This is a genomic window from Thermostilla marina (genome assembly GCF_054657455.1).
On record NZ_BAAHYR010000001.1, the window covers coordinates 576,713 to 692,055 of the forward strand.

A 115,343-nucleotide genomic window follows, 5' to 3' on the forward strand; every position below is an offset into this window, starting at 1 on the left:
GGCGTTCACGTCGATCATGGTTCTTCCTTCCTTGGAAAAAGCAGTCGCGTGCCTGATGCACACGGCTTCGGGGTGTGTTCCGCAACGCCGATGCCGTCGGCGACTCGTTGTTCGAATTCGGTTCGGGACGACTCGTGCCGGTATCCTAACGGCAATCGCCGAATTCACCAACAGCAAATGGGATGGCTGGGCAAATGAGGCAGGCGGCGGTGGTGACGCGATCTGTGTGTCCGGCGAGCGATCGGTTGGTTCATCGACCGACGGCCGATTACGATGATGGATGCGGGACACTTTCAGGCGTTTTTGCCGCGAGGAAGACAATGCGACCCGGCGTGGAAGTGCGTTCGATCGGTGTCTTGCCGGCCGCCTGCTTGGCGATTTGGTGCGGGGTGGGCGTGAACGGGGCCGAACCGGTCGTCGAGGAAGGCCGCCTCTTGCAAGGGACGAAATGGGAAACGCCGTATTTCATCATCGACTCGGGCGTGCCCGGTCCGGTGCTTCTGATTACCGGCGGATTGCACGGGAACGAACCCGCCGGAGCGGCCGCGGCCGATCGAATTCGCCGCTGGTCGATCGAGCGAGGAAGGCTGATCGTCATTCCGCAAGCGAACCGTCCGGGGCTGGAAAAACACACCCGTTGGTTGCCCGGCGAACCTGAAGAAACCCGCAACCTGAACCGCAACTTCCCCACCCGGCAAAATCCCGAACCGCCCAAAACGGAACCGGCCAAAAGCCTGTGGGCGTTCATTTGCCGTTGCGATCCCGATTGGGTCGTCGACTTGCACGAAGGCTACAACTTTCGGATCGCCGATCCGAACTCCGACGGCACGAGCATTATTTATCTCGGGGCCCCCGAGTTGCATTCCATCGCCCGGCGGATGCAGGATCGCGTCAATGCCGAAATCGACGATCCGAACCGGCGTTTCGTGCGGCTCTACAAAAGCGGGCCGGTCAAAGGCGGCCTCGTGCGGGCGGCGATCGAGCTGCTCGACGCGAAAGGGTTTTGCCTGGAAACGACCTACCGGCATCAGCCGCTGGAACTCCGCGTCCGGCAACATTGCCTGATGGTCGAGTGCTTGATGCAGGAATTGGGAATACTGCACAAGGTCCCGGAAACGGTCGCTCCGGCGACCGCGTCCCGCTGAGAGGATTCGCGCAACAAGAAGCCCTCTCGAACGGGTAGACGATCGAGAGGGCGCTTGTACGGTGCGGGCACGACCGAGCGATTACGAATCGGCCGTTTCTTCCTGCGGTGCGGCCGACGGCGGAACGAACTTCGGTGCAATCGCTTCGCGCCGGTCGTCTTCGTTGTCTTCGTCGGAAGCCGTGCTCGTCGTGCTCGACGGCACGCGCGGATTGGTCACCTCGTTCGTGACCGCCCGGAATTCGTTTTCCAACCCCGAGATGCCGCGTTTGAATTCCGAGAAGCTCTTTCCGAGCGAGCGGGCGACTTCCGGCAATCGTTTGCCGAACAGCAAGACGGCCACGACCAAGATGACCAACATCTCGGTTCCGCCGGGTGCCCCGAGTGCCAAGGGAAACGTCATGAACCGAACTCCTCGACCTGTTTCGTGTGCGCGGTTACCGGGACAAGGGGATCGGCGCCCCGGCCGCGGCCGCGCAAAACGCAGCAGAAACAGCAGCGATCACGCCTCGGTGGAGGCCTTCTCTTCCTTGTCGGATGCAATCGCGGCTTCGTCGTCGTCCCCTCCTACGTCGTTGAGCCCCTTTTTGAACTCGACGACGCCTTTCCCGAGGGAACGCATCACACTGGGCAAGCGATTGCCGAACAGCAACAGGACGATGAAGGCGATGATCAACATCTCCATGTAGCCGGGCATGCCGCCGAAGATGAACGATAGCATAGGCTGAAACACGGCAAGACCTCATCCGCAGATATAAAAGGGACGTGCAGCAGGGCGACAGAGACGCCCGCTGATGTGTCAAACAAGCGTACTCTACAAGGTGGGCAGGGCGAATGACGGGAGCGTCCTTCCCTTCTCATCCATTGTAGTGAGGGAAAACCAAGTGTCAAACAAGCAGGTGAGCGGCCTTCACGGCCGACTCCCACCGCTGACGATCGACGACGCAGCCGCGACGCGGGGTGATATGGCTCCCCCAAAAAAGGGGCTGATATGGTTTAGAGTTGACTATTATTGCAAACTTGCTTACAATTCGCCCGTGCACGGCCGACGAACCCGAATCGCACCGAGGCGACGTGCGCGAACCGGGTTCGCCGCTACCGTGCGATGGTTGGAACGACCGTGCCGGTCGTGTGTGGTCCATCCGGACGCGGCCCGGCCCGATGGGCAAATCGGTTGACCGCTCGGGATGGGTTTCCCTATGCTTATTCCCGACATTGGTGATCGGCCGAATCATGTTGGCCGGAGTCGGCCGGACCGCCCTCGCGGCTTTTTGCGGCGGTCGATGGTCCGGCGGTTTTGTTGGTGGATACCAGTTTGAAAGGTCCGTGTCATGAGCCCGATTCCCGAAGGCCGATTGTTCGACAACATTACCGAGTGCATCGGCAATACGCCGCTGGTCAAGTTGCGACGTATCACCGAAGGCTGCGTCGCCGAGATCTACGGCAAGTTGGAAAACCTCAATCCGTTGTGGAGCGTCAAGGACCGCATCGCCCGCGCGATGATCGACGCCGCCGAACGTGACGGCCGCATCAATGAAAACACGGTCGTCATCGAGCCCACCAGCGGCAACACCGGGATCGGGTTGGCTTATGTGTGTGCCGCCCGCGGTTACAAGCTGATCGTCACCATGCCCGAAAGCATGAGCCTCGAACGCCGTCGCATGTTGCGGGCGTTGGGGGCCGAGCTGGTGCTGACGCCTGCGGCCGAAGGCATGCCCGGCGCCGTCCGCAAGGCCGAAGAACTGGTCGCCGCGAACGACAACTACTTCATGCCGCAACAGTTCAAGAATCCGGCCAACCCTGAAATCCACCGCAAGACGACCGCCGAGGAAATCTGGCGCGACACCGGCGGCAAGGTCGACATTTTCGTGGCGGGCGTCGGAACGGGCGGTACGATCACCGGTGTCGGCGAGGTGCTCAAGGCGCGGAATCCCGACGTGAAGATCGTGGCCGTCGAGCCGGCGAACAGCCCGGTCATCACCCAAAAGCTCTCCGGCCGAGAACTCAAGCCCGGCAAGCACGGCATCCAGGGAATCGGTGCCGGCTTCATCCCGGATGTGTTGAATCTCGACGTGATCGACGAAGTCGTTTGCGTCGAAGACGAAGACGCGATGGAAACCTCGCGCCGTCTTGCCCGACTGGAAGGCTTCATGTGCGGCATCAGTTGCGGTGCGGCCACGTGGGCCGCGTTGCAATTGGCTCGCCGGTCGGAAAACCAGGGCAAGCGGATCGTCGTCATCCTCCCCGATCTGGGCGAACGTTACCTGTCGACACGTTTGTTCCCCGAATGATCTGCGCACGGCTTCGACGCCCGGTCCGCGGATGTCGTGGACCGGCGCGTCCTCGGTTGTGCCGACATGCGCGGCTGAGGCGAACGGCAAAGTCGCACGCGGCCGAAGGCTGACGAACCGGCCGGTGTTCGGCATCTGAATGCGAGTGAGCACGCGAGCGCACCGCCGCAAGAAAAGAGGGCCGGTCGTGCGCCGGCGAATTGCTTCGGGTACGGCGGCACGACCGGGGGAGCAGGCATTCTTCAACGCGTGTCGACCGGCGAACGTCGATCGACGCTCAACGTTCGATCTGTTCCAACCGTTCCGTCACCCGTTTCAGCGCTTCTTCGAGTTCTCGGATATGCGCGCGAAGCGCTTCGATTTCGCCTTCGCGGGCTTCGGGAGCGGGCCGTTCGACGGGCGGGCGGATTCGTTCCGGCGGACGATCCGTGGGACGGCGAATCGGCGCCGGTTGCGGCGGCCGCACGTCGGGTCGGTTCGCGCCTTCCCGCAACATCCGCGCTTCGCGCTCGATCGCTTCGGCCATATCGGGATGACCCGACTCGCGCAACAGCCGTGCCGCTTGCATCAGGCGTTCGATGCGTTCGGCTACTTGCGGAGGAACCGGCGGACGCGGCTCGGGCCGATAGACCTGCGGCGGACGCGGCGGGTCGGGCCGATCGCCCCGCATTTCTTCCCGGGCGCGGGCCAAGGCCCGCTCGGTTTCTTCGGCCTGATCGCGAAGACGTTCGAGGAGGTCTTCTCGTCCTTCTTCGCGGGCGCGGGCGATGGCTTCACGCAGTTCGTTCATCCGGCGTTCCAGGCGTTCCAACAGCTCGGCGCCGGGACGCGGGACGTCGCGCGGCGGACCCGCCATTTGACGCATCGCCTCCTCGACTCGCCGGCGAAGCTCGGCTTTGCGCTGTTCGATTTCGTGCATCATCCGCTCGATGTTTCCCAGTTCGCGGCGGCCTTCTTCGACGGCTTCGGGCTGATCCTCGTGCTCATGGATCATCCGCTCGACTTCCTCGGCATGCCGGCGTAGTTCCATCTGATGCCGTTCGAGTTCCTCCATCTGGCGTCTTACCTCTTCGCGGAGTGCCTGAACGGCGCGCTCTCGTGCTTCAGGCGGGGCGTCGCGCGGCACGTCGCGCTCGCGGGCTTCGGGGTGCGGGCGATCGGGGCGATCGCTTTCGCGGCCCTCGCGACGTTCGCGAACTTCACCTTCTTCGTCGTTTTCTTCTTCGTGTTCGCGAACCGCGTGTTCGTGTTCGCCTTCTTCACGTTCTCGAACGGCATGCTCTTGGTGTTCTTCTTTTTCTTCGTGTTCGCGGGCATGTTCTTCGTGCTCTGCCTCATCGTGTTCGGCCGCTACGGCGGTTTCGGCAGGTAGGCCGTCCGGCTTGGGCGGATCGGCCGAGGCGGTTTGTCCTGCCACCGGGAGCAGGAAGGCGGCCAAGGCCGCCGCGGTCAACGACTGTCGCCATCCGATCTTCGTCATTTGGGCATCTCCTTGAAAACTCGAGACCTCGATGGACCCGGGCCGTGCCCAGGCCGTACCAAACAGCACCGCAACGACGCACATTCCGGAAACGACGAGTCGACTCGCGCGACGTTGTGGGCTCACGCGAAACGTGATTGCCCGTGCTCCCTTTTCCCTCGACAACCGCAACAACCGCGCGACACGACGGCCCAGGCTCGAGCGGAACCCTTCGCCGTCGGCTCCCTGCCAGGCCAGCGCGCGGCGTTGCATTCGTTTTCCGTAGCGGACGAGTCCTTCGGCCAGCGCCTCGGCGCCGCCGGGAAGAAGCGCGGCCGCCTCGTCCGCCGCCGTTTCAGCGGCAAAACGCCAGTGTTTGCGGATCAACCACGCGGCCGGATGCCACCACACCGCGGCGACCAGACCGTCGGCCAAAACGTTCCACCAGGCATCCCCTCCGGCCAAGTGTGCCAATTCGTGCAACAAGACCGCCCGATCGCGCAGCCGAAGATGAGCGGCCGGAAACTCGTCCGGCAATCCCAGCCACAACCGGCGAAAACCGAACGCCACCGGTGTCGCCAACCCCGGTATGCGCAGAATTCGCACCTTGCATCGCAAACCCAATTTCGCAGCCAACACGTCGACGGCGGCTTGCAGCGGTTCGTTCGTTTCGACGCGAGCCTTGCCGATCAAGCGAGCGACGCGAAGATGCTTCCATGCCGCACAAACGACCAGGGCCAGCATCCCCCATACCCAAACGAACAACGCGGCTTGCACGACAAGCGACCACGGAAACACACGTTCCTGTTGCGTCGAGGGGGCACCGGCGGCAACCGCTTGCGACGCGGCAACAGGTGTGTCGTCGAACACGACCGGCGGTTCGCTCGGTGATGCTTCCGGCTCGAAATGCGGCGCGATTTCCGGTTCCCAAGCCGAGATGGTAGCCGTCGGGGCCGTCGCTTCGAGTTCGGGGATCGGTGGCGTCCACCGTGCCTGCGGGACGATGACGGCGGTATCCTCTTGCGCCGCTGCGATATGGCAACGGGCCGGCGACTCGCTCGCTTCGTCAACCCGAGCCGTTTGGGGAACGTCGACAACGGGCGTCGATGCCGCGCTCGTCTCCGTTCGATTCCACGCGTGTTGCGCCCAAAGCAGCAGGCGATCCCCGTAGCCGGTCGCCTCGGCAAAACACAACAGCGCTGCCGCGGAAAGGATCACTTGCCACGCGGTTCGGGCCGAGGAAGCCGAACGCAGACAGCGTTCCACGCCCGCCCCCGCCAGATAGAGCAGCGAGAGCCCCAACGTGATCCCGATGATCGGCCCCAGGATTGCCGGCATGATGTCCAGCTCGCGTGAAAAAGATTGTCTGCCAAATCTGAACCGGCTGCGGCTTGTGCCGCGTCCCGCCCGCCGGACGTGTAGGCTATTTGCCCTTGCGCCGACGAGCAATCAATTTTTCCAACCGAGCCAATTCCTCGTCGCTCACTTCCCGATGGTCGAGCAGGTGCATCACGGCGTCGGTGATTCGTCCCCGAAAAATCCGGTCGACGAAATCCTCGGCCGCGTTGCGGACGACGTCCTGTTCGTCGACCTTGGGGAAATAGACGAATCGGCGATTCTCGGTTTGATGAGCGACCAAATCGCGGGCTTCCATCTTGCGCAACATGGTGGCGACGGTCGTATAGGCGAGGTTCTCCGTCCCCAGCGTCTTGTGGACGTCGGCCACGGTCGCCTTGCCCTTGCGCCACAGCACGCGCATGATCCGTAATTGCAAGTCGCCCAACTTATGCGTTTTCTTTTTCGCGGCCATTCGGTCACGTGTATCGGTAATCTACTACACAGGTAATATTACCCGGGTAGTAGCGGACGGTCAACCGTTTTTTCGTAGGAGGCTGGTGGGAAGGCACGGCGAAGTTCCCGCTTTGATCTAGCGATCCGACGCGGGCATTTCGGCGACGTATCGGAAACGGCCGAGCGGGGCTGCGTCGCCGCTGTATAGATACGAACGCCAGTCGCCGTCGGGCGGTATTCCGTCGCTCCATTGGAACAGGATGCGTCGCGGTCGGGCGTCTGCCGAAACGTCGGTGTCGCCCCGATCGGACGCCGCGGGAGCGAGATATTTCCACGGGACGACCAGCTCGAGCCCCGATTCTCCCACGCCCAAGGGCACCGTGCCGAGGACACGTCGTTCGACCGGCGTCATGCCCGAGCGCACGGCGAATGCGCCTTCGGACGATTGTGGATCGACGCCTGTGTTGCGCACGCGGCAATATTCGATTACCGCTTGCGGCCGGGCGTCACGGCGCCGGATGCAAATTTCGCAGCCCAGCGGGCCGGTCGTCGGATCGTCGTCGGCGTCGATCCGGAGAACCATCCAGTCGTCGAAACGGCCGTCCTCGGGCAGTTGCAGGGGCGGCGCGGTTTCGACGAAAAAAGCGACTCCTCGTTCACATCGCGCCGCTTTCGCGACGACGATGTCGTTGCGTCCGCTGGTGTCGCGATAATGCGTTTCGCCCCAGCCGGGAAAGTCGCGTCGTGCCGGATCGCCCCGGAAATCGCGGTATTCGGGTGCGACTGCCCGCCAGTCGTCGAAACGGCCGTCGATCGCAATGTCGGCTTGCGGAATCGGTTCGACGGGGCGGACACCCTTGAACCGGCGAATCTCGGCGACCAGTTGCCAATAGAAGTTGTCCCAGGGAAGGTTCCGCGCCGGTTCGATGTCGCGGCTGAATTCGGCGTCGTACTGATCGACGAAGTACGTATCGCCGACCGCCAACGGCTTCCCCGCCAATTGCGAAGGGGCCTTGTTCGGCTCTTTCAAGAATCGCTGGGCAATCCATTCGTTCCAGCCGGTGATGAAGACGACCGGTGGATCGACTTCGTGCGCGCGGCGCCACTGTTCGGCAAAACACCAGCCGGCCTCGGGGCGACGTTCGGCTTCCGGCGGTTCGGCGCCGTCGTGAAAGCTGCGTCCGATCGTCGAAATCGGATGCTGCGCGGCACACACCGCGATTTGTTCGGGCGTGTCGGGGGTGCTCGACCAGCCGAACCGCTGTGGATAGTGATCCAACCACGGCCACTTGTTTCGTCCGTCACCGAACCAACCCCGCGGCGTCGTCCAGGCCCATGATTCGCGGAAGGTGAAAAACGCCGCCGTTTCTTCCGGCAATCCGGCAGTGGAACTCATCACCAGCGGCTTGCCCTGCCACGTGAACCACAATTCGCGATAACGGCCGGGCTTGTACAGCACTTCGTAGAGATGTTGAACGACGCGCTCGCTGTGCGAATGGCCCAAGAACGCGATCTTGGGCGTGTTCCATCCCAATCGCCGAAGTCGCGTGAACTCGTCGCACAACGCCTGCCAAACGGGATCGTACGTCAGCCCGTTGGTGACGTCGAAGACGATCACGTCGACACCCGCGATCGCAAGCATTTCGGCGTGCTTGCGGATCACATAGGGATCCTCGGTGCGATAGTAGCCGAGCGCCGGTTCGGCCCAAAAGTGGAAGGCGCCGCGAGGTCCCCACGGTTTTTCGGGATCGGCCACGATTCGGCTGATGTCGTACAGCGTCGGATGCCGTCCGCCTTGCCAAAGGAAGTAGAACATCGCAACGATCTTGTCGGGCTGCGGTTTGCGCACGTGTCCGGCTTCGGGGAGGCGGCGTCCCGAACCGTCTGCCGCCGCCCATGTATCGGAAAAAAGATCGATCGGTGAAACGCTGCGTTCGGCGGCCGGCGTCGACGGCGGCACGGGTTCGTTCCCACCGGCGGTTGTTGGATGGGTGAAACACCCCACTACAAGAAGGGTTGCGGCAAAGAGGCCGCGAAGGGCTCCGATACGATATCCACAGGGAGTATGCGATTTTGTCACAGGGGTGATTCCAAGGACAGGTGAACGGCGGCGGGAAAAATCGAAAGGTCGAAAGGCGACGATTTCTCGGCAGGAAAAAACGTACAGCGAGTATCGATGGGATGCCGTGTCGACGATTTCGATTCTAGTTGCTCTTCACGCAGAGACAACGGCGGTCGGTTCTCTTCGATGGATCGCATATTGTCGACAACCGCACCCGACTGTTTCAAATGACGCCGCAATTACGAAGAAAATCCACGCCCCTTGTTTGCGAAAAAACGAAATGCGGCGGATCGGCTTCTGCGCGTACGCGTTGCCGGAAAGCGAAATTTGCACCATGAAGTGATTCGGGTGTCGAGGCTCCGGCGGAAGACGTGCGGCGATTTATTGCTCCACGTTTGCCGCAGGGCCTATAATCGGCGACGTCGACCGCGGAAACATGCCCGAATGTGCGGCGGCGGTCGTTCCCCCCGTCTGCAAGTCCTTCCCGAATTCGCCCTGCGAGGTTTTCCTTATGAACCGGCATCTTTCTCTGGTTTCTGCATCGTACGCGACCTGTATTCTTTCTGTTTGGTTGGTGTGCGTGACGGCGGTGGTTTCGGCCGTCGGTGGACCGCTTTCGGCGCAGACGGTTCCGGCACCGCGACCGGCCCATCGGTTTGTGTTCGACGGCGTGACACCGCAACGGGCGATCGTGCCGGATCGGGCGGGCGATGCGCCGCCCATGGAATACGACGGCAAGCAACCGTTCCAGGTCGTGGCCGGAAGACGACCCGGCTCTCACGCCGTGCGGCTCGACGCCGGGGCGTTCCGCACGCAGCCGCCGAAGGTCGGCGAGCGAGGGATCACGATCCAACTCTCGTTTCGCATGCTCGGCCACGGAAGCGAACTGGGCAACGGCCGGAAAAACGGCATGTTCTTCGCCTTCGGCAACGGGTATTGGGAAGGGCTTCGTTCGTATTGCGATGTAGCCGGCGGAAACGACGTGCTGTTTCAAATCGGGCGTCCGCAACCGCAAAGCGCCTATTCGGTTTCCTCGCCCGTACCGATCGTCGAAGGCGCGTGGCAGGTGCTCACGGTCACGTGGGATCGCAAGCAAATGGCGATCTATCTCGACGGCTTGCCGGTCGCCGCGGGCGCATTCGACGGGGCGTACACGCCGCCTCAAGGCGTCTTTCGCGTGGGGTTCGCCGACTCGGGCGTCGGATCGCTCGTGCTCGATGTCGACGAGGTCGCCGTCTTCGATCGCGGTTTGACTCCGGCAGAGGCGTTCGCCGCGGCGTGGAACCGGCGCGTGCTGCCGGCCGAAACGGCCGCCGGGCTTGCCCAGGCGGGAGAACGATGTCTTGCCGGTAAATGGGCCGAAGGCGAGGCCGCTTATGCGTCGCTTGCTGCGCAAACCGCCGATACCGCGATTGCCGCCGCCTGCCGACTGGGCCGTATCTTCTGCCGGTTGCGTCAAGACGATGCCGCAGGCGCCGCGTCGATTGCCGCTTCATTGCTCGACATGGCCGAGGTGCCTGACGACCTGCGGTTGATCGCCGCTTCGCACTGTCTGTGCAAGGAGCGCGCCGTGATCGCTGCGGGGCCCTCGCTCGAACTGCTTTCCCAGTTGGCCGGAACAGACGACGCGCCGCTCGACGATCGAGCGCTGCGAAGCACACTGGCCGAAACCGCTTTGCGCAACGGCGATTGGGAACGGGCGAGCTCGTTGTTTCGACAACTTGCCGAAGACGCCGAGATTTCCCCGTCGGATCGTTGGAACTATCGTTTGCAGGCCGCGCACGCGTTGGCGTTCGGCAAGCAATTCGCGGCCGCGCGTGAGGCCTACCGTGCACTGGCCGACGATCCCGACGCCCCGCAGCTTGTGCGCGGTTTGGCTTGCCTGGCGATCGGGCGCACGTTCGAACGTGCGGGCGACCCGGCGCAAGCCGAGGAAGCCTACACCGCAGCCGCCCGGCGCGACGACATTTTGCCGCATCACGCGCAAGAGGCCGCCGAACTGGCCGCAGAGATGCGCCGGTCGGTGAAGGGGCTTCCGCGTCGTGACGGTGCCGCCGGGAAGACGCCCATTCCGCCGTTTCCCGCTCCGGGGCTCGTGCTGCACGTGGCTCCAAGCGGCGACGATGCCGCACCGGGCACGGTCGATGCGCCTTTGGCTTCGCTCGCCGGCGCACGAGATCGGATCCGCGCGATCCGTCGTGAGAAGGGATTGCCTTCCGGCGGAATCACCGTGTTGATTCACGGCGGCACGTATTCGATGCGTGCGACGACGGAATTCACCGCCGAAGATGCGGGTACCGCCGAATCGCCGATCGTCTACCGTGCAGCGCCGGGTGAAACGCCGATCTTTTCCGGCGGCGTGCAACTGGTCGATTTCTCGCGGGTCGACGATCCGGCTCTCTTGGCACGGTTGCCCGAGTCGGCGCGAGGACACGTCTATCAATGCGATCTGCGGAAGCATGGAGTGACCGATTTCGGCGCGATCACGGTGCGCGGGTACGGTCACGCCGGGTATCCCGTTTCGCCGTGGGTCGATCTGTACGTGAATCGCCGGGCGATGCAGATTGCCCGTTGGCCGAACGACGACTTCGTGACCATCGGCAAGGTCGAGCAGGGGGCATTTCAATCGGTCGATGCCCGCAAGCCGGGCATTTTCCACTATGACGGCGACCGACCGAATCGTTGGCGTCCGGCCGACGACGTGTGGATGTTCGGCTACTGGGGGCATCTGTGGGCCGGTTCGACGGTTCGCATTGCCGCGCTCGATACGGAAAACCGGCGCATCACGACCTCGCAGGGGACGGGCTACGGCTTCCGAGAAGGGTATCCGTATTACTACTTCAACCTGTTCGAAGAGATCGATTCGCCGGGTGAGTGGTACCTCGATCGCAAGACCGGCATGCTGTACGTTTATCCGCCGAAGGACGCTCGCGGGGCGATCGTTCAGTTCCCCGTGCTCGACAAGCCGTTCGTGTCGATGACCGATGTTTCGCACGTCGCCGTGTTGGGGCTGACCTTCGAGCTGAATCGGACGGACGCCTTCGTGATTTCCGGCGGCCGAAACGTGTTGCTGGGCGGTTGCACGCTGCGACAGCTCGGCGGAAACGGCGTCGTCGTCCGTGGGGGCACGGGGCATCTGGTGATGGGCTGCGACATTCTCACCGTCGGAGCGGGCGGATTGCGCGTCGCCGGTGGTGATCCCAAAACGCTTACCCCCGGCGGGCACGTCGTCGAAAACTGTCACGTGTTCGACTTCAGCCGCGTCGATCGCGTGTACGCGCCGGCGGTCCACCTGGACGGCGTCGGCAATCGCATTTCGCACAACTTGTTCCACGAATCACCCCACCACGCGATGCGGGTCGAGGGCTACGAGCACACGATCGAATTCAACGAGGTTCACAGCGTCGTGTGGGAATCGGACGACCAGGCCGGAATCGATATCTACGGTAATGCGGCCTACCGCGGAAACGTGATTCGCTACAACTTTTGGCATCACATCGGCAGCGGCCGGAACGTGGCCGGTCAGGCGGGGATTCGCCTCGACGACTTCATCAGCGGTACGCTCATGTACGGCAACGTCTTTTACCGCGCCGCCGACGGCCGCTTCGGCGGCATCCAGATCCACGGCGGCAAAGACAACATCGCCGACAACAATCTGTTCGTCGATTGCCGGGCCGCGTTCAGCTTCTCGCCGTGGGGCGAAGCACGTTGGAAACGAAGCCTCAAGGAACGCGGCGGACCGACCGGTACGGTTTGGGCCGGCATCGACGTGAGCAAGCCCCCGCATGCCGAACGCTGGCCGGAATTGCTTCACTTGGAAGAAAACGCCGATCGAAACTTCCTGGCGCGGAACGTCGCCGTGAATTGCGGACGTTTCGCGTTGCGGGAACGCGGCGTCAACGAAATCTACGATGCCTTTCTGTTCGGCGACGAAATCACCTTCGCCGGTAAAGACGAATTCGACTTCACCTTGCCGCCCGATTCGCCGATCTACGACCGGCTCGGCTTCCGGCCGATCCCGTTCGACGAGATCGGATTGTACGCCTCGCCGTTGCGGGCGAGTTGGCCCGTGGAGCATCGCGTGTCGCCGAATTATCATGGCGCCCCGTGACAGGACACGGCCCCGACGCTTCGCCTCCGGAGAATGGTCTCATGAAAGTGCTGCATTCGGTGCGGTTCGCGGTCTTGTGCTCGCCGGTCATGTTCCTCGCGGGGATCGTTGCTCCGGGCGAAGCCGGGTCGCCGGTGCAGTTCGAGAAACGGGTTCTGACGGATCGTTACTATGCCGACGGGATCAACGCGGGCGACATCGACGGCGACGGGCACCTCGACGTGATCGCCGGTCCCTACTGGTACGAAGGGCCGTCCTTCGAACGCGCTCATGCGTACTATCCGCCGGAACCGCTCCCCCCGGAAAAAAGCCCGAGCAATTGCCTGTACGTCTTTCCGTACGATTTCAATTCCGACGGCCGTCTCGACATCCTCGTGTTGGGGCGAGTCCATCTTCACGAGGCCTATTGGTATGAAAACCCCGGCCCGCAAGCCGAAGATCGTCCGTGGCCGAAGCACTTCGTCTTTGAGCGGATCTACGGCGAATCTCCCGCCTTCGCGGACCTGACCGGCGACGGGAAACCCGAAATCGTGTGTCATTGGGAAAACCGGTGGGGCTACGTCGCGCCCGACTGGAACGCCCCGGAGAAACCGTGGCGATTTGTTCCGCTGACCGAAATCGGCAAGTACGACCGGTTCTACCACGGCACCGGCGCGGCCGACATCGACGGCGACGGAGACACCGATCTGATCATCAACGATGGTTGGTGGGAGCACCCGGACGACCAATCGGTTCCCTGGCCTGCGCATCCGTTCCGGTTTGCCGCACGCGGCGGTGCGCAGATGCCTTGTTACGACATCGACGGCGACGGCGATACCGACGTCGTCACGGCACTCGACGCGCACGGTTGGGGGCTGGCGTGGTTCGAGCAAGTTCGCGATGCCGGTGAGGTTCGCTTCGTCGCGCACACGATGATGGGTGATCGCACGCAGGAGAAACGGTACGGGGCGGCCTTCTCGCAGCCACACGCGTTGGATATCGGCGACATCGACGGCGACGGATGGATCGACGTGGTCGTCGGCAAGCGGCGCTGGGCGCACGGACCGACCGGCGACATCGAACCGAACGCTGCGCCCGTGATTTACTGGTTCCGCCTCGAACGATCGCAGGAAGGCGTTCGCTTTCGACCGTACCTGGTCGACGATGCCTCGGGGGTCGGCGTGCAGGTGATCGTGAAGGACGTCGACGGCGACGGCCGGCCCGATATTCTCTCGGCCTCCAAACTGGGCACGTTCGTCTTCTTCAATCGCGCCGCCGAAACCGATCCGGCAAACCAGCGGTGAACGGGGCCGCTCCTCGGCGAAACAATCAGCGTCGGACGAAGAAGGCCGGCGGCAACGGGATGGGCGACTTGCGGGGATCGGCGGGAATGCCGTGCTCGTTGAACCAAGGGAACAAGTTCCGCTTCATCGCGATGCTCATCACGGCCACGGTCGCGTGCAGGTCGTACTGCTTGATTCGGCCGGGTTTCGCCAAGGCCCGCTTGACTTGGAAATAGTGAGCGACGATGTTCGGATCCTCCTGCCGTAGTTGTTCGAAGATCCAGAAGGTCTTACCCCAATGAATGGCGTTTCGCTCGCTGTCGCTCAACTTGCGCGCGTCGGGAGGTCCGTAGCCGTGAAGATCGTAAACCTTCATCGTGGGATCGAGACGCTTCGCCCGGTCGATGCGAGCCTTGATGCTGCCTTTTCCGGCTTCTTCGTAGCCCATGTCGATGAGAACCAGGTCGCCGACGTAGGTTGCGATCGGCTCGCTCCAGATTTCCGAGAACGGCAACACCCATGAATGGACCGATTCGTGCGTGAGCAGTTGGATCATGTCGGCTTCGCGTTCGGGAAATCCTCCCCAGAAGACGCCCAGCCCGATGGTTCTTCCGGTCGAGAACCCTCCGCTTCCGGTGGCGAGCAAACCGATTTCCGAGGCCATTCCCTTGCTGAGCGGGACACCCATGCGTCTCTCGATGTACGGGCGGCAACGCATGTACAGCTTGGCCATCGATTCGGCATAGGGTGCCAGGTAATCACTGAATCGCACGGTGATCGAGCCGAGGCGGATGGAGTGCTCCAACTCGAGGATGCCGCGTTTGTCGGGCGGGTGTCGCGGATCGACGGGCTTGCCCATGGCCGCCCGCACCAAAAGCGGCTGCCACCATGCAGCGTTGATGTTGTCCTTGCCGTTCGGGTTTCGGCCGGCCAACCCTCGTGCGCCGACGAGGAGTGTTCCCCGGCCGACGGCACGCGCGACCAGTACGGGATTCCCGTCGGCATCCACGATCAACTTCATCCATCGGGACGGCTCGTCGAGCTGGATGGTGTCGCCGCCCCCTTGGATGTCTCCGGTAATAAGCTTGCCGTCTCCCCGCAGCGGCTTGCGGGCGGGTTTTCCGAAATGACAACCGAAGTGGCCCGCCAGCTTGTTTTGTGCCTTGTTGGGGGCTGACCCGAGTAGGACCACGCCGCCGCCGACCTGAAGAAATCGATCGATCACGGCGATATCGGCCGGCACGTAATCCACGTGGGCATCGCATCCAAGCAAGATCAGCAGGTTGGCATTCGAGAAGTCGTAATTGAATAGAGAGCCCCAACTGGAGGCGACCGGTTGCCCCGGCAGATATTGCCGATGGAATCGTCCGTCGGCATAGAAGCTGAATTCGTGCCCCAGGTCGGAAACGGCGTGCACACGAAATTGCTGGGCCGAAGCAGCACTGGAACCGAGCACGCTCAAGGCGGCGCCCGCCGCCATCGCGCAAAGTAAGCCGTACGCCTTCATGTGTCTGCCCCCTTTTGAATCGTTGTTCAAAGCACGTGCTTCCCTCGGCAGGTCGGGACGACTCGCCTTCAGCCGGAAGCCCGCCGACACAACACCAAACGCGCTTCGATCGCGAGTCTAATCGATCGCATCAGGCGGATCAAATTCGAGCGGCCGGCGACAACCGTGCGGCAACGTCGAGCCGAACGACATCGTCCTCGCGCAGACCGCCGGTTTCATGTCCGCTCGGCTGTCCCGCAGAAAAAACACTCGTCGAAACTTTTTGCGATATATCCATCACGATAGACGTTCGATATTCGTCATCTTTCGTATCTTCCGTATTTACCCGTGTGTAGATGGTTTTCAGGGCATGTTTGCGATTCGCTTGGTATCACGGTCGTGTTTTCCGCCGATCAGGCGAATTGCTTTTCGCCGATCGACTTCTAATATTTTGTCAACTGCACTTGTTAAAAAGATCGGCAGGCGTCAAAGGGACGCCGACGGGTGCCGATCGGCAGGTGTGTTCAAAGGATGGCGGTCGGATGGGGCGACCGCTCGCTTGGTTCGATTGGAGACGAAACGATGGCCTACACGCTTCCCAAACTGCCTTACGCCTACGATGCCCTGGAACCGTTCATCGATGCCCGCACGATGGAAATTCATCACTCGAAGCATCATCAGGGCTACGTGAACAAGCTGAACGCGGCCTTGGAGGGATTCCAACTCGGTGATCCGACGATCGAGGAGCTGGTGGCCTCGATCCACACCTTGCCCGAGCAACTGAAGACGCCCGTCCGCAACAACGGTGGTGGTCACACCAACCACTCGTTGTTCTGGACGATTCTCGGTCCGAATACCGGCGGCTTGCCGACCGGCCCGTTGGCTGAGGCGATCAACCGCGACTTGGGCGGGTTCGACGCCTTCAAGGATGCCTTCACCACGGCGGCGTTGGGACGCTTCGGCAGCGGCTGGGCCTGGCTTTCGGTCACCGGCGAGAAGAAGCTCGTCGTCGAAGACACGCCCAACCAAAACAGCCCCCTGATGCACGGCAATATTCCGATCCTCGGATGCGACGTGTGGGAGCACGCCTACTACCTGAAGTATCAAAATCGCCGGAACGAATACGTCGAGGCCTTCTTCCACGTGATCAACTGGGAAGAGGTCGCACGCCGGTACGAAGCGGCGCTTGCCGCCGGCGACGTCCGCGCCGTGCAAATCACCGTCAAGCCCGAAGTCTGACGCCCCGCATTCGTGCGTCGCATCGGGAACAACGCCTCTGAACGGGGCGCAACCGGCGCTACGGCTCGATCCGTAGCGAGATGACTTCCTGCGAATCCAAGGGGAACGTCGAACCTAGGCGTTCCCCTTTTTCTTCGGCCAGATTGCTGCGATAGACCGCGGGTTCCCCTTCGCGGAAGTGCAATCGCACGCTCGCTTGTCGATCGCCGTGATTGATCATCTGCACGAACAACCCGGCGCCGTCGCGCGTGGGACGCAGAACCTCGATAGTTACGTCGTCCGGCTCCACGTGCGAGAGGAGCCCGGCAGGCAACGCATCGCCGTTGCGCATCGGAACGACGATCGGCGGATGCGAACGCTCGATCAAGAACCGTTTGGATTCGCTTGTGACATACGTTCCGTGCGGTCGAATCGCGTACACGAAGGGTGTGGGGCCTTCCTGGTCGGCCTTGTAGTTCGTCTCCCAGTAGTTGTTCATCACGTAGCTGAACAGTCGGGCCGAAGGCGCGATCGTCTTCAGCCAGACATCGGGCGAAAAGGGAGCCGCTACATCGGTTCGGATCTCTCCCAACTGCACCAACGGCGCTTGCCGGGTAAACCACGTGACGCCGAAACGGTCCCCGGCGATATCGACACCGCGAGAAACCGTGAAGTAGTTTTTGCACGCACCGGGCAGTTGATCGACCTCGGGCCGAATCGTCGCCCAGGCCAGATCCATCCGCACGGTCGGCTTGTCGATCGCAAAGGGAAAGGCCAGGTGAACGCCCTCTTTTTCGCGGACGGCGATCTTGTCGAGCACGATTTCGAGGATCACGTGATCCAATCCGGCGGGAATCAGCAGACGACGCACGATCTCGCGGCACCCGGCGGCGGGACCGCGTGCTTCGTAAATCGTGACGACCGGTCCGGTATCGACGAGTTTCCAGGCGAAACCGTCGTCGGCGAGGGCGGCCGTCGTCGGATCACGTCCCGGCACGTAGATGTACGCTCCCAGCCCGTATCCGCGTTCCGTATCGACCAATTGCCGCTTCGCTCGCTTGTCGATGTACGAGACGAGCGAGCCGGTCGCATCGTCGAGTTCGATCGTGCGCAGGGGATCGTCGTACAATCGCGGCGCCGCCGAAGGAACCGGCGAATCGGGCGGATTGCCTTCCGCGAGTTGATACCGCTTGCCGGCAAGCGGGGGAATATCTTCGGCGAGGAAGGCCAGCGATCCGTCGCTCAAACGTTGGGACGGGATGGGTGTTCCGTCTTCGTCCAGCACGCGGTCACCCGCCCGGCGGAGCGACGGCGGCAGCATGATCAGGTCCGTCCGCGGCCACGTTTCGCTGTTGAAGATCGCCACGGTATCGACCGGTTGCGAAGTGTTCCGAATACCGCCGGCGGCGTGCGCGAGCAGGGATTCCGACTGTTGTTTCGCCTGCACGGCGAATTCGCGTTTGACGGCCCATTGTCCCTTGGCGAAATCGCTATCGGGTTCCCGAATGCTGTTGTGTGCCCCCCAGGTGTGTTCGTCGTACAACAGCACGTTGCGCCAGGCGGTATCGAACGCCTCGACCGGGTAAGGCTCGCGGCCGAGGAACGTCCACAAGGCCGCAGCCTGCGTCAACCGCTCGGCAGCGTCACGGTTCCAGCCGGTTTCGAGAGCCGACGAGGCGGCGCCGTCTTCCCAGTAGGGCGTGAAGTCGCCGCTCACTTTTTCGATCCGGTCGCCGTAACGATCTTCGAGTGCGTGCATGGTTTCGGACGCGGTCGCGATGATCAGTTTCGGGTAGGCGTAGCGGGCGTTCCAATCGCGCACCAGGTCCGAAAGCTCGACCCCCGGCCCGGCGTTGTCGCCTAGGCAAAACCGCAATTGAACCAAATCGTACGGATAACCCGCCGCGTCGGCATCGTTCAGGTAACGCAGCAGCTCGTCGGTTCCGCGAAAGCCTCGCCAGTATCCTACGCGGGGAACCCAGCAGAGCACGCGGTGCTTGCCCGAGGGCGACTTCCAATAGAAGGCGCGATCCCCCCATTCCCGCAGTGTGTAGCCGATGCGATGCCCTCCGTTGGGACCGATCGACATGTATTTCACTCCGGCCTCGGCAAAAACGGACATCAACCCCCACGTGTAGCCGGGCACGTCGCTGATCATCGCCGTGTCGATCGGCAGATCATATTCCGACGACAGTTTCACGGCGCAATCGACCAACCGCATCAACTCCTCGGGACGGCACAACGCGGTCAGTTCGTTGCCGTATAACGCCTGCAAACCGATGTCTCCCCGTCGAACGGCGTCGATGAAGGCCGCGCGTTTTTCGGGCGACGCCTGCCGGAGGTAGCTGTCGGTCGCCCACAAGACTTCGACGTTCCACTTGAAACGGGCTTCGGGCGGATAATCGGCCGTTCGCCGTGCCGCGGCGATCGCCTGTTCGTAATATTCCCAATGCGCTTTTTCGACATCCGATTGCAAATGCGTGTATCCGATATCGACGTGCGAATGCGGAATCAAGTACACCTCCCAGCGCCGCACGGGACGCAACGCGACCTCGACCGAGGCCGCAGGGCGTGCCGAGTCGGGCGGAACGACCAGCGACAAGGCGACGCTCCGCGGCGTATCGACCGCAGGAACGGGAATTTCGAACGCCGACGAACCCGGCGCGATTTCGCCTTGCCACACCACCGCGTCGTCGATCCGCACTGCGGCGGATGTCGCTTCGGCCCCGGAAACGACATGCAGCCGAACCACGGTGTCGAGGCGGCCGTCCTGTTCGACCAGCACGGGCAGTTGTTCGACGCCGCGGAGGATCATCACATCGGTCACCGGTCCCGACTCCGCACCGGGCGCTTCCAGCGACAAAGCATCGAACAAGATCCAACTGCCTTTGACGTTTTCGAGTGCCAACGTATTCGTGCCCGCTTGAAACGCTTCCGGCGGCAATGAGAATTCGAGGACCGAGGCGACGCCGCGCTTCGGATCGCCGGTAATACTGTCGTCGGGACCGCCGCGAGGTGCGTCGGTTTCACCGATCGTCTTGCCGTTGAGCGACAACCGCAATCGGGGTGGCGAGCGGTCGTGCGAGTCGGCCAGAAAGATCCGCAACACGGCCGTTGCATTGGGGCGTTTGTTCAAGCCGAACAAGATGACGGCGACGTGCTGTTTTCCGCCCGCCCAGGTGTCGGCCGGCCCGGGAAGGACGTAAGGCCAATCAGCTTCAGGTTGCGATTGCCCGACGATGAACACGGGATCGCCGCCGTATTGCTGGTAACGATTCGGCGCGAGGGCGAACTCGCGTGTATCTCGATCGACTTTTCCGATTTCCCACAAGGCCGATTCGTCGGCAATGGCGCTGCCGGCAACCGTCAGGAACCCGAACACGATCAGTGGTACCGCGCGACCGAGAAACTTCCACATGACGACACCTCGATTCAACAGACGCCAAAAGCGGTTCGACGTCGATCGTTCGTTTCGCACCGACGTCGGCAAGTGCTACAATAGCTACAGGGCAGGATGAAACGGGAAGATAGGCCGACTCTGCGGGCATGTTACTTGTCCAGGTCCGCAAACGCAAACGAATTGCCGCTTCGTCGAAGCGACGACGCCTCATGGTTACCTGAAGCAGCGCAAACCGATGACGACCGATCCCCAAACGCTGGTCACCGTGGCCACCTACAACGAGATCGAAAACTTGCCTCGCCTGGTCGAGGCGATCTTTGCCGCCGCGCCCGAGGTCCATATCCTCGTCATCGACGACAATTCACCCGACGGCACCGGTCGTTGGGTCGACGAACGGTCGGCCGAGGAACCGCGGCTGAAGTGCCTTCACCGTGAGGGCAAATTAGGTTTGGGTACGGCGACGTTGGCGGGTATGCGGTACGGCATCGAGCACGGCTACCGCTACGTGCTGAACCTGGACGCCGATTTCAGCCATCCGCCCGAAAAGATCCCCGAGTTGATCGCCGCAATGGAACCGGCGGACGGCCCGCCGGTCGACGTTGCGATCGGGTCGCGTTACGTTTCCGGCGGGAAGATCGAAGGTTGGCCGCCGCACCGCCGGTTGATGAGCTGGGGCGTGAACACGTATGCGAGGCTGTTGTTGGGCTTGCCCGTCCTCGATTGCAGCGGCGCGTATCGCTGCTATCGGGCATCGACCTTGGCTCGGATCGATTTCGACCTGATTCGCTCGCGAGGATATTCGTTTCAGGAAGAGATCCTTTTTTGGCTTCGATGCGTCGGCGCCCGCATGGTCGAGGTGCCCATCACCTTCGTCGACCGGCGTTTCGGCAAGTCGAAGATCAACTGGAAAGAGGCCGTTGCCGCCTTGGCGATTCTAGCCGTGATCGGCTTACGACGACCGTTCTGCCGGCCGTACGACCGCGCCGAGCGCGGCAACGCGCGGTAGCGCTTTGTGCCGACGGTCGATCTCGCCGATCGAATCGGTTTCTCACTGCGACGGTCGGCCCTCGTCGTGCGCGATCCAACATATCTGCCCGAGACGGCGAGCAATCTCGATGGGCGTGGGAACGTCGAATCGGTCAATTTCGTGGATTTGCCTGGAAACCGCGGTAATGATAAAGCAGGCGAAGCCCAGGACCGACTCTGCGGGGCCGTTCGAGGAGTACACCGAAATGATCGGGAACACAACGAAGACCGTGCCGTTGGTGCTCGTTGCCTTGGTGAGTATGCTCGCTGTCGTCCGTCCGGCGGATGCAGGTGATGTTCGTCCCAACATCGTCTTTTTCCTCGTGGACGACTACGACAAACCGGAAACGAGCGTCTACGGCGGCAATGTGTTGACGCCGAATCTGGATCGGATGGCGCGGGAAGGGATGACGCTGACGAACGTGCATATGACAAGCACCGTGTGCACGCCGTCGCGCTACACCTGCCTGACGGGACGATACGCTGGCGCTTCTACGTGTGAATACTATCTTCGCGAATGCCCGCCGGGTCGGCAGGCGGCTCCGGAGTTCAATGTCGAATTGGAGCCCGACAACATGAATGTCGCGCAGGTCTTGAAAGACAACGGGTATGCCACCGGCTTTGTCGGCAAGTACCACGTCGGGCCGCACATCGATGAGCAAAATGCGGCACAGTTCGACTGGCAGTACATCCCCCGAAACGCCGAGTATTCTGAAGAGATTCAACGCAGAATGCAGCACAATCAGCAGCGTGCGTGCGAGATGATTCGCGAGCGGGGATTCACGTGGGTCAAGCACGTATACTGGGAGAACACGAAAGCGCCTTTCAAAGGGCACAATCCGGAATGGACCATTCAGGCCGCGCTGGAGTTCATCGACGAGCACAAGGACCGGCCCTTCTTCCTGTATTATGCCACGACGCTGTTGCACGGTCCCAATGGCGAGTGGTTCCACTCGCTCAGCAAGCCGCTCGTCACCGGCGCAGGCATGTTGGAAAAACCGATCGGAATCTTGGATCGCGACAGCGTCATGGAACGGATTCGCGCGGCGGGTTTGACCGACAACGAAGCGGGCTATTTGTGGATGGATGACAGTTTGGGCATGCTGCTGGACCGGCTGGATCAGCACGGAATCGCGAGAAACACCATCGTCGTCTTTCTGGCCGATCACGGATCCCAGCACAAAGGCTCGTTGTTGAAGAATCGAGGCACCGAAGTCCCGTGCCTGATCCGCTGGCCGGCGAGAATCAAGCCGGGGGTGCGATGTGACGAACTAGTGCAAAGCACCGATTTCGTCGCGACCTGGTTCGACGTGGCCGACGCGAAAGTGCCCGCCGGCTATCGCCTGGACGGTGTCAGCTTGTTACCGCTGTTCGAGCATCCGGATCAACCTGTCCGCGATTACGTCTATGGAGAAATCGGCTCGGCGCGTTCGATAAAGACGAAAAGGTGGAACTATATTGCTCTGCGCTATACGCGGGAACAAATCGAAGCGATTCAGACCGGGCATCGGTCCCTGAAGAAGTTGATAGGGCTCAGCGGCGGAGTATCCCGAGCCAAGGACCATCCGCATGCGTTCGATCCGGATCAACTTTATGACCTGGTCGACGATCCGGAGGAGTCGAAGAACCTCGCGACAAATCCGAAGTATCGGCCCGTTCTTGAGGAAATGAAGCGACTCTTGAAGCAGGAGCTGGAAAAGTTCCCGGATCGTCCATTCGGCGAGTTCATTCCAGGCGGAAACGCCGTTGGGTTGGAAGACCAAGCCGGCCTGGCCGAAAAGCTCCGCCGCTTTGCGGCGCAGAGCACGAAATAACCTCGAACGTACTCGGGTTCGCGGAGGCAGCCGCTACCCGCATCTCTGGGCGAGGTAGTGTGCGCCTCGCTGAGACGGGTGAACGAGCTAGCCACGCTGTGCACGCATCTTGTACAAGAGACACCTGACGGCCCGTTCCAGACCTCTTTGCGACTTGCGAACGATTGTAGACACTCGCGGCCCGCAACGGCAACGAACCGTTTCTTGCAGTGTATGGCCTGCCGAAAGCCGGAGCAGGGCGGGACACACGAAGCGCGGGCCCAGCGCGCGGAGCTTCAGCAAGCACGGCACCATATTCCTTACATGCGCTGCCGTGCCGGGTTGTCTGCGGTTGCGAGGGCGCCTTCGGCGTACCCTACCGGACTTGTCCGACGTTTAGGGTGGGCTTCGTGAAGACCGAATTGGGGCGAAGGACGCCGGCGGGTGAGCAACGTGGGGGCGATGTACCGAGAACCTATTTGCGGTTCATTCACGGTGAAATTCAATCAAACTGAACAGATCGTCTTTGTAGTCGGTGTTGACCAAGGCGAAATCGCTGCCCAGATCGCCGCCGTGATCCAGGACGGCGTCGGCCAATTGGACCGTCTCAGTGCGCCATTGGTTGTTGCCTTGCCCGGTGAAAGTCCGGGCGGTTTTCATTTCGGCCTGGCCCGCGTCGTAAACCAGCTTCCAGGTTGACCCGGCGTGTTGATCGTACCAGACGATGCGGATCGTGGCCCGTTTCGGTTCGCGCCCGGTGTAAAACTCGTCGTCGAGCTTGAAATACAAGGCGTCTTTGCCCGACGCATGTTCGAAGCCTCGTGCAAATCGGGAGTAGATCGGCGTGTCTTGCGTGATGTCTCCGCCCACACGCCAAAAAGCCACCGACGTCTCGTCGGCGTTGATCTGATACAGGAATCGAGAGTAGTTGTCCGGCCAGATTTCCCAGCCCACATCATTGAAACCGGTCTGCTCGCTGCGCTGGCGCACTTGACCGTACAAGAGAGCGGCCGGATCATCAACACGAGCTCCATACTTGGCGAAAGCCTTGCAGATGGCGAGCATCCGATCCACGTTGCGCGGTGAGGCTGGGCCGTAGACGGCTTCGGGATACGCCGTCGTGTCCGACGCGTCCAAGCCTTTGTGTAAGGCACAGAAGGCATCGGTGGCCGAAGCCGGATAGATCTGGGGGGCATATTTGTTGAAGAATTCAAAGGCCGGTGTCAGGTTGTATTCTTTCGCTGCCTCCAACGCGCTGGACGTCACGTCCCAGATGCTTTGTCCGCCATGAATCGCGTTGACGGCTCCCCAATAGAAATTCATCGGGACGTTTCGCTGATACCAAGGCTTTTTCCATGTCTGATCCATCTCGGAACGCCGAAACAACCGCAGCCCCTTAGGGTTGACCAGGTAGCCGATCCATTGCTCGTACAAGACCCGTTCGCCGCGCAGGTGGTGCCCCCGAGACAGCGCACCGTTCTTGATGCCAAAACCACCTTGGACGTGGCTGACGATCCAATCCCATTCCGCTTTGAATCCTTTGCCGTCCTCTTCTTCACCGCCCACGGCATTAAACAGCAACTCGATTCTGCGCTCGGGATTCGATTGAAACAGCTCAACGAACAGGGCAAACGTCTCCAGACGGAAGGTGCGCCATTCGGCGGAGTTCTTTGGAATCTCGAACCGTGGCTCGAGCGGCCTGCCTTTGTACGGACATTCATCACCCGTACACCCCGTCTTGACTTGAATGAAGGCAATTCGCCGATGCTGTTCGATCGGCAGTTCGTTCAAATGCTCGGCAAGCGAACGGATCATGCGAAAGAAGAACTGCTTGTATTGCGGCGCGAGGTAATAGGGATAGTGTTTCCATTTGCTCAGATGCTTTTCGTCGTCCGTCCGCACTTTCGGGACGCCGTGTTCATAGACCCATTGTGGCGCATCCGGGCCGGGGTTGATGGAAACGTACATGAACCGGTCGTGTTCGTACGCCTTTCGCACTGCCGCATCGAGCCCACTCCAGTCGAACTCGCCCGGTCGCGGTTCAATCTCCTCCCACTTGGCGTCGAAAGTGAGTCCCCTGAGAAACGGGTACTCGTCGAAGTCAAACGACGCTCCCCGATCCCAAACACCGTAAGCCTCCAGCGGGATCGAACCGCCTTCGTCGGCGGAAGAAGAAAGGCTGCTGCACAAAAGTACGACCAGCATTGCCAAGAGGTGTTTTGCGATTCTCATAGGGCTCATTCCAAGTGTATTCACGGTAGTGCTCTGTGAATTCCGTGAGTAAGCGCGACATAAGGGACGGGAGTTTGCAACGATGCCCACAGACGTGTCACAAAACCTCTGACGGAGGGCGAAGCCGAACGCGATTCGCCCTTGCGCAGATCATGCCCGCCTGTGTGATTGATGCGCGATTCCTAGCACCCCGTAGCAATACCGCTTTGCAGACCAGGACCGATTGTAAAGAATAGCCGCATGAAAGGGAGAGAAACAAGTTTTTTGGGCCGAGTTTCTGTCGGCACGATGTGCGAACGCAGAAAATCGTTTCGACAGATGGCGTTTCTCACCCCTGCCCGGTTCACGTCCGCCTCGCGCGGCCCAAACCGCTGCCGGGCCTTGTTCGACCTCAAACGATCCCCAAGCCCGGCTCGTGCAACGGGCTGATAAACCACAATTCGCCTTAAGCGGCAGGCACACCATCGACCTGTTCCGCGGGGCGATCGGAAGGAAAGGCGCTTGTCCGCGCGAACTCCGAATCGTTGCGGTTTCACACGGAACGGGGTTCGCGGGATCAACGTGGGGTTAGCGTAGTTCGGCGGAAGGCGGTTTCTGCGTCACAGCGGGATCGTCGTTCCCAAGTTCATCTGCTCGGCGTTCCGCAGGGCGACGACGGCGGCGAACAAGTCTTGCACGGCAACACCGACCGACTTGAACAAGGTGACGGTGCCGTTGGCCGGCGGCGAAACGGTTCCGCGTACCAAGTCGCCCAGCTCGGCGCGAATGTGGTCGGGCGTGATTCGATTGCGGTCGAGGGGACCGAGAATGTCCCCCGCCTCGGTCATGGCCGCGGGTCGGTGATCGACCACTACCCACGATCGCGCCACCGTTTCGTCGGGAATCTCTTGCACCGTGCGCTTGTAAGACCCGACCGCGTTGATGTGCACGCCGGAGGGTAACGCGTCGTCGCCGAAAACGGGCCGGTCCGAGACCGTCGCGGTGCAGACGACGCGGCTTTCCTTCAGCGCGCAGGCGGGGCAGTCGGCGACCTGAACGTCGATGGCGAGCGATTCGGCCATTTCGCGGGCGAAGCGGTCGGCGGCCGCGGGCGACACGTCGTACACCCACGCCCGACGAATGGGCCGCACGGCGCACACCGCCTGAAGCTGCGTGCGTCCCTGCGTTCCGGCCCCGAAGACGGCGGCGGTCTCGGCGTCGGGCGCCGCCAACAAGTCGGTCGCCAAGCCCGACACGGCACCCGTGCGAATCGCCGTCAGCGAGGCGGCCTCCAGCAGCGCGCGGGGCGATCCCGTCTCGCCGTCGAACACGCATACCAACCCCGAAATCAGGGGCAGTCCGCGTTCTCGGTTCTGCGGAAACAGCGATACCGTCTTCACGGTGATCGCCTCGGCCTTCGGAGAATAGGCAGGCATGAAGAGGGCCGTTCCCGGCGGATCGGACACATCGATCCTCGCCCGCTCGGGCACGATCGCCTCTCCCCCCGCCAATGAGGCAAACGCCTCGCGCATGGCCTCGATGGCCTCGCGCATCGGCAGCGCCTTTGCCACCTCGGCAGCCGACAAGACTCGCACGTTCATATACACACCAACCGCCAATTGGCCGACGCGTCGAGGTCGGCGGGAGCTGTCGGAGATGTCCGGGTCACAAAAAGAACGGCTCCCCGCAACTTGTGTCGTGCGTCTCCCCCGTTTCGCGTCATTAGACGAGACCACTGAATCGAATATTTATTTTGTAGACAATCGACACGATCGCTGCAAGGACCCGGCAACTCCTTTTCAAAGAATTTGCACCGAATGCCGCGCTCGGCGATGTTTCGAGCGCGAAGCCTCGAAGCCCTTTATCCGTTGTCGCGTGCCTGGCGGGCAGCGAGCCGTTCGACCGAGGGCACGATCGCCAGACCGCCGCGCGAAGTGCACCGAAGCTCGGCCGGCAGGGAAGTTCCTACCGCGAGCGAGGCGTCGATCGTCTCATCCAGCGGAATCGGGTTCCGGTATCCGAACCGGACCAGATCGGCGCACACGAAGGCCCCGGCAGCGGCTGCGGCATTGCGGGTATGACAAGGAATCTCGCAGCGTCCCAAGACCAAGTCGCACGGCCATCCCATTGTGTTCCGTAGTGAGACAGCGGCGGCGGCCAAGGCCTGCTCGGCGGTTCCTCCTGCGGCTTCGACGGCCGCCGCGGCAGCCATGGCACCGGCGGCCCCGATTTCGACCTGGCAACCGGCGACCTCTGCGGCAAAGGTTGCGCGATTGGCGACGATCAGCCCCACCACCCCGGCGGCGAAGGCGGCGTCGACTAGTCGCTCGTCGTCGAGGTCGAGCATCTCGCGGAGCGTTTCGAGAACGCCGGGCAGCACTCCCGCCGAACCGCCCGTCGGCGCCGCGCAGATCACGCCGGCACTGTTTGCCACGTGCATCACCGCCATCGCGCGGGCGGCGGCCTTGCTGGTCATGCCCCCAAGCGCCGCGCCCGATTGCGAGCACCCCCGGAAGATATCCCCGGCGCACGGCTCCAAGAGCTTCAATCGCACGCCCTGGCCGGCCAATCCGCGTTCCACCGATGTCCGCATCACGCCGACGCGGCGTTTCATCTCGTCGCGCACGGCGGCTTCGTCGTTCCCCAGCAAGGTCGCCTCGTATCGGCAGCCGAGCGATCCCAGTGTGAGCTTGTCGCGGGCCGCTATTTGAGCAGCTTGTTCGGCCGATTCGAACAACACCGGCCCGCGCGGCACACCGAACACCGGCGGAATTGCGTTCGCCCGTCGCACACGCGGTGATCCCGCCGCCGGAATCGGATCGACCGGTTCGACGAATTCGCCCAGCCACAGGGTCGACGAGGCGTCTGCTGTACGATCGCCCGGTTCCAATCGCGTCCAACCGTTTTCACTCGGCGGCGTCCAATCGCTGTCGGCAAAGACGACGACCGCGTGGCGTTTTCCGTCGATTGCACACGCGCACCCGGCAATTCGACAGACGACAAACGCCCCGCCGCCGGTCGATTTCGCATCGACCGTCAAGGTCCGATCGTCGCTTCCCAGCTCAATGCGCATGTAATTGGGGTGATCGGCCGCGTCGATCGGTGCGATGCGGAAGCTGAGTTCCCACCCTTGCGAGGCGGCCGCTTCGAGGGCCTGTTCGAAGCGATCGTCGGTCAAGTCCCAACCGCACAGCGCCGCGGCAAACGACCTGTCGGCGTTTTGCTGGTGATAGGTTTGCGCATACGAGCCGCGCGGATCGAAAGTGACGACGACGCGCGACGGCCGCGTTTCGAGCAGGGGCAGTACCGTCTTGGCGATGTGATACGCGGCGGCCGTGTGCGAACTGGAAGGGCCGCGCATCACCGGTCCCAAGACGTCGTTCAAAATGCTGTGAGCCATCTTTTCTTTGTGTACAATATATCTTGCTTCGCCGACACGAGGGACGGCCCTACCGGATGAACTTCTCGTGCGCCGGACGTTGCGGCGGCCATCGTTTCATTGACGAGTGCCTCCGGCGGCGTTCTCGAATCGATCTACCTGCGAAGGAGGAACAACATGATGTTCGGATATTTGCACCGGCTGAGCGGGCGACGTGCCATTGTAGACACGATTTTGCAAAGCGGCCAACATTCCCGCCGTATTCGTGCCGCCTGCGTGCTTTTCGTGTGGATTGCCGCCTACGTGGTTGCGGTCGCTCCCCGGCTGGAAGCCGCCGAATCGCCTGCGAAGCCGCCGAACATCGTCGTGATCTTGGCCGACGACTTGGGATACGGCGACCTGAGTTGCTACAACTCCGAGTCGAAGGTGCCCACGCCGCATGTCGACAAGCTGGCGGCCGAAGGCATACGTTTCACCGATGCGCACAGTCCCGCGACCGTATGCACGCCCTCGCGGTACAGCATCCTCACCGGTCGCATGTGCTACCGGATCGGCGTCCGCGGCGTGTTGGTGGGTGTCGACGGCCCGTTGATCACCGACGACGTCCTCACCTTGCCCCAGGTCTTGAAGGCGAAGGGATACCGTACCGCAGCCGTCGGCAAGTGGCACGTGGGCATGACGTTCTACAAGGAGGACGGCACGCCGGTGGCCCCGCGCGGCGGCGGTGTCGACAAGGTCCGCCAGGTCGATTTTTCGCGTCCGATCACCGACGGGCCGACCGACCGCGGCTTCGACTATTTCTTCGGTACGGCTTGTTGTCCGACGACCGACTGGCTGTACGCCTACATCGAAAACGACCGCGTCGTCCAAGCGCCGACCGAACAGGTTCATTCCGATGCGAAAGACTGGCTCGAATACGATGCCTTTCGGGCGGGATTGAAATCGCCCGATTTCGAGTTCGACCAGGTCGACCTGGTATTTCTCGAAAAGAGCCGTAAGTTCCTCGCCGAGCACGTGAAAGAACACCCCGACCGGCCGTTCTTCTTGTATCACGCGACGCAGGCGGTGCACTTGCCCGCCATTCCCGCTCCCGAGTTCGAAGGCACGACCAAAGCCGGTCCGTTGGGCGATTTCATTGCCGAGTTCGATGCGATCGTCGGACGGCTTTGCGACACGCTGGACGAGCTGGGCGTGGCCGACGATACGATCGTCGTCATCACCAGCGACAACGGCCCCGAGATCGTCGCGGCCAAGGTGTTCAACGACTATGGTCATCGCAGCAACGGACCGTGGCGAGGTTTCAAACGCGACAACTGGGAAGGTGGACACCGCGTGCCGTTGATCGTGCGATGGCCCGGCAAGATCGCTCCCGGCGGCGTTTGCGACGAGACGGTGTGCACCACCGACCTGATGGCCACGTTCGCCGCGATCAGCGGATACGACTTGCCCGCAACGGCCGCCGAAGACAGCCTCGACATCACGCCGTTGTTGCTGGGCGCGCCGCACGCCCGCCCCTTCCGCGAGTTTACCGTCCACGAAACGATGAGCTTGGCGTTGGGTGTTCGCAGCGGCAAGTGGAAGTATCTCGACCACAAAGGATCGGGCGGCAACAACTATCGGGCGCCGTTGCTGGCTCCCTTCTTCATCGAGGACACCGCCCCCGACGCGCCGGGCCAACTGTACGACCTGGAATCGGACCCCGGCGAGCGCGTGAACCTGGCGGAAAAGTATCCCGACGTCGCCGCGCGGCTGAAGACGTTCTTGGACGGCTTTCGGGGAGGCCGGCGCAGCACGCCCGCCCCCTAAATTCACCCCATCGTTTCGAGGGGGTGCCTGCCGAGGGGATTTGGATGATTTCCCTCTTTGCGGGGATGTTCTGCGCGAAAACAGCCCCATAAATTGTTTGCAAGCCGCCTGGCTTAAAACTACTGTGTATGTCGCGTCGCAACGGCGGACATGCGTTCCGCCGCGGTTGAAGTGGGTGTTGTCTTTTTCTAGAGAGGTGCCACCATGAGACGTATCGTTCTTTGCTCCCTGTCGGCCGCGATGCTCGTTTTCGCGGTGTCTTCGCAGGCCTCGGCGTTCGGTTGCCTCGATCGCCTGCTGGCCCGGTGGCTGCACGGCTGTCGTCATGCGTGTTGCACGCCGTGTGCGCCGGTATGTGAACCCGTTTGTGAACCCGCCTGCGAGCCGGTCGTCGAAAGCTGCTGCGCCGCGGAAGCCGCTGAAGCCGCTCCGGCCGAAGAACCGAGCGAATCCCCGTCGGATGTCTCGCCCACTCCGGCCGCCCAAGAAGCGCCCCCGGCACCTGCCGAACAACCTGCGGCCGAAGCGCCTGCGGAACAACCGGCGGCCCCGGCCGAGCAACCTGCACCTCCCGCTCCGGCAGACGAAGCTCCGGCTGCTCCCGCGGCTCCCGCTGAACAACCGGCAGCCCCGGCCGAGCAACCCGCACCTCCTGCTCCGGCAGAAGAAGCCCCGGCTGCTCCTGCGGCTCCCGCTGAACAACCGGCAGCTCCGGCCGAGCAACCCGCACCTCCTGCTCCGGCCGAAGAAGCCCCGGCTGCCCCTGCGGCTCCCGCTGAACAACCGGCGGCTCCGGCCGAGCAACCTGCACCTCCCGCTCCGGCAGAAGAAGCCCCGGCTGCTCCTCCGGCTCCCGCGGCACCCGAAGCCCAACCCGAACAGCCGGCGGCACCGCCCGCCCCGGAGGCCGCTCCGGCTGCTCCTGCCGCGCCTCCGGCCCCGGCACCTGCTGAAAGCTCGTACTATTCGCCTTACCGCGTATGGCAAGATGCCGAAGGTCGCTATCAGGTAACCGCCCGCTTCGTGGCCCTGTTGCCGGGCAACGTCGTGCGACTGCAAGGCATCGACGGCCGTTACCTGCGGGCGCAGCTCGACGTGCTCTCGACGGCCGATCAGCGGTACGTCCTGGGTGCAACCGGCGCGTTGGCACAACACTAAACGAGGGGCCTCGAATCGGCTCTTGCGACAAAGACTTTGTCCGCCCGACGTGGATATCCTGCCGCGTCGGGCTTTTTTTGGGGCCTCATTCGGCGGACAATTCCCGGCTCATCGCAGAATCGGTTGGGTGAACGGCGGTACGCCCTTGGTCCCCGGGTTTCGCTGGATGGCCCCGCGGACACCCAACGTCTCGGGGTGCCGCGCGATCTTGTCGCTGAATACCCGCATGTCGTTGAGGATCGGCTTTACCTGCTTGGTGATTTCTTCCACATTCGCCAGCGTGCGGTTCACGCGATCGTACAGCTCACGATCGTGAATCAATTGAGCCAAGGAACCGTCGCTGTTGTTGAGCGATTGCGAGAAGGTTTCCAGCTCGCTCATGATGGTGTCGAGCTTCGCCAAACTCGAATCGATGCGGGTGACGAGGGATCCGCCGCGTTCCGAAAGCGGTTCGGTGAATCCTCGCAAGTTCGACAGGTTTTCGTTCGCCAGTCCGACCGTTTGATCCAGGCCCTTGAGCGTCGTTTGCAGGTCGTCGATCAGCGTAGGCACGCGGTCGAGCGATTCCCGCAGCCGCTCTTTGAGTTCCGGATCGCCGACGATGTCGTTCGTGTTCGCCACGGTCTCGCGGGCCAGGGCGACGGTTTCGTCGGCATTGGCCAGAATACGGCTGATGCGGTCATGGTTTTCGTCGAGCATGTCGTTGATCGTCCGCATCGTCTTTTGAAGTTCCTGGCTTGTTCCCGCCACCGAATCGACCGCCGTGGCAAGCCGTTGCTGCATCTCTTCGACGACTTTGACCGGGTCGATGGCGAGCACACCGGGAATAGTCTCTCCCGGCTCGACCGGCGTGTTGGGAAGCTGCGCGGCATTCGTCGCCCGCGTGAATTCGAGCGTCGAATCGCCCAACAATGCCTGATTCAAGCGGCATACTTCGTTGTGCCGGATGACGTATTTTCGATCGATCTTGGCGGTGACCAGTACGGTGCCGTCTTCTTGCAAAGCGACGTCTTCGACTTGCCCGATGAGAATACCGCTTTTGCGCAAAGGCGACTTCCGGCTCACGCCCGGTGCCTGATCGAACCGGATGTAGATCGTGTACTGGTCGGGAAAAGGCCATTTCCATTCCCCGAAGGTCACGATCAAGATCGCCGTGATGATGATGCTGGCCAACACCATCACGCCGATGCGGAATTGCGCGATGCGTTCATCCATGGTTCGCCTCTTCGCGTTGTTTTCTCATTTCCATCAGGCGCTCGCCGGCCTCGCCGCGTACGAACTGCCGGACGCGGGGATCGTCGGCCTGCTCGATCGCCGCCGAGGGGCCGTCGTAAAGGACTTGCGGCTCGTCGGGCCTCAACCGGGCGACGGGATACAACATGACCGTGCGATCGGCCACCTTCTGCGCCGTGCGCATGTCGTGCGTGACGATGATTCCCGTCACCGAATGCTTTTTGCGAACGGCAAGCATCAGCTCGTTGACCACGTCGCTCATGATGGGATCGAGGCCGGTCGTCGGCTCGTCGTAGAGGACGATTTCCGGTTCGAGCGCCAGCGCGCGGGCAAGCCCCACCCGTTTGCGCATGCCGCCCGAAAGCTCTGCGGGCTTCTTCGTCATTACCGAGTCGGGCAATCCGACCTCGGCCAACAGCCGCGAGACGATGGCGTGAATTTCGTCCTCGCTTTTCTCGGTGTGCTGTCTGAGGGGAAAGGCCACGTTGTCGCCGATGGTCATGCTGTCGAACAGGGCGGCTTGTTGGAAGACGAATCCGAACCGCACCCGCACCTTGGTCAATTCCTGCCGCGACAACCCCGCCAGGTCGATGCCGTCGAAGCGGATCGTGCCCATCGTGGGTTTCAGCAGGCCCATGATCGTTTTCAGCAAGACGGTCTTGCCGCATCCGCTTTCGCCCAAGATGGCGACCGTCTCTCCCCGCCGAAAGCGCAGGTCGATCCCGCGCAGCACGACCTGACGGCCGAACCGCATCGTCAATCCTTCGATGGCCAGGATCGGCCGCTCGCCGGTATCGTGTTGTCCCGCGCCGTGCGAAGTCATGTCGGTTGCGTCAAATCAGTCGAGGGCCTTCCGGCCAGAAGGTGAAGTACACGGCATCCAAGGCGATTCCCAAGAGCAAGTCGAGCAGCAAGATGATGACGAAGCTGGTGACGAACGCCGAGGTTGCCGCTCGCCCGACCCCTTCGGCACCGGGGTCGCAGTTGAACCCGTGATGACACCCGATCAAGGCGATCGCCGCCCCGAAAAACAGGCTTTTGAACAAACCTACGAACATGTCCCACAGCGCCACGTAGTTCGCCGAATTTTGCAAGTAATAAAAGGCGTCGATGTCGAGAATATGCACGCTGTAGAAGTAGCCGCCCACGACACCCATGAAATCGGCCATGATCGTCAAGCAGGGGATCAGCACGAGGCACCCCAAGAATCGCGGCACGACCAGGTAGTGAATCGGGTCGGCACCCATCACGGTCAAGGCGTCGATCTGCTCGGTGACGCGCATGGTTCCCAGCTCGGCGGCCATTGCTCCGCCGATCCGGCCGGCCAACATCGTGGCCGCCAACACGGGGCCCAGCTCGCGGACGAGCGACATGTTGATCACCGCCCCCAGCCGCGTTTCGAGGTTCAGCATGCGAAACTGCTGATAACTTTGGACGGAAAGCACCATCCCGATGAACGTCCCCGTCAAGGCGACCACCGGCAAGCTCAACACGCCGATCTGGTAAAAGTTCCAGATGATCGTTTCGCGCTTGGGCGCTTTGCTGAACAGCCAGCGCATCGTCCACCAGGTGAACAGGGCGAAACTCCCCAATGCCGCGATCGCGTCGACGACGCGGTCACCCACATCGGCCACCCACTCGGCGACCGGCCCGCCGGGCAGCTCCGTCTCGTTCCCATGGATCACCTGATTTCCGTCGGCCATCGCGGTCGTGCTCGCGTTCGATTTTTCGAAGGTGGAATCCTCGCGCCCGGGCGCAGCGCGCTGCGTCGGCGCGCTTCCTCGCCGTGTTTTCTACCTTCGACGCAAACGCCTTTGCGGCTTGAAGCGATTTTGCGGGACAGAAAAGTTGGGCAAGGCAGGGCATCCAGGAAAAGGTAGTCTTGTCCACAAAGAAAGCCCACTATTCCTGCGAAAGATGCAAAAGCAGGAACAGTGGGCGACATAGTCAAGATTGTTCGGCGCGATCCGGCGTCCGCGCGTTTCGGTGAGCGGTCGCTCAGCCTTCCGCTTTCCACAGACCGTGCAGATTGCAGTACGCGCGGGCGGTGACTTTCTCACCGGGACAGTCGAAGGTCGCCTGCGGCGGGCTGTCCGGTGATAGGTCGGCCCGAAGCACCTGGTTACCGTAGATCAGCTCGATCCACTCGATCAGGTGGTCGGCGCCCATCGGATGCTCGACGCTGCCGACGGTCACGATCACCTTGCCGCCTTCCCGCTTGATCACCGGTACGTGCTTCTCTTGCGCGGCATCGGTGGTGTTCTCGGCTTGAAGCTGCATCGGTTGATTGCAACAGGTCAGGGTTCCGGCCCCTGCCCGCAATACCTCGACTTCGTTTCCACACACCGGACAGACGTAAACCTGACGCACTTCAGCCATGTTTCCCTCCACAATTGCGAATGAAACTCGGAAACGTTTAACCTTCAAGCAACACGCCCTGGGCCGTCGGTGGGCGCCTTTCAGGACGTGCGCATCCACTTGCGTGAGGACGCCGACATTATAGCGCGCCGGGAAAGCGTCCGGCGTGAATTCCGGTGCCGGTTTGTGAAACTATCCGTCGTTCGGGCAAGCTGTTTCGTCGAATGTTCCCGTCGGACATTTGCCCGACCCCTCGGTACTGTCCACAATGTCATTATCCGTCGCGACAACGGCAGACGAGCCTCCTGAAACGAATCGAGTGCGACGGGATCGGTCCCGGATTTCCCTTTCCGCCCTTTTGCCCCATGCAACGAGGAAATCATGAGCGAACAACGCAATTTTGTTTCCCGGCGACGTTTCGTGACTCAAGCCGGACTGCTCGGCGGCGGAATGCTGCTGCCGGCGCTGGCCACGCGAACCACCTCGGCCGATGATGCCGCACCGGTCGTCGAATCGGCCGAACCGCTTCCCACTCGGACACTTGGTCGAACCGGCGAAAAGGTCTCGTTGATGACCCTCGGTACGGCGCCTTGCGGCAACGCCGAAGGGGTCACGTTCGAGCAGATCGCCGACATCGTGCGGGCGGCCGTCGATCTGGGAATCAATTCCGTCGATACCGCACCGGCCTATCAAAAGGCGGAAGAAGGCGTCGGCCTGGCCACGCGCGACAAATCGCTGCGCGAAAAGATCTTCCTGGCCACCAAGGTTCCCGCCGACACCGTCGACGAAGCCGAACGCTCCCTCGCCCGCTCGCTGAAGTTGCTGCAAACCGATTACATCGATCTCTTGTATTACCACAGCGTGGGCAATCGCAAGGTCGAACACGCCCTCGATGAAGACGGCGTGTTCACGTGGCTGCTCAAGCAGAAGAAGGCGGGCAAGTGCCGGTACGTGGGCATCTCGGGACACAACTTGCCCGACCGCTTTCCTCGCTTCCTCGAAACCGGTGAGGTCGATGTGCTGCTGGTCGCCCTGAACTTCGCCGACTACCACACGTACGGCTTCGAACAAAAAGTTCTTCCATTGGCGCGGAAGCACAACGTGGGTATCGTCGCCATGAAGACGCTCGGCGGCGCCCGTCGAAGTGCCGGCAGTTACCGTAACCCCGAATCGGTGGGCGAACTGGATGCCGAGCTGGTCGAGTCGGCCTTCCGCTATGCGTTGAGCATCGAAGGCGTCGCCACCGCGAACATCGGCATCAACAGCATCGCCCAACTCAAGACGGACGTCGAAATCGTCCGCCGTTTCCGGCCGCTGGAACCGGCGGAACGCGAACGCCTGCTCGCCCTGGGCAAGTCGATCGCCGAGAGCTGGGGACCGCACTTCGGGCCGGTGACGGAAAAGGCATGAGCCGGGCCCCCGCCGCTCACCCGCCCACGACGACCGCAACGTGAAGGTCGGCCGTTGCTTATGTCCGATGGTGCGTCATGGATTCCTTGCCTGCCTCCGACCGCGATGCGGCCTTCGCACGCGACCTCGCCTTATGGCGACAGCGCGGCCTGCACGTGTTGTGCAAACCGATCGGCCCGCGTTGCAACCTGCGCTGCCGCTATTGCTTTTATCTCGAAAAGGAGTCGCTCTATCCCGACGAATCGTCGTGGCGGATGTCGCCCGAGACGCTCGAGGCTTTCATCCGGCAGTACGTGACGGCTCAGCCCCCGCGTGTCCGCGAAATCACGTTCGCTTTTCAAGGCGGCGAGCCGACCCTGATGGGCTTGGACTTCTTCCGCCTGGCCGTCGAACTGCAAAAGAAGTACGTTCCGGCTTCGATGAGGGTGCACAACACCCTGCAAACCAACGGGCTCTTGCTCGACGACGCATGGTGCCGTTTTCTCGGCGAGAACGGCTTCTTGGTCGGCCTTTCGATCGACGGACCGCCCGAAATGCACGATGCGTTTCGAGTGAACCTGCGGGGCGAAGGCACGTTCGCACAGGTGGACGCCGCCTTGGACCGACTGCGTTTGCACAAGACGCCGTTCAACGCGCTGGTGTGCGTTCACCGGGCAAACGCCGAGCGCGGACGCGAGGTGTACCGCTTTTTGCGAGGTCGCGGCGTTCGGCACATTCAGTTCATTCCGATCGTCGTGCCGACGGCCGCGGCGGCCGCGACCGTCCGCCGCTTCGCACCGACGAGCGAACTCGACATCGATCGTTTGCCGGAGGCCGCCGAACACATCGACGGCTGCCCGGTGCTCGATTTCAGCGTCACCCCCGAACAATACGGCCGATTCCTGATCGATGTATTCGAGCAGTGGCTTGCCGATCGTGACGTGGGCCGCGTTTTTGTCCGCGACTTCGACCAGGCTCTAAGCACTTGGGTCGGGCGAGGGGCCGATTTGTGCGTGTATTCGCCCGAGTGCGGCCGCGCCTTGGCGCTCGAACACAACGGCGATTTGTATTCGTGCGACCATTTTGTCGACCAAGAACATCGGCTGGGCAATATCCACGACACGCCCCTGCGCGAAATGGCAAACAGCCCGGCCCAATATCGGTTCGGGCGAGCCAAGCGGACGACTCTGCCCGGGCGATGTCGCACTTGCGACGTACTTCACCTTTGTCGCGGCGGCTGTCCCAAGGACCGCATCGTCTGCACCGCCGAAGGGGAGGGCGGCCTGAATTACTTGTGCGAAGGCTACCGTTCGTTTTTCCGGCACACGGCGCCGATGTTCCGCCGGATGGCCGAGGCGATCCGCAGCGGGCAACCGGCCGACTCGGTATTACGATCTCTACGCAACGATCGTTCGCAACCGGGCGATGGTGCCGTCCCCGCCCGCAACGCACCCTGTCCCTGCGGATCAGGGAAAAAATACAAACATTGTTGCGGCAAGCGTCCGCGGCGACCATCATGACAGGCGGGCGCAAACGTGTCCCTCTTGTCGAAGGCAGGTGTCCTATGATCGACTTTCACTATTTGTCGCGAGGGCTCGCGGCCCTCGCTCGCGCCCATCGCGCGGGTTCCATGGCCGGACATCTGGGCGCCGCTGTTTTGGCCGGTTACTTCTTCGCGGAAGATCACCCCGACCTCGACCCGGCCGTGCTGGATGCCGTCCGGCGCGAGATGGATCGCATCATCGCGGGGGAAGAAACGGTTTGGTTCAACCCGCAAGCAAAGGGAATCACGATTCGCGAACTCTTTGCTCCGCCGCCGGATTCGCCTCCCGTCGATCGTGCCGCCGACCGGCTCGACCACGCCTTGCAACCGAGCCTGGCGAAGCTGCGGCAATCGGGGCACAACGTCATCTTCGCGAGCCTCGCGGTGCGGGCGATGCGGGACCATCCGCAAACAGCGACCGAATGGGCAATCGAAGGATTGGAACGGTTGCTCCATTTGTTCGACAATGCCGGACCCGGCCGCGCCTATTTGGGCAAAGATCGGGGTTGGTGCTCGGCCGATGCCGTTCCTCTCGACCCGAACGACGGCGTTGCGCCTTCCGACGACATCGAGGTCATGGTCGCCCGACTCACCGACCGGTTGATCACCGAAGGCGGCTCGCGTCGACAAGGCGTCGGCGGCCTGTTCCACATCATCAATCACGCGGCCGGTATTCACGAATTGGCGATTCGTGGTTATCGTACGACCGCCCGCAAAGCCCTACCCGCCTGGTGGACGCAATTGCGCATCTGGCTGGCGTTGCCGAACCTCGAGGACGAGCTGGGGCCGCTCGAAAAGGCGGAACACGATCCTCGGACCGCCGCCTATTGGAGCGATGCGCAGAGTCGCAATTCGACGCAATTTTCCGGCTGGTTGACACACCGACTCAAGACGCTGTATGGCTTCTTCAGCCTGTGGCCCTACCTTCCGCCGAACAAACGCCCGCAAGCCCTGGACCGGTTCTTGTACTTGATGCGCTGAGATCGTGTCGTTGGACAAGAATGTGCCGTAGCTTCGGCGTGCGGCGCTCAGTCGCGTTCCGTCTCGGGCATCCGAAACGCCAGCAACACCCCTGTTGCACTCAAGCCGGAAAACAGCAGCAACATACCCTCGGGACCAATGAGGGGTGTCAGCAGTCCGAAAAGCCCACCGGCGAGAACGATCACCCCGATGAGCGTGTTCGCTACGGCCACGTAGTCGATGCGCGTTTCGCGGGTGGCCAAGTCGATCACATAGGTTTTTCGTCCGATCCGCATGCCGCTGTGGGCAATCGCCAAGATGAAGAAGGCCGCGGGAGCAAGATACCCCAGATACGGCGACAATGCCTCGACCGAAGTTGCCCACACGAACACAAAGCCCAACACCGCCGCAGTCGCCCCGGCCAGCATCATGACCTTTCGGCTGGAGACATCGGCGAAGCGGCCCCAAAATGCACTACTGACGGCCGATGCCAACCCGGCCGCGACGATGAAAGCCCCCAGCGAACCGCTCGCTTTCGATTCGCGGGCGATCAGCACGTAATAAGGCCCGGCCAAGGCCGTCGATACGAACAGCGCCCGCACGAGAATGAATACGCGAAACCGCGGATCTTCTTTCAATAACACGAGCCGCCGGGCGACCGCCCGCAAGGTTCCCTGCCCGTGCGTCGTTTCTGCCGGAGGTTCGCGCACCTGTCCCATCAACAAGCAGGCCGTGCCCCACAAGACCGCCCCTGTTCCCAACAAGATCGCAAACAACGCAGGCGACGATTCCTGCCGCACGAAGGCCGTCAGGTACGAGCCGACGGCCAATGCCAGCACCCCGGCGCTTGCGACCGTGTATCCGTTCAACCGTCCGCGGCGAGTCTTCGGAATCGTGCGTCCGACGATGTCTTTCGAGGCCACCGAGCAGACGCCTCGTGCCGTACTGAACACGAACAACGCCCCCAACACGGCGGCCCCGGCGACGGCCCCCGACGTGACCATCGCCGCAATCGCCATGACGATCAGTGCCGCGGCCTGCGCCGCTGCGCCGACGATCCAGGCACGCTTCCGGTAGGAAGTGCGCCCCACGAAATCGGCGATCATCAGTTGCGGGAGCATCGACATCGATTCCCGAACCGGCACGAGCATGCCGATCCAGCCCCCTGACGCCCCGAGTGTGCTCAGCAGCCACGGCAACACGGTCTTCGCGTTCGCCAGTTCGTCGGCAAGTCGCGTGAGAATCTGCGCAAAACCGATCAAGAAAAAGTTCCGCGGCACGTGACGGCACGCCTTGGCGGGAATGTCCTTGCACACGCGGCCGCCGCTATCCTCGATGAGGAAGTCGTAGAAACGCTCGACGAGAGACAGGGACTTGTTCGAATCGGACACAACGGCAGTAATTCGGAATGCGTCGAGGGGCTTTCGGCTTTTCTGCCATCGGCAAAAATCTGAAAAGAACGGCAAAATGGATTTCCGCCGCCTTGGCAATCGGCAGCGGAAGCAGCTCCACGCTTCTCATAAACGTACGTTTGCCGGCCCAAAGGTGCAATCGGTTGTGTGGTTATCCTTGCGGACGAACGATTGAAAGCACATCGGCAGGCTGTGGCAATTGGGGAAGTTGGGGGATGGCGCCGTCCTCGACGGTATCGTGATTGTGGGGCCGGGGCTCGTGCTTGCTCCGCGCTACCAGGCCGCGATTCGGTGCTTCCCGCGAAGCGATGCCGGCTGGAGAAGGACGGTAAAGATCGGTTGCGGCAGCGTAGGTTTCTCGCTTCGTAACAGACAAACGCAAAAACGCCCCCGAACGGAAATCGTCCGAGGGCGTTTGCCGAGTGCGGGAAAGAGGATTTGAACCTCCACGGGCCGAAGCCCACTAGGCCCTCAACCTAGCGCGTCTGCCAATTCCGCCATTCCCGCAGACCGTTTGGTCGGGGGCCTGCTTCGACCCCCTAATCCTAATTTACCGTCACCGGTGGGGGCGTCAAGGCGCCCGACGGTCACCGGAGGGGCTTGGCCTCGACGGCCCGCCTCACACCGCTCATCGGGCGGGCAACCACACCGTCATCCGGGATTTGCCGCGGTTCGCCCAGGCGAAATACGGAATCAGCGTCAGGTCGATCGGCCGAGCGTGCGCCGGGCTCCAGCGGCGGTACAGGCTTCCTTGCCAATCGCCCGATTCGATCTCCCAGCCTTTTGCGTGGAGCACGATCATTCCGGCAAACAATCCTTCACCGAGCCGCGGCGTGATGGGCGACTCGGTATCGAGCCACACGTCGTCGATGAAAACGTCCTCGGGCAGGTCGGGCGATTCCAGGCAATACACCACCGGCCCGCGCATCACGGCGACCTGTCCGCGAGTTTCATCGATCAACGGATTCGCCGCAATCAATACCGGCTCCATGGGCAGGGCGAGTTCCACGTGATCGCCGGGCGACCAGGTGCGTTTTAGTTCCACATACGAGCCGGGTTTCAGGGCGACATCCACAGGCTTGCCGTTGAGCTGCAACGTCGGTACCGACGAGACATCGGCCAGCCAGCCGGGAATCCGCAACCGCAAGGCGATCGGTCGGGCCGGCGCCTTGTCGATCGTCAGCGATACACGACCGTCCCAGGGATAGTTCGACTTCTGCACGAGTCGAATCGCGTCGCCGTCGGGCAGCGTGGTATCCAGCACGTTGCCCCCGTACAGGTTTACCCAAACAGTGTCGTCGCCGATGTCGTAAGCCCACTGGTACAGCTTGGCGATCGTACGGGTAAGGTTCGGCGGGCAGCAGAAGCAATTCAACGGCGAGGCATCCGTCGTGTCGGCCCAGCGTTCGTAGGTGTCGTTGCTCAGCAGGCGCACTTCGTCGCCGCAACGTCGCAGGGGATTCGTGTAGAAGAAATGGGTTCCTTCGAGCGACACCGCAGAAAGTACACTGTTGTACAGCGCACGCTCGGCCGTGTCGAAATACTCTGCGTCGCCGGTCAGGGTGAACATGCGACGCCCCCACATGGCCACGCCGATGTTCGCACACGTTTCGTTGTAAGCCGTGCGATTGGGCAGTTGATACTCCATGCCGAAGGCTTCGTGGACCGGATCCTTCGGCCACGGACGCAGCGTGCGGCGGTAGGCGACTCCGTGGTGGAGGGCCGCCGTTCCGCCGGTGATGTACATCTTCGAGGTGGTCACGTCGACCCAAAGGCGCCGTAAGGCGTCGAACAGTTTCGTGTCGCCGGTCTCGGCGACGACGTCGGCGGCACCGCAGTACAAATACGTGGCCGTCACGCAGTGCCCCACGGCCTCTTGTTCCTGTCGAAGCGGCACGAGGTCCTGGTTCTGGTTTGTGCCGCCGGGTGCCGAACCGCGCATCGACACGAAGATATCGGCCAGCTTCAGATATTTCGGCTCACCGGTCACGCGATACAGATCGACCGCTCCCATGATGTTCGACGGATTGAAACCGAAATGGGCCAGTTCCTTCGGCCGAGGTGAGAAGGTCTCGTACAGGTAGTCGGCGCACCGGCGGGCGGCGTCGAGATACGTTCGTTTTCCGGTCATCCGGTAATGGACGGCCGCGGCCGTCATGAAATGCCCCATGTTGTACAGCTCGTGATTGTGAATCTCGTTCCAGCGAGGCTCGCCCGACAGTTGAACCCACGTCGACAGATACCCGTCGGGCTCTTGGGCCTTCGCGATGATGTCGACCGCCTCGTCCATCCAGCGTTCGAGCTGCGAATCGCCCGTCACGGCGTAATAGTAGGCCATCGTCTCGACCAGCTTGTGGCAGTCGCCGTCGCTCCACTTCACGCCGCCCGGCGGGCCTTTGGGGGCCAGCCCGGCAGCCATCCGCAAGTCATGAAACGTGGCCGCGTTGTCGGGCAGTTGGCACACCTTCCACACATGGGGAACCGTGACTTGGAGATTGCGACGATAGTAGTCGCCCCAAAAGCCGTCGGTCCATTCGACATCGTCGGCGTCGACGGTCGTCATGATCGCGTGCGGCGGAACGCGCACGGCAGGCGGCTCGGCAATCGCGAGACGTCCCGCCGAAACGAACATCAAGGCGACCAGCACATAGAACGAGCGGGCATTCATCATTCGGCTCCTCGTACGAAGCGGTTCGATCCTCGGACAGCCATAATTATAATATTGTAATACATAAACGCAATCGCACGGGAAAACTTTTCGGGTGGCGGGCTTCAGGGGATCTGGTGACCCGAGCGCCGACGTGACTCGACGCCGCACCGCATGTGCGTTTTCGCCCTGGGGGCGACACCCCCCGGCGCGTGTGATATTCTATGAAGTTGCTCGACGGCAAGAAATCCGACGCGGGGGCCGCCGGTTTTCCATCCGTTACGGTCTAGTTCGATTCCTCAGCTTGGAAGTACGTCGACGATCATGGGAAACGTCCTCGTCAAACCGGTCGCGGGAAAACGAGAGCAAAAGCTGTTTCTCAACTTCCCCTGGGAGCTGTACCGAGGCGATCCGAACTGGATTCCCCCGCTACGGCGGAACCAACAGGAACTCGTCGGCTACAAGCCGCATCCCTTCTACAAACGCAACGAGGTTCAAACCTTTCTCGCCTTTCGCGACGGCGCCGTCCGGGGACGCATCGCCGCTATTTTGAACCGCGGCCACCTCGAACGCTACGACGACTCGGTCGGGTTCTTTGGGTTCTTCGAGTGCTACGACGATCCCGAAGTCGCCCATGCCCTGTTCGATGCCGCCTATGACTGGCTCGCCGAGCGCGGCATTGAAACGATGCGCGGCCCGACCAACCCCAGCCTGAACTACGAACTCGGTACCCTTATCGAGGGGTTCGACAGTCCGCCGACGTTCATGATGACGTACAATCCTCCGTATTATCCGCGGCTGATCGAATCGTACGGGTTTCGCAAAGTTCAGGATTTGTACGCCTTTTGGGGCGAAGTCGGCATGTTGCCCGAGATTCGAAGCAAGCTCAAACCCATTGCCGACAAGATCCGCGAGCGGTTCGGGGCCTCGACCCGACCGCTGGACAAGAAAAACTTTCTGGCCGATGTCGAGCTGTTTCTTTCGATCTACAACCGAAGCCTGACGAACACCTGGGGCTTCGTTCCCATGTCGGAAGACGAAGTCAAACACATGGCCAAGGGGCTGCGGTACCTGATGGTGCCCGAGCTGGCCGTCGGGTTGGAAGTCGACGGAAAGACCGTCGGGGCCGTGTTCGGCTTGCCGGACTACAATCCTCGCATTCGGCAAATCGACGGTCGCCTGTTTCCGTTCGGCTTCTTGCGGCTGTTGTGGAAAAAGCACGCGATCAAAAAGATCCGGGTGATCAGTACGAACGTCTTGCCGGAATACCAGTTGATGGGCCTGAGCCTGGTTCTGCTCGATGCCCTGGTCCCCAAGGCCATGGAGTGGGGAATCCAAGAGGCCGAGTTTTCCTGGGTGTTGGAATCGAATTCCCTGTCGCGCGGAAGCCTCGAAAAAGGTGGGGCAAAGCGAACAAAGACGTATCGGCTGTATGACTACCGACGATAGGCGGCCAGACCTTGGGGGTATGATATAATTCGTAATGGGTACTTGCCGAACGCGACATCGGATCCCGGTATGACGCTGCCTCGTTTGTCGAGCATCTTCGGCCTTCGACCCGCCTGCGGCGGAGAGGCTGAACGTCTTGCCGAGTCGAACGAGCCGGTCGTCGTGCGACCGGTTGACGGCCGCGGCGATCTGAAGAAATTCATTTGCTTTCCCTGGACGATCTATTGCAACGATCCGTACTGGGTGCCGCCGCTGCTGGTCGACGTCAAAGAGTTTCTCGATCCCAAGCGGCATCCTTTCTACAAGCATGGTTCGGCGCAGGCTTTTTTAGCGTTGCGCGGCGATCAGCCCGTGGGACGCATCTTGGTCAGCGACGATCCTCGCTTCAATGAAAAGCACGGAAAGAACCTCGGCTGCTTCGGCATGTTCGAGAGTCTCCGCGATCAGCGCGTGGCCGATGCTTTGTTGAACACGGCAGCCGACTGGCTCCGCCGTCGCGGACGCGACGAGATCATGGGGCCGATCGACTATTCGATCAACTATCCGTGCGGGCTGTTGATCGAAGGATTCAATCATCCGCCGCGGGTGATGATGAACCACAATCCGCCGTACTATGCCGAGTTGCTCGAAAACTGGGGACTGCGCAAGGCGAAAGACCTGTACGCCTGGTGGTTCGTCAAAGAGACGGACGAGCTTCCTCGTTGGATGGAACGCGTCGAACGGCTCGTCTCTCGCCGCGGCGTCACGATCCGCCCCTTCAACATGAAAGACTTCGAGGCCGACGTCGATCGTTGCCGTCGCATCTATGCCGCCACGCGCAACGACCAATGGGGCTTCGTGGAACTGACCGACGCCGAGTTCCGTTACTTCGGCAAGCGGCTGGCGCAATTCGCCGATCCGAACCTGGTCTTGATCGCCGAAAAGGACGGCGAGCCGATCGGTTTCTCCATCACCGTGCCCGATTTGAACGAGGCGATTCGTCCGCTCAACGGGCGCCTGACCTGGTGCGGCATCCCGACGGGGTTGATCCGGTTCTTGGCACGCTTGCGGCGGGTCGAAACCGCCCGCATGATGGTACTGGGCGTAGTCGAAAACCATCGGCGACGCGGCGTCGCCGAATTGCTGATCCTCAAATCGATTCTCTACGGTCGCGACGTAAAGCGATACACGGCCGCCGAACTGAGCTGGACGCTCGAAGACAACCACGCGGTCAACCACACGATCGAACACGTCGGCGGCAAGCGGTACAAGACGTACCGCATCTATTCGCGTAGAATCGGGTGATCCGCGCGCCCGCGTCGAACGGATCGCCTCGAACGTGTGCCTGCGCGGTATCGCGTGCCGAAGCGAGGGCGTTCGGGCCGCGGCATCGCCTCGTGAGATCGTATCTCTTTCGATTCGTGTAGGAGTCGCCATGAAATCGTACACCGAATACTTGACCTTCAACGTGCCCAAGCGGATGGACTTCATCAACATCACCCCGCAAATCGAGGCCGCCGTCGAAAAAAGCGGAATCCAGGAAGGCCTGTGCCTGGTCAATGCCATGCATATCACCGCCAGCGTGTTCATCAACGACGACGAATCCGGCCTGCACGAAGATTACAAGCAATGGCTCGAAAAACTGGCCCCGTTCGATCCTTCACCGACGGCCTATCGTCACAACCGCACCGGCGAAGACAACGGCGACGCGCACCACAAGCGCCAAATCATGGGCCGGGAAGTCGTCGTCGCCGTGACCGAGGGCAAACTCGACTTCGGCCCTTGGGAGCAAATCTTCTATGGTGAGTTCGACGGTCGCAGGCCCAAGCGGGTGCTGGTCAAGATCATCGGCGAATGACCGGGACCGAAAAACGCACGCTGCGCAGCCGATTCTCGGTCCGCGATTTGCGAACGCCCGGCAAGGCACACGACGTGAACCGAGGCTTTTTCCACGCGACGGTACCATCCCTCTTTTACGCAAGCCCGAGTACAACCGCCGCGGGCAGGCTTGCCGCCGGTTTCCGCGAGGTCGAGCCGGATTTGCCGGTGGGCTTGTGCTTCAATGGGGCCGTTTCACGGGCGCGGCCGTCTTGCGAGTTTTCGCGCGAGCCTCACACGTTCGACCGCGGGGCGTAGAAGGCGTCACGCCGGCTCGGTCGTGTCGATCCAGCCGCCGCCCAAGACACGTTCGCCGCGATAGCAGACGGCGGCTTGGCCGGGTGCGACCCCGTGACACGGTTCGGCGAACTGCACGCGAAAGCGTCCGTTGCCCAGCGGTTCGACGGTCGCGGGAACGGCGCGGCTACGGTAGCGGATTTTCACCTCGCACGCGATCGGTTCGGCAGGCGGGTCGATCAGCCAGTTGGCATGTGTTGCGATCAGGCCGCGGCAGGCGAGTTCCTCACGCGTGCCGACCACCACGCGCCGCGAGTGCGGTTCGATACGCACGACGTAGCGCGGTTCCCCGAAGGCGATTCCCAGCCCCTTGCGCTGGCCGATCGTGAATCGCTCGTAGCCGTCGTGTGTGCCCACCACTTCGCCGGTGGTCGTGACGATTTCTCCGGCCGTGTCGGCGTCGGGGCGTGCCTCGCGGATAACGCGGGCGTGGTCTTGGTCGGGTACGAAGCAAATCTCTTGGCTGTCGGGTTTGTCGGCTACCCGCAGGCCCAATCGTTCGGCACGAGCCCGGATCTCGGATTTCGTGTACTCGCCGACCGGCAGCATGATCCGCGACAGACGATCGCGCCGAATGCCGAAGAGGACGTACGATTGATCTTTGGCCGCGTCGCGCCCGCGACACAAAGCGGGTTCGCCGTGCTCGGAAACGATCCTCGCGTAATGGCCGGTGGCGACGTACTCGGCGTCGATCGAATCGGCGTATTCGAACAGTTTGCCGAACTTCAGGTCGTTGTTGCACACGATGCACGGGTTCGGCGTGCGTCCGGCCAGGTAAGTATCGACGAAGTAGTCGACGATCGAGCCGAACTCCTCCTCGAAGTTCAATGCGTAAAAGGGGATTCCCAATCGCTGGGCGACGGCGCGGGCATCGGCGGCGTCGGCGGCACTGCAACACCCTTGTTTCTTTGCAATCGGAAGCGTGCCCTCATCGGGGATCCGACAAGGGCTTTCGATCCCGTGGCGCATGAACAAGCCGACGACCTCGTGACCGGCCTCCAAGAGCAGACCGGCGGCCGTGCTGCTGTCGACTCCGCCGGACATCGCCAATACGACACGCGCCATGGGATCCTTTCTCGATCGTTACACGCCGACACGCATCCTTTTTGCAAATTGTACGCCATCGGGCGGCGAATTATGATGGGCCTTCGGGCCGTTTCGCTTTCGGTGATCGGGAGAAAGCGGCCTTCTGCGACGTACCTGAGACAATTGCTCGACATTCGAGGAGGCGACAATGAGGACGATCCTTGCGACGATGGTGATCCTGGCGGCCGGTCTCTGCGGTTCCCAAAAGGCGTTCGCCCAGTGCTACGAAGGGCCCGCCGAAGGTACGCCGATCTTCAACGGCAAGGATCTCGACGGATGGGTCGTCGAAGGTGCAGGCGAATACGAAGTCGACGGGCAGAAAAAGCCCGTCTGGCGGGTCGAAGACGGTAAGATCGTCTGCGACGGTCATGGGTTCGGCTTCCTGCGATACGATACGAAGTTCCGCGACTTCGTGCTGCACGTCGAATTTCGCATGCTCTCGAAGAACTGCAACAGCGGGGTAGGTATCCGCGGGGCGAAATACGATCCGAAGCATCCCGATACCCGGCCTTCGGTCTCGGGTTACGAGGTCCAGATCCTCGACGATTCGGGAAAGGACCCCGACGTGCATTCGAGCGGATCGCTGTATCGGTACATCGCCCCCAAGAAAAACGCGATCAAGCCGACCGGCGAATGGAACGTCCTCGAAATCGCTTGCCTGGGGCCGGTCGTGCGCGTCGTCCTCAACGGCGAAGAACTGTATACCATCGACCAGAGCGACATCGACGAGTTGTCGCAAAAGCCGCTGGAGGGCTACGTCTCGGTACAGAACCACGGACACCAAGTGGAGTTCCGCAACATCACGGTGCGGGAGATGAAACGGGTCGTCTCACGCCGCTGCCGATAGGGCGGAAGCCGGCGCCTCACGCGGGGGCGTCGCCTGTCGAGAATCCTTCCGGCGGTGTATCGACGAAGTACACGTCGCGATCGGGACGCGATCCCGGTACGTGAATGTCGAGCATGACCAACGGCGAATCGCCCGTTTCGAAGGCGTGCGTGGTTCCCGGCGGCAGACGCAGGAAATGGCCTGCCGCCAGAGCGATCGGGCGTCCGTCGATCCACGCCGTGCCCTCGCCGTCGAGGACGTAGTAAAACTCTTCGGCGATCTTGTGGTAACCGACGGCCGTCTTGCTGTGCGGTTCGATCTGCACGCGGTAGAACGTGCCTGCACCCTCTTCGTCGGGATCGATCAGCGATTCCAAGACGTACGGTCCGAGCCGCTCGGTACGATCGGGATCGCCTGCCGTGCGATGGATCAGCTTCATGGCGTGTATCCTCGCCCGAAGGAACGCTGAACGCCCACGTTACGCGCGAATGCCGATTGCGGCCGTGTGTTCACCCGTCGTGCGACTGCAAGTGGGCGATGCGGTCGAGGAACGCCCGCATGTTCGGGCAGCGTTTCGACAATTCGGGTTCGATGCACCAGTGGATCGCCTCGGCCAGTTCGGTGTTGATTTGGGGGCGATGTCGGCGGATATCGACGGGCGGTTGATCGTGCGACAGGGCCGCAATGCCGGTCGTTCCTCGCTCCCATGGGAGTTCGCCCTCGGCCAGCATCTCGTACATCGAGACGCCGAAGGCGAACACGTCGAGCCGTTGGTCGGTCTTGTATCGCCGGACGAGTTCGGGGGCCATGTAGTTCGGCGTACCGGTGCGGTTGCCCGGCTGCATGAACGGCGGGGTGGCGGGCACGGTGAGGCCGAAGTCGGTGAGCTTCATGACGCGGTAATCGCGGGTGAACATGAAGTTTCGCGGGCACACGTCGCGGTGGATGAAGCCCGCGTCGTGAACGACGGCCAGCGCCTCGGCCCCCTGGCGGATGTAGGCCAGCATCATCTGGTCGAGAAACGCCGATTGGGCGACGATGTGCGCATGCAGCGGACCGCCCGCCAAGTATTCCATCACCAGGTACGGCGCGTTCTCGGTGGTCAGGCCGTACTCGTACGTCTGCACGATGTACGGATGATAGAACATCATCGAGATTTCGCCCTCGCTGGGCTTGTTCAGTCCCTTGAATCGGGCTTCGAAGGCGGCGGTCTTCTCGGGATCGCAAATCTTCAAGCCGACGATTTCGCCGCGTTCCCGATCGCGGGCGACATAGAATTTCGACATCGTGCCGGCCACGCCGTGCCGCAGAATCTCAAACCGGGCCTGCACGTCGAGCCGTTTGCGGGCCCGACCGGGTGATTGTTTCTTTCCGCCGAAAAGCGACTTCAGAAAACGCAGTGGACTCATCGATGAACCGTCGCCCCGGGATAATTCGTGTCGAAGCCTCTGTTCCGAATTTGCGTTTCGGCGCGGTCGGCGTCGATGCTGCGCATCGAACCGCATGCGGCAACCGGCGGAAAGGGAAGGGCCGCCCGCAGCGGGCCGGTCACCGGCCGCAGTAGTCGATCGCCCGGGCCAACTCCGACTTCAAGTCGGGCCGTCGCACGATGCGGTCGATGAAGCCGTGCTCGAGCAGGAATTCGCTGGTTTGGAATCCCTTGGGCAGTTCGATCCGAATCGTGGCCTTGATCGTCCGCGGTCCGGCGAACCCGATCAGGGCCTTCGGTTCGGCGAAGATGATATCGCCCAGCGAGGCGAAGCTGGCGGCCACACCGCCCATGGTCGGGTTGGTCAACACCGAGATGAACAACCCGCCGGCTTTGTCGAACCGGCCCAAGGCCGCCGAGACCTTGGCCATTTGCATGAGAGAAAACATGCCTTCGTGCATGCGGGCGCCGCCGCCGGACCCGGAGACGATGATCAGCGGCAACCGTTGTTCCGTCGCCCGTTCGATCAGCCGCGTGAGCTTTTCGCCCACGACCGAGCCCATGCTGCCCATCAAAAAGGCCGAATCGGTCACGCCGAAGGCGACCCGCCGGGCGCGAATCATGCCCATACCCGTCACCGCGGCATCGCGCAACCCGGTCTTCTTTTGTTCCCGAATCAGCCGTTCTTTGTACGGTGTCTTGTCGACGAAGTTGAGCGGATCGCACGGTTCGAGGTCGGCGTCCCATTCCTCGAACGTGCCTTCGTCGAGAAGCTGGCGAATCCGCTCGCGGGCGGAAATATACCAGTGATAATCACACTCCGGGCAGACGCCCAATCGGCGCTCGACGTCCTTGCGAAAGACGGTCGCTCGACAACCGGGGCATCGTACCCACAATCCCGCGGGCACGCCGCGTTTGGGACGCTTGACGACGTTCTGCCAGCTTTCGGCTTGATCTTTTTTGGTCTTCGGCGCCGAATCGGCCATCGATATCCTCCCATCATCCGCCCGAGGGGTGGATGGTCGTGTGCGCGATTTTCCGCAGCCCGCCCCAACCGGCAGGCTGCCGAAAGTTCTTATTGTAATTCGACACGTACCCTCTTTCTTACCTAATCTTCGCCGATCCGGCTACGTTGGTCGGACAAAATCCCCTCAAAACGATTCATCTAGAGGGGGTTGGTGTACCCAAGAGGGGTTACATGAAGCTCCATACGGCAAAGAAGGAAGAACTCGGCCGAAATGCCGCCAAGGGGACGTCGAGAATTTCGTAACTACCGTGCCGGGTTTCCGATTTCCACAGATCTCCCAATTCGTCGCCGGCAAGCATTTGGTGGACGAGCGTGGCGAGCGGCTCGGGCACGATCAGGGCCACGTCGTCGTCATTGCGATGGTGTTTCTTGGCGATGCGGGCCAGCGCCTCGCGCAGCCTCCCTCGGGCGTCGTCGAGCATCTCCCCCTCGGGGGGGCAGGTAATCTCCGGCTGATCCTGCCATTGCCGATAGACTTTCGGTTGCTTGGTCTTCACCTCGTCGATCAGCATGCCCTGCCACAGGCCGTAATTGAAGTTTTGCAACGCGGGCAGGGCGCGCGGTTTCAGTGATAGGGCCTCGCCCAGCAATTCGGCCGTCTCGACCGCGGGGCGGCACGGGGAATAGTACAGCGCCTTGGGCACGGAAGACTCCTGCTTCATCCGCTCGAGCATCGCGAGAACCTCGGCGCGTCCGCCTTCCGACAGCGGAATGTCGAGCCGGCCGCGTAAACGGCCCTGTTCTTCGTAGTCGGTAGCTCCCGGTCGGATGATCCACAAGCGAGCCATGGCGACACCTATGTACGAGCTCGAACCTTGTCGGTGAGCTCTTGAAACCGGTAAGGGTAATCGTCGTGCCCCAACAGTCCCGTTCCGACGATGAACATTGTGGCTCCCGCTGCGGCACAACGTCCGATGGTCGTGCCGTTGACGCCGCCGTCCACCGAAATCATCACGCCCGTGGGGGCCGCCTGCCGCAGTTGCCGAATCTTGTCGAGGACCGATTCCTGGAACGACTGGCCGCCGAACCCCGGCATGACACTCATCGCTAGTACCAAATCGCAGGCGTCGAGGTAAGGGATCACGGCCTCGGCCGGCGTGGGCGGGTTCAGCGACAACCCCGGCCCGGCCCCGAGGCTGCGAATCTTTTCCAAAAGGGGCCTCGGTTCCGGAACGGCCTCGATATGGATCGTCAGGTAGTCGGCACCGGCATTCCGGAACGCTTCGACGTATCGATCCGGGTCGGAAATCATCAGATGCACGTCCAACGGCAACTCGGTCGCCCGCCGAACCGCTTCGACGATCGGAATCCCGAAGCTGATGTTGGGGACGAAGTGACCGTCCATGATGTCCAAGTGCAGGAACCGCGCCCCGGCCGCTTCGAGATGCTCGATTTCGCGCGCAAGGTAGCGGAAATCGGCGGCCAGCAGTGACGGCCCGATCATCGAGTAACCGGCTTGGTAGTCGGCGTACAGCCGCGAGATACTCATGGAACGTGTCGGAGAAAAACCGTTTCTAGACGAGACTGCCCCTTGGCCGCACGGGATGTCGATCAATCACGATCCATCCATTGCTATCCTCTAGGCGGCGATAAGTCAATCGCTCATCCTAGTGTGGCCGCCTCTTTCAAGGGGTGTATGGTAACCCTGGTGTTGCCGCGGTTCGGCGCGGGAATTCCTACCCGACGGTGGCGTTCCCGCTACCTTGCGACAGGTCTATCTTGCCTCATCATCGGCTGGAATCAGGCGGTTTTGCCAGCCTGCCTTTTTGGGTCGCAAGTCCCTTCTAAAACGACACTTACGACAATAGATTCCCTTCAAGTTTCGACCTGTTTCGGTCCGACATCGTCGGATTCCGGTTCGTCGGAATCGATTTGGGGAAGCTCGTCGAGGCTGTCGATGCCCATCAGTTCCAGAAAGCGATCTGTCGTTCGGTAGACTGCCGGGCGGCCGCGTTGTTCCGACTTTTCGACGGTCAACAGGTTGCGTCGCACGAGCTGCGAGAGGATACCGCCGGACGGCTTGCCCCGCAACTCGGAAACCTCTTTGGCCGTGATCGGTTGGCGATACGCGACGATCGCCAGCGTATCGACGGCCGACTGAGTGAGTCGTGCTTCGCGAATCTTACCGAAAAAACGTTGCCGAATTGCGTCGAATTCTTCCCGCAGGGTCATGCGGTAGCCGCGTCCGTCGTGCACGATGTGGTACGGACACCCGTCGGCCGCGTAACGGCGATTGAGCTCGCCGACCAGCGAGGCCACCTCGGACGGATCGACGTTGCGCATGACGGCAGCGGCTTCTCGGGCCGAAAGCGGCTCGTTACCGGGACTGCCCACGAACAGAATCGCTTCCAGAATGCTGAGCGGTGAGATGGCGACCGTGGCGGCTTCCGGGCCGGCGGTGGATTCCGACGTCGCAGGCGACGGATCGACCGCTTCCGTCTCGTGGTCCTCATGTGGGGCGTCGTCGCCGGAGACTTCCGGCGCAGACGTCGTGCGCCGCATGGCTTGGGCGAACGCGTCGCTCAAGGCTTCGAGCGAGACCGCCTCGGGGGGCGGCATCTCGGGCGTCGGTTCCGTCTCGGCCATCGGTAGACTGCGCAATCCAGATAAAAAAGGGGAGTGCCGACGCGCATGTCCAGGGTCGGCACTCGGAAACGTATCGGCAGTTTACTCGATTATCCGCTTCAGCAGGAAGCCTTGTTCGACGTTCAAATCCTCGCCGCGCAAGAAGCCCATCGGCAGCGAGCGATCGAACAGGAAGAACATCCGATGGCGCTTGATCTCGCCGGTATCGCTGCCCAGCTCTTGACCGAGCATGTACCCGTCGGGGTAAATCTCGGCGACTTCGGCGGGCGTCATCGTCCCGTCGGGGCCGGCGGCCGGAACCGGTTCGACCTCGAAATAGCCGACAGTCAGCCATACGGCGTACACGTTGCTGCGGGTGGTGGTAAGGTTTCCCAACCGCATCAAGTGCTGGTAGCGGAAGAACGGATTGCGGTCGGCGTTCGCGAATTCGTAGGCGTGGTTCGTCGCCGCCGTCACCGTGGGGTCGATCCACGATTGCGGCACGAACAGCGGCCGGTTCTGGAATCCGAAACCCGTCGGATCGGGGGCGGGCCGCAACAACGTCGCGTTGACTTCGTGCTGAATCAGGTCGCGCAACGTCGGGTCGGCCCCGATCGGTGTGGTGGGCGGGACGTTCGTCGCACCGCCGAACGAGCGGAAGGGGTTCGCAAACCGCGTCGGGTAGTTCGGGTTCAGGGCCGTCAACGGATTGCCCGACGTGTCCGGGTATCCGCGACGGCTGCGCAGGAACTCGTCGAACGGCGTTCGCGAGTCGCTCGTGTCGGGTTGGTTCAGCAGGCCCCGCCAAACCGCCTCGCTGTAGATGGTGTTCAAGTTGATGCGTCCCGGTTCGCGGTAGGCATCGATGAAGTTGTACGGCGGGGCGAATCGGTGTCCGCTGCCGGGAAGACCTGCCGGTGCGGCGGCCGTCGGGTTCAACGGCAGCTCGGTACCCGTGAACGGCGATCGCGTACGGACGAATTCGAGCAGGCGATGAAACTTCGGGCTGCCGGGCGTCGTCGCACTCGAGTCGAGAGCGTGGAAGAAGTTCCACAGGTGCGGGAACGGATTCGCCATCGGCCCGTCCGGTGCATTCGGCGCCGAAGGCGCCACGAGTTGATGCACGTAGACGTTCGGAACGGGATCGGGATTCGACGATTCACGGTTCACGATCCGGTAATACTTCGCATACACCGCTTCGTCGTAAGCCAACAGTCGCGACGAGCGGTGGCCGGGAACCAACAGCAACTCCAACGGGGACGTGAACGGCCGGTTGAACCACGTCAGCCAGGGGAAAGGATGATGCGGCTCGCCCGCGTAAATGGGCGTCGGCGGCATCGAACCGTCCCGCGGTGTCGGATCGAAGAACTCGTTGAGGTATCCGAGCGTGTGTTTCAATTGCCGGTTGAATCCGGCCGCGCCGATCGTGGCGGGGTCGTCGACGACTTCCTTGTAGCCGGGTTCCTGTTTCCACAGGATCCAGGCGTCGACCGTGTTCGCGTCGCTCAGGTCGGGATCGTCGTTCGATTCGCCGCGTTGCCGCGTGTGGAACATGATGTCTTCATTGGCCGGGAAGCGGGCGGATCCGTCGGCCAGGAAGTCGGGTTCCGACATCGGCATGCGGCTGTTGAAGACGGTCAAGTCGACCGGCTCGCTGTCGATCGTTCGGTACGGATTCAAGTACGGATCGTACGGTTCGAGCGGATTCGCCAGTCGCTGAAGATGCACGATGCGGAATTTCGTTTTCGTCGTCGTGCGTCCGAACAGTTCGTCCCACGTTTCTCCGGGATCGAGATCGGTGCGTTGGGCGTCCAACGGCTGGTCGATCGCCTGCGGATTTCCGGCATCTTCGTAGCGGCCGGTCGCCGGATTGTATTGAATCGGTTGCCCCGTCTCGTCGACTTCTCCGGCTTCCAAGGGCGCGTAGCCGCCGTTGGCCGGTTCCGAAACGCTCAACCGCAAATCGACGTCGCCGATGCCCGAGAACACGAAGCCTTGGTCGATCACGATTCCCACCGGCTGCTGGATTCCAAGGGGTGGGGCCGTGTTGTTGTTCACGACCTGAACATCGGTCGGGTCGATGCGGATGTGCCGATCGTTGTTCGGATCGGGCGGGAAGGTGTTGATCCCGATGAAGGTGAGGTTGCCGTCCGGCGGGCCGCCGGGACCGATCACTGCATACCGGCCGGGCAGAATCTTGCCGATCGTCGCCGCATTCGCCGGGCTGGGATGGTATGCCACCAGCGTCTTGGTCGGGTCTTCGACCGGATATGAGGCGACCGAGCCTTGGTCGGCGAAATAAACCAACCGCTCGATCGTCGGACGCTGCGTCGGATCGGGATCGTCCGGGTCGGGCTCCAACGTGAACCCGCCGGGGCCGGGCGGGCTGGGGGCCAAAGGATCGGTCTCGCTCGGTTTCGCGATCGCCAATCGCCATATCGGCGTCCCCGACGCGTTCACCTTCGCCAGGTCGACACCCGGTACGTTGGCCGGGGCGGTCTTGGCGGGTGTGTCGAATTCGGCAGCGGGCGGCTCGTTTTCGGGCCAAGGATTGTACAGCTCGACGAACAGCGAGCCTTGCGGTCGAAACTGCTGATCGAAATCGATGATCTGGTCGCCGTAGGGCCCCGGGTTCTGGTCTTCCCCGTCGCTCGGTTGCGGCGGATTCACGGCCAACCCGAAGTCGGGTAAGTCTTCCGTCCGCCGATCGTGGAAGGCCAACGTCTCGGTGATCAACAATTCGGGACGTTCGCAGCCCCACACGGTGTGCGTTTCGTACAGGTATGCGTCGAAGGCGGGATCGCCCGGTCCCGGCGGCGGATTCCACCCGTCGAACGGATCCTCGTCGAAAACGAATCGCGTCATGATCGAGTCGCGGTCGCGGAAGTCGGCCACGTTGACCGCCCACTGCGCGATCATGCGGGCGGTGGCGAGCGGACTGCCCGTCAACTCGTTCAAATAGTCCCGATCACAAAGCGCCATCGTCAACACGTACAGGTGCCGGGCGTACAGAATCCGCGGATCGCGATCGGCGGCGGGCACCGGGTTCGACGGATCCTGGTCGATGATGCCGTTGCGGTCGTAGTCTTGAAGCGGTGTGTTCAACGGACCGCCCGGCGTCGAATAAGCGATCATGTCGGCGCCGCTGATCGCTTCCCCCGGGTCGTCCACCACATTGTCGCCGTCGTTGTCGCGGCCGTCGCCGAAAGGCCGATTGAGGTCGAACCGCAATCCCGCTTGCAGTTCCGGCGGCATCAAGTCGAGCAATTGTTGCGGAGTCAGGCTGTTGCCGAACACATCGGAGGTGTGCGCGGGCGTGCCGCCGCCGCGAGGCGCCGCGTCGCGCCACGGCTTGGTTCCGGCCAGTGCGGGAACGGGTACGTCCCAGCTTTCGGTCGTGATCTCGTGCCGGTGGGCCTGAAGCCACGCTTGCAAATCGGCCGGGGCGGTGGGTACGTACACCAGCTTGAGCAAGCGGTCGGGCAAGCCGGCCGAATCGGCGTCGTACGGCCGCAACAAGGCTTCGAGCTCTTCCGGCGTGAACGGTGCGTCGACGGCCACGGTCGTGGCGCCGCTGAGCGTCCGTCGCCCCCGCTTTTGCGACAGGTTCAGCTTGTACTGACTTTCGACGGCAGCGATCGTCCACGAGTTGGTGACTTGCTGATACAGCGGCCAACCGTGCAGGTCCAAGGCTACGGTCATCACGCCCAGCATGTCGGGCGGACTGCCATAGGCCGTTTGATTGCCCGCCCCGTACGGCGGCCAGAGCGTTTGACGCCAATCTTGCCACGGATAATCGAAGAATTTGTTCAAAAGATGCAGTTCGGGTTGGCCGGTGAATCCCGCCGCAGGATAAGGCGGCGCCGTCAGCAATTGGAATCGTTCGCCGTAGCGGCCCGGCACGGGACCGGCGGGCGAGACCGTGCCGGTCAGCAGTCGCGCGTAGAGTGTGCGAGGACCGTTCGGCCCGAGGAAAACGTCCGTTCCGTCGAACAACGGCAAGAGGTTGATCTCGCCGGGACCGAAACCCAGTCCGCGGAAACCGAACTCGTTCATCAACGCTTGCGTCAAGATGTCGGTACCGATCGGATAACCGTTCGGCGGGGCCGACGCCGGATCGGGATACGTCGCGATCATGCGCGGCCACGGCGGACTTGGCGGAACGCCGTCCTGCCTTTGCGACGAGGGCTGATAGTAGTCGGGATCGGCCTGGAACAGGCTCCCCTGCGCATTCAGGTTGAAGCGTCCGTCGAGATCGACGCACATCACGGCCACCAGCGGCTTGTAGCGACGGCCGTCGGGCATCGTGCGGACGGGGAGACCTAGGTCGAGCCATACGCTGTCGGGAACCCCGTCGCCGTCGTTGTCCACGTCCCAGGGTCCGGTCAAATCGTTATACAGCGGATTGCTCCCGTCGAACCCCGGATGGAAGGCGGTGAGTGGACGCAACACGAACCGCCGCTTCCACTTGGCGATTTCTTTCCGCAACGGCGGGGGGGCCGTCTCGGGCGAAAGCAAGAACTGACGGCGCACGTTCGGGTCGCTGATACCGCCCCAGTTGATGTAGGTACCGGTCGTGTCGTTGATTGCCTGTTCGAACCAGTAGTTGATCAGGGCCACACGGTGCGCCGAAGGCTCCGGCACGCTGCCGTCGGGAAGTTGCATCGCCAAGAGGACGTTCTGATAGTCGGCGGCGTCATAGTCCTCATTGGCCATCAGGTCGCGGTCGTCGGTGGTACCCAGGAGGCCGTCGGGACCGGCCACCCAAGCGACGAATTCCGGATCGCTCGGGTTGGGCAGCAAGGCGAACGGGCGACCGTCGGGATGCGCAGCGCCCAGCGTGTTCGACCCGTCATAACCGACGCCCGTCCCTGAAAACGGTGCACCGTTGATCACGTAGTTGATTGCATTCCCGGCGGCCAGATACGCAGCGACCTGCCCGATGGGCGTTTCTTCCGGGGCGACGATCACGTATTCGCCGGTGCTCGGATTGTAGTCGACGATGCGGGAAGAGATGCCCGTCGGCGGGCCGTGGACGAACGTGATCACGCTGCCCACCCACGCCTCGGGGCGCGCGGCATTCGTGTTCGGCAAGGCGTCGGTAAGGTTGGCGGTGAAGACCCAAAGTTGGCCGCCGGCGACGCCGTGCAAGTTCGAAGCGGCCGACAACTGACCGATGGCATGTCGGTTGCCGTAGATGTCTTCCAGGAGGCTGTGGCACCACAATGACGAAAGCGGATTGTTCGTTCCCCGCACGACCTGCATGGCCGCTTGTTCGAGAACCTGGTCGGCCGGGTCGAAGAACTGTTCGTCGCGCTGGTCGGCCTCGGCGCCGCGTCGGGCGTGGCCGGTCGTGACGATGAACGTCAGCGCCATCACGCCGAACACGGCCAACAAGGCCAGTACGACCAAGAGAACGGCACCGCCTCGTTGCGTTGCACTGTGTCGGTTCATCGTGGGAACCTCGTCGTTGTCCTAGCAGGTCGCTCCTGCGGATGGTTTCGTGATTCGATGCCGGCCCGGCTGTCGGTCGGAAGGCTAAGCCGAAGTCGGCGATTCACCGCGTCTCAACGCGGCAAGGCCGACCACGGGGCCTGGTAGTCGGCTTCGACCGTTTCGGTGTACACGCCGACGACATTGTTCACCAGCACGCCTTGGGCCTCGAATGGAATACCGTCGCCGTCGGTGTCGCCGTTGGCCGACCAGTTCGGGCTCCAGTCGGGGCCGGCCAAGGTCAGTTCGCGGGCATACCGGTTGTTGTTCGTGTTGATGATCTCCCCGGTGGCGATCACGCGATACCACAAGAAGACGTTCCGCGGCGGCTGGTTCGGCAGCCCCCAAGCCAGGTTGCCGCAAACGAGCATCCACTCGCCTTCGTGAATCGACAGGTATTCGTAGGGATCGTAGCCTGCGGTGTTGTCGAAGGTGAGGCGGACATCGCCGCCCCCGGTGCCGGTCCCTAAGAAGTTCACCCGCACGACCCGTTCGACGGGTGCACCGTTGTCGACGTTCGTCGGCTCGAGCAGGTTCCGTTTGCGGTAGACGACCACCGATACGTTTTGCGCGAATCGCTCGAACGACGGGCCGATCAGGCCCGGACCGGGCGGAGCGGTGACGACCGTCGACGGCGCCGGGGTCACCGTCACCATCCACGAGTAGTCGCCGTATTCGGCTTCGTTCAGCAGCGTTCCCGCCGTGGGCGTGTCGCCTGCCCGACGCGGAAACGGCACCGATTGGCCGGTGTCGGTGGCGAACAGCAGACGCGGTCGCGCGTCACCGCTGCGGTCGATCACCAAATCGTCGTGCCAGGTGAACAGGTCGTCGAAAACGGAAACTTGCGAGGCCGGGGCGATCGGCAGATTCAGCGACACGCGATGCATCTTCAGCGGAATACCGCCCAGGTCGAAGGGGAACGTGTACGCCGCCGGATAGGCGCTAGCCGGCATCCGCGACAAATACATCGGGTCGATGCAGTACGCGGCGAAGGGATCGATAGGCACGGATGGGCGTCCCGGTTGGATCCACAGGTTCGGATTCAACCATTCGCGGACGCGTACCTCGCGCATGCCCGCCCTGCCGCATGCCGCGGCGCGATCGGCCACGGCCGTCCGGGCGATCGCCAGATTCGCGATCGGTATCAAAGCCGCGACGCCCAACAGGCCGATCGTCAAGACGAACATCGAGATCAAGACTTCCAGCAGGCTGAAGCCGCCGCGCGCGGCCGGTCGGCTGCGATGCCCGATCGCGGCAATCCGAACCATGCCGGATACACGGTTGCGTCTCACGTCATCGGCCTCCTATCCCTTGGAAGTGTCGCGCGTACTCGCGGGCCTCGGCGACGTCGGCAGGAACGCCTCCGCCCGATGGTGCGGCGACCGGAGCGGCGGTCGTCAGGCCCGAATTCGCGTTCACGACCACCCAAAGGTTTTGAATGTCTTGCCAGTTGAACAGGCCGTCTTCGGCCATCGGCGTGCCGCTTCCGGCAGTTGCCGGCATGCGATCCCAGCGACCGATCAGCAGGAAGATCGGTTCCGTCACCCGCTGCTCGATCGACTGGTGGTAGATGCGATCCACGGAACCCTCCGGCCCGAACATGATGATGACCGGTGAATCGTCCTGGATGCCGTTCGTGTTGTCGCCGTCTTTGTCGATCGGTTGGAACGCGGGACCGGCGGGCGGCGTGGCGGTGAGCATCGTGTCGGTTCCCGAGGCCGCCAGATCGATCACCGTCCGGCCGGGAAGCCGCAGCGGGGCGGCAGCGGTCGTTTCGGGACGCCGTTCGATCGAAAACGGCAGCGGCAAGGAAGCGCTCGACGGCACGTTCCACGGGGCCGCCGGATCGGTCACGACCGGATAGGGTAAACGCCCTACCGTGCTCGGAATGGCGGCGGTCAGCGGTTGTCCCGCTTGGATCACTTCGCAGTTCACCTTGCCGTCGCCGTCGGTGTCGGGACCGAGCAAGCGAAACGGCGGATCGCGATAGTTGAGGCGAATTGGGTCGCCCACGTAAACCGGGAGAAAGCCGCCGCTGATCTGTGCTACCTCGCCCGACGACGGAAAACGAATTTGCAGAACCGACGGGGTGCCGGCAAGGATGCGGACCTGGACTCGGGCGGTGGTCGTATCGCCCGCATATGGCGGCGGGACTTCGGCCATCCGCAAGGTCACGGCCGCCTCGGGTTGTCGCTGGAGCCGTTCGATGAGTACGCCCACCGGGCGGCCCGTTTCCATCGCTCGGTTCCGTGCCGCGGCGAAATAGGCGTTCACCGCCCGCGACGCCTCGCGCACGCGACGCGATTCCATCATCGGTCGCAGTCGCGGTACCGCTACCGCCAACATCAAGATGATGATCGAGACGACGATCAACAGCTCGACCAGCGTGACGCCCGCCCGGCGGGGAACACCCCGGCGAGCGACATGCGATCGAGCCGGCAACCGGAAGTCAAGTCGCATCAGTCGACTCCTTCCAGGAGATGGTTATGAATGTTGTCGAAGTGGGCGCGATACTCGGCGCTGGTACTGGGCACGGGACCGCCGATCGGGCTCGAATACCAGTTTTGCCATTGCTCGTAGTACACCCACTTTTCACCCGGACCACTGGGATTCGGTTCGCCGACGACCAGCCCCTTCTTCCCGTCGGGACCGGCGGAGTAGATCAACGGCACCAATCGCCAAGCCCCGGGATCGACCCGCAACGGATCGAACGGATCGTGGTCTTCCTGGGCTGCGCGGGCGGCATCGTTCGGATGGGCCTGGATGTCGGACTCGGTGAACGCCGGAGCGTAGCGGATGAAATTGATCGGATGTCCCCAACCGTCGATGAATTCGAGATAGCCGTCGTTGTCGACGTCGCCGATCTCGTTGTCCGAGAACAACTCCCGCGAACCGCGACTGCCGACCGTCACCGTCAGGTAGAGCGCCTCGGCCGAGTCATATTCGGGAGTGGGCGGCGCCGCCTGGTAGCGACGATAGTACTGCATTGCCAGCGAGGTCCGCGGCAACACGGCCGTAATCTGGTTGCCGCCGACGTTCTGCGTGAACGTCAACGGAAAGGGAACGCGCGACGGGGCCGGGTTGATGTCGTCGTAGCGGTCGGGCATCTCCATCGCCATCACCATCCGGATCGCCCACAGCCGAAACTTGGCGGCCACGACCGGCGGCATCTTCGGCGGACGCGCCTGCGGCACCCCGTTGACCTGGTACTGCAAGTCGACCCGTCGCGTGCGGAAGTTGTCGTATTGCGCCATGATCACTTCGTTGATCTTGGCGATGGTGGCGCGGGTTTTCGCGATGCGAGCGGCTTCGCGGGCCTGCCGCAACGCCCCGAACACCAAGCCCGCCAAAATCGCGATGATCACGACCGCCACCAGCAATTCGACCAGTGTAAAACCGGTCCGCGGCGATCGGGCGCGAAGACGCGTGTATCGGCTCATTCGACCTCATCCTCCAGCTTGGCGACGAAGTTCGTCACGTTGTCGTAATCTCCGTCGCTGAATCCTTCGGCACTGACGGTAAAGCGGAAGGCGGCCGGCGGATTGCTCGGGGGAATCGGGGTGCTGAAGACGCCGTCCAAGCCGCAATGAATGATCTGGAATTTTTCGGGTTCACGCCATTGACGTTGCACGGCCGGGTTGCCCGGCGAACCGTTCGCGGGTCCCTTCAGATAGGGAACGGCTACGTTCGTCGGCTGGTAGGTGAACGACGCCGGAATGAACGCGCCGCCGTCGACCATCCCGTACTCGTAGCGGCCGGTCGTCTTGTCACGCCCGGAGCGGAAGTACACCAGCGGACTCGAGCTGTTCGGATCGCCGATGGGATAGTAGTACAGGTTGATGATTTGACTGGCGGGGTTGTTCGGATCGACCCGCACGACGTAAATCTTGTCGGGATCGAAATCGTACAACGGTTCCTGGCGAGGTTGTCCGTACTGGAACGGATTCGCCGGATCGGCGTGGAACCCGGCCGGTTGATAGGAAACGCCCGGCTGCGGAGCCTCGGCCGGCAACCCGCCCAGCCAAAAGACCAGCGCTGTGGCCGGGTTGAACTGCCCCGGGTCCATGTTCACCGCATTCAAGGCTGTCTGGAAAGCGGTGACCGGATCGGCGCCGGGAGCGAACTTCGGCCAACGTTTGCGCAGGTGTCGGCGAAGATCTTCGACGGCCTTGTTTTGGACGTTGACGCCGGCGCTGCCGTCGAGTCCCCAGAAGTCGGGCGGGAATTCGCCGTACTCGCTCTTATAGGTGATCAGCGCGGCCTCGATCTGCCGCATTTCGGTATGGATGGCGGCCTCCCGCGCCCGCGCTCTGGCGTAAATCGCCGCAGCCGATATCAGGCTCGCCAAGATGCCGATGATCACGATGACCGTCAGCAGTTCGACCAGCGTGAACGCCGATCGACGGTGGTTCCGAAATGCTCGCATCGGACGATTACCTCCCGGCCGAACCCCGGCCGCTGTGGTGGATGGAGATGACGTGTTCGCTTCGCAGGGGCGGACGCCTCCGGCGCACGCGAAGTACCGGCACCGACAGCCCGTGAAACGGCGCCCCGAGGCGGCGACCGCTTTCCTCCGTCGGGCGTCGCAAGAGCGGCCGGCGTTCCGCGGAAACCCTGTTTTCGAAATGCGGCAGCAGGTCCACGCAGACGTCCCTTGCTTGCCGAAAATCCGTGTTGCCCTTCGTGTTCGCCGAGTCGTTCCCGGCGGTCGTTGCCGGCCCGTCGTGCCGCCTTGCCTGCGGCAACCTGTTCGGCGCGTTCCTGGTCGTCGCGGCCGATCGCCCTTTGCGGACGATCACCCGGTCAGCTTTTGGATCAGCGAAATCAACGGCAGGAACAACGCAATCACGATGAACCCCACCAACACACCCAGCACGATGATCAACAACGGCTCCATCAAGCTGAGCAAGCTCTCGGTGAGGATTTCCACTTCTTCGTCGTAGTTGTCGGCGATCTTGTACAGCATTTCGTCCAGTTCACCGGTTTCCTCACCTACGTCGATCATGTTGATCGCGATGTCTTCCATGATCGGTGCGTTGTACCGAGTGAGATACAACAGCAATCCGATGACGGGAATCACGGTGAACCAGAAGAACGCGGCCACGGGATGGAACCCGGGACGCGAATAGTCTTTCATCGGCTTGGAGATCGTCTCACCGTCGCGAATCGCATCGAGGACCTGCTGGAACATCTTCTCGAACACGGCGTTGTTGGCCGTTTCGCGCGTAATGGTGAGCGCCTCCAAAATGGGCACGCCGCTGGACACCAACGTACCCAACGTTCGCGTCGTGCGCGCAATGATGTTCTTTTCGACCAGTTGGCCGAAGATGGGCATTTTCAATTTGAATAAGTCCCAGCCGAATCGCCCGTGGTAGAAACTTGTCACCAGTTTCAAAAACAGCCATAACCCCAACGGTACCCCCGGCAGGAGGAACCAGTAATTGATCACCGTCTCCGAGGCGGTGATGAGAATTTGCGTCATGGCGGGCAAATCGGTCTCGAATTCCTCGAAGATCTTTTGGAACTGGGGAACGATCTTCATCATGATGAAGGTCAAGATCGCCGCGGCGAATGTAATGACCGCCACGGGATAGACCATCGCCCCGCGGACTTTCCGCTTCAACCACAACGCCCGCGTTTGGAATTCGGCCAGACGCCGCAAGATGACTTCCAGGGCACCACCGGCCTCACCGGCCTTGACCATGTTGACATACAGGCGGTCGAAGGCCTTGGGCGATTTGGCCATCGCCTCGGAAAGGGTCGCCCCGCCTTCGATCTCTTCGATCACGTCGATCAGGGCGTTTTTCAGGCTGCCGATCAGCGACGGCTTACACTGGGCCTCGAGGATTTTGAGGCTGCGCAAAATGGGCAAACCGGCGTCCTGCAACACCGAAAGCTGTTTCGTGAACGTAGTGAGGACCTTTTGGTTGACGCGGCCGACCGAAAAGGTCTTCCCGCTTTTTCCTTTGGTGGGGCCGGAGGATTTCTTTTCTTTGACGGGCGTGATCTTCGTGACGTAATAGCCCATCTGCCGAATCGTTTGTTCGGCTTCGTCCTGCGTAGCGGCCTCGAGGACGTCCTTGATCTCCTGGCCCGTGTTGTCCATCGCCTCGAACTGAAACTTCGGCATGGCTCCGGCTCCCTCACCTCACTTGGGGCAGCGTTGTGTTCGGGTTGTTCGATTGGGCATTTCGGCCGGTCGTTCGAAAACCGCCCGACCGCCCGGCGTCAGGCTTCGATCGTGGTTTCGCGGACGACCTCTTCGACGGTCGTCGTCCCGTCGAAGATTTTTTCCAGACCGTAGGTCCGCAGGGTCCGCATTCCGGAGCGGACGGCGGCATCCCGCAAAACTTCGGTCGAGGCCCCCTTGTTGATCAGGTCACGAATCTGGTCGTTGATCAGCATGAACTCGAAAATACCGGTTCGCCCCTTGTAGCCGGTGTTGTTACACGCGGCACAACCGCGACCGCGGTAGAACGTTTTTCCGGCGACGTCCTCGGGCGTCAGTTCCAATTCGGCCAACGTTTCGGTCGAAGGAATGGTCGGCTCGCGGCATTCGGGACAAATTCGCCGCACCAATCGCTGGGCCAGGATCGCTTCGACGGTGGCCGTGATGAGGAACGGTTCGATCCCCATGTCGCGCAAGCGGGCGATGCTGCTGGGGGCGTCGTTGGTGTGCAGCGTGCTGAACACCAAGTGCCCGGTGAGCGACGCCTGAATGGCGATCTCGGCCGTTTCGAGGTCACGGATCTCACCGACCAGGATGATGTCGGGGTCGTGACGCAAGATCGCCCGCAAACAAGCCGCAAACGAGTTCCCGATGTCGGGATCGATCGGCACCTGAACCAACCCGTCGATCGTGTATTCGACGGGGTCCTCGGTGGTGATGATCTTGTCTTCGATCGAGTTGAGTTCGTTGAGGGCGCCGTACAGGGTGGTCGTCTTTCCCGAGCCGGTCGGGCCGGTAACGAGAACGATTCCGTTCGGGCGGCGGATCACCTCGCGGAACTGGGCCAGCGTGGTCGAGTCCATCCCCACATTGGCCAAGTCGAGGGAGACAACTGAGCGGTCCAACACCCGCATGACGACGCTCTCACCGAACATCGTCGGCAGCACGCTCACGCGAAGATCGACCGGGTGCCCGCCCACCGTTAGGCGAATCTTGCCGTCTTGCGGCAAACGCCGTTCGGCGATGTCGAGGTTCGCCATGACCTTGATCCGGGTCGTGATGGCGAACGCCAAATGCCGCGGCGGAGGCACCATCTCGTACAACACGCCGTCGGCCCGGATCCGAATCTTGAATTCGTTTTCGAACGGCTCGAAGTGCAAGTCGCTGGCATGGTCCTTGATCGCCATCAACAAGACCATGTTCAGCAGCTTGCGGACGGGCGCGCTGTCGGCCAACGCCTCGACGCTGGTCAGGTCGAGGGGACCGTCTTCGGCCAGCGCCTGGGCCGCCTTGTTGAGCTCTTCATCCTCTTCGATTTGCTTGATGACGCCCTCGACGCTCTCGGTTCCCGAATAGTACCGGTCCAACGCCTGACGGATTTCCCGCTCGGTCGCGACCACCGGTTTTACGTCGTAGCCCAAGAACGTCCGCAACTCGTCGATGATCGACAGCTTTTGCGGCTCGCACATGGCGACTGTGAGCGTGTTGTCGCGCAGCGCGATGGGGATGATCTTGTAAAGCTGCGCCATCGGCTCGGTGATGCGGGCGAGCACCTCGGGCGGCACGACGATGTCGGCCAACTGCACGACCGGCAGATTGAACTGTTCGCCGAGGGCCTGCGCGAGTTGGTCCTCGGTGATCATGTTCATCCGCAACGCGATCTGGCCGAGCAGCTCGTCCGGCTTCGCCTTCTTTTCTTGCAGCAGAAGTTCCAGTTGTTGCTCGGTAATGAACCCGAGGTCGACCAGTACCTGTCCGATCCGCCTGAGTGCCATGGGAAAACTCGCTTACCGGCTGTCGCTGTCGTCTCTCTTTTTTTCCCGGTGAAAACCGCCGCGTGCAAAACGTCACATTGCTTCGCGGGCCATCCGGCGTTTGGCTTCTTCCTCGTCTTCGAACATCCCGCGTTCGGCGCGAGCGATCTTGGCCGCCAACTCGTCGGGGTTGTTCGCCTTGACCAGTACTTCCCGCTTTTCCACAATCCCCTGTTCCCAAAGGCGGAACAGGTGGTCGTCCAAAAGCTGCATCCCCAGTTTGTGGCCGGTTTGGATCGCCGAGTTGATCCGGAACGTCTTGTTCTCGCGGATCAGGTTCGCGATGGCGGGCGTGACGACGAGCATTTCGTACGCCGCGACGCGTCCCCCGCCGATCTTGGGCAACAAGGCCTGCGAGAGGATGCCGATGATCGACGTCGAAAGCTGCGTCCGAATCTGCTCCTGTTGATTGGTCGGGAAGACGTCGATGATACGGTTGACGGTCCCTTGAGCGCCTGTGGTGTGCAATGTGCCGAACACCACGTGCCCGGTTTCGGCCGCCGTGATCGCCGCTTCGATCGTTTCCAAGTCACGCATTTCCCCGACCAGGATGATGTCGGGGTCTTGGCGCAACGCCCGGCGGATGGCCTCGGCGAAACTGGGGACGTCGACGCCCACCTCGCGTTGGTTCACCGTGCAGCGCTTGTGGGTGTGATAGAACTCGATCGGGTCTTCGATGGTGATGATGTGGTGATCGACGTGCTCGTTCAAATAGTCGATGGCCGCGGCCAGCGTGGTCGATTTACCGGAACCGGTGGGGCCGGTCACCAGGATCAAACCTCGCGGACGCATGATCAATTCAGCGAGCACCGGCGGCGTGCCCAACTCTTCAAAGTTCATCAAGCGATTCGGGATTTGACGCAGCACCATGGCCACGTATCCCTTTTGCTTGAAGACCGACACACGAAACCGGGCCTGATCACCGAAAGCGAAACCGAAGTCGGTACCGCCCACCTCCTGCAATTCCTGCTGGCACCGCTCCGGTGTGATACTTTTCATCAACGCAACGGTATCTTCCGGTTCCAAGACTTTCGTCTCGAGGCGGACCATGCGGCCGTCGAGACGCAAAACCGGCGGTTGCCCCACGGTGATGTGCAAGTCGGAAGCCTTGCGGTTGATCACCGTCTGAAGAAGTTTGTCGATGAGAATCTGCGCCATGGATCTACTTCCGTTCCTATGTGCCCTTCAATGTCCCGCGCCTCCGCCGGATCGTGCGGCCTTGGAACAGCCCGCGTCTCCCGGCAGCCTTCGGCGGCGACCGCCCCGAGGGCGTCGAATCCAAATGTCGATGAGATCCCGTTTGTTTCGGCCGGAATCGGCCGATGACGAGAGAAAGGTGCAAACCTCCGCCGCCGGGCGATTATTCGGTTCGCGCACGCCCCGAGCAACCAAGGCGCCTTCACGCGGTCCGAAACGACCGGCAAACTCGGTTTTCTGCGCCGGCCGCATGCCCTCGCACGAAAAGCCGCTCGCTTCCACTCGTGCCGTATGACGTTTAGTTCTCTCCCTCGCCCGGACGGGCAACCGTCAACAGCTCCTCCAGCGTCGTGCGCCCCTGAAGTGCTTTGTTCAGCCCGTCCATAAACAATGTCTTCATTCCTTCGGAAATTGCAGCCCGCCGCAACTCGGGAGCCGGCGCGCCTTTGAAGGTCAATTCCCGAATCTTTGCCGACAATAGCATGAGCTCGAAAATACCCATTCGGCCTCGGTAGCCCGAGCCGTTGCACTGGCTGCAACCTTTGCCCCGCTGGAAGGTGGCGTTCGCCACTTGTTCCGGCGTGAGCCCAGCCGCCTCGATCGCCGCCTCGCTCGGCTGGTACGGCTGCTTGCAGTTTTCGCAGACGACGCGCACCAGCCGCTGGGCCATGATCGCCACGACGGAGCTGGCCACCAGATAGGCGGGGACGCCCATGTCGACGAGACGTGTAATAGAACTGGGCGCATCGTTCGTATGTAGTGTACTGAAAACAAGGTGTCCAGTCAAAGAAGCCTGGATACCCATCTGCGCCGTTTCCAGGTCACGCATTTCTCCCACAAGGATCACGTTCGGCGCCTGACGCAACATCGCCCGGATCACCCGCGCGAAATCCAACCCGATGTCGTGGCGAATCTCCACCTGATTGATTCCCGGCAGGTAGTATTCGACCGGGTCTTCGGCGGTGATGATCTTTCGGTCGGGTGTATTCAATTCGTTGAGAGCCGCGTAGAGGGAGGTCGTCTTCCCCGATCCGGTGGGGCCCGTCACCAGGATGATCCCGTTCGGCCGCCGGATTAATTGCCGGAATCGCTGGTAGTCATCTTCCGAGAACCCCAATTGCCGCAGGCCGACCTTGATGTTGTCCTTGTCCAGAATCCGCATCACGACGGCTTGACCCCACGCACTGGGGAGGACACTCACCCGCAAGTCGAGCTGCTTCTCGCCGACGGTGATCTTGATTCGGCCGTCCTGCGGTCGGCGCCGTTCGGCGATATCCATCTTCGCCAAAATCTTGATACGCGACAAAATCGCCCCCAACAACCGGCGGGGGGCATTGTCCCGCTCGACCAGGTAGCCGTCGACGCGGTACCGGATGCGCACCCGGTCTTCGAACGGTTCGATGTGGATATCCGACGCGCGCAGCTGGACCGCTTCGCTGATGATCAAGTGAACGAGCTTGACGACCGGTGCGCTCGAGTCGTCGATCCCCTCTTCGCCGAGCATGTCCGTCGTTTCTTCTGTCTCGGTGAAGTCGATTTGGGTATCGGTCGTCTCCCCTAGAATGGTGTCCTGACTCTCCCCGGATGTCTGGCCGTAGTAGCGGTTGATCGCCTCGATGATCGATTCCCGCGGCGCAAGACAGATTTCGATCGGGCGGTTCAAAATGAATCGGAGCTTTTCGAAGGTGGGAAAGTCATCGGGGTCGGCCACGACGACGCGGATTTGACCGTCTTCTTCGGCCAAGGGGAGGACGACGTTTTCGCGGGCGGTCGATTCGGGCAACAGTTCGAGCACGCTGGGCGATACCGAGATGTGCGACAGGTTCACATACTGAAGCCCGTGTTGCTGGGCCATCGCCTTGGTGACTTCTTCGGCGGTCGCGTAGCCCAGGCGAACGAGTGCATCCGGCAGCGACATGCCGGCGTTGTCCGCCATCTGTTTTGCCTCGGCCAGTTGGTCCACGCTGATGACGCCCTGCTGGACCAACAATTCGGCATACGTCGTCCGTTTGACTGCCATAATCGCCCTCGACTATTCGACAAAGCCCCACCAAAGAAAAGGTAGCAGGCGCGAAAGACAAGCCGCACCGACAAGGGAGCGAAGCGCGCATACCGCACTCGCCGCCCCGAGGATTCCTTCTTCACCCTAGTAATCGATCTGGCGAATGTCAACGTTTGTCCACGTTTTCACGTCCACGCAACTTGTCTCGATGCGCGTCATGCGGCGACGCGCACTTGCCGGATCGTGCAGCGCGCGTCGCGCTCCGCGAGATTTCCGGAGACGCATGGCGCCGCCGAACCGGCAAGAAAAGAGTTTCCGCCCGCCGAGGTCGCAAGTACAGTAAAACGTCGGTCCGACCCGACGGACGGCGAATGCCGCGCAAGGCCGTCTGCGTGGTCGGGAGTCCTGTCCGGCTGCCTGCCGAATCCTGCCCGCGAGGTCGATCATGAACGCACTCCCCTTCTTGATGTTGCTGGTCGGTGTGTCGGCCGGCGAACCGTTCGAAGCGACGCTTTCGCCGGTGCCCATGGAAAGCTACGTGTTGCAAGAGCCGGTGCTTACCTGGACCCCCGATGCCGGAGTCGACGCCTGGCAGCCCGTGCACAATTGTGCGATTCGCACGGTCGAGGGTGCGTTGCGCGTCGACGCCCTTGGTGACGATCCCTATTTTCACCGCCCGATCAACGTCACCGGCGAGGCCTATCGCTTGTCGTTCCGCGCGCGAAACGACAACGGCACGACCGGGTCGATTTACTGGGTCACCGACCGTTCGCGCAACTGGGGCGAAGACAAGAGTCGTCATTTTCGGTTGCACAGCGACGGCAAGTGGCACGACTACACGGTCGATTTTCAGGCACCGGGACGCCTGCTTGCTCTCCGGATCGATCCCGGCGGTTCCGCGGGCTTCATGGAGTTTGCCGAGTTGACGCTGCGGCGGATGCGACGGCATCCGATCGGCTTTCAGGCATTGCGTTGCGACGGCAAGCAGGCGGTGCTGGTCGTAAAAAACGAAGGCGACACACCGTTGACCTTTCACGACGGCGAACGCACGTATCGACCGGCGCCCGGCGAGACGGTCGAGGTCGTGCGTGAACTGTCGGGCAAACGAGCCGTCGAGTCGGTTCGCTTCCGCCTGGAAAGCCCGGGCGTCACGCCGATCGAGCGCGTGATCTGCGTGTATCACGACGATGCGCCCGCCGCCTGGAAGCCGCTCGGCACGCTACGACTCGACGACGGCTCTCCGGCCGTGCTCGAACTCGACGAGCACGCCGTCGCGGTGCGGTTGCGACAAGAGGATCGCACGAAGGCGGTCGTGGCTCCGCTGGTCTGGGAGCCTTCCACGGGCGCGCTGCCGGAGTTTACCGCGACAATCGAATCGGCAGGCGCACGGCTGAACGGCACGCTGGGCGGTCGGCCGGTGAACGTCGTCATTCGGATCGAGGGCGATACGGTCGTGTTTGCCGTTCAAGGACAGGGGACGCTCGAAGGGCCGGTCGTCCGGGTACCGGGGTCCATCGAACAAGGACTGCTGGCGGGAGTGGAGCACTTGGGCAAGGGGGAGCACAGCTCGACGAAACTGGACATCGAGACCGACGAGTTTCTCCGCTTCGCGCCCGATCCGCTGAAGATCACGATGCCGTTGATGCACATCTCGACGGCCGAAATCTCGGCGGCCGTCCTGTGGCGCGACATGTGGTTGCAACCGACGTTTGCCGTTCCCAACTTTTACGACGCGGCGAACGAATCCCGCATGAGTCTGCGGGGTGAAGAGATCCAGGCGGTCGTCCGCTTCGGACGCCACACGCTCGAAGACGACGTCTTGTGGGCGGTTCGACGCCGAGGGCTGCCGCCGCTGCCTGCGCCGCCGCGAAGCCGCAGCGAGCAATGGGAACTGTGCCGTCGATGTCTCACGGAAGGCCCCATTCACAACGAAAATGGGTGGGGGCACTGTGTCGAAGACCGCTGGCCGCGAAACTTTTTCGCCGATATCGCCACGGCCGTATGGCGACTGACCGGTGAGATTCCCGAGTTGCCGCGTTTGGTGCCGGGCGGAAGCCACATTCGCGACGAGGCGATTTATTTCGTAACCGGTCGCGCCGAGCAGTGGCTGGCGATGCGTCGCAACCGCGTGCAGGGCCTGATCCGTTCGCAGCAGCCCGACGGCTCGTATCGGTACGACGGCAAGTACGCGCGCGGGCACTTCGAGAATACCGCTTCGGGCGTTTGTGCGCGACCGGCTTTTGAATTGCTCGATTTCGCGCGATTGACCGGCGACGCCGCCGCCCGCGAGGCGGGATTGCGAACCCTGGAGTACATGAAGCGATTTCGCACGCCGCGGGGGGCGCAGGTGTGGGAAATCCCCCTGCACACGCCCGACATCTTGGCGTCGGGGTACCTGGTGCTGGCCTATGTGCGCGGTTATCAGTTGACCGGCGACGAGACATATCTCGCCGAGGCTCGCCGTTGGGCGCTCTCCGGCGTTCCGTTCGTCTACCAGTGGGGCCGATACCCCATCATGACCTATGCGACGATTCCCGTGTTGGGCGCGACGAACTGGCGGGCTCCCAACTGGATCGGCCTGCCCGTACAATGGTGTGGATTGGTGTACGCGTACGGCCTTGCCGAGTTGGCCCCGCTGGACGATACACTCGACTGGCACACGCTGGCCGAGGGCATCTTGATCGCGGGCGAGCAAATGCAGGTTCCGCCCGAGGAAGGCGCACTTGCCGGCCTGTTGCCCGATTCGTTCACTCTCGATGTGCAACGACGCAATCCGGCGATGATTAACCCGGCAGGTCTGGTCGCCTTGCGATTGAAACTTGAAGGTCGGTCGGTCGATCTGAACGCGGTCGTTTTGAAGGGGCATCACGTCGCAGGCCCGTTTCCGCTGGTGGTCGAGGACGATCGCGTCGTCAGCCGCGGAAAGCCCGGCATCGAATACCAGGTCGTGATCGACGGAACGCGGGTCGTTTCGCTGCAATCGACGGGAAGCGACACGATTCCGCTCGAGTGATCGCGGGTGTCCGCGTGTCCTTCGAACGTACCGCATACGGAACAGTCGTCGCGAGGAAGAGGCACCCATGAACCGCGCTCAAGTCGTGCAGATGTGTTGTCGTCGAGTCGTATGGATGGCGGGCCTGCCTTTGTTGCTGGCATGCGTCGGATGTCCCGAGCAGGCACCGCCTCCGGCATCGAACGACGAGAGCGGCAACGTCGGCGTGAACGGTGTCCACTACACCGACAAGACTCCCGAAGAATGGCTCAAGCTGATGCGCAGCGCCAATCCGCAAGTGCGGGATCGGGCCATCGACGCGATTTTGTTGTACGGTCCCGATCAGGTTCCGGCGCTGGCCGCGATGCTGAAAGATCCGAAGGCCGGCCCGGGGCGTTTGGCCGCTGCGCGGGCATTGGGGGCGTTCGGCACCAAAGCCCGCTCGGCTGTGCCCGCCTTGACGGCGATGATGGAGGACGCTTCGGATCCCTATCGCGACGCTGCGGCCGAAGCTTTGGGCGAAGTCGGGGCGGGCGATCCGCAGGCGGTTGCAGCGCTGCAGCGCGCGGCCGAAGATGAGGATCCGCTCATGCGAATGACGGCATTGCGGGCGTTGCGACGATTGGGCGCCGACGACGAGAAGACCGTCCGCTGCTTTGCCGCGGCATTGGAAGACGCCGATGTGAACGTCCAAATGGCGGCGTTGGAAGGCTTGCGGCGACTGGGTGCGAAAGCGGCACCAGCCCGGTCGGCGTTGGAAAAGGCCGCGCAGTCGCCCAATCCGCTGATCGGTGAACCGGCGAAAGAAATCCTGAAGTCGCTGCCCTGATCCGCCGCTTCGGCGGCATGGAATCGGTCCGTGTGGATGATCCACGGCCCGTCGCACTCGATCGCGCGGGCCGTCGTTTTTTGCCGAACAAGCGAACGAGAGAAAGCACCTCGAGCAGCAACTCGATGAAACCGAAAACGATCAACCTGATTCAACTGAATACGGCCGTGCTTTTGTGGGGCGGAACGGCTATGTTCGGCAAAGGTATTTCATTGCCGGCATTGCACATTACGTGCTTTCGGTCGTTCATTGCCGCGGCGGCGCTGTGGATTTTCTTGATGGTGATGCGGCAGCCGGTTCGCATTCGTTCGATCCGGCATTACGGCGTGATGGCGGCGCTGGGATTTTGCCTGTGCATGCACTGGGCCCTCTACTTTATGGCGTTGAAGATTTCGACGGCCGCGGTGGCGATCTTGGCGATTCACACCTATCCGGTGATTACCGCCTTGATCGAACCGTTCTTGTTTCGCGAGAAACTCAAAGGGGTGGACGTGATCCTGGCCGTGCTCGTGTTCGCGGGTGTGGTGATCATGACACCGTCGCCCGATCCGAGCAACGCCACCACCCGCGGCATCCTGTTGGGAATCGCCTCGGGCTTGTTCTTCATGGTGCGCAATCTGCTCACCCGCAAATACGTGCAGCAGTATTCCAGTTCGACGCTGATGTTCTGGCAAGTCTTGGTGACCGGCATCCTGTTGTTGCCGGTGGTGCTCGTGGACCGTTCGACCGGCTATGTACCGCGCGACGTGGGGTTGTTGTTCTTGCTGGGAATCGTCTTCACCGCGTTGCCGCACACGTTGTTTTCGGCCAGTTTTCGGCACTTGAGCGCCAAGACGGTCGGCATACTGGCAACATTGTTGCCGTTGTACGCGGGAATCTTGGGGTACTTCATCCACGGCGAGACGGCCACGTGGCGCACGCTCGCCGGAGGGGCCGTGATCCTCGGCGGTATCGTCTTGGAGACGTTGCGACACGTCGGTCGAGAATCTCGCGCTCGACTCGAACTCGACGAGACCTGATTCGGTCCGCCTATCGGACTGGGGCGTTTCACCCTTCGATGACGCCCAGGGCGATTTCGACCTTGCCGAACGGCGCGCTCACTTGAATGCCTGCGACACGCTCGCGGACGCGTTCCACCGATTCGCGGGCGATTTCGATGCCCGTCTTTAGTTGGTCTTCCCGCGTCTTCGCCGCTTCCATCCGCTGCATGACGACATCGGGAATGACCACGCCGGGCACTTCGTTTTTCAAGAACGTGGCGTTGCGGAAGCTGGCCAACGGCCAGATACCGGCGATGACGGGGATCGGAATGTCGCCGATTTCATCCAAGAATCGCAACAAGGCGTCGGGATCGAAAACCGGTTGCGTGATGGCGAATTCGGCACCGGCGTCGATCTTTTGGCGGAACCGGTCGATCTCGCGGGCTTTGTCGATCGCCGTGGGATCGAGCCCCACGCCCATCACGGCGGCGGTCGGCGGGTCGATCGCCTGGCCGCCGAGGTCGATCCCCTCGTTGAGCCGCTTTTGCACGGCGGTCATTCCGATCGAATCGGTGTCGAACACCCCTGTTGCATGCGGATAGTTGCCCAACTTCGGCGGGTCGCCCGTGACGAACAAGATATTTCGGATCCCACAGGCGGCGCAGGCGAGCAGATCGGCTTGCATGCCGATCAGGTTCCGGTCGCGGCAGCAAAAGTGCAAGATGACCTCGATCATCGCCTCGCGCTGAATGCGATCGGCGGTAATCAGCGGCGAAATGCGCGAACTGGCCCGCGGACCGTCGGGAATGTTCACTGCGTCCACACCGTGGCGATACAACAAGCGGCTCTTCTCGATGATCGAGCCGAGGTCGTATCCCCGCGGCGGGACCAACTCGACCGAAGTCACCCATTGGCTGTGGGCCAACCGCCAGGCAAAGCGTGATCGTTGGGCGAAGGGTACCGGTTCCTTGCGTTCGACCGGCTCGGTCGGTTCGAGGACGACCGGCTTCACGCGCGCGCGGGTGAGCGGCTTGACGGCATCGGCCACGGCTCGGATATGATCGGGCGTCGTGCCGCAGCATCCGCCTACGCCGGCCACGCCCAGGCTGATGTATCGCTTGGCGTACTCGGCCAGGTACTCGGGCGAACACAGGTAGATGCGCCGATTCTCGACTTCTTTGGGCACGCCCGCATTCGGTTCGACGATCAACGGCCGATCGATCATCCGGATGAGCTTCTCGACGGGGGCCAGCAAACCGTGCGGCCCGCTGCCGCAGTTCAAGCCCCAGGCGATCGGCATGGGATATTCCTCGGGAAGCGGGGCGAACACGTGCTCGACCGATTCACCGGAGGCCGTTTCGCCGTCTTCGTAGATCGCCACCGAAACGACGAAGGGCACGTCCGGTCGCGACTGCATCGCCAGTGCACAGCGCAAGACGGCCTCGCGGCCCGGTTGCGTCTCGAAGAGGATGAAATCGACGCCGCCTTCGATCAACGCATCGACCTGTTCGCGCAGGGCGGCAACGCCGTTGTCTTCTTCCCGGCCCGGGTTGAACGGACCGATCGAACCGGCGACGTAGACGGGGCGATCGGCGGCGTCGGCGACTTCGCGAGCCAAGCGGGCGCCTGCGGTGATGATGTCGCGTTGACGCTCGGCCAGGCCGAATTTTTCCAGGGCCGGACGGTTGGCGCCGAAGGTGTTCGTCGTCAGCACGTCGGCCCCGGCGGCACAATAATCGCTGTGGATGCCGCGGATCAATTTCGGATCCGACAGCGACAACTCGTCGAAACAGCGGTTCGTGAAGACGTGATGCCGGTAGATCTCCGTCCCCATCGCCCCGTCGAAAACGACGATTCCCTGCTTGATGAATTCCGCAAAGCTCGGCCGTTCACTCATCGCCGGTGATTCCTCGCATTCGAACCGGTCGGTCGCCCATGTACGGCACGACCGGTATACGATCGGGCGGTTCACCCCAAACAACAAGGCGACCGGCGAAACGAAACGGTTTCGCCGATCGCTCGATTTTTCGGATCGTCATCGCCCGGCCCGCCTGCATCGGCCGCGGGGATCGAGCGACCCTATCCAAGGTAACGAATCTCGGGCGTCGTGGTAAGACGCGTCGATTCGAGAAAATCACAACGCACGGCGACGTCCCCCCGGGCGTTACCGGAGATCGTCACCCGGTTCTTCGGGATCAGAAGCCGCCCGGTCCGGGGCCGAACTCCGCGCCGGGCCCGCCGGGGCCGATCGGCAAATCGCCCTCTTCGATTCCCATTTTGGCGGCTGCGCCGATCAGCTTGAGGAAGTCCTCTTCGACCGAAATCCGGGTCGTGTTCGCGTTGTTCGCCGGGTCGACGGTTACGAGAATCACGATGCGGTCGTTGTCACCAAGATTTTGGGCGGCTTCCACCAATTCTTGGAATTCGGCGTCCTTTTCGTCCTCGGGCGTCACGGCTGCGACAAAATCGAGGAGCGGCTTGAACTTGAGGTACGCTTCGACGGGGGCGACCTTTTGCGGTCCCGCGGCCTGGGAATCATCGATGGCCTTCTTGAGCACGTTGATTCCATCGGAGCCCACGGCGAAGGCAATCGCCTCGTCGGAGAACGCCAACACCGCTTCGATCTTCGCGCCGAAGACCCGGAAGACTTCCTCCGGAGCCTCGTCGGTGGGCACGGTCAACACGTGCAAGTCGTATCCCTTGTACGATTCGGCGTCGATCTTCAAGGAATCGGCAAGGTCCTCGTCGTCTTCCATCGCCTGTTGCAGCAGGTCTTTGATCTGGGCTTCCAGATCACGTGCCGCGGCGAAGGTGCACACACCGACGCCCGAGACGGTGTTGTCGGCAAGGCTCAGCGAAGCCGCGATCTCGAAGGTACCTTTCTCGAGGGTGGCGAGCATGCCGTCGACAATCGTGTCGATCAGCTTCGAGACGATCTTGCGTTCTTTCTTCGACAGGTCACTTTCTTCTTCCAACTCGCTCTTGACGGCCGCCATGTAGAAGTCGACCATCCCTTTGACTTGCTCGACCTGGTTCGTTTCGGCCTTGACCGTTTCGCGGACGACCACGGCAGAATCGGGGAGGACGAACCCGCTGAATTGCGTCTCAACGGTGCCGTTGAGCGCAATTTGCTTTGCCAAATCGGTATCGGGCAGAACGACTTGGACGATCGACAAGGCGAGGTCGCCCTTGCTTTCATCCAGCGACAGGCCGATCGACAACGTGTCGATCTCTTGGATGGCCTGCTGCTGCTGCTGGATGGACATTTCCATCATTTTCTTGCGGGCGGCGAACATCTCGTCCGATTCGTCCGGCTCTTGTTGCAGCCCTTGTTGGATACCCTGCTGCAACAGTGCGATGCCCATCTGCCGGAACATTTCGGGTATGTTCTGGATCCACACTTTGGCGACGATGTCTTCTTCGCCCGTCGCTTGCGACAGCAAATCACCGGGGGCCGAAACGGCGTTCAGGGTGTTCTGATCGTTCGTCACGATCGCCCAGCCGTCTTTCTCGGTCACGAAGATTTGCTGGTCGCCCGTGTCGATCGTGTAGACGCCGTCGGCCGGTTCGAGCGGTCCAAAAAAACCTTCCAACAGCTTCATGGCCGCCGACATATCGGTGACGGGGATGCAGCCGTACATGTAGAACTGGATCCCGTCGGTCTGGACGACGACGCCCGCCGGACGCACCGGGTCGATTCCCGGAATCTTGCCGTCAGGGCTGCCCAAGCCTGCCAGTTGCTGGTTGACCATCTCGGCCAACTGCGGCATCTCGGCGAGTTTGCCGACATACTTCACGTCTTCCAAGAATCGGTCGACGCCTGCCACGCCGACCACCGCGACCGTCTTCATTTCGACGCCGGTCGCACCGCCCGGCTGGGCGGAAACCATCTGTGGGGCCACCGCCATGGCGCACAGCGCCATCGCCGACACAACCCAATTCCGCAACATACCTAATTTCACAGGGAACCCTCCTTCATACAGCACTAAACCAGGGGCAACATACGGCCGATGATCGATCGGCGGTCGATCCGTACTCCGACCGCAATGACATGCAACGCCGTTATCTCCAACACATCCGGCAGGCGATCGGTCACACGATTGGAAGGGATTTTCTCTCCCCCATCTTAGATGGCCTGCTCGGTTTGGGGGGCGCTTTGCACCGGTATACCGGAAAGCAGCACACGGATTATAGGGAATGTTTTCGACCGAATCGAGCGCCGAACTAAGGATTCGGCATCTCGGTTCTTAAACAATGATTCGCAATAGATGCCCCGATCTTGCCGTGGATCGCGGATGAGGCGGATGAATACGAGAAACGCACTGTCATGGACGCGGCGTGATCGGGGTAGTTCCGCGGGCGACGACCGAATCGTCTTGGTCAACGCCCGGGGCTACGTGTCCCAGCCGGTTCAAGAACAAATTGTCGTCGGCCGGGGGCAATTTTGCGCAGGTCAGATACGACACGTGGCCGTCTTCGAAGAGCACGTTTCGACCGCGGCATCCATGCGGACCGCGTACATGGTCGCCGCTGCCGGCGACGTCTTCCAACGGCGGATCGGCCATTACGGCGTACGTGGACCGGTTCAAACAGCGGACCGGCCGGTACTCACCGTGCAACACATACCCCAGCGTGTAGCCGTACACTTGGGATAGATTGCCGAGTTCCGGCGACGCCGAACATTCGCTCGCAGAGGCCGAAGCGGCGAACGAGGGCGCCGGTCCCTTCGGCGGCGACGCCGGACAATACAGCGACGTGGGGGCCGAAATATATCCCGTCTCGAGCAACAGCGGCGCATAAAAACCCGCCACAACGGGTTCGTCTCGCTGCGGCGGGGCGGGAAAGAAGCCGTCGAATTGATCGGCGTAGGTCCCCAATGCAATCGACAGCCGATGCAGGTTTTCGCGACACTGGGCGATGCGGGCATCGGCGCGGGCGTGTTCGATCGCGGGGAACACCAACATCGCCAGTAAGACCACCGCCGCGGCTGCCGCCAGCGCATCGAGCCAGCTCAACGAACGCGAGGGCGCCGGAGGCTCGGGCAACGGCGAAGGCGCGTCTTCGGCGTTTCGCGGACCGCATCCGACCAATGCAACGGCACGGCAAGTGCGTTCAGCCAATCCGGCAGGCGGGGCGTAAGACTCGGCGGAATCGAGGTGGGCGCAAAGGGTTTTCAGCTCACGAAGCCGTGCCGCCAAATGCGGATCGGCGGCCAAGCGGCGTTCGATCTCCGAGGTTTCCGAATCGTCGAGGCATCCTCGCAAGAAGCCCAACAGTTCGGCATCGGAGACGTCAGTCATGACCGGCGGCTTGTTGCGGAAGGAGCGATTCCAACTTGCGAATTGCAGCATTGATCCGGCTCTTCACCGTCCCCACCGGAATCGAGAGAACCTCGGCTGCTTCGCGATACTTCAACCCTTGATAATATACCAACAGCAACACCTGGCGGAACATTTCGGGCAGCTCATCGACCGCCCGGCGGACGTCGTCGGTATCTTCCACCGCCGCGAGCAAGCGATCCGGCTCGGCGGTTTCCGATTCGACGATGTCGGCCAGTTTGCCGCTGTGATCTTCCGTCTGCGAATCCAAGCTGAGCATCCGATGGCGGCGATTCCGGCGCTGCGCGTCGATGGCCTGGTTGGTCGCCACCGTGTAAAGCCACGGCCGCACGCGTCGCGAGGCATCGAACTGTTCGCACTTCAAATGGACCTGAAGAAACGTGCTTTGGAACACGTCCTCGGCCATTTGCGCGTCGCCTAGGAATTGCCGCAAATAGCTGTACAATTCCCGCTCGTAACGACGAACCAGCTCTTCGAATGCCTTGCGTTCGCCGGTTTCGCGGTATTCGACAAGCAATTCCTCGTCGGACCGTTCGGCGCGGGGCGGACGGCATCGCTCAGGATTCGGGTTGCGAACGGTGCTTCTCATCCGGTTTACGCGTTCGCCTACAGAAAAGTTCGCATTTCTTCGGCCGGACCGACGATCGGAACGCCGTTGGGATTCGTGCCGGGAACTTCTTCGTTGCTGGTAGCAAATCATTCTACGCGCTTCCTTCGGCTATTCCGGATGGTTGAACGTATTTTTGACACAACTGCTTCAACCGTCGCGACGACGCCCAGTTTTATTGCAACCGGCGTGCCGTTCACTGTAAGAACGAAAAAAATCCCGTTCCGAGGCCTGTTTGTCTTCGCAACCCATGAAATGGCAATAGTTTGCAGAAACTTTATTTTGCAGAAAAAATCAGGTATTGGAATGCCGAAATAGTGGAAGAATGTACAATCTTCCGCCGCCGTGCCGATCTCCGTGCGGTCGTCCGCGGAAATCCGTGACCGAAAGCCGCCGGCATCGATCCCTCTTGTGAGGGGTGCGCTCGAAAGTGTCTCGCCGGCGCGATGCCTCGGTTCCGGAGCGGCTGACTCAGAAAAGCCGCCCCTGTGTCGGACCGTCGATATGTTTCGCCTGAATGCCGGCATCCAGCAGGCGATCGACGAACGAACGCGGGCCGTGCGTGCAATAGACGATCTCGGGACGCACCCGGTCGATCAGGGCAAACAGCTCGTCATAATCGGCGTGGTCCGAAAGCGGAACAGCCGCGTCGGCCGGAAGGCGATACGCCGCTCCCGGATGAACGGCCCAACCGGTCAGCAAAATTCGAAATGCCGGATATCCAAAATTCGGCATCTTCGCCTGCGGCGGGAGAACGACGACCTCCTCCGGCGCGACCGCCGTCCCTTCGAGCCGTCGGTATTCACCCAGTGCCACCCCGAACCGCCCGTAGATCGCGCTGATTTCATAGACGGCCGGGTGTTGGACGACCGGTTGTCCGGCATCGGTCAAAATCCGGGTCGCCTCTTGGGCTTTGCCCAACGAATAGGCGACGACGACGGGGATCTTGCCTCGCGTTCGTGCAGTTTCGACCTGCTCGAGCAGCATCGCCGCCGCTTTCTCGCGGGGCGGAAATCGATACTCGGGCGCACCGTAGGTGCATTCGGTGATGAGAATATCGGCTTGCGGCGGTTCGGCCTGCCGTACCGTGAGCGAGGGACGAAGCTTGAAATCGCCCGTGTACAGCAGCCGCGAACCGTTCTCCTCGGCCAGCAACATGGCCGATCCCAGGCAATGGCCCGCCGGAAAGACGGTCAATCGCGTGCCGTTCCACTCGATGGGCCGACCATATTCCATTTCGCGGACCGGATGGTTGCCGCGGCGAAGACGATACAAGGCGGCCGTTTCGGGCGTGCACAAGGCATACGCATGCGAGGCCAGATGGTCGGCATGGGCATGGGAGATGAATCCGCACGGTTGGCGGCGCCGGAAGTCGATCGCCACGCCCGCGCGGGTCAACCGAATTCCGCCGTCGTAATGAAACGCCACACCCGAATTGCGGACCGGGCCGCCGGAAACGGACACGGAAAACCTCGTCGATCGAGTTTCGGAAAGCTACCAGGATTGTTCGGGAGCCACGGTCCTCCCCCCGAAAGCGGTTTCTATAGCCGAGCGGTTCTCCCGGACACATCCCCGCACGGGGGAGGGGGTCGGTTGTATCGTACTCGCTACGGTCTAAACTGAATAGTTTCGGCCGATCGGATAGAGGCTTCCGGGTGCGCGATTGCTCCCGAGGAAACGCTTTCCCCGCAAGACGAGGTGCCGCATGTCTTCCCATGCCTCCTTGATTACCGAAACTACCGACGCTTCGTTTGAAGCGGATGTGATCCAGCGTTCGTTCGACACGTTGGTGGTGGTGGATTTTTGGGCGGCTTGGTGCGGGCCGTGCCGGATGCTGGGGCCGATCCTCGAAAAGCTGGCCCGCGAAATGCAAGGACAGTTCGTTTTGGTGAAGGCCGACACCGAGAAGGTGCCTCGTGCCGCCGCGGAATTCGGCGTGTCGTCGATTCCGGCGGTGTTTGCCGTTCGCGAGGGGCGCGTGATCGATCAATTCGTGGGAGCCTTGCCCGAACCGCAAATCCGGGCCTGGATCGAATCGCTTCAGCCCTCTGAAGACGAAATCCTCGCGCAAGAGGGCGAAAAGCTGATGGCCGCCGATCCCCAGGCGGCCGAGGCGAAGTTCCAAGAGGCCTTGGCCAAGAACGTCCACAATCTTCGCGCCCTGAAAGGGTTGGCGATGCTTTACCGCGATCGCGGTGAACGGGACAAGGCACGCGAACTCCTCGAAGAACCGGCCAAGGCGGGGGCATTGGATGCCGAAGCCGAAAAGATACTCGCCGAATTGAGACTCGGTGATGCGGTCGGCGACGACGAATTGCAATCGCTGCGCGAGCGGGCCGATGCCGACCCGAACGACGGTGCGGCGCAGCTTGCGTTGGCCAAGGCGTGCGCTGCTGGGGGCAACTACGAGGAGGCCATGGAACGCGCCTTGACCGCCTTTCAGAACGATCGCGCCGCAAGCGGCGATGCCGCCCGCGAGTTCCTCGTCCAACTGTTCCAGCTTCTCGGTGAAGACGATCCTCGCACCGCCGAGTATCGACGCCGGTTGACGATGCTCATGTATTGAGCTTCGGCGGTCGTGTTACGACTTTCGGAAGGCCGCGACGCATGAACGACATCCAGGCGACCGACATCCCGCGCTCGGGCGACGACGAATCGATTCGCCTGCACGGGGTGCGCGTCCACAACCTGCGGAATATCGACCTGGTGATTCCGCGGGATCGCCTGGTGGTGATCACCGGTCCGAGCGGATCGGGAAAAAGCTCGCTCGCCTTCGACACCTTGCACGCCGAGGGCCGACGCCAGTTCATCGAAAGTCTTTCGGTGCATGCGCGGCAGTTTTTGAACCAGATGGAACGGCCCGACGTCGACCTGATCGAGGGCTTACCGCCGACGATTTCGATCGATCAGCACGCGGGTGCCCGCAATCCTCGCAGCACGGTCGCCACGCTGACCGAAATCTACGACTTCTTGCGATTGCTGTACGCCCGACTGGGCGATGTGCGCTGTTACCGCTGCGGCCGGCCGATTCGCCGCCAAACGCCCGACGAAATCTGCGAAAGCCTTTCGCGGTTGCCGGAGGGAACACGGGTCATGTTGCTGGCTCCGGTCGTCCGCTCGCGACGGGGGACGCACGGCTCGAAGCTGACGGCGATCCGCAAGTGGGGGTTCACTCGGGCCCGAATCGACGGCGAGGTGTACGACCTCGACGATCCGCCTTCGTTGAACAAGGCGGAACGGCACGACATCGAGGCGATCGTCGATCGTTTGGTGATCCGTCCGGGCCTCGAGAAACGGATGAAAGAGTCGATCGCTACGGCACTTCGCTACGGCGACGAGGTACTCATCGCTGCGTGTGAGGTGGAAGACGAGTACGGCGAAAAGGTATGGCGCGACGTGCTTTTCAGTGCGCGGCACGCGTGCCCGGGCTGCAACATCAACTATGAGGAGTTGGAGCCGCGGACGTTCAGCTTCAGCAGTCCGTACGGGGCTTGTCCGTATTGTGAAGGGTTGGGCATCTTCGATCAGTTCGATCCCGAGGCGGTCATCCGTGACGAAAAGCTGTCGTTGGCCGAATCGCCGTTCGTGCCGGCCGGGACCGTCGACAAGTTGCTCCGCGAGCACGCCGAGGATCTCGAACGCTTGATGGCCGCCGGGGGATTCGACGAACACACCCCGCTTTGCGAGCTGGGGCCGAAGGTCCGCAAGGCGCTGTTGTACGGTCATCCGAAATACTTTCCCGGGGTGTTTACCCTGATGCGCAAGGCGTTGGCGACGACGACCAGTCGGCGCACGAAGAAGGCCTTGGAGCAGTTGATCGCCGAGTTGCCGTGTCCCGAGTGCGGCGGCGCCCGACTGAGGGCGGAAGCCCGCTCGGTATACATCGGAGAAAAGACGATCTGCGAGGCCGTGCAGATGACCGTCGGCGAGGCGGTCGCCTTTTTCGGCGGGCTCTCCTTCGGCGATTCGCACGACAAGATCGCCCGACCGATTCTCCGCGAAATCAACGGCCGCTTGGGATTTCTCGATCAGGTCGGTTTGAACTATCTCACGCTCGATCGATCGGCCGACACGCTCTCCGGTGGCGAATTGCAACGCGTGCGGCTGGCGTCGGGGCTTGGTTCGGGACTGGTCGGCGTGTGTTACATTCTCGACGAACCGTCGATCGGCCTGCATCCGCGGGACAACCGGCGGTTGATCGACGCGATTCGCGAGCTGCAACGACGCGGCAATTCGGTCTTGGTCGTCGAACACGACGAAGCCGTCATGCGCGAAGCCGATTGGCTGATCGATCTCGGTCCCGGAGCCGGAGAAGCCGGAGGTCGGATCGTCGCCCAAGGCACCATCGAACAAGTGATGCAGGTCGACGAATCGCCCACCGGCCGCTATCTTGCCGGACGAACGCCCATCCCCGTCCCTGCGAAACGACGGCGGATCGCCAAGAGTCGCTCGCTCACCCTCGAAGGCGTCACGACCAACAACCTGAAAGACGTGACCGTGCTGTTTCCCTTGCAAGCCTTGGTATGCGTGACGGGGGTGAGCGGCGCGGGGAAGAGTTCTCTCGTCGGCGAAACGCTGGTCCGTGCCGTGCGTCGTCGTCTTACCGGCGGCGGCCCCAAACCGGGACCGCATCGGGGCCTGCGTGGCCTGAGCAAGATCGACAAATTGATCGAAATCGATCAATCGCCCATCGGCCGCTCACCGCGCAGCAATCCGGCTACATACACCGGCGTGTTCGATGAAATCCGCAAGGTGTTCGCCGAAACGCGGGACGCCAAGCGGCTTGGGTTTTCGGCGGCGCGATTCAGTTTCAACAGCAAAGGCGGACGCTGCGAAACCTGCCAGGGGCAAGGCCGGCAGAAGATCGAAATGAACTTTCTGCCCGACCTGTACGTTGTTTGTCCCGCGTGCAACGGAAAACGCTTCAACGAGCAGACCTTGCAAGTTCGCTACCGCGATCGGTCGATCGCCGACGTGCTCGACATGTCGATCGACGAGGCCGCCGAGTTTTTCGAGAATTTCGCGGCCGTCAAACGCGTGCTCGACGCCCTACGCGAAGTCGGCCTGGGCTACCTGCGGCTGGGGCAACCGTCGAATACGCTTTCCGGCGGTGAGGCCCAGCGGGTCAAGCTGGCGAATGAACTCAGCCGCGTCGATACCGGGAAGACGCTCTACGTCCTCGATGAGCCGACGACCGGCCTGCACTTCGACGACATCAGCAAACTGCTGGACGTGTTGAATCGGCTCGTCGATCGCGGCAACACGGTGATCGTCGTCGAGCATCATTTGGATGTGCTCAAGACGGCCGATTGGATCATCGACCTGGGGCCCGAAGGGGGAGACGGGGGCGGATACGTCGTCGTCGAAGGACGTCCCGAAGATATCGCCCGGCTGGAAGACAATCACACCGGCCGCTTCCTTCGCAGTGTGCTGAACGTCTCTTGATGCCCGGCCGACCGGGGCGCGGTGTTCATCCTGTGGTTTGCCTCGCGACAAGCCTGCGCAGGCGGCGGGCGCGCGGTACAATATCGGCCGCCCGAGGGACCACGCCGTCCGAACGAAGCAACACGGTAGGGAAACGGTGTCAATACAGCGAAATCGCGGCACGCGAAAACTGATCGTCGGTTGCGACGAGGCCGGTTACGGTCCCACGTTGGGACCGCTGGTGATCGCCGCCACCGCCTGGGAAACCTCGTCCGATACGACCGGTGCCGACTTGTACCGGCTCTTGGCGTCGGCCGTTTCGGACCATGCTTCGGCAAACGCCGATCGCGGGTTAGAGGCAACCGATCCGGGCCGACTCATCGTCGCCGATTCGAAACGCGTCTATCGTCCCGGCGGTACGATCGCCGGATTGGAACGGGCCGTGTCGGGCTTGACCGCCTGCTTGGGACTTGAACCGAACACGCGGAACGATCTGTTTCGCGTTCTGGACCCCGCGGTGAACGGCGAGCTGACATCGGTGCCGTGGTATCACGACGATCGTCCGCTTCCCGCGTGCATCGAACCCGAGACGGTCGCCGTCGCCGCAGAAACGTTGCGCCGCACCTGCGACCAAGCGGGAATTCGCCCGGCGGGCGTGCGGGCACAGATCGTACCGGCGATTCGCTTCAACCGCCTGCTCTCACAATACGGCAGCAAAGGCGCACTGCTTTCGCACACGACGCTTGCCGCGGTCATCGCATTGATCGAACAGACCGCAAGCGACGACATCGACCGGATCGAAATCGCCTGCGACCGGCACGGCGGCCGCAAGCATTACGCGGGCATCACGGCCGAATGTTTCGAAACGGCCTTGGTCCGTGTGATCGAAGAACGCCGGGATTGCAGCCGCTATTCGTTCGAGTGGCGCGGCCGGTCGATCGAGATCGCCTTTCGCACCGGCGGCGAGTCGCTGCTTCCGGCGGCGTGGGCCTCGATGATCGCGAAATACGTGCGGGAACTGGCGATGGAGGCTTTCAACTGCTTCTGGCGGAAACACGTCGATACGGCACCGACGGCCGGGTATCCGCAAGATGCGAAGCGCTTTCTGGCCGCGATCGAACCGGCCCGGCGGCGGTTGGGGATCGATCCGGCGATTCTCCGGCGGGCGAAGTGAAAAGGTGCCTACAAACACGCGGCCCATTGTCGACCGTCGACAATGGGCCCGGTGCGATACCGACGATCAAGGGGATCAGAACATCAACGGCGCGGCACGCTCGGCCGGACGCCCAACGCCTGGTTCGGTTGCGATTGCGGGTTGTTCACCGTCTTCGCCCAGGTGTGATCGGGCAAATACGGTTGGAACGGATCTCGCTTGAAGATCTGGAAGAAGTCGTTCCGGTTGATCTTGGGATTTTCGATCTGGAACACGACCCGCTGCTGCGTGCTGGGTTGCGCCGACGGATAAAAAACCTGTAAAGCGAACAAGTCCATCGTGGGGTACTTCAAGATGATGTGCGCCCGGCTGAAGTTCGCCGCCTCGCGTTGATGACGCGGCAGGGCCTCGATCCAGATTTCGTCTTTCACGTTGGCCGGAGTGATCAGCCGCATGAAATAGCGGCGTTTGAGCGATTCGGCCTCGGCCCCGAACAAGAACGGCAGCGGTCCCTCGGTGATCGACTTGCCTTGCAATTCGGGCGGCAAAGGCGTCTCGACGATTTGCTTCGTCTCGTAGCGGTACTCGTAGACCGATTTGCCGTCGCACACCCAGCGTTCGGGGTGCGGTGAATCTTCATACCGATCGCCGACGGCCTCTTTGTCGACCAAGAACAGCCCCTTGTCGGGAGCCGAGTACATCACCTTGCCCCGGCAAATGCGTTTGGGCGCATTCTGCGGCCCGTTGACGGGGTCGAACTCCCAGCGGGTGAATTCGCATTCGAAGTTTTGGATTTGCTTGCTGCGTTGTTCCCAGGCGGCCAGCACACGATCGAGCTGGGCCTGTTCGTAGGGCGTCAATTGAAACGGCGGCGGCAAGAGGGCGTCTTCCTGCGGCGCCGGACCCGTGCGTCGCTCCAGCCGCGGATCGTTCGGCACGACCGGCTGGTTCGGGGCGGGAACGGCACCGGGCTGTCCGGCATAGCCGGGACGACCGTAGGCTTGGTTTCCTTGCGGCGGATACGGGGCCTGGGCCCACCCCGTGGCGGCACAAGCGAACCACAATACTCCTACACACACACACGACATCCGGGCGAATCGCCGCATCGGTTCCTCCTTGATCGTGCGTCGGTTCATGGACGTTCGGAGCACGCGGGCGGCACTCCGGCGCGCAATCGCGGCAAGACGTCCGCATTCTAACACGTTCCGCCCGATTCACCGATAGCGGTTTGGCCGTTCGGCACCACCCGGCGTGCCCTCCCGCGGCAAATCCGGTCATTGCAAGAGCGAGGCCGATTGTGCCGCAACCTCGTCGGATCGGTCGAGGATCGTCTTCGCCGGGATGCTCGTCACGCGTGCCGCAGCTTGAAAAAACGCGGCGCGGTTCTCGGGTGATTGCTTCACACCGATTCAGGGGGCGGCTTGCGGAACCGCCTCGGCAATGCGAATCGCCCGCCATTCGAGCCACGCACCGTCGTCTTCGGAAACGACGACCAGCTTCACGTCGACCGGCTTTCCCGCGTATTCCGCAAGCGGCAGGGTGAGCGGATCGGGATAGTTTCCGCCGCCGTGTTCGGGCGTGGTGAAGGTCGTCTTGTGTTCGTCGTTCACGAACACTTCGATTTTCGAGTACCGCACCTTGGGATGGCGGCACACATAGATTTCGAGGTTGCCTCCGGCTGCGGGTACGGCAAGCGTGCGGCGAAGTTCCAACGGCCCGCGACCGTGACGCACGACGATCCGCCACGCCGGGTTGCGGTCGTCGGTCGTGTCGAAGTAGTTTTCCAGTCGCAATTCGGCGGTTTCGGGCGAGGCGACGATCGTCCAGCCGTCCCAAGCGGGAACGGCGTCAGGGCGAAAGCGTTCGGCCTGTAGTGCTTGGGACGTGCCGTCGAGATAGACGATCGGTTCGAGCCAGTCGAAGATATCGCGGATATTGCCCGGATCGGCGCCCGGCGGCGCCCCCGGCGGTTCGGGATCGACCGCCAGTTCGAGCACGCCTTCTCCCGGAATCGGCAGCCTGCCGGTATCGACTTTTGAATGGGAACCGACGAGCACGTCGGCGGTGAACAGCGTGCGAAAGGCGGTTTCGCCCGCGGGCCGGAACTTCACCGACGCGGCGACGCAACCGCCGTCACCCGCCGATCGGTCGAGGGCCCCGGTGATGCGGAACGCGGTTGCTTCCGGCGGCAAGGGAAACGTCAGCCGACTGCCCGACAACACGCCGAATCCCCAGGCGAAGGGCCGTTCGGGCGTTTCCAGGCTTCCCCCGGCAATGTTGGCATTTACGCGAAATCCCCACGGACTACCCAACAACGGCAATTCAGAGAACTCGGGCACGAGCCGCCACAAGGGAACTTCGTCGACCGCAAAGAACCGGCGCATTCGAATGCGCCGATGCGAAACCCAAAGTGCCTGGAGACTCCATTCGGGTTGCACGAGAAAGTACCAGTTGTCGGGTTTTCCCCCGTCACCGAACGCCTGCGGCTGCATCCGCAACAGCGAAGTCGTCAAGCGGGCGCCTTCGTCGGTTTCGAGTTCGACGATGCGCCGTGACGTATCGTCGGCTCCTGCCGTGAGTAGACACCGACGACGGTACAAGCCCTGCATGCCGCCGAAGTCCTGTGAGTCGGGCAGATGAAGCTCGGCGACGTCCAACCACGGCATGTCGAGGATGCCCTCGTCTCGCAGGATGCGCACGCTGCCGGGCGTAATGCGGACGGCGCGAAACGTGAACACGCGCCCGTCAACAGTGAACAACGAACCCGGCCGGTAGCGATCCGTGACGCGCTTCCACACGATCCGGCGGACATGGTCGGTCGCCACCCGCAACCGCGGCCGGGAGCGGCCGTCCGGCGGATCGACGTGTGCATACGGTGTCACTTCCAGCCAGGCGGGCAAAAAGTCGTCCCCCGACTGTTGGGCCGGAAACGACGCAACCACGCGGCCCGGCAGGCGATCCCCCCCGTGAAACTCAACGAACGTTTCGGGAATCGCGGGCTTCGACAACGTGGTGTCGAGTATCCATCGCACGGGACGTTCGGCATCGAACAGGGGACGCCCGTCGGCCGAGGGAACGGCTTCTTCCCTGCCCCAATCGGCGACTTCGTCGACCGACGAGGTCGTCCCGTCGGTCCATAAAACGAGGTAACGCTTCGCGGCCGGGGGCGGTGTCGTCATCGTCTCGGCCAGCCGTAATGCCTCTTTCGAGGGTAAATGGCGTCCCATCGCCAGGTAGACCGCCCGCAGGTAATCGCGTGTGCCCGGCGACAATGTCCCCACGCCGGGCCGATCGCCCAACCGCAGGTCGTCGGCGATCAAGCTCATGACCAAGACGTTTTCGGCGTCGATGTACGGCTCGGCGGCCAAGGGCTTTTCAGCTTTCTCGATCGCCGCGGGCAATCGCTCGGGAGGAAACATGATCGTGTTCGGATCGTCCACGTCGACGGCCCCGAGAAAGTGGGCCAACCGATGGACGAGGTACCGCAATTGCATCTGCCCGTCGAAACCGGGTTGCGTGTCGGGAATCAGAATATGCGTATTCAGTGGATTCGACACGGGATGGGCAAGATCGGCAGGCCCGCTCAGCTTCCATTGACTGCTGACGCCGACGACCAATCGCGCGTCGTCGTGGGCGGTGTGGTCGCGGAAGTCGCGTTCCAGTTCCTCCGGGTCGGCAATCGCGTCGTTCGATTCCCACGTATCGACCGCGACCACCTCGAATCGCGTGCCGGTATACCATTCGAGAAATCGGGACGCCCCCGCGAATTGGGCCTTCAAGCGTGCTTCCCAGGCGTTGCGCACGGCGGGTTGTTCGTCGTCGACGAGTAGTTTGATGGGAATGACGACTGCCGGCGGCGGGGCCTCCCTCGCACCTGCGTGCAGCCACATGCTGGGTTGAATGCCCAAGAATCGCTGCGGCACGACGGCGAACCGACCGTTGCGCATTTGAAGGCGGTAGAGGCGGTTCGGTTCGAGCGGCTGCTCGAGGCGATCCTGCCCATAGACGGCCGAAAACGGCACGATTCCCGGGACGGCCAGGCGAACCGGTCGATCGGGAACGAGTGAAAACGATTTCGTTTCGCCCCACAACGGTCCGATCGAGACGGCAACCGGTGCATCCAAGTCGCTGACCAGGACGACGAACTCGGCTCGGGCCGGCGACATCCGGCCGAAAAACAAGCATCCCAGCGCCGTGACGACGAGGGCGGCGTGCCCCCATCGCAAGGCAGAATGGGGCTCGCGATGACGACCGGAACTCGAACGATTCACCAACATCGGCGCTCTTCTCACATTCCAGGATTCAATTCCGAAAAAGGCCGCGGCCGACATTCCATCATAATCGCCGGGCGTCGGAAGAAAGGGATTTCCTCGGCGGCCTCCGGGGTCGCTTCTTTCGCCGGGCAGACAAACTACGGCACATAGGCAGTGTCGGCAAGATCGGTCAAATGCGATTGACCGCAGCGGCCGCTTGCACGAAGATGATGGAATCCATTTCTGCCGGAACGCGCGTGCGGCTTCCGGCGGATGGTCCGACAACCATTCACGGCACTTCGGTGAGGCGAATCGATCGGATGACTCGCAAGGCGTTGATTACCGGAATCACGGGCCAGGACGGTTCCTACCTGGCCGAGTTCCTATTGGAAAAAGGATACGAAGTCCACGGGATGGTTCGTCGCGCCAGCACCGAGGGCTTCGAACGGATCAACCATCTGGCCGACCGGATCGTCCTTCACCAGGCCGACCTGTTGGACCAACTGTCGATCGTGCGGCTGATCGACGAGGTGCGTCCGCACGAGGTGTACAACCTCGCCGCCATGAGCTTCGTGCCCACCAGTTGGGAGCAACCGCTTTTGACCGGCGAATTTACCGCCTTGGGCGTCACCCGCATGCTCGAGGCGATTCGCCACGTCGATTCGAGCATCCGCTTTTATCAGGCCAGTTCGAGCGAGATGTTCGGTGCCGTCCAGGAAGAACCGCAAGACGAATCGACCCGCTTTTGGCCGCGCAGTCCCTACGGCGTGGCCAAGGTGTACGGACACTGGATCACGGTCAACTATCGCGAGAGCTTCGGCATCTTTGCGTGCTCGGGCATTCTGTTCAATCACGAGTCGCCCCGCCGCGGCAAAGAATTCGTCACCCGCAAGGTGTCGTACGGCGTTGCCCGCATCAAACTTGGGCTGCAAGACGAACTGCGATTGGGGAACCTCGACGCAATGCGGGATTGGGGCTACGCGGGCGACTACGTGCGGGCCATGTGGATGATGCTCCAGCAAGAGAAGCCCGACGATTTTGTCGTCGCCACCGGCGAGAAGCATTCGGTGCGCGAGCTGGTCGAGCTGGCCTTCGATCACGTGGGCTTGGATTGGAAACAATACGTGAAGATCGACCCGGCGCTGATTCGTCCGGCCGAGGTGTGTACTCTACGGGGGAACGCGGCCAAGGCCCGCCGTGTGCTGGGCTGGGAACCGAAAGTGACCTTCCCCGAACTCGTTCGCATGATGGTCGATGCCGACCTGGAACGGGTACGACGTGAAATGGCCGAACCGGGCGATCCGCCGTAACGCGAAAAGCGGCTTTTTGAGGCGTCGGACCTACCGCGGCGAAATGACCGCCTTTCGGCCCAAACCGCAGCCCCACACAACGGATGGTTTTCGGTGAACAAAGCGAAGAAACACATATTTACGTTTTTGAAGATCGCGGTGTCGGTCGGGCTGATCGGCTACCTGGTGTGGGATGCCGTCCAACGCGGCGAGGGCGTCTTCAGCGACGAAAACGGTTTCAGCTCGCAACGGTTTTTCGCGGTGTTGAACCACGCCGCGACGCATTGGTATTGGCTGGTTACCGCCCTGGCCGCCGCCTTTTGCGCCGTGATGATCACCTTCGTGCGCTGGTGGATGCTGGTGCGGGCGATCGGAATCAAGTTCACCTTCCGCGAGGCGCTGCGGCTTGGGTTCGTCGGCTACCTGTTCAACCTCGCCCCGATGGGGCTGGTGGGCGGCGATCTGGTGAAGGCCGTGTTGCTCGCCCGCGGCCAGCCCGGCAAACGTGCGGAGGCCGTCACCAGCGTGTTCGTCGATCGCGTGTTGGGGCTTTACAGCTTGTTCCTGGTCGCAACCGGCGCCATCTTGCTGACCGGTTTCCTCCATGAAGGAAACGCCCAGGTGCGCACGATTTGTTACGGCGTATTCGGCGTGACCGCAGCGGCGACCGTCGGCTTGTTGTTGGCGTGGTTGCCGGACATGACCGGCGGGCGCAGCCTGAAGGCGATCGGGCGCATCCCGTTGGTCGGCGGAACACTCGTCCGCTTGGTCGAGGCCTTCCGCGTGTACGGCAAGCGACCGGATATCATCTTCGTGTCGATCGCGATGACGCTGGCGGTGCACACGCTTTTCGCCACGAATATTTACTTTGCCGCCAAGGGATTGTTCGACCACGTTCACACTTGGCAACGACATATGGTCATGGCACCGGTGAGCGCGGCGGCGCAAGTGTTGCCCGTCTCGATCGGGCCGGTCGAATTCATGCTCGACTTTATTTACCGCCTGGTTCCTTTGGCCGACGGCCGTGCGGTTCCCGCGGGGCAAGGGTTGGTCGTCGTACTCACCTACCGCGTAATCTCGCTGTGCATCGCCACCGGCGGCATCGGGTATTACCTGGCCGGCCGTTCCGAGTTCGTCGAGGTGATGCACGAACTCGAGGATGAGGATCCGCAGGCCGACGGTGCGGCGGCGACTTAGGCCCCCGAGTCGCAGCGGGTCCGAATGGAGGCGGACGATGAATATCGCCACGATGCGACGGCTCGATCGGTGGTTGGGCGGCGTCGGCTGCCGCGTGCTCACCGCCTGGCGAAAGCTCGTCGATCATCGTTCGCTGCCCGAGGTGCCGTCGCGGATCTTGTTCGTCAAGCCGGCGGAACAAGGGGCCACCGTGCTTGCCGAGCGGGCCGTGGCCGAAGCCGCCCGCCGCGTGGGCCGCGAGAACGTCTTCTTTCTGGTTTTCGCCGAAAATCGGTTCGTGATCGACGCGATGCAGCTCGTGCCGCCGGAAAACGTCCTCACGCTCGATACCCGCGGCCTGCTGCGGTTCGCAGCGAGTGTGTTGCACTTCATGCGCGCGGCGAGGCGACTGAAAATCGACACGGCGATCGATTTGGAGTTCTTCACCCGCGCTTCGGCGATCCTCACGTATCTTTCGGGCGCTCGATCGCGAGTGGGGTTGCATCCGACGGGAGACGAATCGAACTACCGCGGCGACCTGATGACGCATCGGGTGAGTTACAATCCGCGCCTGCACACGTCGCAGATGTACGAAGCGATGGTGCGGGCGTTGGATGTGTCGCCCTCGCGATTGCCCGCCTTCGATTGGACGCCGCCTCCTCCGGAACCGCCTCAAGCGCGCTTCGAACCGGCCGCGCGTCAGACCGAGACGGTGGCCGAGTTGCTCGCCGGCCTGTTTCCCGGTTGGTCGCCGTCTGCCGAGGGAGGCAATCGGCTGGTACTGTTGAACGCCAACGCCAGCGACCTGTTGCCGCTACGGCGTTGGGAGCCCGATCGCTACGTGACCTTGGCAAAGCGGTTGCTGGCTTGGAATGCGCAGCTTCGCGTGGTGTTTACCGGCGGACCTTCCGAGGCCGAAGCCGGAAAACACCTGGCGGATGCCGTCGACGATCCGCGATGTGCTTCGGCCGCGGGCAAAACGTCGTTGGACGACCTGCTGACCCTCTATCACTTTGCCGACGTCCTCGTGACCAACGACAGCGGTCCGGCACATTTCGCCTGCCTGACGCCCGTCGACGTCGTCGTCTTGTTCGGTCCCGAAACGCCCAAGTTGTTCGGGGCGGTCGGTCCGCGGGTTCACATCCTGTACGCCAAGACGGCATGCAGCCCGTGCGTGAACGCGTACAATCACCGCACGACCCGATGCCGCCTGCCGGTGTGCATGGAGCGGATTACGGTCGACGCGGTGTTCGATGCGGTCGTCGCCGCGCTCGATCGCCGGATGCACGGCTGATCGCCCGTCGCGAGCCTTTGCCGCGACCCGAGCCCGTCGTTGGGTGTCAACCGGCGTTCTTTGCAGCCGCTCGCTTGACTTCAGGACGCGGCGGAAAGAACTGCGGTTCAGTCTTGACCGGCTTGCGGAGCCGCTCCGGCGCACGATCGACTTTCTCGGCGATGTCGTACCACATCTTCTCGAGGCGTTGCGCCAGCTCGGGTTTCTCGTCGACCAGATTGTTCAACTCGGTTCGATCGACGGAAAGATCGTACAGTTCCCACGGACCGCCGCGGGCGGAAACCAGCTTCCAATTTCCTTCACGAATTGCCCGGTTGTTCGAAAAGATGAAGTACAGCCAATCGTGTCCTCGCCGGACTTGGCCTTCGAGAATCGGCAACAGCGACAGCCCTTGCAGTGGTTCGACTTCGTGTCCGGCCGCCTGTTCGGGATAGTTTCCGCCCGTCAGATCGCACACCGTGGCCATCACGTCGATGAGATGTGCCGGTTGATGGGTGATGCTGCCCGGCGGCACTTTCAGCCCCTTGGGCCACGATACGATGCACGGCGACGAGATACCGCCTTCGTGCTGGTTTTGTTTGTACCACCGGAAGGGCGTGTTCCCCACATGCGCCCAACCGACATCGTACGTCCAGTACGAGCGCGGATCCCACGGGGCATACTCGCGGCCTCTCGTGCGTTCGAAGGGGCAGGCCCCGTTGTCGGAACAGAAGAGAATGAACGTGTTGTCGTACACGCCCTTTTCTTTCAAATGCGCGACCAACCGGCCGATGTTCTGATCCAACCGATCCACCATGCCGGCAAAGACCGCCATGCGGTCGGATTCCCATCGTTTTTCTTCGTCGGTGAGCAGATCCCAGGCAGGTACCTCGGGGGGACGCGGGCTGAGCTTCCACGGCTTCGCGAACAAACCCATTTCGAGTTGCCGCCGATACCGTGCCTCGCGGATCACGTCCCAGCCGGCGTCGTATCGGCCGCGATACTTTTCGACACATTCTTTGGGGGCTTGCAATGGATAATGCGGCGCGTTGTAGGCGATATACCCCAAGAACGGTTTGCCTTCGGCCAACGCCTCGTCGATGAAGCGGATCGCGTAATCGGTATTTGCGTCGGTGGTGTAGAAGTCGTCGCCGAAATCGTCGAACTTCTCGCCGTTCAACCGAAACGTGTTGTCGCCGATGAAGTAGTTCGTCGCACCGCTGAGATGACCGAAGTAACGTTGGAATCCGCGATCGGTCGGCTCGTGGTTCAAGTGCCACTTGCCCGCCATCAGGGTGAAATATCCGGCATCGCGGGCGACTTCGGCGAAGATGGCGGCACGGGAAAGTTCGACGTCGCCCGCCTGCATGCAGTACAACCCCGTCAAGATCGACACCCGCGACGAATGGCACTTGGCCGTGTTGTAGAACTGTGTGAACCGAAGCCCCTCGGCGGCCAGCTTATCGAGGTTCGGGGTTTCGATCTCGCTGCCGTAGCATCCCAGGTCGGAGAACCCCAGGTCGTCGGCAAGGATGATCAGCACGTTGGGCCGATCAGGCGCCGCGGCTCGGGCCGGAGCGGCGACCAGCAACGCGGCCAAGGCGAGAAGCCCCCCCGCCCACGGGAGGCAACTGAACCGGCACTTCGATGGGGTCTCCACGGCGTTGCGATGGTCGGGATTTTTTCGGGCGATCATGACCGTCCCCTCATTGGTGGGTGGTGAACATACACAGGCAGGCATATACAGTCGAAACCGGAGACATCGGCGGCTTCGTTTCTTTATCGCCGCAACCGGTCGAATCGCACGCCGAAGCCGGTGTTCCGGGACACAACTTACGCTGCAATGGTGCCTTACGGCGATTTGTCGGATTGACGATACGCGTTGAGCCTGCCGTCATGCGTGCGCCCCCGGCACATTTGACGTTGGTTTTATCGCCCGCCGGGCGGTAGCCATTCGACGGCGCCGAGGTCCGGTCGGCGGAAGGGGATCGGGTTTCCCAGCAGGTCGCGATCCGGCGCGCCGGAGATTACCAGCCCGGCGTCGATGCACGGCGAAGCGGGATGCAGGCCGAATCCCCGCAAGGCAAGACGCGTGCGCATGTCGATGTCGGTGCCCGGATGCTGCGGATCGAGCCACGCAGGATCGGCGACGATCGGACGGGTTTCCGTCGGGTGCGGCTCGATGTTCACGTACAGATTGTTGCGAAAGACGGTTTCCTTCCCTTTGCCGCGCGAACCCCACGTGCCGTGTTCGGCGAAATAGAAAACGTTGTTTTCGAACCGGCTGCGCAGCGGGGTTCGATCTTCCAGAAACACGGCCACCTTCAGCCCGCGGCCGACGTAGTGCGTGTTGTTGTAAACGTGGATCTGCTCGGCCTGCGATTTGCTCTCGAATCCGTAGCAGTAGATGCCTTGCCGGTCGTTCACACTCAGGTTGTAGCGGATGGTCACGTTGCGGTTGTGCCGCTTCATGATCCCGCAAAACCACATGTTGTCGTGGCTGTAGTTGTATTGGATGAGGGTGTTGATGCAATTGTAGTCGGCGTCGAATCCGCCGCGATCTTGTCCCTCGTCGCCGATGTTGCCGTAGGCCTCGTTGAATTGGATGCGCGTGCCGTCGCTGTCGAAGCAAAAGACGCTGTGCCCGACGTCGGCCCGGCTGCTGTGGGCCAGCGTGTTGTATTCGCAGACGGCGTCCTTCGCGCAGCGGAGGATGATCGCGTTTCGTCCCGTTCGAGAAACATAGTTGCCCGCGATCGACACGTTCGTCCACAGGTTGCGGGAAACGACCTTCTCGCCGTCGAATTCGAGGCCGCCGCATGACGAGGCGGTCGCAATTCCGACACCGCCGACGCGCTCGATGCGGTTGTTCGTGATCTGCAAGTCGTCGACGCGTGCGTCGCGGCAATCCATGCGCACGTGAATACCGCCGCGCCGCTTGTCGCCCACCAACGCATTGACGTCGTGCACGAAGCAGTCGTCGATGACGAAGTGACGGAACAGACGATCTTCGTCTTCCATTTGCACGAGGATACCGAACAACGCGCCCTGGTCGCGGTCGCTGCCGTCGGTATTGGTGACTTCGAGGCCGGTGATTTCCCAGCCGTCGGCGTTGTGCAACAAGACGGCCGCGGGATACTTGCCCTCGGCATCGATTCGCGGACGCGGTCCCGTACCGTACGGTTCGATGCGGATCGGCGTCTGAGGTTTTCCGCATCCTCGGGGTGCGAACATGCCCGTCACGCGCACGCCGCGGCGAAACAAGACGATATCGCCCGGCAAAAAGGCATGTTCCCGCAAGGCGTCGAAGTCGGCCTGCGAGTCGATCCGATATTCAGCCGCCGTCGCAAAATACGCGGCATACACAAGCGAGACGAAAGCACACAACGAGACGAGAACCGGTCGCGGCATGGGGCAATCCTTTCGGAACGAGGGACGGAACCCGCAACTTCTCATTATCCTTCGCCGGTGGACGGCGTCGCAACGCAATCCTCCGGCCGATCGTTCCGCGAATTCTTTTCGCGCGTTTTTTCTTGCGGCTCGGCGTGTTATTATCGTTCGCAACGCGGGCAGATGTGGCGGTGCCACACGGCGCACGGCTGCATTTCCCGGCAAACAATAGGGGACGCGCTTGCCGACGCAGACGGCTGATTCGCGGCCGTCGTTCCCGCATCGCCTTGCCGGATCGTTCTCGCGGCGGCTCGCGGGGGCAGCTTCCGATCGGTCGTGCAGACGTTCATCGAGGAGAACGGTATGGATCGTGATTTGTCCGGCGAATTCCGTAACATCTTGGAGCAAGACCCGCCTCAATTCACGGACCGCGTCGATACCCCGTGGGACGACGTGCCCGACTGTGAAGACTTCAACCAGAAGGCGTTCCGGCACATCGTTCGCGCGCTGAAAACCCTGTGTAACGCCGGCGAGAAGGCGCCGGATGCGACGGTCCCCCCTGCGCCGGGTTCTCGCGGCGTCTTGGTGCTGGGGGAAGCCGGCACCGGAAAAACGCACTTATTGATGCGGGTGGCCAAGAAGCTCGCCCAATCGAACCACATTTTGTTCGTCCGCAAACCGAACAACGAAGAAGCCGTCGCGCAGCACGTTTGGACCAACATCATCCAAAGCCTGTCGCGGGTCGTACCGCACGGCGACCACCTGCGATCCCAGCTCGATGTCCTGTTGGCGCACGTGTTCTCCGACGTGCTGATTCCCGAATTCGAAAGAGATCTCGAAAACGGAGCCAAAGCAGCGCAACGAAAGAAATGGGCACAGCAATTGCGCAACGATCCGTACAACTTGTTTCGGATGCTCGGCAAGGGCAGACAACGTCAGCAGAACATGGAGAGCATTCGCCGGAGGACGTTACAGTACCTCCAGGTGCGTCATCCCGAGGTAGATCAAAAAATCGCCCGCGCGTTGATTACCTACTGCTTCGTATCCAGTGAAGAACACAAGCGGTTGCTCCTTACCTGGCTGGCGGGCGAAGAAATCGACGAGAAGGAGGCGCGACGGATCGGATTGCCCGCCGCGTGGGTGCAGATCGACGAGACCTCGAGCGAGGTAGCGACCCAGCAACAGCGAGAGGAGCTGGCACTGCGAGCCATTCGTTCGTTGGGCATCTTGTCGACGCACTACCAGCCGCTGATCTTGGCGTTCGACCAACTCGAAGGTCTGCGCAACGAAGAGCGGCTGACGCAGCGGTGGGGCGACGTGGTGCGCGAAATTTTCACGATGACGCCGAACCTCTTGATCGTCACGTGTATCTTTCCTTCGCTATGGGAGGATTGGTTCAAAAAAGTGCTCGACAAAAGCGTCTTAGAACGTCTTTCCCAGCGTCGAGTCGAACTCGAACCGTTTCAACCGCACCACGGACTGGCCTTGTTGCGGGCGCAGTTGCGATCGCACTTCGTGCGTTACCGGCTGCCGACAGAAATCTATCCCTTCGAAGAAGAAGACGTCCACGCACTGTGCGCCGGCGGTCCGTCGCCGCGCATGTTCATCCAGCGTGCCCAACAGTGGTTCGACGACTGGCTGGACCTCGAAGAAGAGGAAACCCCTGCGATTTTGACCGAGTCCGAGAGCCCCGGGCGAGACGCCATCGATTCGGTGATCCGCAGCGCACTGGAGAAGTTTCGTGCCGAGGAGCTCAAACGGTACGACAAGGAAGTCCCCGTCGAACAGGATTTCTTCGGACGTGTTCGAAGCATCTTCCAATCGATATTGCGGGAAATCGGTTGCGACGCGCGTTTCGAGAAAGCGGCGCACGGGCGTTACGTGATGCCGCCGAACTTCATCGTCAAATCACCCGAAGACGGCAAAGGGCTGTGCATCGCCGTCATGAACAGCACGGGAAATGCTTTCGCGCATCGGATCAAGAACCTGTTGAAGACACAGGAGGCGGGCGACCAATACAAAGCCTTGATCATTCTTCGCGACCGGCGGCACGGCCCCATCGGCCCGAAGAGCCAAGAGTACCTCGATACCCTGCGAAAACGCGGGGCCGTCTTCATTCGAACGACCAAAGACGAAACGTGCCTGCTGAACGCCTTTTATGAGGCATTGACGGCTGCCGAAGAGCAAGATCTCTCGGTGGGAACGTACAAGATCGAGAAAGGCGAAGTCGTCGCTTACGTGCGGCAAAACGGGCTTCTCCGCGAAACAGAGTTGTTCCAAACGGCCGGCCGTCTCAGCCCCGTCGCGGCGGCCGTCGTCGGGGCCGAATGACGCACGCCGGATGCGACCGCGGAGCCGAGATTACAGGTAGTCCAGCAACGTCAGTTGGAACATTTTGGCGGTCGCTTGCAAGGCAGCTTCGAGGGCCATTTGACGACCCGTCAGGCTCGAAATGGCCTCGACCATGTCGATGTCATGCTCGTCCGAGAGCATGCTGCGCAATTCGACGTCTTCGTCTTCCAGACGGGTTTGCAGGATGTCGAGGCCGTTCTGCTTGGCGCCCAGGTCGGCGCGCACGAAGTTGAAGTTCAAGAGCTGGTCGTCCAGTTGCTGAACGGCCCGCTCCATCTCGTAGCTGTCGTTTTCGAGCAATCCGTGCTTCAACCGAAGCAGAGCGTTGAAGACGCTTTCGGTTTCCAACGGGGCGACGTCGCGACCGGTGAGGGTCGTCGGCTCTCCGCCGGAGAGTTGCGGGGGATTGAGCGGATCGGTCGCCGCCACAAATCCGGTTCCGTCGTTCCCGTCCGCCGGATCGAGGACGATTTCGAATCGCTGGCTCGCGGCAAGATCGGCCTGAAACATAGTGATGATGCGATTGGCGTCGGTAACGCCCGTCTCGATCTCGAATCGCAGTTCCTTGTTTACGGGGTCGAACGTGAACGATTCGGCACCGGGGACGGTGTCTTCGAAGATGACACGGTATCCGTTCGCGTCGCTGGTCGGGAACCGCGACCGAACGATCAGGTTGCTGTTCGGTCCCGGCGAGGCCACCGTCGTCGTCGCGATGCTGCCGGGCGAAGTCGCCTGTGCCTCGTTTTCTCCCGGCGGAATGAACCCCAAGTCGATCGCCGTGGTACTCAGTTTGGTCCGTTCGACAGTGAGCGTACCGGAGCCTAGGCTGTCGTCGACCAATTCGATACCGTTGCCGTAGGTGGCCAGTCGTGCATAGAGCCACGGTTGCTCACCCGGTGCCCGCGGTGGATTGTCGGGATGGTTGTTGATCAGGTCGATTACGTCCTGCACCGTTTGCGCGCCCGAAATATCGAACTCGAGGGTAACGCCGTCGGCGCGGGTGATGAGAAAATCGACGCCGCCTGCCGAACCGCCCGACGTCGAGGTCGTCCCCAACTGCACGAGCCCCGAGCCGTCGTTGAGCGGATTGCCTTCTTCGTCGGCGAGGACCAACTCGAAGTCGTCGCGTGCGCCGGGTGTCGCCGCGAACAGATCGACGACGTCCTTGGCCGTCGTGTATCCCGGTGCGATACCGATGGAAATCTTCTTGTTGACCGGATCGTAAGTGATCGTCTCGGATCCCGGAGGCAGCCCCGAGTCGTAGATTTCCAGTTCGTAGTCGTTCCAATCGGAACCGTCGTTGCGGGCGCGCAGGAGCAGGTCGTTGTTCAGCCCGTTCGAGGTGTACGTAGCCGAGGCCCGCTGGCCGTCGCTTTGGTAGTCGAACACGCCGCGGCCGAAGTTCATGTCGGCCAGTTTCGTTTCCCCGGTGAACGTGCGAACGCCCAATTGCGTCGCGGTGACGCCGCCGTTCTCGCCGACGGCGAAGTCGGCACCGCTGACCCGCGAACGGATGTCGATGCCGGTGCGCGATTCGTTGATCTGGGCAAGGAGTCCGGCCTCGGAGCTGTTGAGAATGTTCAACAAGTCCTCGACGGTTTCGGCCTCACTGATGTCGATGGTATGCGTCTGCCCGGCGTTGGTGATTTGCAATCCTGATGTCTTGTCGAACTCTTCGCCCGATCCGCCTTCGGTCGTGGCGGCCCACTCGCCCGGCGGCGTGACGGCGACCAGGCCCAAGCCCGCGTAATCGCCCTGGTCGAGCGTGTCGAGTTCGGCGGTGAACGGCAGGGTGCCCGCGGCGTTCGCGGTGTTGATCGCATCGACGACATGCTGGGCCAGGGTATGCCCTTCGTCGATCAGCACGGTGATTTCTTTGGCCGCCGGATCGTACTGGACGACCTCGTTGCCGAAGGTGACCGTCGGATCGTCGAGAAAGCGAATTTTCGTACCGTTCAGGGCCTCGCCGCGGGTGTCTGCCGTGAGGATGAAGTCGTTGTCGGTCGAGGGGAATCGCACGTATGCCCGAGAATACGTGCCGGTGATGTCGTCCAACGACGTGGTCAAGGTGAGCGCCGGGTTCAAATCTTCGCCGACGACGGGATTCAGGCCCACGCCGATCGGCGTGTAGATCCCCAATTGATGCGCCGAGTTGCCTTCACCGACTTCGAGAATCGAAAGATCGCCGACCGCGGCGTCGAGCTGAATCTTCAAGCCGGTTGCGGTGATTTCGACGTTCAGCGGCAATCGCTCGGCATTGTTCTTGATCAACAATGCCACGTCGCCGATCGTTTCGGCGCTGCTGAGGTCGATAGTGGCAACCGTGCTCCCGTCGGAAATGGCGATACTTCCGAGATCGACGCCCAGTCCGCCGTACAGGTCGGAAAGCCGCGTATCCATCGTGAGGGCGGGATTCAAGTCGGCTTGTCCGCGGACGGCATCGGAGAGCGCGCCGAACATTTCCGCCCCGGTCACGTTCGTCTGGAACAACAGGTCGGTGTCCGAGTAGCTCAACAACGTGTTTTCGTTGCCCAGGTAGGTGATCAAGTCGCCGTCGCGTTCGAAGGGGCGAACGTCCGTCCGGCTGCCGGCGAACAGATAGCGGTCGCGGAACTTGTGGTTGCCCGTGTCGAGAAGCTGCTGGATCGCCTGCTCGATCTGCTGCGCCGCGGCGGCGCGTTGATCGTCGGTCGAGGTCGTGCCCATCACGCTCAGGGCGACCGCCCGCGCGTCGGAGACGATCTCGGAAACGTGCGACGCCGCCGAATCGGTCGCCGTCAGGAACGACTGGTTCGTCTCCAGGTTGCTTTTGACTTGTTCCTTGCGTTCGAGCAACCGTTGCAGGCTCATCACCCGCAACGCCGAGATCGGGTCTTCGCTGGGAAGCTGGTATCGATAGCCCGTGCTGAGCTGCGTCTGTACGCGGTACAGTTCGCGCTGATCGTACTGCACCTGCTGCAACAGGCGGGACCGTACGAACAGGTCGCTCACGCGGGTGGTGGGAATTCCGATGATGGCACCCATGGCCGGTCGCTTCCTTGCAAATCGATCACGAGGGCGAACGCAACACTTGCGTTGTCTGCGCGTCCCGATGTGTTCCTCAAGGGGGCATCATGTTTCGTGATCGCCCGTTGCCGTCTTCCGGCATCGAAGGCGCTCAAATACTTACCAAGATTTCGAACAACTCGTTCAGCACGGCGATGAACCGTGCCGAAGCCTGGAACTGCCGCTGAAACGTCATCATCTTGACGGCCTCTTCGTCGAGGCTGACACCGCTGGTGGCCATTTTTTGGCCGCGCAAGGTTTGCTCGAACACGCGGGCGCCTTCGGCCTCGGCCTGCGCCACCGCCGAACCTTGGGTCATGTCGCCGGTCAATTGGTCGTACAGGACCGCCAGGCTCATCCCGTTTTGGGAATCGAGCGGCCGATCGAGAAAGTCGGCCAACTCGAGGGCGATATCGGTATCGACACCGATCCCCCCGGCACTGGCGGCAAACAGTGAGGGGTCCTCTTGCACGACCGTATTGACGGCGATGTCGCGCGCGGTCGAACCGGTGAAAAACGTATTCAGGCCCAAGGCGGCCAGCACACCGCTGGAATCGTTCGCAAAGGCGAACTGCTGATCGATCGAATCGGCCGAGATCGTGATCCGCCCGGTGGCATCGGCCGAAGCGGTCAACCCGTCGATCGCGTCCAGTTGCGCCGCCAAATCTTCCAAGGTCGTGTCGTCGTTGATACCGTTGAGGTCGACCTTGATGGTGGTCGTTTTCGCTTCACCCGTGCGGGTGTTGTACAAGATGAGGTCGAACGATCCGTTCTGCGGGGTGAAGTCGAGGCCCGCCGTGTCGAGGGGAACGTCCGTCTCGTCGACCAGGTACGTACTGGTCAACTCGCTGAACCCGTTCAATCCCTGCCCCGACGAGAAAAGCTTGTTGAACTCGAAAATGAGCGCCCCGGCGAAATTGTCGAGCTGATCGAGGAAGCCGCCGAGGATGTCGTCGCGCGAGGAGATCAGCCCGGCCAGTTCGCCGGCACTGATATCCAAAGGTGAATCGGTTTCTTTCAAGTGAATTTCGGCGGTGGCCAGGCCGCGGTCGGTTCCGTAGACGACTTCGACTTCGCGGCGCGTCCCTTCGTACACGAGAAAGTCGCCGCCTACGTATACGGTCACGCCGCCCGATTCCTGCTCTTCGACGCGGATGTCGATCAGTTCGGCCAATTCTTCCAAGGCCTGCAACCGCTGGTCGCGCAGGCCCACCGCATCGCTGTTCGACACGTCGCCGCCTTCGGTTTCGGCAATGCGGATGTTCAGTTTCTGGATCGTTTCGGTGAGCTTGTTGATTCGCTCGGCCATGTCGGCGACACGGTCGTTCAGGTCGTTGCGGACCTCGGAAACGCGATTCGACAAGCGGGTGATGTTCGTGGCCAGCGTTTTCCCCTGCAAGACGGCCAGGTTCCGGACGGAAACGCTTTCGGGCTGGTTCAAGATCTCGGAGATCGCCGAGAAAAAGTTGTTCAGGTCGGTGCTCAGGTCCATGTCGCCCAGCTCGTTGACCAATCCTTCGAGCTGACCGTAGGTTTCTTCTTTGACCTCGGCACTCGATCGATCGCTGACCGATCCGCGCAGGCGTTCTTCGAGAAAGGTGTCGATCTTCTGAACGACGGCCTTGACGTCGACCCCCAGGCCCAACAACAAGCGGCCCAACTGCTGGACGGGGGCGGGTGCGAGGACCGTCTCTTCCCGGATGTAACCGGGGGTGTTCGCATTGGCGATGTTCTGCCCGATCACCTGCATGGCGATCTGGTCCGCCCGCATGGTGTTCGAGGCCATTCGGATCGAGCTATACAGCGACATCGCTTCGGGTCATCCAGTCCGTTGGAGGCTCGTGTTCCGCCGCGGACCCTCCCGGCCGCGGCGCAGCGGCGAACCGCGCCGACTTCGACGCGGTTTCGGGGCAAATTTGGCGTTGCTTAGGTTTTCTATGCTTCCTGGTTTATCAAGGATCCGCAGTTTGCAGTTTCGGAATAACGGTTATCTTTGTTATATGTCGGCCGAGATTCGCCGCCAGTCGCGATAATCTCGAGTAATTGTGAAAGGTGAATCAGTGTTCGCTGGATGATCAGCCAGTTCGTCAGGGCGTTGTGTTGTAACAGGCGCGCCCGCCGGCTCGCCTCGTTCGCCCGGCGACTGAGGTCGCCGTGCTTTCCCTGGACGGCTGCGGCCAGCGACCGGACGTTCTCGGCGGGAAGGCCGGACTGCTTCGCCCGCGTCAACAACGCCTCGCGCCGTTCCAGCAGCTCTTGAAGCCGTTCGGCAAGAGCGGCCTCTTCCTTATCCACATTCGCCAACTCCTCCATATCAACCGAAGCGAGCGACTGCCGCTTGCGGGTGAGGATGTCGAGCGATTGCTGTTGGATCGCCGAAAGATCGGTGAGAAAGCTCGCCAGTTCCGACTCCCAACTCGATTGCATTGCCGAAATCCTTCTCGTGGTTTGGGTGCTTCCTTGCGGATGCGTCGTGTACGGAACAGTGTCGCTTTGTTTCAGCGCCGTCGCAGTTCGAACAGTTCGAACATGGGATCGCTGAAGCGGTCGGCTGCGGAGTCGGCCATCTTTTCGGCCAACGTCATGTCGAGGTGTTGCTGGAAGATTTCCTCGGCCTGACCGCCGTGGAAATAAGGTGTTTTGTGGACCGACTTCCGCATCTCTTTGAGCATCATGCCGAACAGTGTTTGTCCGACGAACGATCGGAATGCCTCACGAAGTTCTTCGTCGTCTTCGGTCGCGGCCTGCTCGGCGGACGGTTCCGACATCTTCGCCTCGAGCAATTCGGCAAACTGCGCGCCGCGGTTCGCGGTCGCCTGATTTGCCGCGAAATTCGCCCGGTCGATCGTCGTGCCCGCTGTCACGTCCGCGATCATGATGGTTCCTCGAATCGGATTCGTCTTCTCAATGGGTTGTGTCGGGGGAGAGGCCCTGCGTCACTCGATGATCAAGTCGGCGTGGAGTTTGCCGTCGCGTTCGAGTCCCTTGATGATCTCGATGATGTCGGCGGTCGGCGTGTTGATCGCGTTGAGGGCTTCGACCAGCGCCTTGAGCGTGGGGTTGTCGGGCTGAGCGGGATCGACGCCTACGAAGCCGCCCGCGGTCGGTTGCCCGGTCTCGATCACCATGTTCTTATGCGTTACGACGACGGGCCCGATTTCGACGTCGCCGCTGATGACGATGCTTCCCGCCCGCTCGTTGATCACCACGCGGGGACCGGTCGCCACATCCAACAGCGGCAGGTTCAACACCTGGGCCACGAACAACACGGGGTCTTCGGCGTATTGCCGGGGAATCGTGACTTCGACGTTTCCTTGGTTGATCGCACGGGCCAAAGGCATGCCGCTGCTTTGAAAGCTCATCTGACTGTTGATCAGCTCGGCGACGTCTTGAGCGACTTGGAAATCGGCGTATTGCGGCTCGAGCACCAGCGTGATCTTGCCGTCTTTGACGAAGGGCGTGAAGAAGTCGGCTTCGAGTCGGCAGCCGCCGTGAATACGGCCCACCGTGGGGATGTTCGTGTCGTCCAAGGTGATAGGGCCTTCGGCCAAGGCGTACACACGGGGATCGCCGGGCACGGGCCCGAGAAGCGGCGTGAGGAACAGCCTTCCCCCTTCCAGGCTCTTGGCCGATCCGACCGAGCTGACGACGCAGTCGAGACGATCGCCTTGGCGGGCACCGGCGGCGGGAACCGTGGCCGTTACCAGCACGATCGCCACGTTCTTCGCATCCTTGAGTTCCGTCAGACCGTCTTTGCCCAACGGCGTCCCCATCAACTGCATCGCGGTTCCCAGGCTTCGGATCGTGGGAAGGAAGTTTCCTCCGTCGCCGGTTCCCTTCAAGCCCACGACGATCCCCAGCCCGTGAATGACGTTTTCCTCTTGCCCTTTGACGCGGCAAATGTTCTTCAACGACACGCCGGCGGTCGCCTGCGGCACGTTCATCGAGCACGCGACGGCGACCAACACGACGGTCGCCAGTCGAACGGTGCGGTAGTGCCGGTTGCGGGCTTCGGTTCGATGGTCGTTTGCGTGAATCATGGTCGTGCCGGTTCGTGTTTCGAGGGATGCCGAATAGAATGCTTCCGTCAGAAAGGCTGGACCGCGTCGAGCCAACGGAGGGCCCAGCCGCGGCGATAACCGTCGCGGACGTGTCCCGCCTCGCGTTTCACCAGCCGCAGGTTGGCGACGTTCTCACTCAACACGGTGTTGTCGGGCAGGATCGCGTCGGCCGAAACGGTGCCGGTCAAGGCGATTTCCCAGGTGTCGTTGTTTACTTGGATGAAGCGGCGTCCTTCGAGCACCAGCAGGCCGTTCGGGCGAACGTCGACGACCTCGCACGAGACCCGCAGCTTCATCGCCTCGCGGGTTTCCAGTTCCGATTCGGCACGGTACTTGTTTTCCATCGCGCCCGAGACGGTCGGATCGCCGTCGCTTTGCGGATCAGGAATCAGGTGCCAGCTCTTCAGCAAAATCCAATCACTGAGGATGAATTTGCCGTCGGCTTTTTTGCGGCGGTCCATTTGACCTTCGGAGATGACTTGCGTCTTCTCGTCGACGACGACGGTCACCAGGTCGTGCAGCATGAACTTTCGCGGCTCCGGCGGCGGCTGATAGGTCCACGACGTCTTGTCGAGCGTGGGCGGTTGCGACGACGGAGTTCCGGCCGTCAGCAGGCTGCCGCTTTGGGCCGAGGCCGACACGGCCGTCGTCAGCACCAGCAACGTTGCAGCGATCGGTTCCAGAAAACGTCGGCTTTTCATCGGTCGTGCTCGTCGTTTGTTTGTGTGCTGTTCGGGATAACCTTCGGATTCAGCGGGCGGCCGTTTCGTTCGCCTGTACACCCCGAGCGAAAACCTCGACTTCCTGGAAGCCGCTCACGCGGGCATAGAAGCGGCGTTTGCGGTCGAGCGATTCGACTTCGACCAGATCGCCTTGGGAGCCTTCGTCGGCGGCCCGGCCGACCGTGCGAATGCGGATGCCCGACGCCCGCACGTACACGGTGACCACGTCGTTGCGTCGGACCAACACGGGCAGACGGACGTCGCGGCGGCTGAGGATGCGGTTCTGGCCGATCGCCGTGGCGGCTTCTTTGCCGACGACCTCGTCGAGCGAACGGCAGACATCCGGATCGGCGGCCGTGTTTGCGTCGACGTCGCGGGTCAACGCGACGTCTTCGCGGCGGATGATCGCCCCGCGCGGTAACGAGCGGACGGCGACCACCACAGCACGACGCGGTGCGATTTCGGCGACGACCGGGATCGTGCCGCGGCCCGCCGGGTTGTCGATCACAAGGTCGAACCGTTGCGCTCCGGCGTAGGGCGGCGTCCCTCCCCGAACGGTAATTTGCGAGTGGGGATCGGCGAGCAACGCGGCGTGATTCGCGTCGAAGCGACAGGAGACGTCCCAGCCGCTTTCGCCGGTCGTTTCCGCCAGATACCGGGCCACGGCCTCTTCCACCAATCGCTTTGCCCGCGAGGCCACCGCCTGCGAAATCGATTGAACGGCCGAGGTGTTCACCACCGCCGGTCGCGTCACTTCGATCATGTTTGCGCCGTCGATTCGGTGCGCCCGCATGTCCAAGCCGCGCACCACGAGCACTTCTTCGACTTGCCGGCGGGTGAGGAAGCGTCGCTCGCCGGGAGCGGGGGCGGGCACCAGCACCGTTTGCGAAAGATTCTCGGCCACGGTCGTGTCGGCGTCGCGAATCTCGGCTACGTCGCCGAGCGTCACGGCGGAACGGCGGCAAACGGCCGTGGGACGCAACAGGATTTCGGCGGCGCGGGCGGTTGCGACGACCTGCAACGATGCGACGATCAGGCCCATCCACACAAGCCGCGTTCGAAACATCCTGTCGACGGTCGGCATGGTCTTCAGCTCGTTCGGTTCAAGGAGGAATCACGTTACCGTTAGTACCGCCGCAGGTTCGCCACCAGTTGCATCATTTGGTCGCCGACCTGGACGGTTTGGGAGTTCATCTCGAAGGCCCGTTGGGTGGTGATGAGGTCGATCAGTTCCCGCACCGGCTCGACGTTCGACGCTTCGAGCGAACCCTGTCGCAGCAGGCCGAGTCCGTCTTGGCCGGGCGTACCCGTCACCGGTGTTCCCGAAGCGTCCGTCTCGGCGTACAGGTTCTCACCCAGCTTCAATAGTCCTTCGGGATTGATGAAGCTGACCAGTTCGATCGTGCCGACCTGGGTGAGATTCGGCGTGCCGGGTTGTCGGACCGAAACGATGCCTTCAGGGCTGATGACGACGTTCGTGGCGTCGCTGGGAACGACGATCGGCGGTTCGAGCAACCGCCCGGTGTTCGCCGACCCGAGAACGAGGTTCCCGTTGGCGTTGATCGAGAAGTTTCCCGCCCGCGTGTACAGCACTTCGCCCGAAGGATCGAGCACCTGAAAGAAGCCGTTGCCCTCGATCGCCACGTCGAGTTCGCGTTCGGTCTGCTGGAAGGCGCCTTGGCGGAACTCGGTTTGGATGCTGGAAACGCGGGTACCCAGACCGACCGAAATCCCGGTGGGCGTGTACTGGCCCGAGGTGTCTTCGGCCCCGGGAAACATCTCGTGGCGATAGAACAGGTCCTCGAAGTTGGCACGGCCGCGTTTGAAGGCGGTCGTTTCGATGTTCGCCAGGTTGTTCGAGATGACGTCGAGCTTCGTCTCCATGGCCGTCATGCCGGTGGCGGCCGAATAGAGGGTTTGTACGCTCATGGTTCCGTCCTATTTGCGATGAAACGTGATGGTTCCGTCCATCCGGGAATTCGAACTCATACCCGCATGACGCGGTTGAACAGTCCCGACAGCATCTGATCTTGTGTTTGCATCATGTTCAGGTTGGCTTCCAGCAATCGGGAGGTGGTGATCATGTCGACCATCTCGGCGGTCGGTTGCACCCCCGACATTTCGAGGTGGCCGGCGACCACGTTCCGCCGATCGGCGGGCAATTCTTCGTAGCCGTCCAATGCTTGGAAGAGGTTCTCACCGACCCGCCGCAGGCTGTCGTACGAAGTCGGTTCGACCAGCGCCAGTCGTTGGCGTTGACCGGGTTGTTGGATGGTGCCGTCGGGAAGGAGTTCCCACGGTCCGTTGTTGATCGGATCGATGACGATCGCGTTGCCGTCGGCGCTGAGCACTCGGTAATGATCGTTACCGAACTGAGTGACCAGCTCGCCGTTGCCGTTGATGAAGAAATTTCCCGCCCGCGTCAAAAAAGTCTCGCCCTCTTTTTCGACCAGGAAGAAGCCTTCGCCGCGGATGGCGAAATCGGTCTCGACGCCGGTTTCTTTGATAGGGCCTTGGGCGAAATCGGTCTTCGTTTCGAACATGAGCACGCCGCCGCCGACGTCGTTGATCGACCCCGAGCCGAGATAGTCTTCGCCCTCGGCTTGGGCCTCGGCCAACCGCGCCCGCTGAATCGCCAGTTCGCGCTTGAAGCCGACCGTGTCGACGTTCGCCAGGTTGTGCGCGATGACATCCAACCGCCGGCTCTGGGCGGCAGCGCCTTCGGCAGAGAGATACAACCCGTACGGCATCGCAACGTCTCCTGAAACTCGGCCGGGAAGATCACACCGGCGGATCTTCCGTCGACGGGTTCCTGGAAAGCAACGTGCGTGCCGAAGCACCAGAAAAACTCCGGCAAGAAATACCGACGTGCCTCAAGTCTTCTTCAAAACGCGAGTTGCGCTTTCCGAAGGGATGCCGAAATGCCCCTCGCGTACCGATCGGAAGTTTGCCGCACGCCGCGACAGAACAGCAAAATTTGCCGATCGCGCAAGACTTGCCGATCGGCCGTCGCCTGTAATGAGTCGGTCTGCAATGAAAAGAAGGGAAAGTCAGGGTGGATAGGCAAGCACGCCCGCCGCTGGCGTCGAAACGCCGTCCTCATCGGCACCGGCCGTTTACCCGAGGAAATTGTTGTGTTGCCGGTGCTGCCGGGGTATATTCCCGCGCGGGAGGTAAATTTGGTGTCAACCCATTCCGATTCGCGTTCGGCGCTGCCGCTGGTTTTGGGCTTTACGGCCTTCGTGTTCGGCTTTTTCTATTTGCCGTGGGCCACGTGGAACCTTTGGCGTGCGGCAGCCTGCGCCGGATGGATCGAAACCGCGGGGACGGTGATCTCGACCGAGGTCCGAGAGAAGCAGCACTCCGGCGGCGTCGACTACGAACCGGTCGTCGTCTACCGGTATGAAGTGGACGGACAAGCCTACGAGTCGTCTCGCTTCGCGTATTCGGCGTCACCATTCAATCGCACAAAAGCCGAAGCGGAACAGATCGCGGCAAAGTATCCACCCGGCGCTGTCGTCACGGTGTATCACCATCCTTCCCGCCCCGAAGAAGCCGTGCTTCGCCGCGACGTCACCGGAAGCAACTACGGCGCCGTCGGGTTGAGCTTGCTCGCACTTCTGGTCGGGACCGGACTCATCTATTGGGGGACGCGCACCCGGAATCGCGGAAGGCGATCCGCTACGACCGCCTGAAGTCCCGGCCCGCTCGACGGAGCTTTCGTTCCCGTCCCGCGGCTCACGGCCGAGGGATGGAAAATCACGGGGCTTCGGCGGAAGGTTGGGGTGCGGCGAATGCGCCCCGGGGCGCTTGAGGCCACGGCGTTTTCCCCGGCGGCCAATACTGCGGTTGCTTCGCCCGCACAGCCTTCACGTGCTCGATGAGCCACGCCGGCGGATCGGCGTTTTCTTTTTGGCCGTACACCCACGGAAGCGGGGGATCCATCACCAGCGGCTTGTCGCCCAGCGGCGGACGTTGCGCGGCCATTTCTTCGAGCCGAGCCTTCAATCGCCGAACAACCTCGGGATGGGCCGCAGCGACGTCCTGCGTCTCGCCCGGATCATCGTCGATGTTGTACAGCGCATCGCCCATCAGCTTCCACGAGCCGCTGCGGATCGTGGGAAGACGCACGCTTCCGGCGACCTCGAAGACGATCTCTTGCCGCGGGCTCGGCTTGCCCGCAAACAGCGTGTCGATCATGTCGAACGAATCGACCGGTCGCTCTTGTTCGTGGCTGCCGCCGGCCAGCGAGATGAACGTGCTGTACCAGTCGGTGACGAACATCATCGCGTCGCTGCGCGAACCGGGGGCGATCGTGCCGGGCCATCGCAGAAGACACGGGCTGCGCACGCCCCCTTCGAAGGTCGTGTTCTTCGTTCCACGGAAGGGACGGCTCATTTCTTCGAGAACCGGGCCGTTGTCGTTGGTGAACACAATCAGCGTGTTCTCACGAAAACCGTGACGATCGACGGCTGTGACGACGCGGCCGACCGCGTCGTCGAGACACTTGAGCATGGCGCTGCGAACGTCGTAACGGTCGGTGTATCGCGGCGGCGGATTGAGCGGGCCGTGGACGGCATTGAACGCAATGTACAAGAAAAACGGCCGGTCGGATTTTTGTGCGGCGATCACCCGTTCGGCCTCGGCGGCCAACAGGTCGGTCGTGTAGCCCTCTTCGTGGAGGGGCTTTTGATTGCGATGCCAATCGTAGACGGCAAACACGGCCGGCGCGTTGTGCTCGATCGTCTTTGTGTAATAGTCGATACCCCAGGCGTAATGGCCGTATTGGTATTGAAACCCTTGGCCCATGGGCAGGTTCTCGTCGAGCCATTCACCCAGGTGCCATTTCCCCAAGATGCCCGTGAAATAACCCGCTTCGCCGAGCGCCTCGGCGATCGTGCGTTCCTGCGTGTCGAGCGCGTGAATGCGGCGGGTCGGCTCGCCTTTTTCGGTTTTGGCCAAGGTCAGCCCCAATCGGTTCAAGTAACTGGGCTTCCCGAAGTCTTCGGTGCGCCAGTCCATCCACGTCCGCCAGGCGTAGCGTCCGGTCATGAAGGCGGCTCGTGTGGGAGAACACACCGAATGCACGTAGAACTGATCGAGCCGCATGCCCTCGGCCGCCAACCGGTCGATGTTCGGTGTGAGCTCGGGATTGCCGCCGTGGATACCGAGCTGCGCCCAACCCATGTCGTCGGCCAAGATGAAGATGATATTCGGGCGGCTGCCGGCTGGCGACTCGGCTCCCCGCGCCGCGCTGTACGGTCCGACGAATCCGGACGCCAACCCGATCCACGCCGCCAAGCCCGCCAGAACACCCAGACGTATTCGCATCGTTGACACCTCACCTGAGGAGACCCTATTTCGACAAGTCCGCCGCGTATTGTACCTAGCGACACCTCGGCCGCGAAAGCATTCGGCGCGCAATCGCGACCACGCCGCAGCGCGCACGAAAAGTGCATGTCGCTTTCGCGCAATCGTCTCACACCGTGCCGGTCGAGTCGTTGGAACAAAAGATGGGCGGCTTCGGCGAGGTCGAACCGTCCGAACGTTCTAGCGGCGCTTCATGTGCTCGCGAAGCCGTCGCGAGGCATTTTCGAGAAACCGGCGTTCTTTGCGGGTAAGGCTTTCTTCGCCGTGATCGCGAATCTTGTCGAGCAGCCGATCGACCTCGCGGCGCAGTTCTTCGAGTTCTTCGGCCTCGCGACGCGCCTGCGCGTCTTCGGCGTCTTCATCCTCCTCGAATCGGCGCACCTTCAGCGAAGGCCGACGGGACCGCCATCGGTCGAAAAACCCGCCGAAGTCGAATAAGCGTCCCAGCCGAAATCCCGACTGGTAGTACGCCAGCGCAATCAGCACGCCCGTGATGTGGACCGAGTAGGCAATGTTCGTGTCGGCATTCTTCAGGGCGTAGAGAAAATCGGGGACGACCAGAAGCAGCCCGGCCACCCAGGCGGGGACGGGCAACACGAAGAACAATAAGACGATCCGGTTCGGGAAGTTCAGGCAGAACAAGAAAAACATCCCGATCACGGCCCCCGAGGCACCTACCAAATACGTGCCGCCCACGACGCCGGTCATCCGGTTGGCGACCGCCCACACGATCCCGCC

General features: G+C 62.0%; 81 protein-coding genes and 1 tRNA gene (2 of these 82 running past the window's edge). 27 read left to right on the forward strand and 55 right to left on the reverse strand.

All coding sequences use genetic code 11. The annotated features are described in order from the left end of the window. Window positions 1-18, reverse strand: the 5' portion of a protein-coding gene (locus ACYQ2I_RS01985) for a DUF4254 domain-containing protein (RefSeq protein ID WP_460165311.1). Its footprint begins 591 nt before the window's first position; only the first 18 of its 609 coding nucleotides appear in the window; the start codon lies at window positions 16-18; the stop codon falls past the left edge of the window. Window positions 19-320: 302 nt separating this feature from the next. On the opposite strand from ACYQ2I_RS01985, the gene ACYQ2I_RS01990 reads away from it, so the two are divergent. Next, entirely contained in the window at window positions 321-1,145 is an 825-nt protein-coding gene (locus tag ACYQ2I_RS01990) for a M99 family carboxypeptidase catalytic domain-containing protein (RefSeq protein WP_460165312.1), read from the forward strand. A gap of 81 nt (window positions 1,146-1,226) precedes the next feature. On the opposite strand, the gene tatA is transcribed toward ACYQ2I_RS01990, so the two are convergent. Both tatA and ACYQ2I_RS02000 read right to left on the reverse strand, forming a co-directional pair. Beyond that, window positions 1,227-1,547, reverse strand: coding sequence for a twin-arginine translocase TatA/TatE family subunit (tatA, locus tag ACYQ2I_RS01995; RefSeq protein WP_460165313.1), 321 nt, complete (start codon window positions 1,545-1,547; stop codon window positions 1,227-1,229). Window positions 1,548-1,646: 99 nt separating this feature from the next. Beyond that, on the reverse strand, window positions 1,647-1,865 hold the full coding sequence (locus ACYQ2I_RS02000; protein WP_460165314.1) for a Sec-independent protein translocase subunit TatA/TatB: 219 nt from the start codon (window positions 1,863-1,865) through the stop codon (window positions 1,647-1,649). 610 nt (window positions 1,866-2,475) lie between these two features. Here ACYQ2I_RS02000 and cysK point away from each other — a divergent pair. Further along, window positions 2,476-3,435 carry a cysteine synthase A gene (cysK, locus tag ACYQ2I_RS02005; RefSeq protein ID WP_460165315.1) on the forward strand — a complete coding sequence of 320 codons (960 nt, stop codon included), beginning with the start codon at window positions 2,476-2,478 and terminating at the stop codon, window positions 3,433-3,435. 277 nt (window positions 3,436-3,712) lie between these two features. On the opposite strand, the gene ACYQ2I_RS02010 is transcribed toward cysK, so the two are convergent. The 3 genes from ACYQ2I_RS02010 to ACYQ2I_RS02020 all read right to left on the reverse strand — a co-directional run bounded on the left by ACYQ2I_RS02010 (window position 3,713) and on the right by ACYQ2I_RS02020 (window position 8,645). After that, window positions 3,713-6,232, reverse strand: a complete 2,520-nt coding sequence (locus ACYQ2I_RS02010) for a M56 family metallopeptidase (RefSeq protein ID WP_460165316.1) — start codon at window positions 6,230-6,232, stop codon at window positions 3,713-3,715. Between the two features lie 85 nt (window positions 6,233-6,317). Next, entirely contained in the window at window positions 6,318-6,704 is a 387-nt protein-coding gene (locus ACYQ2I_RS02015; protein WP_460165317.1) for a BlaI/MecI/CopY family transcriptional regulator, read from the reverse strand. Window positions 6,705-6,821: 117 nt separating this feature from the next. Continuing rightward, window positions 6,822-8,645 (reverse strand): glycoside hydrolase family 71/99 protein, encoded by a 1,824-nt coding sequence (locus ACYQ2I_RS02020; protein WP_460165318.1) that lies wholly within the window; start codon window positions 8,643-8,645, stop codon window positions 6,822-6,824. A 613-nt stretch (window positions 8,646-9,258) separates the two neighbouring features. On the opposite strand from ACYQ2I_RS02020, the gene ACYQ2I_RS02025 reads away from it, so the two are divergent. Together ACYQ2I_RS02025 and ACYQ2I_RS02030 are read left to right on the forward strand one after the other, a co-directional pair. Beyond that, complete coding sequence (locus ACYQ2I_RS02025) at window positions 9,259-12,858, forward strand: right-handed parallel beta-helix repeat-containing protein (protein WP_460165319.1); 3,600 nt, start codon at window positions 9,259-9,261, stop codon at window positions 12,856-12,858. Between the two features lie 41 nt (window positions 12,859-12,899). Then, window positions 12,900-14,141, forward strand: coding sequence for an FG-GAP repeat domain-containing protein (locus ACYQ2I_RS02030; RefSeq protein WP_460165320.1), 1,242 nt, complete (start codon window positions 12,900-12,902; stop codon window positions 14,139-14,141). Between the two features lie 25 nt (window positions 14,142-14,166). Here ACYQ2I_RS02030 and ACYQ2I_RS02035 read toward each other — a convergent pair whose 3' ends face one another. Continuing rightward, entirely contained in the window at window positions 14,167-15,627 is a 1,461-nt protein-coding gene (locus ACYQ2I_RS02035) for a hypothetical protein (protein WP_460165321.1), read from the reverse strand. A 561-nt stretch (window positions 15,628-16,188) separates the two neighbouring features. On the opposite strand from ACYQ2I_RS02035, the gene ACYQ2I_RS02040 reads away from it, so the two are divergent. Then, window positions 16,189-16,845 carry a superoxide dismutase gene (locus ACYQ2I_RS02040; RefSeq protein ID WP_460168393.1) on the forward strand — a complete coding sequence of 219 codons (657 nt, stop codon included), beginning with the start codon at window positions 16,189-16,191 and terminating at the stop codon, window positions 16,843-16,845. A 58-nt stretch (window positions 16,846-16,903) separates the two neighbouring features. On the opposite strand, the gene ACYQ2I_RS02045 is transcribed toward ACYQ2I_RS02040, so the two are convergent. Continuing rightward, window positions 16,904-20,242, reverse strand: coding sequence for a polysaccharide lyase family protein (locus tag ACYQ2I_RS02045; RefSeq protein ID WP_460165322.1), 3,339 nt, complete (start codon window positions 20,240-20,242; stop codon window positions 16,904-16,906). A gap of 217 nt (window positions 20,243-20,459) precedes the next feature. Between ACYQ2I_RS02045 and ACYQ2I_RS02050 the strand changes: the two genes are divergently transcribed. Both ACYQ2I_RS02050 and ACYQ2I_RS02055 read left to right on the forward strand, forming a co-directional pair. Continuing rightward, complete coding sequence (locus ACYQ2I_RS02050; RefSeq protein WP_460165323.1) at window positions 20,460-21,230, forward strand: polyprenol monophosphomannose synthase; 771 nt, start codon at window positions 20,460-20,462, stop codon at window positions 21,228-21,230. Between the two features lie 226 nt (window positions 21,231-21,456). Beyond that, window positions 21,457-23,064, forward strand: coding sequence for a sulfatase family protein (locus ACYQ2I_RS02055; RefSeq protein ID WP_460165324.1), 1,608 nt, complete (start codon window positions 21,457-21,459; stop codon window positions 23,062-23,064). Window positions 23,065-23,529: 465 nt separating this feature from the next. Here the strand turns inward: ACYQ2I_RS02055 and ACYQ2I_RS02060 are convergent, their stop codons facing one another. From ACYQ2I_RS02060 to ACYQ2I_RS02070, 3 genes are all read right to left on the reverse strand, one after another. Beyond that, window positions 23,530-25,275: a beta-galactosidase gene (locus ACYQ2I_RS02060; RefSeq protein WP_460165325.1), complete on the reverse strand. Its 1,746-nt coding sequence runs from the start codon at window positions 25,273-25,275 to the stop codon at window positions 23,530-23,532. A gap of 599 nt (window positions 25,276-25,874) precedes the next feature. Continuing rightward, window positions 25,875-26,855 carry an ornithine cyclodeaminase family protein gene (locus tag ACYQ2I_RS02065; protein WP_460165326.1) on the reverse strand — a complete coding sequence of 327 codons (981 nt, stop codon included), beginning with the start codon at window positions 26,853-26,855 and terminating at the stop codon, window positions 25,875-25,877. Window positions 26,856-27,115: 260 nt separating this feature from the next. Then, window positions 27,116-28,654, reverse strand: coding sequence for an L-serine ammonia-lyase, iron-sulfur-dependent, subunit alpha (locus ACYQ2I_RS02070; RefSeq protein WP_460165327.1), 1,539 nt, complete (start codon window positions 28,652-28,654; stop codon window positions 27,116-27,118). A 156-nt stretch (window positions 28,655-28,810) separates the two neighbouring features. Here ACYQ2I_RS02070 and ACYQ2I_RS02075 point away from each other — a divergent pair, with 156 nt between their 5' ends. Together ACYQ2I_RS02075 and ACYQ2I_RS02080 are read left to right on the forward strand one after the other, a co-directional pair. Next, window positions 28,811-30,439 (forward strand): sulfatase family protein, encoded by a 1,629-nt coding sequence (locus tag ACYQ2I_RS02075; protein WP_460165328.1) that lies wholly within the window; start codon window positions 28,811-28,813, stop codon window positions 30,437-30,439. A gap of 204 nt (window positions 30,440-30,643) precedes the next feature. Beyond that, entirely contained in the window at window positions 30,644-31,597 is a 954-nt protein-coding gene (locus ACYQ2I_RS02080; RefSeq protein ID WP_460165329.1) for an SHD1 domain-containing protein, read from the forward strand. A gap of 108 nt (window positions 31,598-31,705) precedes the next feature. Here ACYQ2I_RS02080 and ACYQ2I_RS02085 read toward each other — a convergent pair whose 3' ends face one another. The 4 genes from ACYQ2I_RS02085 to ACYQ2I_RS02100 all read right to left on the reverse strand — a co-directional run bounded on the left by ACYQ2I_RS02085 (window position 31,706) and on the right by ACYQ2I_RS02100 (window position 35,209). Then, window positions 31,706-32,812: an MlaD family protein gene (locus ACYQ2I_RS02085; protein WP_460165330.1), complete on the reverse strand. Its 1,107-nt coding sequence runs from the start codon at window positions 32,810-32,812 to the stop codon at window positions 31,706-31,708. Continuing rightward, window positions 32,805-33,653, reverse strand: a complete 849-nt coding sequence (locus ACYQ2I_RS02090; RefSeq protein WP_460165331.1) for an ABC transporter ATP-binding protein — start codon at window positions 33,651-33,653, stop codon at window positions 32,805-32,807. Before ACYQ2I_RS02090 ends, ACYQ2I_RS02085 begins: the two co-directional genes overlap by 8 nt. A 10-nt stretch (window positions 33,654-33,663) precedes the next feature. After that, window positions 33,664-34,533: an MlaE family ABC transporter permease gene (locus ACYQ2I_RS02095; RefSeq protein WP_460165332.1), complete on the reverse strand. Its 870-nt coding sequence runs from the start codon at window positions 34,531-34,533 to the stop codon at window positions 33,664-33,666. A gap of 295 nt (window positions 34,534-34,828) precedes the next feature. Then, the gene (locus tag ACYQ2I_RS02100) at window positions 34,829-35,209 is read right to left on the reverse strand and encodes a desulfoferrodoxin (RefSeq protein ID WP_460165333.1); all 381 of its coding nucleotides are present in this window, start codon (window positions 35,207-35,209) and stop codon (window positions 34,829-34,831) included. Window positions 35,210-35,569: 360 nt separating this feature from the next. On the opposite strand from ACYQ2I_RS02100, the gene ACYQ2I_RS02105 reads away from it, so the two are divergent. The 3 genes from ACYQ2I_RS02105 to ACYQ2I_RS02115 all read left to right on the forward strand — a co-directional run bounded on the left by ACYQ2I_RS02105 (window position 35,570) and on the right by ACYQ2I_RS02115 (window position 39,101). Further along, complete coding sequence (locus ACYQ2I_RS02105) at window positions 35,570-36,598, forward strand: aldo/keto reductase (RefSeq protein ID WP_460165334.1); 1,029 nt, start codon at window positions 35,570-35,572, stop codon at window positions 36,596-36,598. Between the two features lie 77 nt (window positions 36,599-36,675). After that, a complete protein-coding gene (locus ACYQ2I_RS02110; protein WP_460165335.1) occupies window positions 36,676-38,097 on the forward strand; it encodes an anaerobic sulfatase maturase in 1,422 nt (473 codons plus the stop codon). 44 nt (window positions 38,098-38,141) lie between these two features. Beyond that, window positions 38,142-39,101: a hypothetical protein gene (locus ACYQ2I_RS02115; protein ID WP_460165336.1), complete on the forward strand. Its 960-nt coding sequence runs from the start codon at window positions 38,142-38,144 to the stop codon at window positions 39,099-39,101. A gap of 47 nt (window positions 39,102-39,148) precedes the next feature. Here ACYQ2I_RS02115 and ACYQ2I_RS02120 read toward each other — a convergent pair whose 3' ends face one another. The 3 genes from ACYQ2I_RS02120 to ACYQ2I_RS02130 form a co-directional block, all read right to left on the reverse strand. After that, window positions 39,149-40,471, reverse strand: a complete 1,323-nt coding sequence (locus ACYQ2I_RS02120; RefSeq protein WP_460165337.1) for an MFS transporter — start codon at window positions 40,469-40,471, stop codon at window positions 39,149-39,151. 444 nt (window positions 40,472-40,915) lie between these two features. Then, a tRNA-Leu gene (locus ACYQ2I_RS02125) sits at window positions 40,916-40,999 on the reverse strand. A gap of 121 nt (window positions 41,000-41,120) precedes the next feature. Next, a complete protein-coding gene (locus ACYQ2I_RS02130) occupies window positions 41,121-43,163 on the reverse strand; it encodes a glycoside hydrolase family 127 protein (protein WP_460165338.1) in 2,043 nt (680 codons plus the stop codon). Between the two features lie 300 nt (window positions 43,164-43,463). On the opposite strand from ACYQ2I_RS02130, the gene ACYQ2I_RS02135 reads away from it, so the two are divergent. From ACYQ2I_RS02135 to ACYQ2I_RS02145, 3 genes are all read left to right on the forward strand, one after another. Continuing rightward, the gene (locus ACYQ2I_RS02135) at window positions 43,464-44,588 is read left to right on the forward strand and encodes a GNAT family protein (RefSeq protein ID WP_460165339.1); all 1,125 of its coding nucleotides are present in this window, start codon (window positions 43,464-43,466) and stop codon (window positions 44,586-44,588) included. 69 nt (window positions 44,589-44,657) lie between these two features. Beyond that, window positions 44,658-45,872, forward strand: a complete 1,215-nt coding sequence (locus ACYQ2I_RS02140; RefSeq protein ID WP_460165340.1) for a GNAT family N-acetyltransferase — start codon at window positions 44,658-44,660, stop codon at window positions 45,870-45,872. A gap of 130 nt (window positions 45,873-46,002) precedes the next feature. Beyond that, the gene (locus tag ACYQ2I_RS02145; RefSeq protein WP_460165341.1) at window positions 46,003-46,425 is read left to right on the forward strand and encodes a secondary thiamine-phosphate synthase enzyme YjbQ; all 423 of its coding nucleotides are present in this window, start codon (window positions 46,003-46,005) and stop codon (window positions 46,423-46,425) included. A gap of 284 nt (window positions 46,426-46,709) precedes the next feature. Here ACYQ2I_RS02145 and mnmA read toward each other — a convergent pair whose 3' ends face one another. Then, window positions 46,710-47,807, reverse strand: a complete 1,098-nt coding sequence (gene mnmA / locus ACYQ2I_RS02150; RefSeq protein WP_460165342.1) for a tRNA 2-thiouridine(34) synthase MnmA — start codon at window positions 47,805-47,807, stop codon at window positions 46,710-46,712. Window positions 47,808-47,976: 169 nt separating this feature from the next. On the opposite strand from mnmA, the gene ACYQ2I_RS02155 reads away from it, so the two are divergent. After that, window positions 47,977-48,675: a 3-keto-disaccharide hydrolase gene (locus ACYQ2I_RS02155; RefSeq protein ID WP_460165343.1), complete on the forward strand. Its 699-nt coding sequence runs from the start codon at window positions 47,977-47,979 to the stop codon at window positions 48,673-48,675. 16 nt (window positions 48,676-48,691) lie between these two features. On the opposite strand, the gene ACYQ2I_RS02160 is transcribed toward ACYQ2I_RS02155, so the two are convergent. The 15 genes from ACYQ2I_RS02160 to ACYQ2I_RS02230 form a co-directional block, all read right to left on the reverse strand. Then, on the reverse strand, window positions 48,692-49,093 hold the full coding sequence (locus tag ACYQ2I_RS02160) for a cupin domain-containing protein (protein WP_460165344.1): 402 nt from the start codon (window positions 49,091-49,093) through the stop codon (window positions 48,692-48,694). 70 nt (window positions 49,094-49,163) lie between these two features. Continuing rightward, window positions 49,164-50,063: a serine/threonine protein kinase gene (locus ACYQ2I_RS02165; RefSeq protein WP_460165345.1), complete on the reverse strand. Its 900-nt coding sequence runs from the start codon at window positions 50,061-50,063 to the stop codon at window positions 49,164-49,166. Between the two features lie 139 nt (window positions 50,064-50,202). Beyond that, complete coding sequence (gene accD / locus ACYQ2I_RS02170) at window positions 50,203-51,069, reverse strand: acetyl-CoA carboxylase, carboxyltransferase subunit beta (protein WP_460165346.1); 867 nt, start codon at window positions 51,067-51,069, stop codon at window positions 50,203-50,205. A gap of 208 nt (window positions 51,070-51,277) precedes the next feature. After that, window positions 51,278-51,898, reverse strand: a complete 621-nt coding sequence (locus ACYQ2I_RS02175; RefSeq protein WP_460165347.1) for a histidine phosphatase family protein — start codon at window positions 51,896-51,898, stop codon at window positions 51,278-51,280. Between the two features lie 8 nt (window positions 51,899-51,906). Next, on the reverse strand, window positions 51,907-52,599 hold the full coding sequence (gene rpe, locus ACYQ2I_RS02180; protein WP_460165348.1) for a ribulose-phosphate 3-epimerase: 693 nt from the start codon (window positions 52,597-52,599) through the stop codon (window positions 51,907-51,909). A 326-nt stretch (window positions 52,600-52,925) separates the two neighbouring features. Beyond that, window positions 52,926-53,696 (reverse strand): SMC-Scp complex subunit ScpB, encoded by a 771-nt coding sequence (gene scpB / locus ACYQ2I_RS02185; RefSeq protein ID WP_460165349.1) that lies wholly within the window; start codon window positions 53,694-53,696, stop codon window positions 52,926-52,928. Between the two features lie 81 nt (window positions 53,697-53,777). Next, a complete protein-coding gene (locus ACYQ2I_RS02190) occupies window positions 53,778-59,129 on the reverse strand; it encodes a hypothetical protein (protein ID WP_460165350.1) in 5,352 nt (1,783 codons plus the stop codon). Window positions 59,130-59,242: 113 nt separating this feature from the next. Further along, complete coding sequence (locus tag ACYQ2I_RS02195; RefSeq protein WP_460165351.1) at window positions 59,243-60,460, reverse strand: type IV pilus modification PilV family protein; 1,218 nt, start codon at window positions 60,458-60,460, stop codon at window positions 59,243-59,245. 1 nt (window position 60,461) lies between these two features. Beyond that, window positions 60,462-61,628: a pilus assembly FimT family protein gene (locus ACYQ2I_RS02200; protein ID WP_460165352.1), complete on the reverse strand. Its 1,167-nt coding sequence runs from the start codon at window positions 61,626-61,628 to the stop codon at window positions 60,462-60,464. Then, window positions 61,628-62,608 carry a type II secretion system protein gene (locus ACYQ2I_RS02205; protein WP_460165353.1) on the reverse strand — a complete coding sequence of 327 codons (981 nt, stop codon included), beginning with the start codon at window positions 62,606-62,608 and terminating at the stop codon, window positions 61,628-61,630. Before ACYQ2I_RS02205 ends, ACYQ2I_RS02200 begins: the two co-directional genes overlap by 1 nt. Beyond that, window positions 62,605-63,594, reverse strand: coding sequence for a type II secretion system protein (locus ACYQ2I_RS02210; protein ID WP_460165354.1), 990 nt, complete (start codon window positions 63,592-63,594; stop codon window positions 62,605-62,607). Before ACYQ2I_RS02210 ends, ACYQ2I_RS02205 begins: the two co-directional genes overlap by 4 nt. A 369-nt stretch (window positions 63,595-63,963) precedes the next feature. Continuing rightward, a complete protein-coding gene (locus ACYQ2I_RS02215) occupies window positions 63,964-65,298 on the reverse strand; it encodes a type II secretion system F family protein (RefSeq protein ID WP_460165355.1) in 1,335 nt (444 codons plus the stop codon). A gap of 98 nt (window positions 65,299-65,396) precedes the next feature. Next, window positions 65,397-67,112 (reverse strand): GspE/PulE family protein, encoded by a 1,716-nt coding sequence (locus ACYQ2I_RS02220; protein WP_460165356.1) that lies wholly within the window; start codon window positions 67,110-67,112, stop codon window positions 65,397-65,399. Window positions 67,113-67,184: 72 nt separating this feature from the next. Further along, window positions 67,185-68,309, reverse strand: a complete 1,125-nt coding sequence (locus ACYQ2I_RS02225; RefSeq protein ID WP_460165357.1) for a type IV pilus twitching motility protein PilT — start codon at window positions 68,307-68,309, stop codon at window positions 67,185-67,187. A gap of 337 nt (window positions 68,310-68,646) precedes the next feature. Further along, a complete protein-coding gene (locus tag ACYQ2I_RS02230; protein WP_460165358.1) occupies window positions 68,647-70,368 on the reverse strand; it encodes a GspE/PulE family protein in 1,722 nt (573 codons plus the stop codon). 427 nt (window positions 70,369-70,795) lie between these two features. Here ACYQ2I_RS02230 and ACYQ2I_RS02235 point away from each other — a divergent pair, with 427 nt between their 5' ends. The 3 genes from ACYQ2I_RS02235 (at window position 70,796) to ACYQ2I_RS02245 (ending at window position 75,190) form a co-directional block, all read left to right on the forward strand. Continuing rightward, window positions 70,796-73,363, forward strand: a complete 2,568-nt coding sequence (locus tag ACYQ2I_RS02235) for a glycoside hydrolase family protein (RefSeq protein WP_460165359.1) — start codon at window positions 70,796-70,798, stop codon at window positions 73,361-73,363. 67 nt (window positions 73,364-73,430) lie between these two features. Next, window positions 73,431-74,171, forward strand: coding sequence for a HEAT repeat domain-containing protein (locus ACYQ2I_RS02240; RefSeq protein ID WP_460165360.1), 741 nt, complete (start codon window positions 73,431-73,433; stop codon window positions 74,169-74,171). Between the two features lie 125 nt (window positions 74,172-74,296). Further along, window positions 74,297-75,190 carry a DMT family transporter gene (locus tag ACYQ2I_RS02245; RefSeq protein ID WP_460165361.1) on the forward strand — a complete coding sequence of 298 codons (894 nt, stop codon included), beginning with the start codon at window positions 74,297-74,299 and terminating at the stop codon, window positions 75,188-75,190. 28 nt (window positions 75,191-75,218) lie between these two features. On the opposite strand, the gene ACYQ2I_RS02250 is transcribed toward ACYQ2I_RS02245, so the two are convergent. From ACYQ2I_RS02250 to ACYQ2I_RS02275, 6 genes are all read right to left on the reverse strand, one after another. After that, a complete protein-coding gene (locus tag ACYQ2I_RS02250) occupies window positions 75,219-77,048 on the reverse strand; it encodes a bifunctional homocysteine S-methyltransferase/methylenetetrahydrofolate reductase (RefSeq protein WP_460165362.1) in 1,830 nt (609 codons plus the stop codon). Then, window positions 77,041-77,190 (reverse strand): hypothetical protein, encoded by a 150-nt coding sequence (locus ACYQ2I_RS02255; RefSeq protein WP_460165363.1) that lies wholly within the window; start codon window positions 77,188-77,190, stop codon window positions 77,041-77,043. Before ACYQ2I_RS02255 ends, ACYQ2I_RS02250 begins: the two co-directional genes overlap by 8 nt. A 156-nt stretch (window positions 77,191-77,346) precedes the next feature. Continuing rightward, window positions 77,347-79,113, reverse strand: coding sequence for a hypothetical protein (locus ACYQ2I_RS02260; RefSeq protein WP_460165364.1), 1,767 nt, complete (start codon window positions 79,111-79,113; stop codon window positions 77,347-77,349). A 363-nt stretch (window positions 79,114-79,476) separates the two neighbouring features. After that, window positions 79,477-80,451: an anti-sigma factor gene (locus ACYQ2I_RS02265; protein ID WP_460165365.1), complete on the reverse strand. Its 975-nt coding sequence runs from the start codon at window positions 80,449-80,451 to the stop codon at window positions 79,477-79,479. Further along, window positions 80,444-81,079, reverse strand: coding sequence for an RNA polymerase sigma factor (locus ACYQ2I_RS02270; protein WP_460165366.1), 636 nt, complete (start codon window positions 81,077-81,079; stop codon window positions 80,444-80,446). The genes ACYQ2I_RS02265 and ACYQ2I_RS02270 overlap by 8 nt, the downstream gene beginning before the upstream one ends. Window positions 81,080-81,568: 489 nt before the next feature. Continuing rightward, window positions 81,569-82,561, reverse strand: a complete 993-nt coding sequence (locus ACYQ2I_RS02275) for an MBL fold metallo-hydrolase RNA specificity domain-containing protein (protein ID WP_460165367.1) — start codon at window positions 82,559-82,561, stop codon at window positions 81,569-81,571. Between the two features lie 241 nt (window positions 82,562-82,802). On the opposite strand from ACYQ2I_RS02275, the gene trxA reads away from it, so the two are divergent. The 3 genes from trxA to ACYQ2I_RS02290 all read left to right on the forward strand — a co-directional run bounded on the left by trxA (window position 82,803) and on the right by ACYQ2I_RS02290 (window position 87,695). Beyond that, the gene (gene trxA, locus ACYQ2I_RS02280) at window positions 82,803-83,663 is read left to right on the forward strand and encodes a thioredoxin (protein ID WP_460165368.1); all 861 of its coding nucleotides are present in this window, start codon (window positions 82,803-82,805) and stop codon (window positions 83,661-83,663) included. A gap of 41 nt (window positions 83,664-83,704) precedes the next feature. Beyond that, window positions 83,705-86,542, forward strand: coding sequence for an excinuclease ABC subunit UvrA (gene uvrA, locus ACYQ2I_RS02285; RefSeq protein ID WP_460165369.1), 2,838 nt, complete (start codon window positions 83,705-83,707; stop codon window positions 86,540-86,542). A gap of 136 nt (window positions 86,543-86,678) precedes the next feature. After that, on the forward strand, window positions 86,679-87,695 hold the full coding sequence (locus ACYQ2I_RS02290) for a hypothetical protein (RefSeq protein ID WP_460165370.1): 1,017 nt from the start codon (window positions 86,679-86,681) through the stop codon (window positions 87,693-87,695). An 83-nt stretch (window positions 87,696-87,778) separates the two neighbouring features. Here ACYQ2I_RS02290 and ACYQ2I_RS02295 read toward each other — a convergent pair whose 3' ends face one another. Both ACYQ2I_RS02295 and ACYQ2I_RS02300 read right to left on the reverse strand, forming a co-directional pair. Further along, window positions 87,779-88,810 carry a TIGR03009 domain-containing protein gene (locus tag ACYQ2I_RS02295; RefSeq protein ID WP_460165371.1) on the reverse strand — a complete coding sequence of 344 codons (1,032 nt, stop codon included), beginning with the start codon at window positions 88,808-88,810 and terminating at the stop codon, window positions 87,779-87,781. 273 nt (window positions 88,811-89,083) lie between these two features. Then, on the reverse strand, window positions 89,084-91,951 hold the full coding sequence (locus tag ACYQ2I_RS02300) for a hypothetical protein (protein ID WP_460165372.1): 2,868 nt from the start codon (window positions 91,949-91,951) through the stop codon (window positions 89,084-89,086). 296 nt (window positions 91,952-92,247) lie between these two features. On the opposite strand from ACYQ2I_RS02300, the gene gmd reads away from it, so the two are divergent. From gmd to ACYQ2I_RS02315, 3 genes are all read left to right on the forward strand, one after another. Further along, on the forward strand, window positions 92,248-93,237 hold the full coding sequence (gmd, locus tag ACYQ2I_RS02305; protein WP_460165373.1) for a GDP-mannose 4,6-dehydratase: 990 nt from the start codon (window positions 92,248-92,250) through the stop codon (window positions 93,235-93,237). A 93-nt stretch (window positions 93,238-93,330) separates the two neighbouring features. Continuing rightward, window positions 93,331-94,413: a lysylphosphatidylglycerol synthase transmembrane domain-containing protein gene (locus tag ACYQ2I_RS02310; protein ID WP_460165374.1), complete on the forward strand. Its 1,083-nt coding sequence runs from the start codon at window positions 93,331-93,333 to the stop codon at window positions 94,411-94,413. Window positions 94,414-94,450: 37 nt separating this feature from the next. Next, window positions 94,451-95,686, forward strand: a complete 1,236-nt coding sequence (locus tag ACYQ2I_RS02315) for a glycosyltransferase family 9 protein (RefSeq protein ID WP_460165375.1) — start codon at window positions 94,451-94,453, stop codon at window positions 95,684-95,686. A gap of 46 nt (window positions 95,687-95,732) precedes the next feature. Here the strand turns inward: ACYQ2I_RS02315 and ACYQ2I_RS02320 are convergent, their stop codons facing one another. Next, entirely contained in the window at window positions 95,733-97,361 is a 1,629-nt protein-coding gene (locus ACYQ2I_RS02320) for an arylsulfatase (RefSeq protein WP_460165376.1), read from the reverse strand. Between the two features lie 233 nt (window positions 97,362-97,594). After that, on the reverse strand, window positions 97,595-99,076 hold the full coding sequence (locus ACYQ2I_RS02325) for a right-handed parallel beta-helix repeat-containing protein (RefSeq protein WP_460165377.1): 1,482 nt from the start codon (window positions 99,074-99,076) through the stop codon (window positions 97,595-97,597). A 342-nt stretch (window positions 99,077-99,418) separates the two neighbouring features. Between ACYQ2I_RS02325 and ACYQ2I_RS02330 the strand changes: the two genes are divergently transcribed. Continuing rightward, window positions 99,419-101,386 (forward strand): P-loop NTPase family protein, encoded by a 1,968-nt coding sequence (locus tag ACYQ2I_RS02330; protein ID WP_460165378.1) that lies wholly within the window; start codon window positions 99,419-99,421, stop codon window positions 101,384-101,386. A 30-nt stretch (window positions 101,387-101,416) separates the two neighbouring features. On the opposite strand, the gene ACYQ2I_RS02335 is transcribed toward ACYQ2I_RS02330, so the two are convergent. From ACYQ2I_RS02335 to ACYQ2I_RS02375, 9 genes are all read right to left on the reverse strand, one after another. Next, window positions 101,417-104,431, reverse strand: a complete 3,015-nt coding sequence (locus ACYQ2I_RS02335) for a flagellin N-terminal helical domain-containing protein (RefSeq protein WP_460165379.1) — start codon at window positions 104,429-104,431, stop codon at window positions 101,417-101,419. A 133-nt stretch (window positions 104,432-104,564) separates the two neighbouring features. Next, window positions 104,565-106,262: a flagellar hook-associated protein FlgK gene (gene flgK / locus ACYQ2I_RS02340; protein WP_460165380.1), complete on the reverse strand. Its 1,698-nt coding sequence runs from the start codon at window positions 106,260-106,262 to the stop codon at window positions 104,565-104,567. Window positions 106,263-106,387: 125 nt separating this feature from the next. Further along, window positions 106,388-106,879: a flagellar export chaperone FlgN gene (flgN, locus tag ACYQ2I_RS02345; protein ID WP_460165381.1), complete on the reverse strand. Its 492-nt coding sequence runs from the start codon at window positions 106,877-106,879 to the stop codon at window positions 106,388-106,390. A 71-nt stretch (window positions 106,880-106,950) separates the two neighbouring features. Then, window positions 106,951-107,328 carry a rod-binding protein gene (locus tag ACYQ2I_RS02350; protein WP_460165382.1) on the reverse strand — a complete coding sequence of 126 codons (378 nt, stop codon included), beginning with the start codon at window positions 107,326-107,328 and terminating at the stop codon, window positions 106,951-106,953. A gap of 60 nt (window positions 107,329-107,388) precedes the next feature. Then, complete coding sequence (locus ACYQ2I_RS02355; protein WP_460165383.1) at window positions 107,389-108,492, reverse strand: flagellar basal body P-ring protein FlgI; 1,104 nt, start codon at window positions 108,490-108,492, stop codon at window positions 107,389-107,391. 47 nt (window positions 108,493-108,539) lie between these two features. Further along, a complete protein-coding gene (locus ACYQ2I_RS02360; RefSeq protein WP_460165384.1) occupies window positions 108,540-109,214 on the reverse strand; it encodes a flagellar basal body L-ring protein FlgH in 675 nt (224 codons plus the stop codon). Between the two features lie 49 nt (window positions 109,215-109,263). Next, window positions 109,264-110,319 carry a flagellar basal body P-ring formation chaperone FlgA gene (flgA, locus tag ACYQ2I_RS02365; RefSeq protein WP_460165385.1) on the reverse strand — a complete coding sequence of 352 codons (1,056 nt, stop codon included), beginning with the start codon at window positions 110,317-110,319 and terminating at the stop codon, window positions 109,264-109,266. 41 nt (window positions 110,320-110,360) lie between these two features. Beyond that, window positions 110,361-111,164: a flagellar basal-body rod protein FlgG gene (flgG, locus tag ACYQ2I_RS02370; RefSeq protein WP_460165386.1), complete on the reverse strand. Its 804-nt coding sequence runs from the start codon at window positions 111,162-111,164 to the stop codon at window positions 110,361-110,363. A 56-nt stretch (window positions 111,165-111,220) separates the two neighbouring features. After that, a complete protein-coding gene (locus ACYQ2I_RS02375; RefSeq protein ID WP_460165387.1) occupies window positions 111,221-111,985 on the reverse strand; it encodes a flagellar hook-basal body protein in 765 nt (254 codons plus the stop codon). Window positions 111,986-112,417: 432 nt separating this feature from the next. Here ACYQ2I_RS02375 and ACYQ2I_RS02380 point away from each other — a divergent pair, with 432 nt between their 5' ends. Beyond that, a complete protein-coding gene (locus tag ACYQ2I_RS02380) occupies window positions 112,418-112,930 on the forward strand; it encodes a DUF3592 domain-containing protein (RefSeq protein WP_460165388.1) in 513 nt (170 codons plus the stop codon). Between the two features lie 64 nt (window positions 112,931-112,994). Here ACYQ2I_RS02380 and ACYQ2I_RS02385 read toward each other — a convergent pair whose 3' ends face one another. Both ACYQ2I_RS02385 and ACYQ2I_RS02390 read right to left on the reverse strand, forming a co-directional pair. Then, entirely contained in the window at window positions 112,995-114,566 is a 1,572-nt protein-coding gene (locus ACYQ2I_RS02385) for an arylsulfatase B (RefSeq protein WP_460165389.1), read from the reverse strand. Window positions 114,567-114,785: 219 nt separating this feature from the next. Then, a protein-coding gene (locus ACYQ2I_RS02390; protein ID WP_460165390.1) for a rhomboid family intramembrane serine protease crosses the window boundary here: on the reverse strand, window positions 114,786-115,343 show its 3' portion. It continues 339 nt past the right edge of the window; 558 of the gene's 897 nt are visible here — the last part of the coding sequence; its start codon lies off the right edge, out of view; the stop codon is at window positions 114,786-114,788.

Excerpts from the sequence above, each read along its gene's own strand:
- ACYQ2I_RS01990 (WP_460165312.1), top strand. The coding sequence starts at position 321 with ATGCGACCCGGCGTGGAAGTGCGTTCGATCGGTGTCTTGCCGGCCGCC.
- tatA (WP_460165313.1), bottom strand. The coding sequence starts at position 1,547 with ATGACGTTTCCCTTGGCACTCGGGGCACCCGGCGGAACCGAGATGTTG.
- ACYQ2I_RS02000 (WP_460165314.1), bottom strand. The coding sequence starts at position 1,865 with ATGCTATCGTTCATCTTCGGCGGCATGCCCGGCTACATGGAGATGTTG.
- cysK (WP_460165315.1), top strand. The coding sequence starts at position 2,476 with ATGAGCCCGATTCCCGAAGGCCGATTGTTCGACAACATTACCGAGTGC.
- ACYQ2I_RS02010 (WP_460165316.1), bottom strand. The coding sequence starts at position 6,232 with ATGCCGGCAATCCTGGGGCCGATCATCGGGATCACGTTGGGGCTCTCG.
- ACYQ2I_RS02015 (WP_460165317.1), bottom strand. The coding sequence starts at position 6,704 with ATGGCCGCGAAAAAGAAAACGCATAAGTTGGGCGACTTGCAATTACGG.
- ACYQ2I_RS02025 (WP_460165319.1), top strand. The coding sequence starts at position 9,259 with ATGAACCGGCATCTTTCTCTGGTTTCTGCATCGTACGCGACCTGTATT.
- ACYQ2I_RS02030 (WP_460165320.1), top strand. The coding sequence starts at position 12,900 with ATGAAAGTGCTGCATTCGGTGCGGTTCGCGGTCTTGTGCTCGCCGGTC.
- ACYQ2I_RS02035 (WP_460165321.1), bottom strand. The coding sequence starts at position 15,627 with ATGAAGGCGTACGGCTTACTTTGCGCGATGGCGGCGGGCGCCGCCTTG.
- ACYQ2I_RS02040 (WP_460168393.1), top strand. The coding sequence starts at position 16,189 with ATGGCCTACACGCTTCCCAAACTGCCTTACGCCTACGATGCCCTGGAA.
- ACYQ2I_RS02045 (WP_460165322.1), bottom strand. The coding sequence starts at position 20,242 with ATGTGGAAGTTTCTCGGTCGCGCGGTACCACTGATCGTGTTCGGGTTC.
- ACYQ2I_RS02050 (WP_460165323.1), top strand. The coding sequence starts at position 20,460 with ATGACGACCGATCCCCAAACGCTGGTCACCGTGGCCACCTACAACGAG.
- ACYQ2I_RS02055 (WP_460165324.1), top strand. The coding sequence starts at position 21,457 with ATGATCGGGAACACAACGAAGACCGTGCCGTTGGTGCTCGTTGCCTTG.
- ACYQ2I_RS02060 (WP_460165325.1), bottom strand. The coding sequence starts at position 25,275 with ATGAGAATCGCAAAACACCTCTTGGCAATGCTGGTCGTACTTTTGTGC.
- ACYQ2I_RS02065 (WP_460165326.1), bottom strand. The coding sequence starts at position 26,855 with ATGAACGTGCGAGTCTTGTCGGCTGCCGAGGTGGCAAAGGCGCTGCCG.
- ACYQ2I_RS02070 (WP_460165327.1), bottom strand. The coding sequence starts at position 28,654 with ATGGCTCACAGCATTTTGAACGACGTCTTGGGACCGGTGATGCGCGGC.
- ACYQ2I_RS02075 (WP_460165328.1), top strand. The coding sequence starts at position 28,811 with ATGATGTTCGGATATTTGCACCGGCTGAGCGGGCGACGTGCCATTGTA.
- ACYQ2I_RS02080 (WP_460165329.1), top strand. The coding sequence starts at position 30,644 with ATGAGACGTATCGTTCTTTGCTCCCTGTCGGCCGCGATGCTCGTTTTC.
- ACYQ2I_RS02085 (WP_460165330.1), bottom strand. The coding sequence starts at position 32,812 with ATGGATGAACGCATCGCGCAATTCCGCATCGGCGTGATGGTGTTGGCC.
- ACYQ2I_RS02090 (WP_460165331.1), bottom strand. The coding sequence starts at position 33,653 with ATGACTTCGCACGGCGCGGGACAACACGATACCGGCGAGCGGCCGATC.
- ACYQ2I_RS02095 (WP_460165332.1), bottom strand. The coding sequence starts at position 34,533 with ATGGCCGACGGAAATCAGGTGATCCATGGGAACGAGACGGAGCTGCCC.
- ACYQ2I_RS02100 (WP_460165333.1), bottom strand. The coding sequence starts at position 35,209 with ATGGCTGAAGTGCGTCAGGTTTACGTCTGTCCGGTGTGTGGAAACGAA.
- ACYQ2I_RS02105 (WP_460165334.1), top strand. The coding sequence starts at position 35,570 with ATGAGCGAACAACGCAATTTTGTTTCCCGGCGACGTTTCGTGACTCAA.
- ACYQ2I_RS02110 (WP_460165335.1), top strand. The coding sequence starts at position 36,676 with ATGGATTCCTTGCCTGCCTCCGACCGCGATGCGGCCTTCGCACGCGAC.
- ACYQ2I_RS02115 (WP_460165336.1), top strand. The coding sequence starts at position 38,142 with ATGATCGACTTTCACTATTTGTCGCGAGGGCTCGCGGCCCTCGCTCGC.
- ACYQ2I_RS02130 (WP_460165338.1), bottom strand. The coding sequence starts at position 43,163 with ATGATGAATGCCCGCTCGTTCTATGTGCTGGTCGCCTTGATGTTCGTT.
- ACYQ2I_RS02135 (WP_460165339.1), top strand. The coding sequence starts at position 43,464 with ATGGGAAACGTCCTCGTCAAACCGGTCGCGGGAAAACGAGAGCAAAAG.
- ACYQ2I_RS02140 (WP_460165340.1), top strand. The coding sequence starts at position 44,658 with ATGACGCTGCCTCGTTTGTCGAGCATCTTCGGCCTTCGACCCGCCTGC.
- ACYQ2I_RS02145 (WP_460165341.1), top strand. The coding sequence starts at position 46,003 with ATGAAATCGTACACCGAATACTTGACCTTCAACGTGCCCAAGCGGATG.
- mnmA (WP_460165342.1), bottom strand. The coding sequence starts at position 47,807 with ATGGCGCGTGTCGTATTGGCGATGTCCGGCGGAGTCGACAGCAGCACG.
- ACYQ2I_RS02155 (WP_460165343.1), top strand. The coding sequence starts at position 47,977 with ATGAGGACGATCCTTGCGACGATGGTGATCCTGGCGGCCGGTCTCTGC.
- ACYQ2I_RS02160 (WP_460165344.1), bottom strand. The coding sequence starts at position 49,093 with ATGAAGCTGATCCATCGCACGGCAGGCGATCCCGATCGTACCGAGCGG.
- ACYQ2I_RS02165 (WP_460165345.1), bottom strand. The coding sequence starts at position 50,063 with ATGAGTCCACTGCGTTTTCTGAAGTCGCTTTTCGGCGGAAAGAAACAA.
- accD (WP_460165346.1), bottom strand. The coding sequence starts at position 51,069 with ATGGCCGATTCGGCGCCGAAGACCAAAAAAGATCAAGCCGAAAGCTGG.
- ACYQ2I_RS02175 (WP_460165347.1), bottom strand. The coding sequence starts at position 51,898 with ATGGCTCGCTTGTGGATCATCCGACCGGGAGCTACCGACTACGAAGAA.
- rpe (WP_460165348.1), bottom strand. The coding sequence starts at position 52,599 with ATGAGTATCTCGCGGCTGTACGCCGACTACCAAGCCGGTTACTCGATG.
- scpB (WP_460165349.1), bottom strand. The coding sequence starts at position 53,696 with ATGGCCGAGACGGAACCGACGCCCGAGATGCCGCCCCCCGAGGCGGTC.
- ACYQ2I_RS02190 (WP_460165350.1), bottom strand. The coding sequence starts at position 59,129 with ATGAACCGACACAGTGCAACGCAACGAGGCGGTGCCGTTCTCTTGGTC.
- ACYQ2I_RS02200 (WP_460165352.1), bottom strand. The coding sequence starts at position 61,628 with ATGCGACTTGACTTCCGGTTGCCGGCTCGATCGCATGTCGCTCGCCGG.
- ACYQ2I_RS02205 (WP_460165353.1), bottom strand. The coding sequence starts at position 62,608 with ATGAGCCGATACACGCGTCTTCGCGCCCGATCGCCGCGGACCGGTTTT.
- ACYQ2I_RS02210 (WP_460165354.1), bottom strand. The coding sequence starts at position 63,594 with ATGCGAGCATTTCGGAACCACCGTCGATCGGCGTTCACGCTGGTCGAA.
- ACYQ2I_RS02215 (WP_460165355.1), bottom strand. The coding sequence starts at position 65,298 with ATGCCGAAGTTTCAGTTCGAGGCGATGGACAACACGGGCCAGGAGATC.
- ACYQ2I_RS02220 (WP_460165356.1), bottom strand. The coding sequence starts at position 67,112 with ATGGCACTCAGGCGGATCGGACAGGTACTGGTCGACCTCGGGTTCATT.
- ACYQ2I_RS02225 (WP_460165357.1), bottom strand. The coding sequence starts at position 68,309 with ATGGCGCAGATTCTCATCGACAAACTTCTTCAGACGGTGATCAACCGC.
- ACYQ2I_RS02230 (WP_460165358.1), bottom strand. The coding sequence starts at position 70,368 with ATGGCAGTCAAACGGACGACGTATGCCGAATTGTTGGTCCAGCAGGGC.
- ACYQ2I_RS02235 (WP_460165359.1), top strand. The coding sequence starts at position 70,796 with ATGAACGCACTCCCCTTCTTGATGTTGCTGGTCGGTGTGTCGGCCGGC.
- ACYQ2I_RS02240 (WP_460165360.1), top strand. The coding sequence starts at position 73,431 with ATGAACCGCGCTCAAGTCGTGCAGATGTGTTGTCGTCGAGTCGTATGG.
- ACYQ2I_RS02245 (WP_460165361.1), top strand. The coding sequence starts at position 74,297 with ATGAAACCGAAAACGATCAACCTGATTCAACTGAATACGGCCGTGCTT.
- ACYQ2I_RS02250 (WP_460165362.1), bottom strand. The coding sequence starts at position 77,048 with ATGAGTGAACGGCCGAGCTTTGCGGAATTCATCAAGCAGGGAATCGTC.
- ACYQ2I_RS02255 (WP_460165363.1), bottom strand. The coding sequence starts at position 77,190 with ATGACGATCCGAAAAATCGAGCGATCGGCGAAACCGTTTCGTTTCGCC.
- ACYQ2I_RS02265 (WP_460165365.1), bottom strand. The coding sequence starts at position 80,451 with ATGACTGACGTCTCCGATGCCGAACTGTTGGGCTTCTTGCGAGGATGC.
- ACYQ2I_RS02270 (WP_460165366.1), bottom strand. The coding sequence starts at position 81,079 with ATGAGAAGCACCGTTCGCAACCCGAATCCTGAGCGATGCCGTCCGCCC.
- trxA (WP_460165368.1), top strand. The coding sequence starts at position 82,803 with ATGTCTTCCCATGCCTCCTTGATTACCGAAACTACCGACGCTTCGTTT.
- uvrA (WP_460165369.1), top strand. The coding sequence starts at position 83,705 with ATGAACGACATCCAGGCGACCGACATCCCGCGCTCGGGCGACGACGAA.
- ACYQ2I_RS02295 (WP_460165371.1), bottom strand. The coding sequence starts at position 88,810 with ATGAACCGACGCACGATCAAGGAGGAACCGATGCGGCGATTCGCCCGG.
- ACYQ2I_RS02300 (WP_460165372.1), bottom strand. The coding sequence starts at position 91,951 with ATGTTGGTGAATCGTTCGAGTTCCGGTCGTCATCGCGAGCCCCATTCT.
- gmd (WP_460165373.1), top strand. The coding sequence starts at position 92,248 with ATGACTCGCAAGGCGTTGATTACCGGAATCACGGGCCAGGACGGTTCC.
- ACYQ2I_RS02315 (WP_460165375.1), top strand. The coding sequence starts at position 94,451 with ATGAATATCGCCACGATGCGACGGCTCGATCGGTGGTTGGGCGGCGTC.
- ACYQ2I_RS02320 (WP_460165376.1), bottom strand. The coding sequence starts at position 97,361 with ATGATCGCCCGAAAAAATCCCGACCATCGCAACGCCGTGGAGACCCCA.
- ACYQ2I_RS02325 (WP_460165377.1), bottom strand. The coding sequence starts at position 99,076 with ATGCCGCGACCGGTTCTCGTCTCGTTGTGTGCTTTCGTCTCGCTTGTG.
- ACYQ2I_RS02330 (WP_460165378.1), top strand. The coding sequence starts at position 99,419 with ATGGATCGTGATTTGTCCGGCGAATTCCGTAACATCTTGGAGCAAGAC.
- ACYQ2I_RS02335 (WP_460165379.1), bottom strand. The coding sequence starts at position 104,431 with ATGGGTGCCATCATCGGAATTCCCACCACCCGCGTGAGCGACCTGTTC.
- flgK (WP_460165380.1), bottom strand. The coding sequence starts at position 106,262 with ATGTCGCTGTATAGCTCGATCCGAATGGCCTCGAACACCATGCGGGCG.
- flgN (WP_460165381.1), bottom strand. The coding sequence starts at position 106,879 with ATGCAATCGAGTTGGGAGTCGGAACTGGCGAGCTTTCTCACCGATCTT.
- ACYQ2I_RS02350 (WP_460165382.1), bottom strand. The coding sequence starts at position 107,328 with ATGATCGCGGACGTGACAGCGGGCACGACGATCGACCGGGCGAATTTC.
- ACYQ2I_RS02355 (WP_460165383.1), bottom strand. The coding sequence starts at position 108,492 with ATGATTCACGCAAACGACCATCGAACCGAAGCCCGCAACCGGCACTAC.
- ACYQ2I_RS02360 (WP_460165384.1), bottom strand. The coding sequence starts at position 109,214 with ATGAAAAGCCGACGTTTTCTGGAACCGATCGCTGCAACGTTGCTGGTG.
- flgA (WP_460165385.1), bottom strand. The coding sequence starts at position 110,319 with ATGCCGACCGTCGACAGGATGTTTCGAACGCGGCTTGTGTGGATGGGC.
- flgG (WP_460165386.1), bottom strand. The coding sequence starts at position 111,164 with ATGAGCGTACAAACCCTCTATTCGGCCGCCACCGGCATGACGGCCATG.
- ACYQ2I_RS02375 (WP_460165387.1), bottom strand. The coding sequence starts at position 111,985 with ATGCCGTACGGGTTGTATCTCTCTGCCGAAGGCGCTGCCGCCCAGAGC.
- ACYQ2I_RS02385 (WP_460165389.1), bottom strand. The coding sequence starts at position 114,566 with ATGCGAATACGTCTGGGTGTTCTGGCGGGCTTGGCGGCGTGGATCGGG.